Source organism: Sulfurimonas denitrificans DSM 1251, assembly GCF_000012965.1.
Taxonomy (GTDB): Bacteria; Campylobacterota; Campylobacteria; order Campylobacterales; family Sulfurimonadaceae; genus Sulfurimonas; species Sulfurimonas denitrificans.
Genome location: NC_007575.1, coordinates 1,268,516 through 1,383,858, shown reverse-complemented (window position 1 = coordinate 1,383,858; position 115,343 = coordinate 1,268,516). Strand labels below are relative to the sequence as shown.

Annotated in this window: 115 protein-coding genes and 1 tRNA gene (2 of these 116 running past the window's edge); 51 read left to right on the top strand and 65 right to left on the bottom strand. The window is 33.7% G+C overall.

Annotated features, from left to right (window positions below; all coding sequences use genetic code 11):
* From SUDEN_RS06870 to SUDEN_RS06850, 5 genes are all read left to right on the top strand, one after another.
* A protein-coding gene (locus SUDEN_RS06870; protein ID WP_011372944.1) for a hypothetical protein crosses the window boundary here: on the top strand, positions 1-77 show its end. Its footprint begins 871 nt before the window's first position; only the last 77 of its 948 coding nucleotides appear in the window; its start codon lies beyond the left edge, outside the window; it ends in the stop codon at positions 75-77.
* A gap of 9 nt (positions 78-86) precedes the next feature.
* Positions 87-518, top strand: coding sequence for a nitrous oxide reductase accessory protein NosL (locus SUDEN_RS06865; RefSeq protein ID WP_011372943.1), 432 nt, complete (start codon positions 87-89; stop codon positions 516-518).
* A complete protein-coding gene (locus SUDEN_RS06860) occupies positions 515-1,144 on the top strand; it encodes a Crp/Fnr family transcriptional regulator (protein WP_011372942.1) in 630 nt (209 codons plus the stop codon). Before SUDEN_RS06865 ends, SUDEN_RS06860 begins: the two co-directional genes overlap by 4 nt.
* 84 nt (positions 1,145-1,228) lie before the next feature.
* Positions 1,229-2,353, top strand: a complete 1,125-nt coding sequence (locus SUDEN_RS06855; protein ID WP_011372941.1) for a multiheme c-type cytochrome — start codon at positions 1,229-1,231, stop codon at positions 2,351-2,353.
* Positions 2,354-2,585: 232 nt separating this feature from the next.
* Entirely contained in the window at positions 2,586-3,938 is a 1,353-nt protein-coding gene (locus tag SUDEN_RS06850; protein WP_011372940.1) for an OprD family outer membrane porin, read from the top strand.
* Positions 3,939-3,976: 38 nt separating this feature from the next.
* Here SUDEN_RS06850 and SUDEN_RS06845 read toward each other — a convergent pair whose 3' ends face one another.
* The 18 genes from SUDEN_RS06845 to SUDEN_RS06760 form a co-directional block, all read right to left on the bottom strand.
* The gene (locus SUDEN_RS06845) at positions 3,977-4,447 is read right to left on the bottom strand and encodes a DUF302 domain-containing protein (RefSeq protein WP_011372939.1); all 471 of its coding nucleotides are present in this window, start codon (positions 4,445-4,447) and stop codon (positions 3,977-3,979) included.
* A gap of 192 nt (positions 4,448-4,639) precedes the next feature.
* A complete protein-coding gene (locus SUDEN_RS06840) occupies positions 4,640-5,110 on the bottom strand; it encodes a nitrous oxide reductase accessory protein NosL (protein WP_011372938.1) in 471 nt (156 codons plus the stop codon).
* 11 nt (positions 5,111-5,121) lie between these two features.
* On the bottom strand, positions 5,122-5,949 hold the full coding sequence (locus tag SUDEN_RS06835) for an ABC transporter permease (RefSeq protein ID WP_011372937.1): 828 nt from the start codon (positions 5,947-5,949) through the stop codon (positions 5,122-5,124).
* An 11-nt stretch (positions 5,950-5,960) separates the two neighbouring features.
* Positions 5,961-6,410 (bottom strand): hypothetical protein, encoded by a 450-nt coding sequence (locus tag SUDEN_RS06830; protein ID WP_011372936.1) that lies wholly within the window; start codon positions 6,408-6,410, stop codon positions 5,961-5,963.
* Positions 6,397-7,035 (bottom strand): ABC transporter ATP-binding protein, encoded by a 639-nt coding sequence (locus SUDEN_RS06825; RefSeq protein ID WP_011372935.1) that lies wholly within the window; start codon positions 7,033-7,035, stop codon positions 6,397-6,399. Before SUDEN_RS06825 ends, SUDEN_RS06830 begins: the two co-directional genes overlap by 14 nt.
* 3 nt (positions 7,036-7,038) lie before the next feature.
* The gene (locus SUDEN_RS06820; RefSeq protein ID WP_011372934.1) at positions 7,039-7,944 is read right to left on the bottom strand and encodes a NapH/MauN family ferredoxin-type protein; all 906 of its coding nucleotides are present in this window, start codon (positions 7,942-7,944) and stop codon (positions 7,039-7,041) included.
* A gap of 14 nt (positions 7,945-7,958) precedes the next feature.
* Positions 7,959-8,459, bottom strand: a complete 501-nt coding sequence (locus SUDEN_RS06815) for a c-type cytochrome (RefSeq protein WP_011372933.1) — start codon at positions 8,457-8,459, stop codon at positions 7,959-7,961.
* Between the two features lie 2 nt (positions 8,460-8,461).
* On the bottom strand, positions 8,462-9,073 hold the full coding sequence (locus SUDEN_RS06810) for a c-type cytochrome (protein ID WP_011372932.1): 612 nt from the start codon (positions 9,071-9,073) through the stop codon (positions 8,462-8,464).
* A 10-nt stretch (positions 9,074-9,083) separates the two neighbouring features.
* Positions 9,084-9,824: a 4Fe-4S dicluster domain-containing protein gene (locus SUDEN_RS06805; RefSeq protein ID WP_011372931.1), complete on the bottom strand. Its 741-nt coding sequence runs from the start codon at positions 9,822-9,824 to the stop codon at positions 9,084-9,086.
* Positions 9,825-9,827: 3 nt separating this feature from the next.
* On the bottom strand, positions 9,828-11,045 hold the full coding sequence (locus SUDEN_RS06800; RefSeq protein WP_011372930.1) for a nitrous oxide reductase family maturation protein NosD: 1,218 nt from the start codon (positions 11,043-11,045) through the stop codon (positions 9,828-9,830).
* Between the two features lie 2 nt (positions 11,046-11,047).
* Positions 11,048-11,830 (bottom strand): hypothetical protein, encoded by a 783-nt coding sequence (locus SUDEN_RS06795; RefSeq protein WP_011372929.1) that lies wholly within the window; start codon positions 11,828-11,830, stop codon positions 11,048-11,050.
* A 187-nt stretch (positions 11,831-12,017) separates the two neighbouring features.
* Positions 12,018-14,615, bottom strand: a complete 2,598-nt coding sequence (gene nosZ, locus SUDEN_RS06790; RefSeq protein WP_011372928.1) for a Sec-dependent nitrous-oxide reductase — start codon at positions 14,613-14,615, stop codon at positions 12,018-12,020.
* 123 nt (positions 14,616-14,738) lie between these two features.
* Positions 14,739-15,674 carry a hypothetical protein gene (locus SUDEN_RS06785; RefSeq protein ID WP_011372927.1) on the bottom strand — a complete coding sequence of 312 codons (936 nt, stop codon included), beginning with the start codon at positions 15,672-15,674 and terminating at the stop codon, positions 14,739-14,741.
* A 3-nt stretch (positions 15,675-15,677) separates the two neighbouring features.
* Positions 15,678-16,334, bottom strand: coding sequence for a Crp/Fnr family transcriptional regulator (locus SUDEN_RS06780; protein ID WP_011372926.1), 657 nt, complete (start codon positions 16,332-16,334; stop codon positions 15,678-15,680).
* Positions 16,335-16,349: 15 nt separating this feature from the next.
* The gene (locus SUDEN_RS06775; protein WP_011372925.1) at positions 16,350-16,778 is read right to left on the bottom strand and encodes a hypothetical protein; all 429 of its coding nucleotides are present in this window, start codon (positions 16,776-16,778) and stop codon (positions 16,350-16,352) included.
* A 70-nt stretch (positions 16,779-16,848) separates the two neighbouring features.
* Positions 16,849-17,967, bottom strand: a complete 1,119-nt coding sequence (ftsZ, locus tag SUDEN_RS06770) for a cell division protein FtsZ (RefSeq protein WP_011372924.1) — start codon at positions 17,965-17,967, stop codon at positions 16,849-16,851.
* Between the two features lie 10 nt (positions 17,968-17,977).
* Positions 17,978-19,339, bottom strand: a complete 1,362-nt coding sequence (gene ftsA, locus SUDEN_RS06765; RefSeq protein ID WP_011372923.1) for a cell division protein FtsA — start codon at positions 19,337-19,339, stop codon at positions 17,978-17,980.
* Position 19,340: 1 nt separating this feature from the next.
* A complete protein-coding gene (locus tag SUDEN_RS06760) occupies positions 19,341-20,804 on the bottom strand; it encodes a peptidylprolyl isomerase (RefSeq protein ID WP_011372922.1) in 1,464 nt (487 codons plus the stop codon).
* A 166-nt stretch (positions 20,805-20,970) separates the two neighbouring features.
* Between SUDEN_RS06760 and SUDEN_RS06755 the strand changes: the two genes are divergently transcribed.
* Together SUDEN_RS06755 and SUDEN_RS06750 are read left to right on the top strand one after the other, a co-directional pair.
* Positions 20,971-21,318 carry a hypothetical protein gene (locus SUDEN_RS06755; protein WP_011372921.1) on the top strand — a complete coding sequence of 116 codons (348 nt, stop codon included), beginning with the start codon at positions 20,971-20,973 and terminating at the stop codon, positions 21,316-21,318.
* Positions 21,315-22,613, top strand: coding sequence for an adenosylmethionine--8-amino-7-oxononanoate transaminase (locus SUDEN_RS06750; protein WP_011372920.1), 1,299 nt, complete (start codon positions 21,315-21,317; stop codon positions 22,611-22,613). Before SUDEN_RS06755 ends, SUDEN_RS06750 begins: the two co-directional genes overlap by 4 nt.
* On the opposite strand, the gene SUDEN_RS06745 is transcribed toward SUDEN_RS06750, so the two are convergent.
* Both SUDEN_RS06745 and SUDEN_RS06740 read right to left on the bottom strand, forming a co-directional pair.
* Complete coding sequence (locus SUDEN_RS06745) at positions 22,610-23,200, bottom strand: class II aldolase and adducin N-terminal domain-containing protein (RefSeq protein WP_011372919.1); 591 nt, start codon at positions 23,198-23,200, stop codon at positions 22,610-22,612. The two genes, SUDEN_RS06750 and SUDEN_RS06745, sit on opposite strands and share 4 nt — an antisense overlap.
* A 44-nt stretch (positions 23,201-23,244) precedes the next feature.
* Complete coding sequence (locus SUDEN_RS06740; RefSeq protein ID WP_011372918.1) at positions 23,245-23,619, bottom strand: ArsR/SmtB family transcription factor; 375 nt, start codon at positions 23,617-23,619, stop codon at positions 23,245-23,247.
* 96 nt (positions 23,620-23,715) lie between these two features.
* Here SUDEN_RS06740 and SUDEN_RS06735 point away from each other — a divergent pair, with 96 nt between their 5' ends.
* A complete protein-coding gene (locus SUDEN_RS06735) occupies positions 23,716-24,195 on the top strand; it encodes a rhodanese-like domain-containing protein (protein WP_011372917.1) in 480 nt (159 codons plus the stop codon).
* 269 nt (positions 24,196-24,464) lie between these two features.
* Here the strand turns inward: SUDEN_RS06735 and dnaJ are convergent, their stop codons facing one another.
* The gene (gene dnaJ / locus SUDEN_RS06730; protein ID WP_011372916.1) at positions 24,465-25,586 is read right to left on the bottom strand and encodes a molecular chaperone DnaJ; all 1,122 of its coding nucleotides are present in this window, start codon (positions 25,584-25,586) and stop codon (positions 24,465-24,467) included.
* Between the two features lie 99 nt (positions 25,587-25,685).
* Here dnaJ and mltA point away from each other — a divergent pair, with 99 nt between their 5' ends.
* The 7 genes from mltA to SUDEN_RS06695 all read left to right on the top strand — a co-directional run bounded on the left by mltA (position 25,686) and on the right by SUDEN_RS06695 (position 35,075).
* Positions 25,686-26,846, top strand: coding sequence for a murein transglycosylase A (gene mltA / locus SUDEN_RS06725; RefSeq protein ID WP_011372915.1), 1,161 nt, complete (start codon positions 25,686-25,688; stop codon positions 26,844-26,846).
* Positions 26,847-26,850: 4 nt separating this feature from the next.
* Complete coding sequence (gene recR / locus SUDEN_RS06720; RefSeq protein WP_011372914.1) at positions 26,851-27,420, top strand: recombination mediator RecR; 570 nt, start codon at positions 26,851-26,853, stop codon at positions 27,418-27,420.
* Between the two features lies 1 nt (position 27,421).
* The gene (locus tag SUDEN_RS06715) at positions 27,422-28,201 is read left to right on the top strand and encodes an MlaA family lipoprotein (protein ID WP_011372913.1); all 780 of its coding nucleotides are present in this window, start codon (positions 27,422-27,424) and stop codon (positions 28,199-28,201) included.
* A gap of 2 nt (positions 28,202-28,203) precedes the next feature.
* Positions 28,204-28,806, top strand: a complete 603-nt coding sequence (locus tag SUDEN_RS06710; RefSeq protein WP_041672269.1) for an ABC transporter substrate-binding protein — start codon at positions 28,204-28,206, stop codon at positions 28,804-28,806.
* Positions 28,807-28,812: 6 nt separating this feature from the next.
* On the top strand, positions 28,813-31,299 hold the full coding sequence (locus SUDEN_RS06705; protein ID WP_011372911.1) for an efflux RND transporter permease subunit: 2,487 nt from the start codon (positions 28,813-28,815) through the stop codon (positions 31,297-31,299).
* A 63-nt stretch (positions 31,300-31,362) separates the two neighbouring features.
* On the top strand, positions 31,363-34,032 hold the full coding sequence (locus tag SUDEN_RS06700; protein ID WP_011372910.1) for a glycosyltransferase family 2 protein: 2,670 nt from the start codon (positions 31,363-31,365) through the stop codon (positions 34,030-34,032).
* A gap of 23 nt (positions 34,033-34,055) precedes the next feature.
* Positions 34,056-35,075: an aldo/keto reductase gene (locus SUDEN_RS06695; RefSeq protein ID WP_011372909.1), complete on the top strand. Its 1,020-nt coding sequence runs from the start codon at positions 34,056-34,058 to the stop codon at positions 35,073-35,075.
* Here the strand turns inward: SUDEN_RS06695 and SUDEN_RS06690 are convergent.
* The 9 genes from SUDEN_RS06690 to SUDEN_RS06650 form a co-directional block, all read right to left on the bottom strand.
* Positions 35,072-35,863, bottom strand: coding sequence for a shikimate dehydrogenase (locus SUDEN_RS06690; RefSeq protein WP_011372908.1), 792 nt, complete (start codon positions 35,861-35,863; stop codon positions 35,072-35,074). The genes SUDEN_RS06695 and SUDEN_RS06690 overlap by 4 nt on opposite strands.
* 82 nt (positions 35,864-35,945) lie before the next feature.
* Entirely contained in the window at positions 35,946-37,349 is a 1,404-nt protein-coding gene (locus tag SUDEN_RS06685) for an anthranilate synthase component I family protein (RefSeq protein ID WP_011372907.1), read from the bottom strand.
* Between the two features lie 45 nt (positions 37,350-37,394).
* Positions 37,395-38,078 carry an SPOR domain-containing protein gene (locus SUDEN_RS06680; protein ID WP_011372906.1) on the bottom strand — a complete coding sequence of 228 codons (684 nt, stop codon included), beginning with the start codon at positions 38,076-38,078 and terminating at the stop codon, positions 37,395-37,397.
* A gap of 71 nt (positions 38,079-38,149) precedes the next feature.
* Positions 38,150-38,692, bottom strand: a complete 543-nt coding sequence (locus SUDEN_RS06675; protein ID WP_011372905.1) for a DUF1882 domain-containing protein — start codon at positions 38,690-38,692, stop codon at positions 38,150-38,152.
* A gap of 9 nt (positions 38,693-38,701) precedes the next feature.
* Positions 38,702-39,949, bottom strand: coding sequence for a serine hydroxymethyltransferase (locus SUDEN_RS06670; protein ID WP_011372904.1), 1,248 nt, complete (start codon positions 39,947-39,949; stop codon positions 38,702-38,704).
* Between the two features lie 2 nt (positions 39,950-39,951).
* Positions 39,952-41,466, bottom strand: coding sequence for a lysine--tRNA ligase (lysS, locus tag SUDEN_RS06665; RefSeq protein WP_011372903.1), 1,515 nt, complete (start codon positions 41,464-41,466; stop codon positions 39,952-39,954).
* A 20-nt stretch (positions 41,467-41,486) separates the two neighbouring features.
* Positions 41,487-41,963, bottom strand: coding sequence for a Fur family transcriptional regulator (locus SUDEN_RS06660; protein ID WP_011372902.1), 477 nt, complete (start codon positions 41,961-41,963; stop codon positions 41,487-41,489).
* Position 41,964: 1 nt separating this feature from the next.
* On the bottom strand, positions 41,965-42,615 hold the full coding sequence (locus tag SUDEN_RS06655) for a CvpA family protein (RefSeq protein ID WP_011372901.1): 651 nt from the start codon (positions 42,613-42,615) through the stop codon (positions 41,965-41,967).
* Positions 42,615-43,532, bottom strand: a complete 918-nt coding sequence (locus tag SUDEN_RS06650; RefSeq protein WP_041672268.1) for a GGDEF domain-containing protein — start codon at positions 43,530-43,532, stop codon at positions 42,615-42,617. Before SUDEN_RS06650 ends, SUDEN_RS06655 begins: the two co-directional genes overlap by 1 nt.
* Before the next feature lie 164 nt (positions 43,533-43,696).
* Here SUDEN_RS06650 and SUDEN_RS06645 point away from each other — a divergent pair, with 164 nt between their 5' ends.
* Positions 43,697-45,046: a class II 3-deoxy-7-phosphoheptulonate synthase gene (locus SUDEN_RS06645; RefSeq protein WP_011372899.1), complete on the top strand. Its 1,350-nt coding sequence runs from the start codon at positions 43,697-43,699 to the stop codon at positions 45,044-45,046.
* 16 nt (positions 45,047-45,062) lie between these two features.
* Here SUDEN_RS06645 and abc-f read toward each other — a convergent pair whose 3' ends face one another.
* Entirely contained in the window at positions 45,063-47,003 is a 1,941-nt protein-coding gene (abc-f, locus tag SUDEN_RS06640) for a ribosomal protection-like ABC-F family protein (RefSeq protein ID WP_011372898.1), read from the bottom strand.
* Between the two features lie 188 nt (positions 47,004-47,191).
* Between abc-f and SUDEN_RS06635 the strand changes: the two genes are divergently transcribed.
* Entirely contained in the window at positions 47,192-48,589 is a 1,398-nt protein-coding gene (locus SUDEN_RS06635; RefSeq protein ID WP_011372897.1) for an MBL fold metallo-hydrolase RNA specificity domain-containing protein, read from the top strand.
* On the opposite strand, the gene SUDEN_RS06630 is transcribed toward SUDEN_RS06635, so the two are convergent.
* Positions 48,586-48,909 carry a hypothetical protein gene (locus SUDEN_RS06630; RefSeq protein WP_011372896.1) on the bottom strand — a complete coding sequence of 108 codons (324 nt, stop codon included), beginning with the start codon at positions 48,907-48,909 and terminating at the stop codon, positions 48,586-48,588. The genes SUDEN_RS06635 and SUDEN_RS06630 overlap by 4 nt on opposite strands.
* 12 nt (positions 48,910-48,921) lie before the next feature.
* Entirely contained in the window at positions 48,922-49,749 is an 828-nt protein-coding gene (locus SUDEN_RS06625; RefSeq protein ID WP_011372895.1) for a universal stress protein, read from the bottom strand.
* A 278-nt stretch (positions 49,750-50,027) separates the two neighbouring features.
* Here SUDEN_RS06625 and htpG point away from each other — a divergent pair, with 278 nt between their 5' ends.
* Together htpG and SUDEN_RS06615 are read left to right on the top strand one after the other, a co-directional pair.
* Complete coding sequence (htpG, locus tag SUDEN_RS06620) at positions 50,028-51,920, top strand: molecular chaperone HtpG (RefSeq protein WP_011372894.1); 1,893 nt, start codon at positions 50,028-50,030, stop codon at positions 51,918-51,920.
* 99 nt (positions 51,921-52,019) lie between these two features.
* Entirely contained in the window at positions 52,020-52,526 is a 507-nt protein-coding gene (locus SUDEN_RS06615; protein WP_011372893.1) for a hypothetical protein, read from the top strand.
* Here the strand turns inward: SUDEN_RS06615 and SUDEN_RS11330 are convergent.
* The 3 genes from SUDEN_RS11330 to SUDEN_RS06605 form a co-directional block, all read right to left on the bottom strand.
* Positions 52,523-52,690, bottom strand: a complete 168-nt coding sequence (locus tag SUDEN_RS11330) for a hypothetical protein (protein ID WP_158301043.1) — start codon at positions 52,688-52,690, stop codon at positions 52,523-52,525. The two genes, SUDEN_RS06615 and SUDEN_RS11330, sit on opposite strands and share 4 nt — an antisense overlap.
* 6 nt (positions 52,691-52,696) lie before the next feature.
* Entirely contained in the window at positions 52,697-53,005 is a 309-nt protein-coding gene (locus SUDEN_RS06610) for a hypothetical protein (RefSeq protein ID WP_011372892.1), read from the bottom strand.
* Between the two features lie 64 nt (positions 53,006-53,069).
* Positions 53,070-53,360: a DUF3817 domain-containing protein gene (locus tag SUDEN_RS06605; RefSeq protein ID WP_011372891.1), complete on the bottom strand. Its 291-nt coding sequence runs from the start codon at positions 53,358-53,360 to the stop codon at positions 53,070-53,072.
* Between the two features lie 152 nt (positions 53,361-53,512).
* On the opposite strand from SUDEN_RS06605, the gene SUDEN_RS06600 reads away from it, so the two are divergent.
* Genes SUDEN_RS06600 through SUDEN_RS06590 form a run of 3 tightly spaced genes read left to right on the top strand, consistent with a single transcriptional unit; the run spans position 53,513 to position 56,908 of the window.
* Positions 53,513-53,752 carry an OadG family protein gene (locus SUDEN_RS06600; RefSeq protein WP_011372890.1) on the top strand — a complete coding sequence of 80 codons (240 nt, stop codon included), beginning with the start codon at positions 53,513-53,515 and terminating at the stop codon, positions 53,750-53,752.
* Positions 53,753-53,760: 8 nt separating this feature from the next.
* On the top strand, positions 53,761-55,572 hold the full coding sequence (locus SUDEN_RS06595; RefSeq protein WP_011372889.1) for a biotin/lipoyl-containing protein: 1,812 nt from the start codon (positions 53,761-53,763) through the stop codon (positions 55,570-55,572).
* Positions 55,573-55,576: 4 nt separating this feature from the next.
* On the top strand, positions 55,577-56,908 hold the full coding sequence (locus SUDEN_RS06590) for a sodium ion-translocating decarboxylase subunit beta (RefSeq protein WP_011372888.1): 1,332 nt from the start codon (positions 55,577-55,579) through the stop codon (positions 56,906-56,908).
* A 37-nt stretch (positions 56,909-56,945) separates the two neighbouring features.
* Here SUDEN_RS06590 and SUDEN_RS06585 read toward each other — a convergent pair whose 3' ends face one another.
* Entirely contained in the window at positions 56,946-57,896 is a 951-nt protein-coding gene (locus tag SUDEN_RS06585) for a chemotaxis protein (protein WP_011372887.1), read from the bottom strand.
* Positions 57,897-58,020: 124 nt separating this feature from the next.
* Between SUDEN_RS06585 and SUDEN_RS06580 the strand changes: the two genes are divergently transcribed.
* Genes SUDEN_RS06580 through SUDEN_RS06560 form a run of 5 tightly spaced genes read left to right on the top strand, consistent with a single transcriptional unit; the run spans position 58,021 to position 63,884 of the window.
* On the top strand, positions 58,021-58,818 hold the full coding sequence (locus tag SUDEN_RS06580) for an HlyD family secretion protein (protein ID WP_011372886.1): 798 nt from the start codon (positions 58,021-58,023) through the stop codon (positions 58,816-58,818).
* Positions 58,811-60,544 (top strand): molybdopterin-dependent oxidoreductase, encoded by a 1,734-nt coding sequence (locus tag SUDEN_RS06575; RefSeq protein ID WP_011372885.1) that lies wholly within the window; start codon positions 58,811-58,813, stop codon positions 60,542-60,544. Before SUDEN_RS06580 ends, SUDEN_RS06575 begins: the two co-directional genes overlap by 8 nt.
* Positions 60,541-61,725 (top strand): aspartate aminotransferase family protein, encoded by a 1,185-nt coding sequence (locus SUDEN_RS06570; RefSeq protein WP_011372884.1) that lies wholly within the window; start codon positions 60,541-60,543, stop codon positions 61,723-61,725. Before SUDEN_RS06575 ends, SUDEN_RS06570 begins: the two co-directional genes overlap by 4 nt.
* A complete protein-coding gene (locus SUDEN_RS06565) occupies positions 61,682-62,905 on the top strand; it encodes a TolC family protein (protein ID WP_011372883.1) in 1,224 nt (407 codons plus the stop codon). The genes SUDEN_RS06570 and SUDEN_RS06565 overlap by 44 nt, the downstream gene beginning before the upstream one ends.
* Positions 62,895-63,884 (top strand): SAM-dependent methyltransferase, encoded by a 990-nt coding sequence (locus tag SUDEN_RS06560; protein ID WP_041672519.1) that lies wholly within the window; start codon positions 62,895-62,897, stop codon positions 63,882-63,884. The genes SUDEN_RS06565 and SUDEN_RS06560 overlap by 11 nt, the downstream gene beginning before the upstream one ends.
* Before the next feature lie 28 nt (positions 63,885-63,912).
* On the opposite strand, the gene SUDEN_RS06555 is transcribed toward SUDEN_RS06560, so the two are convergent.
* On the bottom strand, positions 63,913-65,013 hold the full coding sequence (locus tag SUDEN_RS06555; RefSeq protein WP_238374792.1) for a type IV pilus twitching motility protein PilT: 1,101 nt from the start codon (positions 65,011-65,013) through the stop codon (positions 63,913-63,915).
* Positions 65,014-65,055: 42 nt separating this feature from the next.
* Entirely contained in the window at positions 65,056-65,346 is a 291-nt protein-coding gene (gene gatC, locus SUDEN_RS06550; protein WP_011372880.1) for an Asp-tRNA(Asn)/Glu-tRNA(Gln) amidotransferase subunit GatC, read from the bottom strand.
* A 127-nt stretch (positions 65,347-65,473) separates the two neighbouring features.
* Here gatC and SUDEN_RS06545 point away from each other — a divergent pair, with 127 nt between their 5' ends.
* The 8 genes from SUDEN_RS06545 (at position 65,474) to SUDEN_RS06510 (ending at position 74,099) form a co-directional block, all read left to right on the top strand.
* Positions 65,474-66,061 (top strand): hypothetical protein, encoded by a 588-nt coding sequence (locus SUDEN_RS06545; protein WP_011372879.1) that lies wholly within the window; start codon positions 65,474-65,476, stop codon positions 66,059-66,061.
* 4 nt (positions 66,062-66,065) lie between these two features.
* On the top strand, positions 66,066-67,061 hold the full coding sequence (locus tag SUDEN_RS06540) for a hypothetical protein (protein WP_041672267.1): 996 nt from the start codon (positions 66,066-66,068) through the stop codon (positions 67,059-67,061).
* A gap of 2 nt (positions 67,062-67,063) precedes the next feature.
* Positions 67,064-67,900 carry a tyrosine-type recombinase/integrase gene (locus tag SUDEN_RS06535; RefSeq protein WP_011372877.1) on the top strand — a complete coding sequence of 279 codons (837 nt, stop codon included), beginning with the start codon at positions 67,064-67,066 and terminating at the stop codon, positions 67,898-67,900.
* A gap of 269 nt (positions 67,901-68,169) precedes the next feature.
* Positions 68,170-68,679 carry a hypothetical protein gene (locus SUDEN_RS06530; RefSeq protein ID WP_011372876.1) on the top strand — a complete coding sequence of 170 codons (510 nt, stop codon included), beginning with the start codon at positions 68,170-68,172 and terminating at the stop codon, positions 68,677-68,679.
* 2 nt (positions 68,680-68,681) lie between these two features.
* The gene (locus tag SUDEN_RS06525) at positions 68,682-69,395 is read left to right on the top strand and encodes a sulfite exporter TauE/SafE family protein (RefSeq protein WP_041672266.1); all 714 of its coding nucleotides are present in this window, start codon (positions 68,682-68,684) and stop codon (positions 69,393-69,395) included.
* Between the two features lie 112 nt (positions 69,396-69,507).
* A complete protein-coding gene (gene polA, locus SUDEN_RS06520; RefSeq protein ID WP_011372874.1) occupies positions 69,508-72,216 on the top strand; it encodes a DNA polymerase I in 2,709 nt (902 codons plus the stop codon).
* A 4-nt stretch (positions 72,217-72,220) separates the two neighbouring features.
* Positions 72,221-73,432 carry a PAS domain-containing sensor histidine kinase gene (locus SUDEN_RS06515; RefSeq protein WP_011372873.1) on the top strand — a complete coding sequence of 404 codons (1,212 nt, stop codon included), beginning with the start codon at positions 72,221-72,223 and terminating at the stop codon, positions 73,430-73,432.
* Entirely contained in the window at positions 73,422-74,099 is a 678-nt protein-coding gene (locus tag SUDEN_RS06510) for a response regulator transcription factor (RefSeq protein ID WP_188085133.1), read from the top strand. The genes SUDEN_RS06515 and SUDEN_RS06510 overlap by 11 nt, the downstream gene beginning before the upstream one ends.
* On the opposite strand, the gene SUDEN_RS06505 is transcribed toward SUDEN_RS06510, so the two are convergent.
* From SUDEN_RS06505 to SUDEN_RS06490, 4 genes are read right to left on the bottom strand one after another with little or no spacing between them, the layout of a single operon-like run.
* Positions 74,086-75,789: a ferredoxin--nitrite reductase gene (locus tag SUDEN_RS06505; protein ID WP_011372871.1), complete on the bottom strand. Its 1,704-nt coding sequence runs from the start codon at positions 75,787-75,789 to the stop codon at positions 74,086-74,088. The two genes, SUDEN_RS06510 and SUDEN_RS06505, sit on opposite strands and share 14 nt — an antisense overlap.
* A gap of 45 nt (positions 75,790-75,834) precedes the next feature.
* Positions 75,835-76,536 (bottom strand): anaerobic ribonucleoside-triphosphate reductase activating protein, encoded by a 702-nt coding sequence (locus tag SUDEN_RS06500; RefSeq protein WP_041672265.1) that lies wholly within the window; start codon positions 76,534-76,536, stop codon positions 75,835-75,837.
* Positions 76,499-76,651 (bottom strand): anaerobic ribonucleoside-triphosphate reductase, encoded by a 153-nt coding sequence (gene nrdD / locus SUDEN_RS11580; RefSeq protein WP_041672264.1) that lies wholly within the window; start codon positions 76,649-76,651, stop codon positions 76,499-76,501. Before nrdD ends, SUDEN_RS06500 begins: the two co-directional genes overlap by 38 nt.
* A 14-nt stretch (positions 76,652-76,665) precedes the next feature.
* The gene (locus tag SUDEN_RS06490; RefSeq protein ID WP_011372869.1) at positions 76,666-78,762 is read right to left on the bottom strand and encodes a ribonucleoside triphosphate reductase; all 2,097 of its coding nucleotides are present in this window, start codon (positions 78,760-78,762) and stop codon (positions 76,666-76,668) included.
* Between the two features lie 175 nt (positions 78,763-78,937).
* On the opposite strand from SUDEN_RS06490, the gene SUDEN_RS06485 reads away from it, so the two are divergent.
* A complete protein-coding gene (locus SUDEN_RS06485; RefSeq protein WP_011372868.1) occupies positions 78,938-79,489 on the top strand; it encodes a thiamine phosphate synthase in 552 nt (183 codons plus the stop codon).
* On the opposite strand, the gene SUDEN_RS06480 is transcribed toward SUDEN_RS06485, so the two are convergent.
* Positions 79,482-80,720, bottom strand: coding sequence for an NAD(P)/FAD-dependent oxidoreductase (locus SUDEN_RS06480; protein WP_011372867.1), 1,239 nt, complete (start codon positions 80,718-80,720; stop codon positions 79,482-79,484). The two genes, SUDEN_RS06485 and SUDEN_RS06480, sit on opposite strands and share 8 nt — an antisense overlap.
* Before the next feature lie 131 nt (positions 80,721-80,851).
* Between SUDEN_RS06480 and SUDEN_RS06475 the strand changes: the two genes are divergently transcribed.
* Complete coding sequence (locus SUDEN_RS06475; RefSeq protein ID WP_011372866.1) at positions 80,852-81,610, top strand: carbonic anhydrase; 759 nt, start codon at positions 80,852-80,854, stop codon at positions 81,608-81,610.
* Between the two features lie 17 nt (positions 81,611-81,627).
* Here SUDEN_RS06475 and SUDEN_RS06470 read toward each other — a convergent pair whose 3' ends face one another.
* The 3 genes from SUDEN_RS06470 to pgsA are packed head-to-tail and all read right to left on the bottom strand — an operon-like array spanning position 81,628 to position 83,909.
* Complete coding sequence (locus SUDEN_RS06470) at positions 81,628-82,302, bottom strand: YggS family pyridoxal phosphate-dependent enzyme (RefSeq protein WP_011372865.1); 675 nt, start codon at positions 82,300-82,302, stop codon at positions 81,628-81,630.
* Positions 82,303-82,305: 3 nt separating this feature from the next.
* On the bottom strand, positions 82,306-83,358 hold the full coding sequence (gene rseP / locus SUDEN_RS06465; protein WP_011372864.1) for an RIP metalloprotease RseP: 1,053 nt from the start codon (positions 83,356-83,358) through the stop codon (positions 82,306-82,308).
* Positions 83,355-83,909 carry a CDP-diacylglycerol--glycerol-3-phosphate 3-phosphatidyltransferase gene (gene pgsA / locus SUDEN_RS06460; protein ID WP_011372863.1) on the bottom strand — a complete coding sequence of 185 codons (555 nt, stop codon included), beginning with the start codon at positions 83,907-83,909 and terminating at the stop codon, positions 83,355-83,357. The genes rseP and pgsA overlap by 4 nt, the downstream gene beginning before the upstream one ends.
* A 100-nt stretch (positions 83,910-84,009) precedes the next feature.
* Here pgsA and SUDEN_RS06455 point away from each other — a divergent pair, with 100 nt between their 5' ends.
* The 3 genes from SUDEN_RS06455 to SUDEN_RS06445 are packed head-to-tail and all read left to right on the top strand — an operon-like array spanning position 84,010 to position 86,264.
* Positions 84,010-85,218: a 1-acyl-sn-glycerol-3-phosphate acyltransferase gene (locus SUDEN_RS06455; RefSeq protein WP_011372862.1), complete on the top strand. Its 1,209-nt coding sequence runs from the start codon at positions 84,010-84,012 to the stop codon at positions 85,216-85,218.
* Positions 85,219-85,221: 3 nt separating this feature from the next.
* Complete coding sequence (locus SUDEN_RS06450) at positions 85,222-85,995, top strand: glycerophosphodiester phosphodiesterase (protein ID WP_011372861.1); 774 nt, start codon at positions 85,222-85,224, stop codon at positions 85,993-85,995.
* The gene (locus SUDEN_RS06445; RefSeq protein ID WP_011372860.1) at positions 85,992-86,264 is read left to right on the top strand and encodes a DnaJ domain-containing protein; all 273 of its coding nucleotides are present in this window, start codon (positions 85,992-85,994) and stop codon (positions 86,262-86,264) included. The genes SUDEN_RS06450 and SUDEN_RS06445 overlap by 4 nt, the downstream gene beginning before the upstream one ends.
* Here SUDEN_RS06445 and SUDEN_RS06440 read toward each other — a convergent pair.
* From SUDEN_RS06440 to SUDEN_RS06375, 14 genes are all read right to left on the bottom strand, one after another.
* The gene (locus SUDEN_RS06440; protein ID WP_011372859.1) at positions 86,261-86,794 is read right to left on the bottom strand and encodes a Spy/CpxP family protein refolding chaperone; all 534 of its coding nucleotides are present in this window, start codon (positions 86,792-86,794) and stop codon (positions 86,261-86,263) included. The genes SUDEN_RS06445 and SUDEN_RS06440 overlap by 4 nt on opposite strands.
* A 69-nt stretch (positions 86,795-86,863) precedes the next feature.
* A complete protein-coding gene (locus tag SUDEN_RS06435) occupies positions 86,864-87,772 on the bottom strand; it encodes a uroporphyrinogen-III synthase (protein ID WP_011372858.1) in 909 nt (302 codons plus the stop codon).
* A 43-nt stretch (positions 87,773-87,815) separates the two neighbouring features.
* Complete coding sequence (locus SUDEN_RS06430; RefSeq protein ID WP_011372857.1) at positions 87,816-88,598, bottom strand: enoyl-ACP reductase; 783 nt, start codon at positions 88,596-88,598, stop codon at positions 87,816-87,818.
* A 1-nt stretch (position 88,599) separates the two neighbouring features.
* The gene (gene dapA, locus SUDEN_RS06425; protein ID WP_011372856.1) at positions 88,600-89,493 is read right to left on the bottom strand and encodes a 4-hydroxy-tetrahydrodipicolinate synthase; all 894 of its coding nucleotides are present in this window, start codon (positions 89,491-89,493) and stop codon (positions 88,600-88,602) included.
* 4 nt (positions 89,494-89,497) lie between these two features.
* Positions 89,498-90,751 (bottom strand): M16 family metallopeptidase, encoded by a 1,254-nt coding sequence (locus tag SUDEN_RS06420; RefSeq protein ID WP_041672516.1) that lies wholly within the window; start codon positions 90,749-90,751, stop codon positions 89,498-89,500.
* A 43-nt stretch (positions 90,752-90,794) separates the two neighbouring features.
* Positions 90,795-91,853, bottom strand: coding sequence for a quinone-dependent dihydroorotate dehydrogenase (locus tag SUDEN_RS06415; protein ID WP_011372854.1), 1,059 nt, complete (start codon positions 91,851-91,853; stop codon positions 90,795-90,797).
* A 252-nt stretch (positions 91,854-92,105) separates the two neighbouring features.
* Complete coding sequence (locus SUDEN_RS06410) at positions 92,106-94,271, bottom strand: copper-transporting P-type ATPase (protein ID WP_011372853.1); 2,166 nt, start codon at positions 94,269-94,271, stop codon at positions 92,106-92,108.
* Positions 94,272-94,294: 23 nt separating this feature from the next.
* On the bottom strand, positions 94,295-95,083 hold the full coding sequence (locus SUDEN_RS06405) for an alpha/beta fold hydrolase (protein ID WP_011372852.1): 789 nt from the start codon (positions 95,081-95,083) through the stop codon (positions 94,295-94,297).
* 141 nt (positions 95,084-95,224) lie between these two features.
* The gene (locus tag SUDEN_RS06400; protein WP_011372851.1) at positions 95,225-95,803 is read right to left on the bottom strand and encodes an HAD family hydrolase; all 579 of its coding nucleotides are present in this window, start codon (positions 95,801-95,803) and stop codon (positions 95,225-95,227) included.
* A complete protein-coding gene (locus SUDEN_RS06395) occupies positions 95,800-97,272 on the bottom strand; it encodes an ArnT family glycosyltransferase (RefSeq protein WP_011372850.1) in 1,473 nt (490 codons plus the stop codon). Before SUDEN_RS06395 ends, SUDEN_RS06400 begins: the two co-directional genes overlap by 4 nt.
* Positions 97,269-98,000 carry an SDR family oxidoreductase gene (locus SUDEN_RS06390; RefSeq protein ID WP_011372849.1) on the bottom strand — a complete coding sequence of 244 codons (732 nt, stop codon included), beginning with the start codon at positions 97,998-98,000 and terminating at the stop codon, positions 97,269-97,271. Before SUDEN_RS06390 ends, SUDEN_RS06395 begins: the two co-directional genes overlap by 4 nt.
* Entirely contained in the window at positions 97,997-99,289 is a 1,293-nt protein-coding gene (locus SUDEN_RS06385; protein WP_011372848.1) for an FAD-binding oxidoreductase, read from the bottom strand. The genes SUDEN_RS06390 and SUDEN_RS06385 overlap by 4 nt, the downstream gene beginning before the upstream one ends.
* A 2-nt stretch (positions 99,290-99,291) precedes the next feature.
* A complete protein-coding gene (locus tag SUDEN_RS06380; protein ID WP_011372847.1) occupies positions 99,292-99,681 on the bottom strand; it encodes a GtrA family protein in 390 nt (129 codons plus the stop codon).
* Positions 99,678-100,544: a UbiA prenyltransferase family protein gene (locus SUDEN_RS06375; RefSeq protein ID WP_041672263.1), complete on the bottom strand. Its 867-nt coding sequence runs from the start codon at positions 100,542-100,544 to the stop codon at positions 99,678-99,680. Before SUDEN_RS06375 ends, SUDEN_RS06380 begins: the two co-directional genes overlap by 4 nt.
* 189 nt (positions 100,545-100,733) lie before the next feature.
* Between SUDEN_RS06375 and SUDEN_RS06370 the strand changes: the two genes are divergently transcribed.
* Positions 100,734-101,291: a DJ-1 family glyoxalase III gene (locus SUDEN_RS06370; protein WP_011372845.1), complete on the top strand. Its 558-nt coding sequence runs from the start codon at positions 100,734-100,736 to the stop codon at positions 101,289-101,291.
* On the opposite strand, the gene SUDEN_RS06365 is transcribed toward SUDEN_RS06370, so the two are convergent.
* Complete coding sequence (locus SUDEN_RS06365) at positions 101,257-102,186, bottom strand: class I SAM-dependent methyltransferase (protein ID WP_011372844.1); 930 nt, start codon at positions 102,184-102,186, stop codon at positions 101,257-101,259. The two genes, SUDEN_RS06370 and SUDEN_RS06365, sit on opposite strands and share 35 nt — an antisense overlap.
* Before the next feature lie 77 nt (positions 102,187-102,263).
* On the opposite strand from SUDEN_RS06365, the gene SUDEN_RS06360 reads away from it, so the two are divergent.
* Positions 102,264-103,460, top strand: a complete 1,197-nt coding sequence (locus tag SUDEN_RS06360; protein WP_011372843.1) for an NAD(P)/FAD-dependent oxidoreductase — start codon at positions 102,264-102,266, stop codon at positions 103,458-103,460.
* 4 nt (positions 103,461-103,464) lie between these two features.
* On the opposite strand, the gene cysS is transcribed toward SUDEN_RS06360, so the two are convergent.
* On the bottom strand, positions 103,465-104,865 hold the full coding sequence (gene cysS / locus SUDEN_RS06355) for a cysteine--tRNA ligase (RefSeq protein WP_011372842.1): 1,401 nt from the start codon (positions 104,863-104,865) through the stop codon (positions 103,465-103,467).
* Positions 104,852-106,258, bottom strand: coding sequence for a murein biosynthesis integral membrane protein MurJ (murJ, locus tag SUDEN_RS06350; protein WP_011372841.1), 1,407 nt, complete (start codon positions 106,256-106,258; stop codon positions 104,852-104,854). The genes cysS and murJ overlap by 14 nt, the downstream gene beginning before the upstream one ends.
* A 105-nt stretch (positions 106,259-106,363) precedes the next feature.
* Here murJ and SUDEN_RS06345 point away from each other — a divergent pair, with 105 nt between their 5' ends.
* From SUDEN_RS06345 to SUDEN_RS06310, 8 genes are all read left to right on the top strand, one after another.
* Positions 106,364-108,268 (top strand): flagellar assembly protein A, encoded by a 1,905-nt coding sequence (locus SUDEN_RS06345; RefSeq protein WP_011372840.1) that lies wholly within the window; start codon positions 106,364-106,366, stop codon positions 108,266-108,268.
* On the top strand, positions 108,265-108,831 hold the full coding sequence (gene ruvA, locus SUDEN_RS06340; RefSeq protein ID WP_011372839.1) for a Holliday junction branch migration protein RuvA: 567 nt from the start codon (positions 108,265-108,267) through the stop codon (positions 108,829-108,831). Before SUDEN_RS06345 ends, ruvA begins: the two co-directional genes overlap by 4 nt.
* A 12-nt stretch (positions 108,832-108,843) precedes the next feature.
* Positions 108,844-109,881: a D-alanine--D-alanine ligase gene (locus SUDEN_RS06335; protein WP_011372838.1), complete on the top strand. Its 1,038-nt coding sequence runs from the start codon at positions 108,844-108,846 to the stop codon at positions 109,879-109,881.
* The gene (locus tag SUDEN_RS06330; protein WP_011372837.1) at positions 109,881-110,618 is read left to right on the top strand and encodes an alpha/beta fold hydrolase; all 738 of its coding nucleotides are present in this window, start codon (positions 109,881-109,883) and stop codon (positions 110,616-110,618) included. The genes SUDEN_RS06335 and SUDEN_RS06330 overlap by 1 nt, the downstream gene beginning before the upstream one ends.
* A complete protein-coding gene (locus tag SUDEN_RS06325) occupies positions 110,618-112,063 on the top strand; it encodes a Mur ligase family protein (RefSeq protein WP_011372836.1) in 1,446 nt (481 codons plus the stop codon). Before SUDEN_RS06330 ends, SUDEN_RS06325 begins: the two co-directional genes overlap by 1 nt.
* A gap of 11 nt (positions 112,064-112,074) precedes the next feature.
* Positions 112,075-112,554, top strand: a complete 480-nt coding sequence (locus tag SUDEN_RS06320; RefSeq protein WP_041672262.1) for a TRAP transporter small permease subunit — start codon at positions 112,075-112,077, stop codon at positions 112,552-112,554.
* The gene (locus SUDEN_RS06315) at positions 112,551-113,834 is read left to right on the top strand and encodes a TRAP transporter large permease (protein ID WP_011372834.1); all 1,284 of its coding nucleotides are present in this window, start codon (positions 112,551-112,553) and stop codon (positions 113,832-113,834) included. The genes SUDEN_RS06320 and SUDEN_RS06315 overlap by 4 nt, the downstream gene beginning before the upstream one ends.
* A 121-nt stretch (positions 113,835-113,955) precedes the next feature.
* Complete coding sequence (locus SUDEN_RS06310; RefSeq protein ID WP_011372833.1) at positions 113,956-114,450, top strand: HIT family protein; 495 nt, start codon at positions 113,956-113,958, stop codon at positions 114,448-114,450.
* Positions 114,451-114,460: 10 nt separating this feature from the next.
* Here SUDEN_RS06310 and SUDEN_RS06305 read toward each other — a convergent pair.
* A tRNA-Gln gene (locus SUDEN_RS06305) sits at positions 114,461-114,534 on the bottom strand.
* Between the two features lie 155 nt (positions 114,535-114,689).
* Here SUDEN_RS06305 and SUDEN_RS06300 point away from each other — a divergent pair.
* Positions 114,690-115,343 carry the 5' portion of a DUF2156 domain-containing protein gene (locus SUDEN_RS06300; RefSeq protein ID WP_011372832.1) on the top strand. The gene runs 327 nt beyond the window's last position, so only the first 654 of its 981 coding nucleotides appear in the window; it begins with the start codon at positions 114,690-114,692; its stop codon lies beyond the right edge, outside the window.

Genomic DNA, 115,343 nt, shown 5'->3' with positions numbered 1-115,343 from the left:
TATTTAACTCTCTTTATGTTATATTGCTGACACTATATATATTAAACTATTACATTAAAAACGGTGTTTTTTTATAAGGATTTGCAATGTTGAAAATTAAGAAGTTACTTCCTTTAGTGGCTATATCTCTTTTCTTAGGATGTCAAGATACTCCTAAAGATGGACCATCAAAGATACACTGGGATAGAGATATGTGCGATAGATGTGTTATGGTGTTAAGCGATAGAAAAAACAGTGTTCAACTCCAACATCCTACTAAAGGAAAAGTTTATAAATTTGATGATATTGGATGTATGGTTTTATGGTTTGATGAAGAGAAGATAGAGTTTAAAGATAGTGCAAAAATCTGGATAACTGATGTTACAGACGGTAAATGGATTGATGCAAGAAGCGCATTTTATACATCTAGCAACGTAACGCCAATGGCTTTTGGTTTTAGTGCTTATGCTAAAAAAGAGTCTATTAAAGAGGGTGAAGAGATTTTAACTTATGATGAGGTTATTAAAAAAATAAAATGAGAATACATCTAAAAAATACACTCCTTTTTCAAAATGTAGATGAAGATACTATAAAAAAAATAGAGAGTTTTACTACTGACCATAAAGTAAGTAAAGATAATATTGTATTTTATGAGGGAGATGAGCCAAAATATCTCTACCTCTTAGTAAAAGGTGTAATCAAACTCTATAAGACATCATCAAGCCATAAAGAGATAGTTCTTAAATATTTTCATGAGAATGAACTCATCGGAGAGGTGGCAAATTTTGAAAATATTCCATATCCTGCAACAGCTAAAGCTTATAGCGATGTAGAGTTTTTAAAGGTAGATTTTGAAAAACTCAAAGAGGTTATCTTTTTAAATCCAAGTTTAGCGTTTAATATTCAGACATCTCTTATAAAAAAAATTAAAAATCTTGAAAATATTATCTCTACAAATCTAGTCCTTGACTCAAAAGAGCGTGTAGCAAAGTATATTTATAGCCACAGTGACGATTTTTTTGAGACAAAAAATATCGAAATTGCCGAGATATTAGGAGTTTCTCCAGAGACATTATCTAGGATATTGAAATTTTTCAAAGACAATGGAATTATTAATATTAAGAAAAAATATATTGATAAAGAGACTCTTTCTAACTATTTTTAAGAGAAAACTGCTTTAACTGCCACATATCAATAAATCTTATTGCTAGCTTTGTTAGAATACATAAAATTCATAACGGAGTTAGCCATGCGCCATCTTATTTTACCTTTTCTTATCTCAATTTTTATAAGCACACTATTCGCAAATGAGAGCAGGGTATGCCAAAAATGTCACCCAATTATATTTGAAGAGTATTATAAATCTTCTCATAAAAATACCTCAATCTATAATAATCCTATACACGCAGCGATGTGGGATGCACATCCAAAAGATGAAAAAGGTTATACATGTGCAAAATGTCACTCTCCTAGTGATGAAAAAGCGTTAAGAGATGGAGTTGTTGCTAAAAATGAGGTTCAAGTTGAGGAACCTATCTCATGTGTTTACTGTCATAATATAAAAAGCATAGAAGAGGGCGAAGAGTCCAATACTAACGTTTTGTCTGGCAAAGATAGAGAGTTTTATACAGCAGAAAAGGGTAAAAAAGGCAGTGCTGAGTATAAAACTGAAAAATCATGGTTTGGACTTGTTAAAGAGCCAAAAAGCTCTCCTTATCATAAAATAAACTATGACAATGAAAACTACTATAGCGGAAATGTATGTATGGGTTGTCACTCACATGTAAACAATGAGCATAGTTTTGACATAACTATGTTGGATGCAGTGATTAGCGAAAAAGATGAAAACAGCTGTGTTACATGTCATATGCCTCAAGTAGTTGGTTCTAAAGTAACTATAAATGAGACAAAAACTCATGCTTTTCATGGAATCGCTGGTATATATCATATGAACGATAAGATGGGAGAGTATATAGAGTTTAAAGTTACACAAAAAGCTCAAGGTTTTGATGTTCTAATCATAAACAAATCAAATCATGCGCTATTTGGTCAAGCTTTGCGAGCTGGAACTCTTAAAGCTACAATTTTAAGAGATGGAAAAATTATCACTCTAGAGCCTTTTGTATTTGAGAGAGTTTTAGCAAAAGATTCCAAAGAGGTTATGCCATGGAGTGCAAATGCTCTTTTAAAAGATACTCTTATATATGCAAAAAAAGAGGTTCCTTACTCAAATATTCTTAAAAAAGGTGATAAATTAACACTCACTCTTGGTGTTCAAAGAATAACTAAAGAGGGCGCACAAAAACTGGGTCTTGAAGCAAATGAAGAGTTTACTAAATTTAGAATCTTAAAGTCTGAGAAATTCGATTTTTAGGTAACTCTACTAATAGTTTGTGTAGAATTATTCTGTAAAATCTACATGTAGAGCAGGGAATATAAATAGCAAGAAAGTATTACAGGTTTAATGATTTGGTGCGAAGAGTTATTAACAAAAAAACAACATGTTATTTATATTATCGACTTATACTATAATTATGCAGTTTGAATATATTTAAGCCTTGTTGGTACAGTTTAGACTACAAATGAAATTGATAAAAGGATTATAGATGAAAAAAGTTATAAAATTGTCTTTAGTGGCAGCTTTCTCGGGAACTCTTTTGCTCAACGCAGCAGATATCGATGTTGGCGGGAAAAAGGCTGGGACTGTGGACTTTATGCTAAAGGGTATGTATGTTATAGATGATAATAAAAATGGCTGGGCTCCTAGCGAGGGAGCTGGCTATCTGGTAAAATTAAAATACGAAACACCAGACAATATAGTAGATAACCTAAAAGTAGGTGTAGGCATGTATGTTAATGGTGATGGCGGAATAACTGATTGGACACCAAATGATGGTGGAAAACCAGCAGGAGGGTTAGTAGTAGATAAAGATGGAAAATCAAAAGCTTTAATGGGTGAACTATATGTTTCATATAAGAGTAAATATTTTGATGCAAAATTAGGCAGACAAACTCTTAATACTCCACTAACAAAGATTTCAGCATCACTTATGCCAAATTTTTATGAGGCATACATGTTAGGATTCAATCCAGTTGATGGACTTCGTTTAACTGCTGGACAGATTACAAAAATGTCTATGGGTTCTCGTGCAGCAACTGACTTTGGACTAATTGGCGAAGGTACAACTACTGGCGGAGCTGCTACTAAGTTCATTCAGCAAGGTGGAGTAGTTGAACAAGCTGAATTTATAAGTATGTCAAGAGTTGCTGGGCTTAATGGCAATAGTGATGGCAGAACTGTCATCGGTGCTACATATAGTGGTGTAAAAAATCTAAAAGCTGACCTTTGGGCGTATCATTCAGATGAAATTGTAAATGATTACTATGCGGAAGTAGGATATAAAATACTTCTTGATGAAGAGATGGCAGTGAGTTTAAATGCTCAATATTTAATGCAAAAAGATACAGGTAGTTCACTGGCTGGTCAAAAAGATTTTAATATGATGGGTGCCAAAATAGCACTTGATACTAAAAAATGGGGTATATATGCTGCTCTAAATAAATCTGGCGATCAAAAAGATGCGGCTTCAGAAAAGGGCTATTTTAATGCATGGGGAGCAGATCCAGCATATACAAGTACAATCTTCTCGAGAAATGCTTACAGAGATGACGTAGAGGCTTATATACTTGGAGGTCACTATGTAATCATTAAGGGTATGAAGTTTATGGTTGATTATGCAAATTATGGTAAATCAGATACAAAAGCAGCAAATGGTGCATTGGTAGCTAAAGATGATGCTTATGAAATTGATATTGCTCTTAACTATAAATATAATGAAAATTGGTTATTTAGAGTATTTAACTCAAGACGTGTAAGTGAGTATAACGGTATTTTATCAGGTGGAATTACTGAGAGAAGACAAAATCACTATCGTGCAGTCGTAGCATATACATTTTAACAAAAAACTTTCGCAAATGCGAAAGTTTTAAGAAATTTTTATTTTTCTACCTTCATTGATTCTTCAATAGACATAGTAACTTTTTTCTCTAACTCTACAAGAGATGGATAAGCTTTTGACTCTTTATCAGCAGCAGAAGGACGAACATAAAGAACTGTTGTAACACCATCTTTTTCAGTCAATGTAACACGAACTGGACAATATGCCATCATATCAGAATCAGCATTGATAATATCGTTACCAAATTTACCATTACAAACAATTATAGTTTTAACTGCGCTCAATCCAGCTTTATTGAAGTTTTCACCAAACTTCTTATCTAAACCTTTTTGTTTAAACTCTTCTAAAATATCTAATTGCCAAACAACAACCAACCCCTCAGCTTTAAACTTGTTAAGTATATTGCCTAAAACTTTATCAACCCCAGCATTGTAACTCACCTTATAAACATTGCTATCTGCTGCCCAAACTGACAAAGTTAACAAACACACTAATATAATTTTTTTCACTATATATCCTTTGAATTTTGCCTTATTTTAGGCGTAATATTTAAACTTCTCTTTCAAGAAATTTATTGTCGCTATTGTACTTGTTAAGTATAAACAAGATGTTAATTTTTTGTTAATAAAGCTTTAAAATTAGGAAGTTAAAGTTAAATCTTTAAGACGTTGCAAAAAGATATAAATATTTTTATAGATAGGTTAGAGTTTATTATTTAGGAGTCTAATTAAAGACTCTTTTACATCGCTAAAAGCAAAAACTCTTTTGCCATTATACTTTTTGGCAAAAGCTTGAGCATCCTCATAACTTTTAAACGGAACTAAATCATCACCTGCTGGAGATGTTACCGAGCTTCCATAAACATAAAAAGCACCCTTTGCATTGATTGGCTGCAAAGAGTTGTAGTCCATCACTAAGATTTCTTTAAAATCATCTTCACTCTTAACGCCTATATCGAACCATCGACCTGGTTGATGATAAAATTCGAACATAGATTTTGGACTGCTAAAAAATAACTTTTTTCCATCAAGGAGCTCTATTTTAGATACCCACTGTGGACCTTTATGAACTTTTATCTTTCTTACTAAACACTCACTCTCTTTATCATAATCCATGGAATACGAAAACAACAAAGAGCTTAAAAGTACACACGCTAATAGAATTTTTTTCATCTATTCTCTCCTTAAACTAAATCTTTTTTCTTAAATATCATAAATCCAAACCAAGCAAAGAGTATTCCTAGGAGGAGTGGATAACCGATTGAAAGCAATACAAAGCCCTTTTGGCTCATCAAATCAAGAATATAATATGCAACAGGACCCATAACTGTAAGCTCAGGGTCAAAGAGTGAAATAGCAGCTACTCTAAAGAGTTCCATTGGGTTTATCATGGCAATAAAAATGATAAATCCTTCATTGAACCTCTGCTGCATCATAAGAGATATAAGAGCTATATCGATAAAAGCAAGTAAAAATATCCAGATAAAAAATGCAATACCAAGAGCTACTTCTGAAGATTTTACAAAAGAGGATATGAAAAATGCTATCCCTAAAAATGTACTTGATAGTGAAAAAAGAAGTCCTGTATATAAGAAGAAGATGCTCCATGGAATAGCAGCACCCTTAATCGCACCATAAATTATTGCAATTACCATAGCAAAAAGTACTGGGATATAAACAGTTATAAATCTACCAATAATTTTACCCCAGTAGTACTGTTTTAGAGAGATTGGAAAAGATAACATGTACTCTAAAATGTGGTTATCTCTATCACCAGAAATTGAGCGAACTGTAGTTATTAAAATAAAGATAGGAAGTATAACTATCGTTATTTGAATATACATAAGCAGAAGTCTGCTAAGTCCGCTAAAGCCCATAACTTGAGACTCTGTAACACCTGCTATAAAAAATAGAGCTATAAGTCCGCCAAATACAAGAGAGTAAACTAAAAACCATTTAGCTCTTATAGACTCTTTTAAATCCAAGTATGCAATTAAATATAAATTTTTCAAAAAAACACTCCTTATTGCCCTAATATCTGTTTTCTAATTTTTGGGTTTGCCATATGCTCACCCCTGAGCATCTTTAGCTCTACTTCTTCAACTTTTATAGAATTTAGTACCTCATTTTCATACGCACCAAATCCATAACTCATAGGTGTTTTGTCGTTGATAATAAAATAAGCCGCTTTAGCATCTATATATCTCTTTGTATCATTTGAGAAGACCTCAATTTTTTTGTCAACTAAAGATATATTTTTCTCTTTTGCCCATAAAACAAGACATCCAAAATCATCAAAATAATAACTCTTTGAGTCATCTTCAAGTTTTGCGGTATGAATGTTAGATGTTGGAAGAGTCATATTACACTTTGGACAACTTTTTTTATTTTCTGAGGTTATTGCATCTGATGAACTACATGCAGATATAAACAAAAGAAGAGTAAAAAGAGAGATAAAGCTAAAAAATTTCATCTGAAACAACTTTTCCCATATCCATATAGATTTGTCTATTGACCAAATCTCTTACCTCTTCTAATCTATGCGTAACAAATAGAAGAGTTTTCTCCTCTTCATTTTTGTTCAGAAGCCTGTAAAAATCATCTCGTGCTTTTGGATCAAGGTTGGCTGTTGGCTCATCATAAATGATGATATTGCTCTTTTTTGCTAAACTTATAGCGATTAGCAATTTTTGCTTCATTCCTCCGCTTAGCTTAAAAAATGATTTATTCATATTTGCACTGATATCGAGTTTCATCTCATTGGCATAGTGCTTGATAAGCTCTTTATCAACATCAGCGCTCACGCTTATATAGTGCATAAGCTCTTCAATGCTTAGTTTGATAGGAGGTGGGAGTTGTGGAACAAAGCTAATATTGTGGAGCACTTTTGTTCGCTCTTTTATTGGATTTAATCCGTTTATGAAAACTTCTCCGCCATCTGGATGATAGTATCCTAAAATAGAGCGGATTAGTGTTGTCTTACCTGCTCCATTTGCGCCCATAAGCGCAACAGAGTCGTTTTTATTAAAGTTACAACTCACATCATCAAGTGATACATGAGAGCCAAATTTTTTTGTTAGGTTTTTTATTTCTATCATCTGCTACACCAAGTTTTTTAATCTAAAATCAAATTTAAGCGCATCAGCGTGACAAACATCTATACATCTTCCACATAATGTACAATCTGCGCCAGTAATATACTCTCTTGTTATCCCTTTTTCTTCTCTTTGCGCATCATATTTTGCTTTAGTAATCTCTAGAACTTGATTCTCAAAACAGACATCATGGCAAACCATACAGTGATCACAATTATCATTCCACTCAACTCTAAGTGCTGATACTTTTCCTATATAACCATAAGTGGTACCTATTGGGCAGATATATGTACACCAAGCTCTGCGAGAGTAGAAAACTTCTATGGCAAAAACAACTACAACCCATATAAGTGCTAAACTCCATCCATAAGCAATCATACGGCTAAGAATTCCAACAACGTTAAAAGTTTCAAAAACTAAATAACCACTAACAAGAGAAAAAATCAAAAACATAGCCCAAAAGATATGTCTAACTCTATGATCAAACTTTCTCTCTTTAATGATTTTTTTATTAACAAGTGTGTTGTGCCACTTCTCACCAACCTCACTAAGCAGACCATAAGGACAAACCCATGAGCAGTAACTTCTGCCACCAACTAAGAGATAAACAATTACTATAGTAATAGTTCCGATAATCATATTTACGGGCAACTCATAAGTAGCTAAAAAAAGCTGCATTGTTGTAAATATATCAATTAAGTGAAAACCTAAAAATCTTGAGCCATTTAATGTTCCCTCTAAGGTCTGTATATCTATGTGAAAAGATAGAAAAAAAAGAAGGTGTACAGATATAACTACAATCCATCTTTTCATTCTATAGCTAAATATCTTCTTTCCATCTTTTGTTCTATCAAAAAAAGTTGACCAAAAAGAGGAGTGCTTTATGGTCTCTCTAGAGTTATATTTATCCATAATAATTTGCCCCTTTACTGTTTAGTTTGAGAAGAAAACGCACCTATCTCATCAGCATAACTCTTAAGTTCCTCTTCAGTTGTGTTGATAAGAAGTCCCTTCATAATAATGTTCTCTTTTCTTCCTGCTTTAAAATCTACCAAATCTTTATATAGTTTCTCAGCACTTTGTCCATAAAGTTTAGGTCCCATTAGCGCTCTTCCATCTTGCTCTCCAGAACCATTAGCTCCATGACAAGCAGAGCATTTACTCTTATATTCAGCACTTACTTTGATTTCACCAATATTTCCAGCTTTATCTTTAAGCGCTTTAAGTTGCTCTGACTCTTTATCTCTATCGCTTTTTTCTTCTGGTTGTGCTGTCTTTTGAGCTCCTGCTTGTGTGTTTGTATTGCTACCTATATTCTCTATAACTTTTGCATGTTCTCCACCATGATATGCTCTTCCTTTTGAAGCAGTATAAGCCATTAGTCCAAGAATAAATAGTGTTAGTGTTGCTACAATAATATTTTTCATCTCTATTTTCTCATCTCTTTAATTTTTTTGTTAAATTCATAAATCTCTTCTGCGAGTTCTCTTATCTCTTTATCATCCATTTGCAATACCAAATCTTTCATAAGTACATTTTTAGCAGAGCCATCTTTAAATTTTGAAATTTTTTCAAATATAAAATCAGCATCTTTACTTAGAAGTGATGGTCCAATTACGCCATTTGCATAATCATTATGACATGCAGAACACTTAACAATAAAATTTTTGCTAAGTTTTTTAACAACCATTGATATTTCAACACCTTCATAAGGGCTTCTTACATGTAAATTAGCATCAATAGCACTTCTTGCTTTCTCTCTTACAGAAGCATCATCGTTGGCTGGTTTAGAGTTCATATCATATTCGCTTTTGATATTGTAGTCATAGTAATATGAGTGACTCTGATTTGCATCTACCTCTTTAAGAGCAACTTTTATCTCCCCTGCATTTTCGTTTTTTAATACTTCAATGCTTTTTGCAGAAGTCACTTCACTAGATGCAGCACTTTGTCCACTCTCTTTTTTTGTATTATCACTACAACCGCTAAATATGCTAAGTAAAACAATTGTAGAAATTAGGACTGTTTTATTGATTTTCATTTTTCATCCTTTAACTTTTTTTTGTGTAAAATTGTTCATAAGTGACTCTTGGTTTTACGACAATTGAGGGTACATTTGTTGGACAAACCTCTTGACATACTCCACAACCTATACAACCATCATAAATTTCAGGTCTATTTCCACCACCGCTATCACGTACCATAGAAATTGCACTAAGCGGATTTGGGATTGGGCACATGTCAGCACATAGCGTACACTGTTTACCTTCGTAAGAATCAAATTTTTCTAAAATTTTACTCTCAAGTTCATTCGTATTTACTACACCATTAGTAAATTTATGCATTTTATCATTATACCCTTTTGGAATAGGTGTATTTGTCATTGCAATACATGTGTTAGGAAACTCTAAAACAGCTATTCCCATCTTTATGTCTTGAGGTTTTTCACAGTGATGGTCTAGTGCTCCACTTGGACATGCAAGTACACAAGGAACAGCGCTACAAGCATAACAGCCTCTCTCGTTAGCGTCTATATACGGTGTTCCAACCCCATGCCCGCTTATAAAATCAGAGAGTTTGATTGAGTGGTAAGGACAAACTTGAAGGCACTGACCACATTTTATACATAGAGCTAAAAATTTTTTCTCATCAACCGCCCCTGGTGGTCTTAATCTATGCTCTGCTTTTAAGACGTATGGAGAAAAAACCATTCCTCCACCTAAAACAAGTCCTAAAACTCCTAAAGTGGAGTATTTAATAAACTCTCTTTTATCTGTTTTAACTGTTTCCAAAACTTATCCTTTGATTTTAACTATCGGCTCTTTGTCTTCAAACAAAAAAAGCGGCTTTGTAAATGGTGCTAACTTTGCTAAAAAATTGAGCAAAGATATAACTGGTGAACCATAAAAAAACTTTACTCCTGGATTATAAATCCAGAGTTGATCTGCGTATTGATAAACCTTGTGAGGTGTATCTCCTATGTTGTCTCCATTTCTGTCAAATCCTTCATAATTATCCCAATAATTTTGAACTATCTCATTGTTATAAGTTTTACTAGACCCTCCATCATTTACTACATCTTCTATATTTCCCATTATTTTATTATTTTTTATAATATTGCTTTCACTCATTGAGTGGAAATGGAGCGCTTCAGAGTTATATAGTATTTTGTTTTCTTCAATCCAGTTGTTAGTATCTGGTTCAAAAGGCGATCTGTCTATATACATTCCCTGTGCACAATATAAGATTGTATTGTTTTTAATTGTAAAGTTGGTAACCTCTTTTAAACCTATACCCATTCCAGTTGCACCTAAAGAGCTTTTTATAAAATTGCCAGTAGCAACAGTATCTTTGGAGTACATGAAAAATATACCAACTGAGTTGTACTGGTATCTGTTGTTTATTACATGGTTTTTACCAGCATACATAAAGTGTAGTGAATATCTACAATATTCACCAAAGTTTTCCTCGATAAGGTTTCCATGGCTATACCAAATAACCATATCGCGAGAGCGTATAAGAGAGTTTTTCTTGATGATATTATCGTTACTGTACCAGAGTCTTAAACCATCACCCTTTAAACCAAGCTCAAAATCTTTTGAAGTTATGGTGTTGTTTGAAATTATAGAGTTACTTACCATTTGTAAATCTATACCAAAGAGACAATCATCAATAATACAATCACTTACTTCACACTGTTTAACCTCAGATAGAACAATAGCTGCATCAATATTTTCATGTCTATCTCCGCTACCAATTATCTTTAGATTTTTAAGCGTAACAAAAGAGCTTTTTACTTTAATTACAGTGCCTTTGTTTTCTCCATCAATAATAACACCAGCCTCTTTACCTATAATAGTAAGGGGTTTATTTATTATTATGTTACCTTTATAAACACCAGCAGGAAGTCTTAAAATCGAGCCGCTTGGTGCATTATCTATCGCTTCTTGCAAAATATTTGCTTCAAGAAGTGGTAAAAATAGAACCAATAAGGCAAAGATTAACTTGTTCATATTTATTGATTCATCTCTTTGAGAGCTTTTTGTTTTGCAAAAAATGCAAGAAGACTAAGCAGCCCAATTGCTACAATGAGATAAAAACCAATAGTAGGATATGAGTGAGTTGTAAATTGAGCAATCTTGCCATCTCCAAAAACAGTAGGCATAAACGGCTTGATTTTAAATGCACCCCAATCATGTAAGTTGTGTCCAAACCAATATAACCAATACGAATAATCAGCAATAAAAAGAAGTGGAAGAGATGCTGGAACTAATAAAATATAGTTAAATACTTTTTTATTATAAGCTATGAAAAATATCATTCCAAGTGATAGTGCTAAAAGAGCATATATACCTATCTCTCTCTCAATAGTTCCACCAATCCACATAGGATCCATTCCTACATAGTGATTGATTGTATTCATCTCATGTACTTCTCCGCTATATCCATCAAAGTGGAAATATACAGGAATCCCTTGTGGAAAAGCCTCTTTTGGATAGTTTGGAGCCTCGAGAGATACAGCCCAAATAGGAAGTGATGCAACACCTATCTCAGAAGCAGATGTTATCATTTCATCTAAGTTGTTATGTGCCTCTTTTGGAGTTGAAATACTCTTGTATCTGCCTTGGTTATAGAGATTCCATACAGTTTTGCTAAAAGATGAAATCTCATCTTTTTTTCCAGCATCAATTTTGTTTAACGTCCCATGAAAAGCTATCATTGGAAAGGTAAAAGATAGTGTCAAGATTATAAGTGCCAATGAGGCAAATACTCTTGCTTTGATAATACTTTTATGCATTGAAATAATTCCTTTTTAAATAAAATAAAATCTGAAGATTAAGAAAAATCCTCAGTTTTTATTTTAAACAGTATTATATAACAAAATTTCTTTTATAAGATTGAATTATGAATTTTTTAATTTTTTTAGATAAAAAAAGGGAGGGAATTTTAATTCCCTCCCTTTGTACACTCTTTATTATAATGAATTAGAATAAATTTGCGTTATCATCTACCCATTTTAGGTATTCAATAATGTTTTTAGTCTCTTTTTCATCCATATGCTGATTAGGCATTCTTAAGTTAAAGTAATCAATCATACCTTTTACATAAGGCTCATCATACATCTTTTCAGGATTCATAATGAAATCTTTAACCCATTTCTCTCCATTAGCACCATGTCTTTGAAGAACACCTGTTAAGTCTGGACCAGACGAAACTTTACCGATAACGTGACAACCGCCACAACCGCCTTCTCCAAATGCTTTTTCACCAGCAGATGCCGCAGCTGATTGTTTTGTAGCAACAAGTCTAACAAGTGCGTCTTTTGCTCTAATACCAACGTCTGCTGTTTTAACCATTAACTGCCAAATCATATTTTCAAAAAGAATAGCTTTTTCAATATCACCATCTTTTAGAGATTTATCAGCTAATTTCTTTTGATCAGGAATTTGACCATATTGAACAAAAGCATCAGCTACAAGATCAGCTACAACTTTATGTTTCTCATATTTGTTCTCTTTTAAGAACTTAACAACAGACTGGATAACAGCGTCAGTAGCAGCATTTGTTGCAACAGTTTTGTCATATTCAGCTTTTAACTGCTCAGGAGTCATTGTTTGCATTTTCATTTTTTGAGCACTTTCGTACTTTTTATTTGGGTCTTTAACCATCATATAACCCATCATTTCTAAGTGAAGCGCAGAACAGAACTCTGTACAATAGTAAGGAAATACTCCCTCAATATCAGCTATAAACTTAAGACTTGCAGTTTTACCCGGCTCAAGTGAAGCGTGAATATTATAGTGATCCACAGTAAATCCATGAGCCTCATCTTGTGCACGCTCTAAGTTTGTTAGATAGAATGTAACTTCATCACCTTTATTTACAGTAATTCTTTCTGGATTGATATGTGAGCGAACAACAGTTGCATATACTGTTACTTTGTTTCCATTTCTCTCAATTCTCTCTTGACCAGCAAGTGTTTTACCTTCGTGAATCTCATCAGTTCTAGTGTTAGTACCCATAGGATATCTTACATGCCCATGAAGCTTCTCTGCTCTGATTGCAACTGCTTGGTGAGGCTCACCTAAAGGAAGAGGCATATCAACAAGAAGATCCATTTTTTTACCGCTAATATCAATCAACTGGTGATTTTGTGGGTGAAGTGGACCAACATTTTGGAATCTATCAATCGCTAATTTATTTAGAGAGATGATATATTTCCCTTGAGGATCTGCTGATTTACCTTCCATTCCACATAAGTGACCAACGTTATAGTGAACGTTTACTTTATCTATAACTTTAAGTGTTTTATAGTTCCATTTTACAATTTGACTATCAACATATAAAGATGTATAAATTTCACCATCTATGTTTGAATATTGGTTATGCAATGGCCCCAGACCTAATTCAGCTTGTCCATGTAGTGATTTTTTCATATCTAAAATTGGAATGCCGTATGGGTCTTTACCAGCATACTCTTTAGCATCAATAAGCTTTTTAATATTGCTCCATTTATATACAGAAGCATGAGTATCTAGCTTACCACAAACCGTAATATACTCTCCATCTGGAGAAACGTCAACACCGTGAGGTGATTTTGGTTCTGGAATTAAGAATAGAGCATTGTTTTTAACTGCAATATCCATAGGTATAACTTTATGATCATTAATGATTTTTACATTTTTAGAATCTTTTGCAAGTTCTGCAAGTTTCTTCCAATTATATACATGTAAAAAGTCAGTGTCATTTCTACTCATACCAGCTTCGTTTGGTGGCATACCAACTTCGATTCCACCTGTGTACATTTCAGAGTTAAATGAGTTTGTAAAGCCCCATCCATCAGACACACCTTTACCTGAATCACTTAAATCTTGCATATATGGAGGCATTTCAATAGTAAATGACTCTTTTACGTTGATTTTACCTTTAGCAGGATCAAATCTCCACATAGTAGCACCACCACGGTAAGCTTCTTTGTAGTCTTCAATTGGGTGATAGTTATTATCAAGAGGAGCAGCGTACTGACACGCCTCAATAATATAATCACTGTTTTGAGTAAAGAAAGCACCACCATGAGCTGATTTAAAAACAGGGTTTACAACTATCTGTTTTGTTTCAAAGTCAGCTAAGTCAATAATAGCAATACGAGGATTTGCTTTATCATTTATAGCTAACCATTTACCATCATATTTTCCATCTTTTTCTGAAAGAGCAGGGTGGTGAGTATCTCCCCAGTTAATCTCTCTTCCTCTTATATTACCTTGTCTTAGAACTTTTTTTGACTCTTCGTCAAATCCGTATCCTTGCCAAGGTTCAGGTGTAAATACACCGATGTATTTTAAAATTCTCATTGATGGAACACCATAAACGATAACTTGTCCAGCTTGACCAGCTGAACTAAATACAACGAATTCATCTTTAACGCCTGAAGGGTTATAAGTTTTTGCAGCGCGAACCACATCTACTTCACTCAGTCCTCTTGCTTTCATAACTTTTTGTAGTTCACCATCAGCTGAGGACACACTCACAGCTACAGATGCACCAACTAGAAGCGAAACAAGTATTTTAGAATGCTTAGTCATTTTATCTCCTTTTAATCATTTGAGAAGTTAGAAACCACCCAAATCATAAACATAATACTAGAGTAAAAATATTTGTTAAAATTTGACTAAGGTCAAATAATTGGAGTAATTTTAAAATTTAAGTTAAGATTTTGTATATGAGATTAAATCGTCTAACTCATTCTTTAGATTTATAAGTTTTTTCATCGATGAACCCAACTCTTCAAATGACTGTATGATAGCATCCTCTTTTTTTCTAAGTTCTTTATCTCTTGAATTTTCATTCATGGCATAAATTAGCTCTACTAAATTTTCTATATTTTGCTCAACAATCTCAAGTGATTTATATGTATATTCCATTGAGTTTGAAGAAGATTCTATAGAGCTGTTTATCTTTTTTATCAATAAATTAAAATTTTCTTCTGCTTCAAATATCTCATTGTTGCTCTCTTGAATATCAAGAGGTTTTAATGTTTTAATTGATGAGTTAGATATAATCTCTTTAGAAGTTGAGAGAAATTTTTGTATAAAATTCATTACAATTTTAAGTTGTGTAAATAGATATAATAAGAGCAGAACCAAGACTAGAAAGAGTATATACTGGATAGTTTTATAACTGTTTTGTGTTTTATTGAAGAGCTTAATCTGTTGCTCAATAAAGAGGTCGCTCTCTAGGATAAGTTCTAAATTTATATTGTAAATCTCTTTAATCTCTTTTTCTAAAATAATATTTGAATAGATAGATTCTCTCTTTACATGATCTCTAAAGTTTTGTACATGTAGATAAAATTTGTTCCAGAGCTTTCTTATTTTTTCATTTTTTTGCAATCCGATGTCTTCATCACTCATACTTTCTAAAAATAGTTTAATAGAGTTATCTAGTGTTTGAAAAGAGTCGTCTTGATGTTTGTATGAATAAAAAATATTTTTTGAAATCTCTTGTGTGAAATTTTTTTGTATATTCATAACAGCAATTTTATTGTTATACTCAGAGATATTTTTTGACGTAAAGTTAAAAATAAAAGCTAGTATTATTGAAAATATAAATATAAACGCACCAGTTATTTTTATTTTTTTCATCTTTTACTCCTCATAAACCCCAAGAAGGGCCTCTTTATTTAAAATAGTGATTTTTGTATGTTTAGAGTCTATTATATTATCTCTTTTTAGTCTGTTTAAAACTCTTGATAATGTTTCAGGCTGAATATTTAAGATAAGAGAAATTTCGCTTCGCTTAAGAGAGTTGAACATATCCAAGTCATCGTGAAGCATTGTAGCAACTTTAGCTACGGAAGTAAAAATAAATTCTCGATTTATGAGTGATTGTAGTTGTTGAGATTTTAAAATTACCTCATTTGCAAACTCTTGACAGAGATGCCCTTTTGCTAAAAAATGTTCCTTAAATTTTTTATAATCAATGTTAAGTATTTTTGAATCTTCAATAAGTGATACATTTGAAAATGAGATGAGCGTCTCTTTTTTATAACTTGAAACATCAGATATCAATGATGGAGCATAAATATAGTGAAGAAATATTTCATTATTATGTTTATCTATTTTATAAGCTTTTGCAACACCCTCTAGTAAAAAAAGTAAAGATGTGCTTTGTGTTTTTTCATAGTGAACTATATACTCTTTGTCATAGGTTGTAGCGATACTAAAGGAGGCAATAAGTTCTAACTCTTCATCATTAAGAGATGAAAAAAAATCTAAAGATGAGAGTGTTTCTTTAAGTAGCACGTCTTTGCTTGTTACTTAAAGATTTGAGCAACTCTTATTGTCTATATCAAATCTAAAGAGTTCTGCTTTGCTCTTCGCACTGTTGTAAATATATGTAATTGTAATATTTGCTTCTAAAAAACGCTTTGAACTTCTACAAACACCTATAGTTACAGCCTCTTTCATTCCACTGTGATCTTCTTTTTTTATCACTTCATCACTCTTTGGAGCTGCATCAATTTCAAAGATATAGATTAAAGCAGTCTCATTTGAGGCAACTTTAATAAGTTTAGTATGTTTGTCTATTGTTTGTGGAAGTGTTTTTGATAGTTCATCAGCTGCAAGTTTAGTTATTTGAGTGTTTTGTTTTTGCATATTTTGAGTAGAGAGTTCTTGACTTCTTATGTCAGTAGCAAACATCAAAACAGGAGATAAAACAGTTAAAATGGTAAGTAAAATTTTCATATTTTCTCTTTTGTATTATATTGTCAAAAATGCTTCCCACCATGTTTGGAGATAGAAGCAGAGGATTAAATTAGTCTTGCTGTATTCTCATGTAAGATGGAATGTCTAAATGGCTACCATCTAAATCCCCGCCAACAACAATTCTTGGACGTACTTTTTGAATGTGCAAAGATGTTTCACTTACAAAATTTTCATTGTTTGTTACAGTTTTTAAATCTCTCTCAAAACCAGTTGCTATAATAGTTATTTTTACATAGTCTTCAGGAAGAGACTCATCTGTTGATGTACCAAAGATTACATCAGCATCTTCATGTGCGCTCTCTTGAACAACAATCATAGCGTCAGAAATTTCCATCATAGGGAAGTTTGGATGCATATTAAAGTGTACTAAAACACCCATCGCACCGTTGATAGAAACATTATCAAGAAGAGGAGACTCAATTGCTGCTTTGATAGCTTCATAAGCTGCATTTTCTCCCTCATGTTCACCAACACCCATAAGTGCCATGCCTTTATGGCTCATAACTGTTTTTAAGTCTGCAAAGTCAAGGTTAATATCTGCCTGTCCATTTGACAAGATAACACCAGCAGTTCCACTTACAGCTTGAGCTAAAACGCTATCAACAATCTTGAAACTATCTTTTATCCCGAGTTTTCTATCTATAATAGAGAGAAGTTTATCATTAGGAATTACAACAATAGAATCACTCTCTTTTTTTAACTCTTCAAGTCCAGCTTTTGCAAGTTTTAGTCTTTTTGGAGCTTCAAACATAAATGGTTTGGTAACAATAGAGATGGTAAGAGCATCAACTTCTTTAGCAATTTTAGCAACAACAGGAGCAGCCCCAGTTCCAGTTCCACCGCCAAGTCCAGCAGAGATAAATACTATATCAGCACCTTGTAGTGCATTCTTAATCTCTTCATAACTCTCAAGTGCAGACTCTCTACCAACTTCAGGTTTCATGCCAGCGCCCAAACCTTTTGTTAGTTTTGTTCCGATTTGAATCGTTGTTGCGTTAGAAGAGTCTTTTAGTGCTTGAGCATCAGTATTTACCATTATCATCTCGATACCAGTAACACCATTGTTGATCATATGGCTAATCATGTTTCCGCCACCGCCGCCTACACCAACCGCTACAATTCTTGCGCCACTAATTTTACATGCTTCTTCAATTAAAAATGGTTCCATAATCTTCTCCTTAAAATAACTGGGTTGCCCAGTTCCAAAATTTGCTAAACGCCCCTGCTTCATCTTTTTTCTTCTCTTTTTTCAGCCCTATATTAATCATCATAGGCGCTTGTTTGTCTTGTTCAAAGGGTGGAGTTGGAATTTGAGTATCTTCTCTTAAGTTGATACTAGGCTGTTGCTCTTCAAATACCTCATTTGAGTGCCTTACTCTTCTATTTACATCTATTTCGTAAAGAGTGTATGCAGAAGCGGCATAGATAACAAGACCTATAGCACTTGAGTATTCAGGTGAACGAAGGTTGTCAAAGAGTCCATGCATCTCTTTTGGTTTTGCAAGACGAACTGGAACTGAGCCAAAAGTAGCAATTGCCAACTCTCTTATGCCTTCCATTTGAGAAAAGCCGCCAGTCAAGACTACACCCGCACCCATTTTATCTTTTAGACCACTGTTTTCAATAAACTGAGCCAATATCATAAGCGTCTCTTCCACTCTCGCATAGATAACATTATGCACCACTTCAAGCGATACTTCATGTGTTGCACTCTCGTTACCAATAATTGGAAGCTCTATCAAATCATTGCTTGGCGCTAAAAGTGATCCGTATGTAAGTTTTACACTCTCAGCAACATTTAGTGGAGTGTGAAGAGCCATAGATAAATCACTTGTTACATGACTTGAACCAACACCTAAGAAATCGTTGTATCTTATTGAATTTCCTGAATGTATTACTATATTACTTGTATTTCCGCCCATATCGATAAGAGCAACACCTAGCTCTTTTTCATCACTATTTAGTGTAGCAATAGAAGATGCGTACCCAGCTAAAACTATATTATCAACTTCAACACCAGCTCCACGAACAGCTTTTCTAAGGTTGTTAAGATTCGATTTTTGAGTTGTTACAATGTGTGTATCAACTTCAAGCCTTGAAGCATTCATACCTAGTGGATCTTCTATATAGTCTTGATCATCGACTTTGAAGTTATAAGGAAGCGCATGAAGAACTTCGTATTCGTTTGGTATGTTTGCATTATAAAGAGAAGCCTGCATAACTCTTTCTATCTCTTTAAAACTAACTTCTTTGTTTTGAATGTTAACTATTCCGCTTGAATTCAAACTTTTAGTATAAGCACCAGAGATAGAAACTATAGCATTTTTAACTTCTGTTCCAGATACCCTTTTTGCATCGTTTAATGCAGTTCTTATAGATTTTGAGGCAAGTTCTATATTTGTTATACTTCCTCTTTTAAGACCCTGTGCTTTACAAACACCAGCTCCTGTTATAGATATTGATTTATCACTGCCAATTTCAGCAATAATTGCGCATATTTTTGTTGAACCTATATCTATGGCTAAAACAGTTCTGCTCAACTTATATTCCTTTGATAAAAATCTCAGTTTTGTACTTGCTTTGAAGATTTTTTACTAAACCTTCATTAAACATAGTACTCTTCAATCTACTGATTGAATTGTTTGGATCAGTGTTAGTATTGCTTAGCAACTTTTGTTCCAAAACGTTATACATAACAACAGTTCCACTCTCTAAATTTACATATCCTCTTCTATCTTGCGAGGTAAATAGAATTGACAAAAACTCGTCAGCTTCATCTTTAGTTAAATCTGTTAGTAATGAAGAATCATTCGCTGTTATATAATCGGTTATTTTTCCATTAAATGTAGCAAAAGATTTTTTTGCTAACTCTTCGAGTTTTATTTTCTTTTGTTCACTCTCATAAATAGGCAATACTTCACTCTTAGCTTCTTCATAACTCTTAGGTTTTGCAGGGTTTGTAGTTACTAACTCAAAGATGAAGTAGTTATCTTCAACCATGATTGGTTTTGAAAAAGGAGAGGTGGATGTTAGCTTTGATATAGCCTCAAAAGCTTCAGTACCAAAACTGTTGTTTGAAGCGGAAATAGTTGCAGTTTGTATCTCTGAAGGTTCAATTTCTCCTTTTTTATAAGAAACGTATTTTTTTAGAGCCTCTTTTTTAGACTCTTTAGCATCTAGTTCATACTTTATTTTCTCTTTAGCATCTTCAAAAGGTATGATTTTCCCTTCACCATCTTTTAGAGAAATTTTGTTTTCACTATAATATTCATTCAGTGCTGCATCGTTATACTCATTAGATTTTTTATCATGTTTTATATATTTTATATCGTAACTAACTTCACTCATAAAGTTATTTTGTATCTTCTCCCAAAACGATTTCAATGATTCATTTGATGTATCAAGAATAATTTGGTTAGCATTTAAAACTTTATAGTCGATTTTATCAGCAATACTAAATGCAGTATCTATAATTTTTTGTTCACTCTCTTTTGTTTGAATTTTGAGGAGGGAGAGAGTTTTTCTAATCAAAAGCTCTTTTTTAATATCAGCTTCATACTCTTTTGTTTTAATATTGTTTTTTGAAAGAACATCTTTGTAAACATCTTTGTCAAAAACGCCATCTTTAAAAAAATAATCTTTAGATGTTATCTCTTTTAACAACTCTTCATCACTAACTTCAAGGTTATAGGATTTTGCAAGATTTAAAACAAGTGCTTGTTGTGTTAAGAAGTTTAAAGCTTGAGATTGTAAGCCAAAACTTTTTGCTTTTTCTTCATCAAATTCACCTTTGAACATCTGTGAATACTGAGCATAAATATTTGAGTAGCTTTTTTGAAGCTCTCCCATTGTAATCTCTACACTTCCTACTTTTGCTACAGCACCTGCTTTATCTCCATAACTATACTGTCCCCAACCCACAAATCCAGCTCCAACAAAAGCTATTGTAGAAATCCAGATAGTAATAATTAGATATTTTTTATGTCTTTGCATCCATGTAATCATTGAGTTTAGAGCCTTGTGCGTGATATTTCTGTAATTTTAGGTAAATTCGTATTAAACCTTGATAAAGAGCAGTTATGCCACTATAAAATAGTTGGTTTATAAACTTAAGATGAGAGTAAATGAAAAAATTGTAGAATCATATAACTTATACTAAAAAGGATTTTTGATGAGAGATGTTGAGAAATATTTAAATATTAAAGAAAAGCTTCCAAAATTGCCAGAAGTGCTTTTAAACACTATTCAGTCTGATATCTTAGAGCTTAAAAATATTGATAAAACATGTAAGAAATATATTGATTTATGTTCTAAAATTAGTGAAATCAAAGATGCTCACTATGTCGTTTATTCAAAATATATTGATAAATCAAATCATAAATATGAAAAATTTATCTTTTTAGGTGAAGAGGGCGAAGAGTTATTTGATGTTAGTGGCTTAGAAATAGATTTATATGGCTTGCTTACATGTGTTGACTTGAGTGTTACAGATGAGTATAAAGCAGCCTCTTCAAAATGAATAATGAAGAGTTAAAAAAGAGAGATTTGGCTGTTTTATGGCATCCTTGTACTCAAATGAAAGACCATGAAACACTTCCTCTTATTCCTATAAAAAAAGCTTATGGAGTTTATTTAGAAGATTTTGATGGCAATCTTTACATAGATGCTATTAGTAGCTGGTGGGTTAATATTTTTGGACATACTAACAGTTATATAAATGAGAAGATAAAAGAGCAATTAGACACATTAGAGCACGTAATATTGGCTGGATTTACACATGAGCAAGTTGTTAGACTCTCTGAGAGATTAGTTAAACTCACTCCAGATGGACTTGAAAAATGTTTTTATGCAGATAATGGCTCAAGTGGAGTTGAAGTTGCTCTAAAGATGAGTTTTCATACGCATAAAAATAATCAAAAAGAGAAAAATATTTTTGTCTCATTAACTAACTCTTATCATGGAGAGACAATTGGCGCTCTTAGTGTTGGAGATGTCAAGCTCTATAAAGATACATATAAACCGCTCTTAATCCAAAGTATCCAAACCCCCGTACCAAAAGATATGAGTATAGAAGCTGCAAGAGAAGCCGCATGCGAGTTTGAAAAATTATGTGAAAAAAGAGCTAAAGAGATTAGTGCAATAATACTAGAACCGCTGATACAAGGTGCTGGATATATGCACATGTACCATAAAGAGTTTTTAATTTTAGTACGAGAAATCTGCAATAGATATGATATACATCTTATAACCGATGAAGTGATGGTTGGTTTTGGAAGAAGTGGAGATATGTTTGCATGTAAGAGCGCTAACATAACACCTGATTTTCTCATTTTATCAAAAGGGCTTACAGGTGGCTATCTCCCGCTATCTGTTGTACTAACAACAGATGAGATTTATACCTCTTTTTATTGTGATTATAGCGAAAACAGAGCCTTCTTGCACTCTCACAGTTATACAGGAAATGCACTTGCATGTGCAGCTGCAAATGCAACTTTGGATATTTTTGAAAATGAAAATATTATAGAAAAAAATCAAGAGATAGCAAACTATATGGCAGAGGAACTTTTAAAATTTAAAACGCTAAAAAATGTTTTATCAATCAGACAAACAGGAATGGTTTGCGCAGTTGAACTTAAAGGATATGATTCAAAAGATAGAATAGGTCTTAAAGTCTATGAATATGGTTTAAAAAATGGTGTGCTGCTGCGCCCTCTTGGACATGTAGTCTATTTTATGCCGCCTTATATTATTACAAATGATGAGATAAAAAAGATGATGCAAGTTGCATACGAGGCTATAAAAGAGCTCTCTTAATCAAAAGATGAGTCTTTTTGTGCATTGTCTAAGAGAAGAAGTCTGCAACTTTTCTCTAGGATTGCAATTTTTTTTGCCATCTCATGGATATCTCTATTGTAGGTATAAACTCCATAACCACGAATAACCATTATGTCGCTCTTTTTACTTTGAAAATAGTAAGCAATTTCGCTACTTGCGCGCTCATACCAATCATCAAAATTTCTAGGATCAAATATATCAATTGAGCCTATTTCACTGTATCCAAAATAGTCTCGTGGAATTATTACATTGTGGTCTAATGAGTAAGCGGTTGTAAATGGCGGCATGCTAAAGCAGATAAATTTTGCATCAGATATCTGTGAATAGATACTATGATGTATATTGGAGTCAATGCTTGCTTGATTCCAGCGATAATCCTTTTTGTAGTAAAGCTCTATAAGTGAAGAGTTGTCAAGTGCATCAAAAATAGCCTCTTTTGTATTTATGATAAAGCGATTGGATTCAGTCTTAGCAGATATAGAGCCATGAAAAATGCCAAAGAAATCTTTTCTAAACATCGAGAGTGCTAAAGAAGATAGTTTGTTCGTAAGATGTTCTTTGTTCATTTAAAATTTCTCTTTTGTTAAAATATAAAAGTTTATCACAAAGCCTATTTTAAAACAATATCATCAAAGAAGAGTTCTCTGTCTGTTTCAAAATTTTCAACCAACTTTGTAAAACAACCACCAAGCTCCCTAATAGTCTCTATATTTGGCTCAATATATATCTTATTTGCTTTTTTTTGCATTTTTATAACATTTGCCTCACGAAGCAGCTGTAGATGTTTAGAGATTGTAGGCATGGAAAAATCAAAATGTTTAGCTATAGTTGTTACACATGTAGCATGTGGATTTGCTTCTATTTTGGCATTTTTATCATCAATAGAGCAAACATAACCTCCCGTAAAGACATTTTTAAAAATCAAAAAACGTGTTTCATTACCAAGAGCTTTAAAAATTTTTATTTTTTGTTGCATATCCAACATTTCTTTTCCTTGACAAAGAGTTGAAATAATTATACCATACAAAACGTATTTAGTTAAATGCCTAAATATGCAAATGGATTTTTAGAAAGGAAAAAAATGAAAAAAACTATAGCAAATTGTCTCTTTTGCGCAGGATTACTTTTTGCGTCTTCATCTCTTTTTGCAGAGGAAGATGCAAAAATGGCGCTTATAAATGAAGCAAAAAAAGAGGCTAGAGAAATAACTCCCCTAGAGCTCAAAAGTATGTTTGAGAATGAAGAGAGTGTTGTTATTCTGGATGTAAGAGAGTCTGAGCAAAGAGCAGAAGGGTATCTTTTTGATGATTTTGTTTCTGTTAATACTGTTTCAATTACTCGTGGTAATTTAGAGTGGGAAGTGCTAAGTAAAATTCAAGATAAAAACAACACGATTGTTACATATTGCAGAAACGGCGGACGTGGTGCATTGGCGGCACAAACACTCAAAAGAATGGGGTATAAAAATGCTAAAAATCTCAAAGGCGGGATTCAGGACTGGGCAAAGGCTGGTTATAGCGTAAAAACAGGTTTTGGTGTGACTGCATTAACAACAAAGTAAGCAGATGAAAAATAGAATCGTAAGATTATCTATTTTATTGCTAAGTGCTTCATAACTATATTTAGAGTTTGATTATAATTGACAAGTTAGAGTGATTTGTATAGTTTTTTTACGACATGACATATAATAGAATCTTTTTGAGATTATATAAAACTTAGCAATAAAAGTGTCGCAATTTTTTGTTTATGTAGTTTACATATAGTTTTGAACTCGAAAAGTTTTTATGAGAGAGCATGAAGTATATGGCAAGCTCTCTCTAATATTTAAATCTATTTAAACCAGTTTTTCATCTTATCAATTGCCGAATCCAATACACTCTCATGTGGTTTTGATTCTATACCAAAAGACTCTTGGAGTTTACTTAGCAGTGCACGCTGTTCATCACTTAATTTTTTAGGATAAGTTATATTTACTTGAGCAATCAGATTTCCCTTGCCATGACCATGAACATCATCTACACCTTCACCTTTAAACGTAAAGTGCTGCTTATCTTTAGTTCCAATATCTAGTTTTAACTCTAGCTCACCAGTTAGAGATGGGATATTTAGTGTATCTCCAGCTACTGCTTGAGTGAAAAAGACAGGAATTGCTATATAGACATCATTACCCTCTCTCTGAAAGTGTTTATCAGCCTTAACACTAAAAGTTACATATAAATCACCCCTAGTGCCTCTCTTACCGATATTTCCTTTTCCAGAGACTCTTAGGCGGTTACCATTATCAATCCCTTTTGGAATTTTTATAGTGACATCTCCTTTCTCTTCAAGGTAGCCTTTTGCACTACAGCTATCACATGGAGCTGAGGGTGCTGAACCTGTTCCTTGGCATGTTGGACAGGTTTGAGAAAATGTCATAAAACCTTGCTTCATAAAGACTTGACCTTGTCCTCTGCACCCAGTACATGTAGAGAGTTTGCCATCTTTTGCACCTGTGCCACTACAACTTTTACAAGAGTTTTTATATTTATACTCTATATCCTTTTCACACCCAAAAATTGCCTCATTAAAGCTAATTTTCATATCTACGTTCATGTCAAGATTATATTTTTCCATCTCTGCAGGGTTTTGACGACGACGTGATGAGCCACCAAAACCACTAAACATCTCTTCAAAAATAGAGCCTAAATCATCAAATCCACCAGATGAGCGGCCACGACCACTCATTCCAGATAGACCCTCTTTGCCATATCTGTCATAGATGCTTTTTTGTTTATCATCGCTTAAGCATTGATAGGCTTCATTGCATAGTTTAAACTTGTGTTCAGCTTCATTATCCCCTGGATTTTTATCAGGATGATATATTTTTGCCATTTTTCTATAAGCTTTTTTTATTGTTGTTTGATCTGCATCTTGTGAGATTTCTAAAATTTCGTAATAGCTTAAATCTTTCATAATTGTAATTAATACCCCAACTCTTTAGAATTTTTTGGCAATTATATCGTTAAATATTTAATGTTCATATACTTAGAGTGATTTGGTATAATTGCACTTATGAAAAAAAATATACTCTACTTAATTACGATTTTACTATTTCTAGGATGTTCTAAAGAACCAACAATGCCTATTTCCAAACCTATTATAGAAGACCCTATAATTACAGGAGTAGTTAAAGCAAAGCCTGAGAAAATAACATTTGAAACTATGCCAAATACTGAGTTTATAAAAAGCAGTTTTGAAGAGCTTCCAGATTGGGAGAGTGAAGATTACATAGATGCTCTAAACTCTTTTGTAAATAGTTGTAACACAATAAAAACAAAATCACTTTATAAAGAGTTATGCCAAGAAGCAAGTAGAGTAAATGATGCAAAAAGTTTTTTTATAGAAAAATTTTCACCATACCAAGTTGATATGACAAACAGAGACGGTGATGGGCTCTTAACAGGATATTATGAACCTCTCTTAAGAGGATCTTTGAGTAAAAAAGAGCCATATATCTATCCAGTTTATTCAACTCCAAGAGATCTTTTAGTTGTTAATTTTACACAACAGTATCCAGAGCTGAAAAATTATAGATTAAGAGGACGTAAAGAGGGAAACAAGGTAGTTCCATACTACTCAAGAAAAGAGTTAAGTAATCGAAAAATTGATGCAGATATTGTCTGTTATGTAGATTCTAGAATAGATTTATTCTTCTTAGAAGTGCAAGGTTCAGGAAGAGTTTTATTGGATAGCGGCGAGGTTATCTATGTCGGTTTTGATAATTTAAACGGACACAAATATAGTTCTATTGGAAAATATCTTATAAATGCAGGTGAGATGAGTTATGCCGAGGCTTCTATGAGTGGTATTAAAAATTGGTGCGATAAAAACCCATCACGTGTAGATGAGCTTCTTCATCATAATGATTCTAAAGTTTTTTTCAAAAAAAGAGCAAAACCAGCATCTGGTGCACTAGGTATTGTTTTGACTCCAAAACGTTCTGTTGCAGTTGACCAAAGTTATCTGCCTCTTGGTAGTATGCTCTATATGAGCGCAGATACAAAAGAGAGAGATTTAAATAGAATTGTAATAGCTCAAGATACAGGCGGGGCCATAAAAGGGAGTGTTAGAGCTGATCTGTTTTTTGGTTATGGAGATGAGGCTGGACAAAGTGCTGGAAAGTTAAAAGCACCTCTAAAGTTGTGGATATTGTTGCCAAAAAAAGAGTCTTAATATTATGAGTGAATCTTTAGAGAAGTTCAATAAACTAGTTGAAGCATTTCAAGAGCTTCCAACAATTGGCAAAAAATCAGCAATAAGACTAGCTTATCATATTGTTATGAAAAATAGTTTTGTTGGTATAAAGATAGCCCATGCTATAGAAGAAGCACTAGGAAGCATTAAACAGTGCGCAGCGTGTGGTGGCATGAGTGAGGATGAACTCTGCTTTATATGTTGTGATGAGAGCAGGGATGAGACACTTCTTTGTATTGTTGAAAATGCAAAAGACATTCTTCTTTTAGAAGAAAACAGACTTTTTGATGGAAGGTATTTTGTTTTGGATTCACTTGAAAACTTTAACCTTTCTGGTTTAGAGAGTTTAGTTAAAAATGGCGTTGAGGAGATTGTTTTTGCATTAACGCCATCTATTGCAAATGATGCTGTTATACTATATATTGAAGATAAATTAAGTGATTTTACTATAAACTTTTCAAAAATTGCTCAAGGAGTACCAACTGGAGTAAGCTTAGAAAATATTGATTTATTATCTTTAAGTAGAGCATTAATAGACAGAGTGAAGGTATAATATGAGAGTACTCTTTATGCTGTTTAGTCTAACTATTTTGATAGGATTAAGCGGATGTAGTTCAAAGGGCATTGTGGAGCCTAAAGAGGTAGCTGTTGAGCAGAGTCAAGATGATGAATTTCTTGATTCATTTAGCAATGAGATGGAAGTGAAAAAAGTTTGTGACCCACTAAGTGGCTACAACAGGGTTATGACATCTTTTAATGATGGTGCTTATGAGTACTTCTTAAGACCTGTCGCTACTGGATACTCAAATATACTACATGTAGAGATTCGCAGAAGTGTAGATAATTTTTTTAACAATATATATATTCCAGTTAGTTTTGTAAATAATATATTGCAAGGCAAATTTCAGTATGCACTACAAGAGGGAAGCAGATTTATTATAAATACAACAGTTGGTATTGTTGGATTGTACGATCCAGCAAAAAACTATTTTGAAATTGAAGTACATAAAGAAGATTTTGGGCAGACACTTGGTTTTTATGGAGTTGGTAGTGGACCTCATATAGTATTGCCTCTTCTTGGGCCTTCAAATTTAAGAGATTTAGCGGGTATGTATCCTGATTCATTCTTTACATTTATTGATTATGACAAGAGAGGTTACTGGACCCTCACTGATACTCCAGCAGAGTATTTTAGTGTAAAATTTATTGAGTATGTAAATCTTATATCTCTAAACAAAGAGAAATATGAGAAGATGAGAGAAGATGCAGTTGATCTTTATCCATATCTAAGGGATATTTATGAACAACGTAGAAATAAATTGATTGAGGAGTAGAATTGAGAAATATAAGCAGGGTTTTTTTTGCATTCTTGGTGATGTTTGCATTTGGACAAAGTTTGGTTGCAGATGAACAAGCGGAGTTAAAAAAACATTTTTTAAACAAAATAGATGAAGTTATTTTAATAGTAGAAGACAAAAAAATCTCAAAAGATGAGAGAAATGCAAATATTGTAAAAACATTAACTCCAATGTTTGATTTTGAACTTATGGCAAAACTTAGTCTTGGGAACAGATGGAAAGAACTCTCTCTTGAGGATCAAGATAGGTTTATAAAGCTTTATGTTCAGAGGATGAAGCAGTCTTACTCATCAAAAATAGATGCCTACAAAGATGAAAAGGTTGAAGTTAAGCAGATTGAGCAGCCAAAACCAGATAGAATAGCGCTAGCAACCGATCTTATAAGCAAACAAGATAAACTTGAAATTGTTTATAAATTTCATAAACCAAAAACTCCAATTGCTGCTAAAGATAGTTGGTTGGTTTATGATGTAGAGATACTTGGCGTTAGCATTTTAAAAACAGATATAGCTCAATTTAGAGAATTTTTACAGACAAAGAGTATAACGGCGCTTATGGATGCTTTGGCAAAGCAATCATAAAAACAGATGCTGTATAATTTATATAAAAACTATCTACTAAAATATCCAAAAATAATTTTATTGCTCATGGCTGTTTTTGTAGTCGTTATGGCACTCTTTGCCATGAGACTTGAGATAGATGCAAGTGCAGAAACTCTTCTTCTTGAAGATGATAAAGATTTGGAGTTCTCAAGGGATGTGGCAAGGCGTTTTGAGACATCAAGTTCCTTGGTTATTACATACACAACGCAAGATGATTTATTAAGTCAAGAGAACATAGAGAATATAAAAGAGTTAAGTACAGATATAAAAACTCTAAATATTGTTGAATCTATAAATTCTATAGTAAATGTACCGCTTTTACAATCTCCACCAATTCCTCTAAAAGAGCTCTTAAAAGATATTCCAACGCTTGAATCAAAGGGTGTAGATAAAGAGCTGGTTAGAGAAGAATTTTTAACAAGTGCAGTATATAAAAAAAATCTAGTTAGTGAAGATTTTACAACTACGGCACTGATGATAAATCTCAAGAGAGATGAGAATTATTTTTCACTTATAAATCAAAGAGAAAAATATATTAAATTAAAAAAAGAGAAAAATCTAAGTGATGAAGAGAAGATAGCATATAAAAACATTGCTTTAGAGTTTAAAAAGTATAGAGATATTTTAAGAGAAGAAAACCATAAAACAATAGCTGACTTAAGAGCAATTATAGTAAATTTTGAAAAAAATCATCCAAAAGTAAAGCTTCATTTAGGCGGAATTGAGATGATAGCTGATGACATGGTAGAGTTTGTAAAATATGACCTAAAAACGTTTGGATTTATAATTGTTTTATTACTGATAATTATTTTATATATTTTACTAAGAGAGGTTAAATGGGTTGCAATCTCACTCTTAATTTGTACAGTTTCGCTTATCGTAACAAGTGGATTTCTTGGGCTCTTTGGGTTAGAAATTACAGTGGTCTCATCTAATTTTATTTCGCTCCAACTTATTATGAATATGTCTTTGGTTGTTCACTTGGTAGTTCGATACAAAGAGTTGCTTTTAGAGACGCCAAATGAGTCACAAGAGAACTTAGCAATACAAAGCGTTCTTTCAATGGGAAAACCATCTCTTTTTGTTGTTCTAACTACAATTGCTGGGTTTAGCTCTTTGGTATTTAGTGGTATTTTACCAGTAATAAACTTTGGCTGGATGATGAGTGGCGGAATAGTTGTCTCACTTATAATTACATATATTCTCTTTCCAATTACACTACTCTTCTTAAATAAAAAAGAGCCTAAAGAACAAACAGAAGAGGAGCTTCCCTTTACCTCTAAAATTGCTCAAATCGCATATAGTTATAAGAAGAGTATCATAGCTATAACTATTTTAGTAATACTTTTTTCTATCTCTGGTGCCACAAAACTTAGAGTTGAGAATAGTTTTATTGACTATTTTAAAAAAGATACGCAGATATATCAAGGTATGGCACTTATTGATAAAAAACTCGGCGGAACAACACCCCTTGATATTATCTTAACATTTAAAGAGGGAAATGATGGCATTAAAGATATAAAAGTTGTAAGTTCTGATGAAGATGCTGAGTTAGACTCATTTTCTGATGAGTTTAAAGAGCAAGAGGGTGATAAAGAGCAATACTGGTTTACACAAAATAAAATGAGAAAGATAAAAGAGGTACATGAGTATCTTGAATCTCTTGAGGCTGTTGGAAAAGTGCTCTCTTTATCAACAGCAGGAGAGGTTTTAAAAGTGCTTAACAACAATAAAGAAGCTGATGGATTAACTCTGGCTCTTATGTACAAAAAATTACCTCCAGAATATAAAAAGATAATCTTATCGCCGTATGTAGATATAGAGAATAATCAAGCAAGAATAAGTACAAGAATTATCGACTCAATGCCAGAGTTAAAACGTGATAAGCTTATAAAAAAGATAGATTTTGACTTAAATAATATGTTAAATAAAGAGTTTGAAGAGCATAAAGTATCTAATCTTTTAGTTATGTATAACAGCATGTTACAATCACTCTACTATTCGCAGATTAAAACTATAGGTGTTGTTGTTGTTATTCTTTTTTTTATGTTTTTAATCCTCTTTAGAAGTTTTAAAGTGGCTTTAATTGCCATGATTGCAAACATAGTTCCAGTAGGTGTTGTTTTTGGCTTTATGGGATGGATGAATATTCCTCTGGATATGATGACGATAACAATCGCAGCAATCAGCATGGGAATTGCGGTTGATGATACTATACACTATATTTATCGCTACTCTTTACTTTATCGTGAATTAAAAGATGCAATTTCATCCATGTTTAGTGCACACAAAAGTATAGGAAGTGCTATGTTTTATACATCAACTATAATCATAGTTGGTTTTTCTGTTTTACTATTTTCTAACTTCTTTCCAACCATCTATTTTGGGCTTTTAACTATGATTGCTATGTTTATGGCAATTGTTGCAGATTTGCTACTTTTACCTGTTTTAATTCTTCTTTTTGGTATTTAAAAATTTGTATATAACTTTTTAAATTTTTGATGTACAATTCGATAAATTTTCCTAGGAAGTACATTGAAATATATATTAGTTTCGTTACTGCTCGCTTCACTTTTACAAGTTTTTTTATGGCTAAATAACGATAAAAAATTCATAACTCCTCCTGATGCCGATGACATTATAGAGTCTCTCTCTTACGCTCCTTATCAAAAAGGTAATGAGAAAGAGATGCTTAGTGATGAAGAGGTTATTAGAGATTTAACCCTTTTAAAAAAGTTCACAAATACTGTGCGTTTATACTCTGCTGATGATTCGCAAAAAGTTATGCCACACTTAAGTGCTCTTGGTATGAAAGCGCACATGGGTCTTTGGCTCTCAGGAGTTGTTGAGGATAATGAAAAAGAGATAGCTTTAGCAAAGAGTCTTATAGCGGAGTATCATCAAAATCTTATATCTGTAATTGTTGGGAATGAGGTTCTTTTACGCGATGATTTAGATCCAGATGAGTTAATTGTTCATATAAAAGATTTTAGAGAGTTTATAGATATTATACAAAAAGTAGAAAAAGAGGATAGAGAAAAAGCAATTCAAGAAGAGATTGCAAAAGAGAAAAATAAAAAAGTAAGAGCTAAAAAACTCAAAGAAGCAAAAGCGAATGCTGCTAAAGAAGAGAAGCACACTATTTTAGTAACAACAGCTGAAATTTGGAACATGTGGTTATTATACCCATATTTAGCCGATGAAGTTGATATTATAAATATACATATACTTCCATATTGGGAGAAAATTAAAGCTGAGGATTTTGAGTCATTCTTTAATGAAAAATATCAAAAAATAAGAGATGTACACCCAACAAAACCTATAATAGTAGGAGAGTTCGGATGGCCTAGTAGAGGGTATAATAATCAAGCTTCAGTAGCAAGTCCTCAAAATCAGGCAATGGTTATTAGAAAATTCTTAGGGCTTGCAAAAAAAGAGGGTTTTAGTTATAACCTTCTAGAGGCATTTGATCAGCCTTGGAAAGGTGTTGATGAGGGAAGTGTTGGACAATATTGGGGTATTTTTGATGCAAATCGTCATCTAAAATTTGAGCTTCAAGGCGAAGTTTTGGTAGAGCCATTTTGGTTTATGCAGATGGTTGCGGCTGCTATTATTGGTGCGATACTAACGTTCTTTGGATTAAGAAATCAAAATATAAACTTTTTACATGCTATGACTTATGGTTTAGCAGCGCAAGGTATCTCTTTTGGTATTGTAATGTCAGCTGTCTATCCGTTTGTACATTACATGAATTTTGGAACATGGGTTATGTGGGGAATGGGTACTATTTTAATGGTGCCTCTTACTATGATAACTTTGGCAAAGGCAAATGAACTCTTTAAGTGTACAATTGGAAGACCTCCTGAGAGGCTTATACCTCTTGATTTAAAATCAGATCATGTTCCTTTTGTAAGCATACATGTACCTGCATATAAAGAACAGCCAGCTGTTTTAAAAGAGACTCTAGAAGCTCTTGCAAATCTAAGATATACAAATTTTGAAGTTTTAGTTATTATAAATAACACTCCAGAGGATTTTTACAAAACACCTATTAAAGAGCTGTGTGAAGAGCTTGGTGAAAGATTTGTTTATCTTGATATAGAGTGCACTGGCTTTAAAGCAGGAGCTCTAAATAGAGCGCTAGAATTTACAAATCCTACATGTGAAATATTGGCAGTTATAGACGCTGACTATGTTATAAAACCAAACTGGCTTATCGATTTAGTTCCTATTTTTGATGATGCAAAAGTGGCACTTGTTCAAGCTCCGCAAGATCATAGAGATGGAAATGAATCACTTCTAAAGAGAGCTATGAACGCAGAATATGCAGGATTTTTTGACATAGGAATGGTTGAACGTAATGAAGAAAATGCCATAGTAGCACATGGAACTATGATAATGGTACGCAAGAGTGCTTTTGATGAAGTAGGGCAGTGGAATACTGATACTATAGTTGAAGATAGCGAGCTAGGTCTTAGACTATTTGAAGCTGGATATATAGGGCACTACACAAATCGTAGATATGGACATGGATTGCTTCCTGATACGATAGAAGCGTTTAAAAATCAGAGACATCGCTGGGCTTATGGTGCTGTTCAAATTTTGAAAAAACATTGGGAACATTTTAAACCATCATCAAAAACATTGACACGCTCTCAAAAGCATCACTTTATTACAGGGTGGTTTTTTTGGCTCTCAGATGCATTAGGAACAGTCACTTCAATACTGAATATTATTTGGGTTCCTGTAATTATATTTGTAGGCGTTACTATTCCTACTATTGCGCTGACTGTGCCAATTATTACAGCATTTATAGTAAATGTTATTCACTCTTTTGTACTTTATAGAACAAGAGTTGGCGCAAATTTCTATCACTCTTTACTTAGTGCAATTGCTGCAATGAGTCTGCAACTGACAATTTTTAAAGCCGTTTATGATGGATTTGTAAAAGATAGACTTCCATTTAAGAGAACGGAAAAAGGTGGCAATAGTAAAAGAAGTATTAGCAGTCCTGTAAAAAATGAGATTATCTTAGCAACACTCTTAATTGGTTCATTTGTAGCATTGATTATGACAAATCATCAAAGGATTGTAGAAGTTTATATATTTTCTGCAACTATATTAATTCAGAGTATCCCATACCTCTCTGCTATAATTCTTAGACTAATTGAGAAAAGCTCTTATAAAAAGGCTAATGACTCATAATATAACCAAAACGGAGTTAAAAGATGGAGTACAGATACATAGGAAAAACTGGTCTTAGAGTTACACCTATCTGCTTAGGAACTATGAGTTTTGGCTCTTGGAGTAGCGAAGCAGAATCTTTTAAGATTATGGATAAAGCTTATGATAGAGGGGTCAATTTTTTCGATACGGCTGAAATCTATCCAGTTCCACCAAGAGCCGAAGATGCAGGCAAGAGTGAGACAATTATAGGAAAATGGTTAAAGAGCAAACCTCGAGATAGTATTATCATAGCTTCAAAAGTAGCAGGGGCTGCAAACGGTTGGTTTGTTCCACTAATTCGCCATGGATATACAGCTATAGACAGATTTCATATAAAAAAAGCGATAGAGGGAAGCCTTAAGAGGTTAGGAACTGATTATATAGATCTATACCAGATGCACTGGCCAGATACAGTTGTACCTATTGAAGAGTCTCTAGTAGCCTTTGATGAGCTTGTAAAAGAGGGAAAGGTTAGATATTTAGGAACTTCAAATGAGTCAGCTTATGGGCTTTGTAAAGCAAATGAGACCTCAAAGAGATTAGGTATTGCTAGATTTGAATCTATCCAAAATAATTTCTCGCTAAACAATCCACGTTTTTTGGATGAACTCTCCACTTTATGCACAAAAGAGAACATCTCTCTCTTGGCTTATTCGCCAATTGCTGGAGGAGTATTAAGTGGCAAGTACAATAGTAAAGATTATCCACAAAACGCAAGATACACGGATTATATGATTAGTAAAAATATAAGATTAAACTCTCAAGCGGAGAGATTTTTAAATGAGAAATCATTAAAATCTACTGCACTATACTTAAATATAGCAAAAAAATTTCAAATTTCACCAGTAACTTTAGCTGTTGCCTATTCAAAACAGTTTTCATTTGTAGCTTCAACTATCATAGGTGCTAGAAATATAGAGCAGATGGATGAATCGCTTGGAGCGTTAGATGTTACGCTAAGTGAAGAGATAATGGCAGAGATAAAAGCAATTCAAAAAGAGATTATGTACCCAATGGGCTAAAGAGTAAAACTCTTTGACATGTAGTGCTCTATATCATCGCTCTTTAGCTCACTGTTTACAAAGAGTTCATTTGCTAAAATGCCTTGAGCGAGTAACATGTCAGCACCATCTTTACATGTGATGTTTTTCTCTTTTGCCAGCTTTAAAAAAGGTGTGATTTTTCCATAAATCACTTCTGCTACAAAAGAGGTGTTATTTAGTATCTGCTCAATTAAAGCAAGTGGAGCGGGGAATTCTTTATCTTTTAGTCCAGCACTTGTTGAGTTTAGTACCAAATCATATTTTTTTATCTCAAAATTATCCCAGTTAAAGCACTCACAACCAAGTTCTTTAAAGTAAGAGAGCCTTGAATCACTTCTGTTCATAACGCTTACTTTTATGCCAGAGTCTATAAACTTTGAGGCTAACGCCTTTGCAGTTCCACCAGCTCCAAGGATTAAGATGTTTTTTACATCCCCAAACTCTTTAATAGCAAACATAAACCCATCAGCATCCGTGTTGTAGCCTATAAGACGACCGTTTTCGTTTACGATGGTGTTTACTACTCCAACCTTTTTTGCAAAGCCTCTTACTTCATCACAAGCTGCATACGCAGCCTCTTTGTGAGGAACTGTGATATTTGCACCTGAGAGCTTGAGTGATAAAAAAGTCTCTTTCAATTTTGAGCCATCTTGCAGATGAATTCTGGTGTAACAAGCTTTGTAGTTTAGATTTTTAAATACGCTGTTGTGCATAAGCGGAGAGCGAGAGTGTGCAACAGGGTCGCCAAATATGGCAAAAAGTTTCATAAATTTCTCCTTTTTCCTGAGCAAAGCCCAGCAAAAATTCCTCTCACTAAAGCTACTGCTTCGCCGAGAAAAATTATAAATTTTAGTCTAAATCTTCAAGCGAAGCAACTAATGCTCCGAGTTTATTTTTGACTTCTAGGTATTCAAGCTCATTTTGACTATCTGCAACAACTCCAGCTCCAGCTTGTAGAATGACTTTATCATCTTTAACCATTGCTGTTCTTATAGTTATCGCACTATCCATATTTCCATCAAAACCAAAGTAGCCAACACTTCCACTATAAAAGCCACGTTTTAGCCCTTCAAACTCTGCTATAAGTTCCATTGCACGAATTTTTGGAGCTCCTGTCATTGTTCCTGCTGTAAAAGTTGCCATAAACAAGTCAAACATGTCTTTATTATCAGCAAGAGTAGCTGTAACATCTGAGACTATGTGCATAACATGTGAAAATCTCTCTATATGCATCATATCTTCAACTCTCACACTTCCAGTCTTTGCAACTCTGCTTACATCATTTCTACCTAAATCTATAAGCATTAGATGCTCTGCTAACTCTTTTGGGTCTGTTAGTAGTTCAGCTTCTAGCTCTTTGTCTCTTTGCTTTGTAGAGCCTCTTTTCCTTGTTCCAGCTATTGGGCGAAGAAGAAGTTCGCCATTAGTGAGCCTTACCATGACTTCAGGGGAACTTCCTACTATATTAAAATCTTTGTACTCCATTAAAAACATATATGGAGATGGATTTTTAGTTCTTAGGATTCTGTAAAAACTAAATGGATCTACTTTTATATTCCTTGTAAAGCGGTTTGTCATAAGAATTTGAAAAACATCACCACTTCTTATCATCTCTTTAGAGTCATCAACCATTTTGAAGAACTGCTCTTTGGTGTGAGCAAAACTACCTTTATCGTTTCCTATATTTTTGACCATATCTATATATTTATAAGACTCTTTTAGTTCACTCTCAATCATATCAAACTTGTCGCTCATCTCTTTTAGTGTGCTAATGAGTGTTAATTGATGGTTTTTATGAGAATAGACTAAAATCATCTTTGGAAGTATGAGATCAAGGTCTGGAGTATTTAGTTCATCTTTTAAAGTATCCATCTTTGAGTGTAATTTAGGCTCAAAAACTTTTACCATGTCATAACCAATGTAGCCTATAAAACCATCTACATAACCGACTTTAAGTTCACTTGAGGCTTTTTTATAGATTGAGATGTCTATATCTTTATAGTAATTTTTTAGAAAAGTAAACGGTGACTCATCACTATAGTGAGATAAGCCGTTGGCATCGGAGTAGATAGTTTTACCATCCATATATTTGATGCTCTCTCTAGCACCCATACAGATAAAACTGTAGTTGCCATCACTCTGGCCAGCACTCTCAAAGAGAAAAGATATCTCATCTTTAAATATAGTTTTTAATTTTGCATAAACTGCAATTGGAGCTAATTGATCTTGAAAAAATTGTTTTGAATAAATCAAAGGAGTACCTTATAAAAAAGTTGCCCCCGTAGGAGCATAGTTACATTATATTTTTGTTAAAAAAGCACCTGATTCAACAGAAGACCTTAACTCTTTGAGTGCTTTTCTAGCCTCACTCTCAGTAGCAAAAGGACCAACTAGAACTTTATTTAAAGGAGTGGCATTGTTTGTTACTTTATGAAATTTATACTCATATCCAAGCTTTGTTATAGAGTCTAAAAATTTCTTATTTGGCTCATATCTTGAAAAAGAACCAACTTGAATATACAATCCTCCAGAAGCTGCAATTTGAGGCTTAGGCTTCGGCTCTTTTGTTACTGTTTTTTTAGGTTCTAACTTTTTGCTCTCAGTTTTTTTGCTCTCAACTACATCTTCTTGTTTGGTTTCTTCTGCTTTAGATTGTAATTTTGGAGTCTCTTTTGTGCTCTCTTCTTTAAGTTTTTGTGCAATTTCATCTAAAGATATATTCTCTTTACCTGCTTCTTGAACGACAGTGACATCTTCAAAAAGAGGTTCATCTGCTACACTCTTTATCTCTCTTTGTGGCTCAGGAGGGAGAATTGCTTGTGGCAGGTTATCAGTACTACTAGATGTTATACTATTCATAAGCATAACGACTACAATAAGTACAATACCAAGTGTAGCAACAGCTAGAATAACTCTCTTATTTCCAGCAGACGAACTGTTTTTATTTAAGATAATATCATTTAGTTCATTTTTTTCTTCCATAACGTCTCCTTCAATCTTCTTTATCTATAATAATACCTAAAAGTTGTTTACATGTGCTTTTTCAATAGATGCTACATGTGTTTTGACCAAGAGGCACCACGCTCTTTAGAGTAAACTTCCATTGGAAGTGTTAAAATGTTATAATCATCTGGCATATCAGCATTTGGAAACATTCTCCACTGTTTTGGCTGTTTTGCTGCTAATTTCATACTTATCATTTTTCCTAGCTGAATAGCTTCTTGAAGGGTAGTATGACCTTTATGAATATATACATGAAGATGTCCCTCAGTTCTTGTTTTGTAAGCAGTAAAATTTATAAAACCCTCTTCTCGAAGCAGAAGTTGAGTCTTATGATAAAAGCGCTCTGGATCATTCCCGTTATAATCAATTACAATATTTTCTACTTTACCATGTTTGTTTATTAGCGAATGTGCTACGGTTATTTCGCCTTTTATATGCTGATTTATAACAGCTTGTGACAAAATGGCATTTACTTTTTCAAATTTATTATAAAATGTTCTACCTTTAAAGATAATCTTATCTACTACTGAATCTCTTTTTATCCAGTAGTGATCCGTTGACATTTTTATAAGATTTAAATCAGATGCTGTCATTTGTATCCTTTAATATGTTGATTGATTGTAAATTACAAATTTTTGTGCTAGCTCTTTGAGCTCTTTTTTAACAGATTCTTGAAGCTTTGTGTTATTGATATCATCTAAAACATCGGCAATTTTGTTAGCAATAAACTCAAACTCTCTCTCTTTCATGCCTCTGCTTGTAAGTGCTGGACTTCCAATGCGAATCCCACTTGTAACAAAAGGGCTTCTTGTCTCTCCGGGAACAGTGTTTTTATTTACTGTTATACCTGCATTTCCAAGAGCAATATCTGCATCTTTGCCAGAGAAATCACGATTTAAAAACGAGAGTAGAACTAAATGGTTATCTGTTCCGCCACTTACTAAATCATAACCTCTTTTTACAAGTACTTCACCTAAGATTTTTGCATTTGCTTTTACTTGCACAGCATAATCTTTCCACTCAGCAGATAAGTTGTATTTAAACCCAACAGCTTTTGCTGCTATTACATGTACAAGTGGACCACCTTGAATACCTGGGAAAATTGCAGAGTTTATCTTCTTTGCTATATCTTCGTCATTTGTCATAATCATACCGCCACGAGGACCCGCAAGAGTTTTATGAGTAGTAGTTGTTACAACATGAGCGTGAGGAAATGGACTCATATGCTCACCTGCTACAACTAAACCAGCAACATGGGCAATATCAGCAAACATAATAGCACCAACAGCATCAGCAATCTCTCTAAACTTTTTAAAGTCTATCTCTCTTGCATAAGCACTGGCACCACAAACTATGATTTTTGGCTGAACTGCTTTTGCAATCTCTAAGATTTTATCATAGTTCATTCTTCCATCTAGTTCCACCCCATAAGTAAAGCTTGAATAGTTCTGACCTGAAAAACTCGGCTTACTACCATGAGTCAAATGTCCGCCATGACTTAAATCCATACCTAAGAGCTTATCACCAGCCTTTAGAAGAGCCGCATATACAGCTGCATTTGCTTGACTTCCTGAGTGTGGTTGAACATTTGCATAATTACAACCAAAGAGTTTGCAAGCTCTATCAATAGCTAACTGCTCAACACCATCAGCATATTCACAGCCGCCATAATAACGCTTTGCAGGATAGCCCTCAGCATACTTATTTGTAAATACACTTCCCATCGCTTCCATAACTGCAGGAAGTGTAAAGTTCTCGCTAGCAATCATCTCTAAATGGTTACTCTGTCTCTCTAACTCTTTTTCGCATAAATCAAATATATCTTTATCAAACTCTTTTAAAAAACTCATATTTATTCCTTTTCTTCTTGTTTTTCATCTGTATGTATCGGTTTCATAGCTGGAAAGAGCAGAACATCTCTTATTGAGTGCTCATTTGTTAGCAACATAACAAGTCTGTCTATTCCTATACCTTGACCAGCAGTTGGTGCCATTCCATAGCTTAGAGCCTCTACAAAGTCCAAATCCATTGCATGGGCTTCATCATCTCCGCTCTCTTTTGATTCAACTTGAGTTTTAAATCTATTGTATTGATCAACAGGGTCATTTAACTCACTAAATGCATTTGCAATCTCACGCCCAGCAATAAATAGCTCAAATCTCTCAGTTACTTCGGGATTTTTATCACTCCTTCTAGCAAGAGGCGATATTTCTACTGGGTATTCAGTTATAAAAGTAGGGTTTATCAGCTTGTCTTCAACAAACTCATCAAATAACTCCCCTTGAAGTTGACCTAAGCTTAGATTGTTTTTTACTTGGATATTTTTCTCTTTTAAAAATAAGATAATTTTATCTTTATCATTTACTATCTCTTTTGGAACAGCGCCTATAGTATATAAAGATTCTATTAGCGGCACTTCACTAAATTTGTTAAAATCAACTTCCATATCTCCATAAGGAAGAGAAGTTGGAAGGTTTAGATGATCAAAAAGATATCTAAAATACTCTTTTGTGATTTCAATCAAATCTTTATATGTTTTATATGCCCAATAAAACTCAATAGAGGTAAATTCAGGATTATGTGTAGCATCCATTCCCTCATTTCTAAAGTTACGATTTATCTCAAAAACAGCTTCAAAACCGCCTACTATAAGTCTCTTTAGGTAGAGTTCAGGAGCTATTCTTAGGTATCTATCAATTCCCAAAGCGTTATGATGAGTAACAAATGGCTTAGCATTTGCACCACCTGCAATTGGGTGCATCATAGGAGTTTCAACCTCTAAAAAGCCTTTGTCTTCAAAAAAGCGACGAGTTAAAGATATTACTTTAGATCTAACTTTAAATGTTTTGCGAACATCAGCATTCATAATAAGGTCAAGGTATCTTTTTCTATATCTTGTCTCTTTGTCAGTTATGCCATGAAACTTCTCAGGAAGAGGAGATATCGCTTTTGTAAGTAGTTTAAGGTTATCAGCATGAAGAGAGAGCTCTCCTTGTCCAGTTACAAAAGGGTATCCGCTAACTTCTACAATGTCACCTGTTTCTATGTTTTTTTTGAAAGTTTCATTGTAAAACTCTTCACCTATATGGTCTCTTGCAACATACACTTGAAGTACATTACTCTCATCTTCAATTTGTATAAAACTTGCTTTTCCCATAATTCTAAAGAGTTTTATACGTCCACTTAAAGTGTAGCGTCTCTTCTCATCTCTTTTGTTCTCTTTATTAATCACATCCGAATTTACATTTAAAAATTTCTCAATAGTTGCATTTCTTTTTGATTCGTTTGCATAAGGGTTTATCCCCGCTTTTTTTAAAATTTCTACTTTTTCAATTCTCTGTTGAATAAATTTATTATCAAAAACCAATAATCTTTCCTTTATATTTTCTATTTTTTTTGGCAGTTTTTACATATACCGTAGATTTGCATAGAGTGATCTTTCATTTCGAAACCCAACTCTTTCGCAATTTTGTGTTGTCTCTCTTCTATCTGCTCATCTACAAACTCTGTAATATCTCCACAATTTGTACAGATAAAATGATCATGGTGGTGTTTTGCCCCAAGTTCATACTTTTTGCCTTGTGCACCAAATGAGAGAGAAGTGACCATCTCAGACTCTTCTAAAAGGGATAATGTTCTATAAACTGTAGCAATTCCAGTGTTTAAATCTGGAAATTTTTCTTGAATAAGGTTATGTAGAGCCTCTGGAGTTAAATGCTCATCTGAATTATAAAGAGTCTCTAAAATAACTTCTCTTTGAATAGTGAATTTTAAACTATTTTTTTTCAGAAGTTGTTTAAAATCTTCTAACAACTGCTTATAGGCAACTGTTTTATCATTAAAATCAGTAGTTATTTCGGACATGTTATTTATCTCCTTTGCTTGATAAATTATCTTCAACACTCATATCCAGTTTTTTCTTTGTATCTTCGACTATTTTTAAACTGTTTTCTTCTATTTTTTTTCCAACTTCATCTTCTATGATTTGTGCGCCTTTTCCAATAGTGGCATTTATCTCATCAGATATCTCTATAGGGTCTAATTTCATAATAAAACTGCCTGTTTCAACTAAAATAGGAAAGAGAATACTGTTTTTCATCATCGAATCAAGATTGGCACGCATCGCTTTTATGTTGTATGTAGAGTATAAAATAACAGATGCTATAAGGAAAAACTTTCCTGCACTAATTAAAAAACCAAAGATTTTATCAAAAATTCCAAGACCGCTAAGAGAGCTTAATTTTTTAAAAACAACTCCAATTCCTATCATAAAGAGCCAAAACAGAGCAAGAGTAACCAAGAAACCAGTAAAGCTTACCGCAGCATCATTTTGAAATTTTAATACTGAATCATTAATAAGCTTACCTACACTATCTCCGACTCTAGATGCTATAAAAATACCACCTATGATACCAATTAGACCAAAAATTTCTTTAAAAAAACCGTTTAAAATTCCTTTAAGTCCTAAAAAAAGAACTAAAATCGAGACAATAATATCAAAATAACTAAACGCCATTAATTGCAGTCCTTAGAAACCATATTTTTTCCACTTTTTTTTGAAACATATAACGCTTTGTCTGCCCTTGAGAGAAGAGAGTCTGGAGTATCATGCTCTTTTAATTTTGTAACTCCAATGCTAGCTGTTACAGAGATTCGCTCACCCATGTAGATGAGATTGTTTGAGCTTATAAGATGTAGAAGCCTATTTGCTATTTGTTCACACTGATCATCACTGTTTCTGTTTATAACAATAGTAAACTCTTCTCCACCATATCTAAAGATTTTATCACCATCTCTGAGAGTTTTTCTGAGTATATTTGATATAAAAATAAGAATTTTATCTCCAGCTATATGACCATATTTATCATTAATGCTTTTAAAATTATCTATATCAAGCATCATTACATGTAAATCATCATAAGGCAGACTCTTATTTGAACAAACTTCTTGAAGATAAGAGCTAAGAGATCTTCTGTTAAATACTTTAGTTAGAGGGTCGAGATTTGAAGTCTCTTCAAGAATTTTAACCTTTTGATGTAGCTCTGTGATTACTAGATTTGCTTTTCTCACTTCATCACTCATGTGAGTATGGATATCATTAAATTTTTCAGATAATGCATTTAAATCAATATGTTGTTCATTGCATTTTTCTATAGTATCTTTGTTAAGTTTCGTCAACTCTCCAAACTTATCATTTGTATTTTTATATGAGTTCAAACTCTCTTTGACAATCTCTTTGTAGGAATTTTTAAAACTCTCTTTAGCATGTTCTATAGTGTCTAAATCTCTATCGTTAATGTTTGTAACTATATCAATTGCATCTCTTAAATAGCTTACAACTTGCTCTTTTGATGCCTCTTCTTCGCCGTCAATACGCTCTAGAAGATTTTCATAAATTTGCTCAACAAGTGCTTTTAAATCGCTTTTTTGCATAATAGTATAGTCCACTGAAAAATATGTTGCATTATACATCTCTAAGAATAAAATGTAGCTTTTTTTTTGGTTTTTAATTTTTAAACTTAACTAATCAGTGCTATTTTAGGTAGTGTAATGTAAAATTTCAAAAATAGATAAAAGATTATAAAAAAGGTATTACCATGAGTAATTGGAGCGCATCAAGTTGGAGACAAAAACCTATTGTGCAGCAGCCTACATATCCAAATCAAGATGAATTAAATAGAGTGTTAGAGGAGCTGAGAAACTATCCTCCACTTGTTTTTGCAGGTGAAGCACGTTCACTTAAAGCTCAACTTGCAAATGCTTCTGAGGGGAGGGGTTTTTTACTTCAAGGTGGAGATTGTGCTGAGAGTTTTAGTGAGTTTCACGCACACAATATCCGTGATACATTTAAAGCAATCCTTCAAATGGCAGTAGTTATGACTTATGCTGGCGGAGTTCCTGTTGTAAAAGTTGGTCGTCTTGGTGGACAATTTGCAAAGCCTCGTTCAAGCGATACTGAAACAATTGATGGCATTACACTTGATGCTTATCGTGGTGATATTATTAATGGTGTTGATTTTACTAAAGAGATGCGTGTGCCAGATCCACAAAGAATGATAAAAGCCTATAATCAGTCAGCTGCGACTTTAAATCTTCTTCGTGCTTTTGCATCTGGTGGACTTGCAGATTTACATGTAGTGCATAAATGGAATCTTGATTTTACAAACCAGAGTGAGATAAGTAAAAAATATGAAGATTTAGCAGAGGAGATTGGAAAGTCTCTAAAGTTTATGGAAGCATGTGGAATTACATCAAAAACTCATAGAACTCTAAGAGAGACAGATTTTTATACTTCGCATGAAGCGTTATTGCTTCCTTATGAAGAGGCATTTACAAGAAAAGATTCAATTACAAATGAGTGGTATGACACATCTGCTCACATGTTATGGATAGGTGATAGAACTCGCCAATTAGATGGAGCACATGTAGAGTACATGAGAGGCATTAACAACCCTATTGGAGTTAAGGCTGGACCATCGATGGACCCAGAAGATTTGCTTAGACTTTGTGATGTTTTAAATCCTCAAAATGAAGCTGGGCGTTTAAATATCATTGTTAGAATGGGTGCTGATAAAGTAGCAGATGGTATGCCAAAACTTATTCGTGCAATAGAGCGTGAGGGTAGAAAAGTTCTTTGGAGCTGTGATCCTATGCATGGAAATACAGTAAAATCATCAAACAACTTTAAAACTCGTCCAGTTGACTCTATTTTAACCGAGATGAAACAATTTTTTCAAGTTCACAAATCTGAGGGGACATTCGCAGGCGGCGTTCATTTAGAGATGACAGGTAAAAATGTGACAGAGTGTATTGGCGGCTCTTTTGTAGTAACTGAAGAAGATTTAAGCTCTCGTTACCACACTCACTGTGACCCAAGATTAAATGCTGATCAAGCTTTAGAGTTAGCATTTTTAATAGCGGATACTCTAAGAGAAGCTCAAAAGTAGTTAGTGCGTATTTGCACTAGCTATTATTTATCTCTTCTGCTTTTTCTTCTATATTAAGTAACTCTTCAACTTTAGCTTCATATAACCTTTTGAGCTCTTCTAGTTCAAGTGCCAGTTTTGTAATTCCTATCTTCTCATAACATGTAGGATTTGCCAAGCAGCTGTTTTTCTCTTCAATTTTTATCTCAATATCATCTATCTCTAGCGGAAGTTTCTCTAGTGCAATCTTCTCTTTAAATGTGAGTTTCAACTCTCTAGTTTTATTTTCTCTAGGCTTTAGTTCTGTTTTTTGACTCTCTTTTGCAAGTGCATTAAGTTCTCTTAGCTCTCTCTCAAACTCCAAATACTCTGTGTAACTTTGATAACTCTCTTCTATGCTCTTATCATCTTTAAAAATAAAGAGCTTTTTAGCAATTTTATCTACGAAATATCTATCATGGCTAACTATAATTACAGCTCCGCTAAAGTTGATTAACTGCTCTTCTAAAATATTTATTGTTGGAATATCCAAATCATTTGTTGGCTCATCGAGAATTAAAATATCTACATTTTTTGTAAAAAGTAGTGCCAAGGCGATGCGGTTTTTCTCACCGCCACTAAGTATTCCTATTTTTTTATCTAAAAACTCTCTAGGAAAGAGGAAGTTTTTTAAGTAGCCATAAACATGCATATCTCGCCCACGAACACTTACTCTATCCCCTCCATGTGGACAAAAAGTCTCCATAAGATTTAGATTATCATCTAACATCTCACGGTGTTGATCAAAATAGCCTATCTTAAATTCGCCTCTTTTTATCTTCCCCTCTGTTGGCTCTATACGCCCAAGAAGAGCTTTTAGCAGAGTTGATTTACCACTTCCGTTTGGTCCAACTATGGCAATTGTATCTTTTTGAAGTATTCTAGTTGTAAAGTTTTTAAATAGCTCTTTATCTCCTATGGTTAAGCCAAGATTTTCTACTTCAAAGAGCATTTTTTGCTTATTTACACTTTTGTCACGATTGAAATGTTTGGCTTCACGCTCGAGCTCTAGCGTCATTTTTTTGATTTTAGAGGGATTTGTTTTTGCATCTTCTCTAAGAGACATAAGTCTCTCTTTGCGCCCTTCATTTCTCTTTAGTCTTGCCTTTACACCACGAGAAAACCACTCGTTTTCTCTCTTTAGTATAGTTAAAAGAGTTTCATGTTGCTTCTCAAGAGTTCGCATATACTCCTCTTTTTGGCTTAAGTAGTTGCTGTATCCTCCGCTATACTCTCTGATGGAGCAATCTTCAACTTCAACGCTTTTAGTAGCCACTCTATCTATAAAATATCTATCATGAGATATAAAAACAAGAGTAAACTTCTCTCTTAAAAGTAACTCTTCTAAGAACTCTACCATGTAAACATCAAGGTGGTTGGTAGGCTCATCAAGAAGTAAAATATCTGGTTTTTGTAGAAGCAGTGAAGCAAGTGCCACTCTTCTTTGTTCCCCTCCGCTAAGCATAGCAACTGGTTTTTCTTCATACTGCTTGAGATCAAAATGCTCTATTATGCGGTCAATCTTATCATCTAAATTCCAAGCGTTATGATGCTCAATATAGCGAGAGAGCATCTCATGTTCATCTATAAAAGCTCTGTTTTGAAAATCATCTGCTAGGAGATGTGAGAGTTTTTCATATCTCTCTTTTGCAATGTTAAGCTCACTTAGTCCGTCTTCAACAGCCTCTCTTACAGTAGCACCATCTTTAAATTCTGGTCTTTGATCTAACATTTTTATCTCTAAATTTTGTCTGCAAATACGCTCACCGCTATCTTGCTCTAGTGTCCCATTTACTATCTTCATAAGGGTAGATTTTCCACTTCCATTTTTACCGATTATGACGATTCTCTCGCCTTCGTCAACATGAAAATTTATATCTATTAAAATTTTTTGAGCTTCATAATGTTTTGATATGTTTAGTAGGTCTATTAATGCCATGTATATATATTAACTCCAAATTATAGGGCTTTTAAAGAAAAAAATTTAAGGCAAATAGTATCTCTATTATTGTTAATAATGACTTATTGAAAATGCTCAATCTAACTTCTTTTTAGTTTTTCACAATAATTACACTAAGTTTAAATATAATAAAAAAAGTATTTGCTTTGGCAAAAAGGAGAGTTTAAATGGTAAGTGTTACATCATATGGGGCGGCAGGAACTGTTACTGGTTCTTGCCATCATGTAAAAATAGGTTCTATTAATATTTTGATTGATTGTGGAATGTTTCAAGGTAATGGAGATAATAATAAAAATTATGATGATTTTGAGTTTGATGTGTCAAAAATCAACTATCTTGTTTTAACACATGCACACCTTGACCATATAGGAAGAGTTCCAAAACTCATAAAAGATGGTTTTAAAGGCAAAATAATTGCAACAAAAGCAACAAAAGATATTGCAAAAGTTATGCTCTTAGATAGTGCAAATATACTTCAAGAGGAGTATAAAACCCTAAGAAGAAAAGCTAGAAGAAGAGGTGAAGAAGATACTATTTTAGAGCCTTTATATACTAAAGATGATGTAAAAAATGTTTTTGAAAAAAAGTGGTGTACTCTTGAATATTTTGAAGAGCATAAATTAAAAAACCATATAAAAATATCTTTTAGAAATGCTGGACATATTTTGGGCAGCGCTTTTGTTATGATTGATTATCAAGAAAAAAATAAATCAAAAAGAGTGGTTTTCTCAGGTGATTTAGGCTCACCACAAAGACTCATCATTGATAACCCAGATAGTGTTGATGAGGCTGATTATCTTTTTATAGAATCAACATACGGAGACCGTAAACATAAGTCTCTTGATGAGAGTATAGATGAGTTTAAAGAGGCAATTCGCACTACACTCAAAAAAAATGGAAATGTAATAATTCCATCGTTTGCACTAGAGAGAACGCAAGAGATACTTTGGCTATTACATGTAATGCACGATAGTGGAGAGTTGCCAAAATGCTCAATCTATTTAGATAGTCCACTCGCTATTAAAGCAACAAAACTTTATAACCGTTATCCAGTATATTTGAGTGATGAACTAATATATACACCAGGCAGAGGAGGCGATCCATTCTCTTTTAATTGGCTTAAAACAAGCACCTCAAGCGATCAATCTATTGCAATAAACAAGGTAAAAGAGCGTGCTATTATCATAGCAGGAAGTGGTATGTGTACTGGAGGACGTATTATGCACCATCTAAAACATAGATTATGGAGTCCAAAAAATGCAATTATTTTTGTCGGATACCAGGTTAGAGGAACTTTAGGACGAAGCATTGTTGATGGAGATAAACATGTTAAAATTTACGGAGAAGAGATAGCCATAAGAGCAAAAATTTACACTATCAACGGATTTTCAGCTCACGCAGACCAAAAAGAGTTGATTGATTGGGTGCGCCCAATTGAGGGGTTGAAAAATATCTTTTTAATTCATGGTGAAGAAGATAAGATGGAGATTTTCTCAAGAGAGATTAAAAAAGAGTTAGGGTGTGAGTCAAAAATAGTTGAACATGGAGTAAAGATAAATCTTTAAATCTCCCCATAACATAAAGCCTTAGCTGCATACCAAGTGGCTATTGCTTCATCATTGTATTGATGCTCTCTTTGCTTAAGCGGAATGACACTGTTTCGCAGTTTTGAGCGAACAATGCCCATGATTATAAATGATAAAACGAGTGCAAGAAGAGCTATGAAAAAGTCATAAAAATACCACACTACAACAGATATAAAAATAGTCATGTATTGTAAAAATAGCTTTAAAATCAGCGCTATAATTTTACATCTCCTAAGATAGAGCCTAGGAGTAGGCTCTATCTGCTCTACAATCTGCTCTTCAATATCCTCTTGAAACAAAAAAATACCAAATTACTTTACAACAAATACATCTGTTAAAGATTGCTCTAAAATATCAAAAGCAAAGAAGCTAACATTTTGTGTTGCATGGATTACAAGTATGTCGTGTTTTATTCCTTTAACCTCTTCATTAAATGTTTTAGCACTTAGAGTGCTTTTAATAGAAGATGCTGTGACGTCTATCTCTTGCGGTAGAGACAGAGAATCTAAAAATGATTCTAACTCTCCTTGTGACTCTTCTTGAATACTTTGTTGATAAGTAGCAAGACTTTGCGGGTCCATTCCATAAAGGCTCATTGTACTGCCAAGAGGCATATAAAACAGATTTACCAGAGTAATAGAAGCGTTGGCAAAAAGCTTAGCTGTATATTTAATCGCTTTTGCAGACTCTTGTGACATATCTGTGAGTATTAAGATGTTTTCATACTTTAGCTCATGCTCTTTTTTCATTATTAAAATAGGAGTTTGAGCATGTTTTATAATCTCTTTTGTGTGTGAACCCATGATAAGAGCATCTAAGAAATTTGTTTCACCACTATTGCCCATTATTACCATGTCAGCATTTAAAATATTTGCTGTATTTGCAACTTCAATTTTCACCTTGCCACTTACACAGTGGTAGTTCTCTTTTTTTATTGAACTAAATTTTTCACTAAGTTTTAAAAATCCACTATTTTTTGTACTCTCTAAATCTATTTTTTTTGAGAAAAATGAGCTCTCAACTACATGCACTACATGTAATTCACCATCCATTTGATTTGTAAAGCTAAGTGCTTTCTCTAAAACAACATAACTACTTTTTGAGAAGTCAATCGCGACAAGTACCGTAAATTTTTTCATAATAACTCCTAATTTAAATAATCTTTTGCGTACATACCATCTTTAAATACAAACAGTATAAAAGCTATATCGTGTGATTATAACTCATTTAAATTATCTTTGAACTTATAGAGGCTTTATTTGAGTATAAAAAAGGATTTAAAAATAAAAATTATAAGTTATTTAATATAAAGTAAATATTCTTTAGTCATATAGACTAAGGTTTCTTGATTTGATTTGTATTTATTAACTTTTTTTTGATACTATTTCTCAAACTATTAACTAAAAGGATTTAAAAGATGGCAAAACATCAATTTCAAACCGAAGCAAATCAGATACTAAACCTTATGATTCACTCGCTATATTCAAATAAAGAGATATTTATTCGTGAGCTTGTTTCAAATGCGTCAGATGCTCTTGATAAGTTAAATATGTTAGTATTGACAAATGATGAGTACAAAGGAGTAAATTTTTCTCCTCGTATCGATATTATTGCAGATAAAGAAGCTAAAACTTTAACTATCAAAGATAGCGGTATTGGCATGAATGAAGAAGATTTGATGAACAATCTAGGAACGATTGCTAAATCTGGTACAAAAGCATTTTTAGAAAATTTAAGTGGAGATCAAAAGAAGGATTCTCATCTTATTGGTCAGTTTGGAGTTGGTTTCTATGCTTCTTTTATGGTTGCACACAAAGTTGAAGTTACAACAAAAAAAGCTGCTACTGAACAAGCATATCTTTGGATTAGCAAGGGTGATGGTGAATTTGAGATAGAAAAAACTACTAGAGAGTCTCATGGCACAACGATAGTTATGCACCTAAATGATGATGAGAGTGAGTTTTTGGATAGTTATAGAATTGAGGGTATTATAAAAAAATACTCAAACCACATTCCTTTTGCAATCTTTATGGATAAAGATAAATTTATTCCTGCGAAAAAAGATGAAGATGGTAAAGAGATAGAGCCTTCAAGAAATGAAGTTGAAAATATTCAAATAAATCGTGCCAACGCTCTTTGGACTATTTCAAAAAATGAGATAAGTGATGAGGAGTATAAAGATTTTTATAGTTCAATTGCGCACTCATCAGAAGAACCACTCGCTTGGATGCACAACAAAGCAGAGGGCGCTATAGAGTACACGACACTATTTTATATTCCATCTAAAGCACCTATGGATATGTATAGAGTTGATTATCAAACTGGTATCAAACTCTACATCAATCGTGTGTTTATTACTGATGATGAAAAAGAGCTCATGCCGACATATTTGAGATTTTTACGTGGTGTAATTGACTCAAAAGATTTGCCTCTAAACGTCTCCCGTGAGATTTTACAATCAAATGCAGTTATGGCAAAAATTAAAAATGCTTCTGTAAAAAAAGTTCTCTCAGAACTAGCAAAGATGGCAAAGAGAGATGCTAAAAAATATGATGACTTCTTTACACAATTTGGTAATGTTTTAAAAGAGGGACTATATAGTGACTATGGCAATCGTGAGAATATTTTAGAACTTCTAAAATTCAACACTATAAACTCTGATGAAAAAATTATGATTGAGGAGTTTATAAAAAATGTTGATGAGACAAAAAAAGAGATTTATTATATAACTGGAAAAACTTCCCTCTCAATGCTTAAAAGCTCACCAGCATTAGAGAGATTTAAATCTCGTGGTATAAATGTTTTAGTTTTAAATGAAGAGATAGACACAATAATTTTCCCAATGGTTACAGAGTACAAAGAGTATAAACTAATACATGTAAACGATGTAAAGTTTGAAGAAAATGAGAATGACAAAAAAGCTCAAGAGAAGAGTTCAAAAGAGTTTGAAGGACTTACAAAAGAGCTAAAAGAGTCTTTAGGAGATAGTGTCAAAAGTGTTGAAGTTACATTTGATTTAGTTGATTCACCTGTCAAATTAAAAGAGGACAAAGAAGATCCTGCATTTATGATGGCGCAGATTATGAAGCAGATGGGACAAAGTGGTGATACTCCAGCTCCAGCTCCTATTCTTCAGATAAATCCTAAGCATGAGCTAATTATAAAACTAAAAAATTCTGCTGATATAAACTTAATAAATGATGCAGCTCACCTGCTTTTAGATCAAGCAAAACTCTTTGATGGAGTTCAACTAGAAGATACAGCTGGATTTGTTTTAAGATTAAACAGAGTTATTGCCAAAGCAATATAAGTTATTTTATATGAGTGCTTTTGTAGCACTCATACCCCATTTACATTTTTTTATCTACCTTTAAAACTACAAAATAATGAAATATGATATTTTCTCTTTATGAATTATAAGTTTACCGAAAAAAGAGTTCCACAAAATGCTCATTTACGTAATAAAATAGATATTATGATAAAAAATGGAGATATATTTATAGAGAAAAATTTTATACATTTAGATGTTTTAAACTATAAATATGAGATAAAAGAAGCGGTTGAAGAACTCTCTTTAGAGGAGGATATTATCCTTGAGCTTATAGAAGATTATATTGTAGAAATTTTAAAATCAAAAATTCTATTTTACAAATATATAGATGAATTAAAAAAAGACTCGGTAGATAAAAAAAATTTAAATTACTCCAAAATTAGAGATTTAGCACATAAAAATTTAGGTGTTGTAAAAAATTTACGTATAAAAGATGCTCAAAAATTTCTTGAGAAGATAGTAGTAGAAGAAAATCTAGATTATTTAAGGCTTTATGCTAAAGCTTTAGAAATTTCTGCAACAAAGCTAAATCCTCTTTGTGCATACGAAACATTAAAACTTATCGCCATTAAAGAGACTCTTTAATCTCTAATTGCTTTTGAAACTTCTTCTAATAAATTAGATGGTTTTTTTATTATTGTTATTTCATTTGTTTTTGTGGGTAAGACAAAGGCAAGTATGATAAATATAAAAGAGAATATCACACCTACTAAGAGCATAAGAACTACTTTTAGTTTATGCTCATTCATAAAAATCTAATCTACTTTATTTAGGTTATTTGAAGTAATATAAATCCAAAACTCTTTGTGTGAATAACCTTTGTTTAAAAAGAAAATTTGCAAAATAGCAACTCTGTAGAGTGTTATGACCATTTTTGCAAAAGGTATAAAAAGAGATAAACTAACTAAGAGAGATTGCTCTTTGTCACCCTTTGAGGTAAGCATCTCCTGCATACCTATGTTTTTGCTAAGATATAACCCAAAGAGTATTGAAAACATAAAATTTAAAACTAATCCAAATATCATGTAAGCCATAAAATCTTGTTCATGCATTCCAGCAATCATAGTCTTCTCCAATCATATATTTTGCTTTTAAAATTTAAAAATATTCTAACTAAATAAAACTTTTTTATTCATAAGTTTTTATTCTATTTTTTGTAAAAAATGTTCCAAATGGAATAAGAGATGCAATAAAAAATATTAAATTCTCTTTATGGGACCATTTTGTCTCTTGCCACGCTTTAATTAAAAGAAGACAAAATATTATAAAAAGTATTCCATGAATCATTCCAACTACTTTTACAGCTACGGGAATTCCAAAAATATACTTCATGGGCATTGCAATAAACACAAGTACCAAATAAGAGTATCCCTCAATTGTATTTATCTGCCCAAATCTAACAACACTCTTATTTTTCATACTTTATCCCAGTATATAATTTATTGATTTGTGGATTATATAATCTAAAAGTAACAACTTGGTTATTTGTTCAAATTTAAAAAGTAATCGCAAACTCTTTTTAAACTTTGATGTTATACAATGGCGCGAAACTTGTTTAAAAGGGAAATTACATGGAAACCAACCTTGTATTAGAGGGCGTTAAATTTATGGGTCTTGGAATGGGAGCTGTATTTTTATTTCTTGCAGTTATGATATTTTTCATAGGTGTTATGTCAAAAACGATTAATAAATTTTTCCCTGAAGTTAGGCCTATAGAAGGCTCTTCATCTAAAAATACTCAAAATAACAACCAACAGCAAAAAGTAGTTGCGGCCATTACGGCTGCAATTAAACACCACAGAGAAAGTTAAGGAATATAATGGCTAAGAAATTTATAGATGTAATGGATACGACATTTAGGGATGGTTTCCAATCTGTCTTTGGTGGTCGTGTATTAATGGACGATTTTTTTCCAGCTGTAGAAGCGGCAAAGACTGCTGGAATAACTCACTTTGAGTTCGCTGGTGGCGCTAGATTTCAATCACTATACTTCTATCTAAGAGAAGATGCGTTTGAGATGATGGATAGGTTTCGTAAGATTGTAGGGCCAGATGCCAACCTTCAAACATTGGCACGTGGTGTAAATACAGTTATGTTAGATACAGGTTCAAAAGAGCTTATAGACTTACATGCAAAGATGTTTAAAAAACATGGTACAACAACAATTAGAAATTTTGATGCACTAAATGATGTGGAAAATTTAAAATACTCAGGAGAGAGAATTACTCATCATGGACTAAAACATGAAGTAGTTGTTACCATGATGGATTTGCCTCCTGGATGCTTTGGCGCACATACTGTTGAATTTTATGAAAAAACTCTTCGTGAAATTTTAGATAGTGAAATTCCATATACTAGTATCTGTTTTAAAGATGCATCTGGAACATCAAACCCCCAAAAAGTGTTTGAAACTATACAAATGGCAAGACGTCTTATTCCTGAGGGAACACATTTAAGACTACATACTCATGAGACAGCTGGTGTCTCGGTGGCTGCTTATATGGCTGCTCTTGAGGCAGGAGTTGATGGTATAGATATGGCAGCAGCTCCTGTTAGCGGTGGAACTAGTCAGCCAGATATACTTACAATGCTCCATGCTACAAAAGGAATGAACTATGACCTTGGTGGATTAGAGATAAGTAAGGTTTTATCATACGAAAAAGAGCTTCAAAACTGCCTATCTGACTATTTTATGCCTCCTGAGGCTACAATGGTTTCTCCTATTATTCCATTTTCTCCCATGCCAGGCGGTGCACTTACTGCAAATACTCAAATGATGCGTGATAATGGCATTATGGATAAGTTCCCAGAGGTGATTGCTGCTATGACTGAAGTTGTAGAGAAGGGTGGGTATGGAACATCTGTTACCCCAGTTTCACAATTTTATTTTCAACAAGCACTTAACAATGTAATGCAAGGTCCTTGGAATGCAATAGCTCCAGGCTATGGAAAAATGGTTCTTGGGTATTTTGGAAAAACTCCAGTTGCTCCAGACCCTGAAGTTGTTAGAATTGCTTCTGAGAAGTTAGGTTTAGCCCCAACAACAGAGAAAGCCCTAGATTTAGCAAATGCTGATGAGAGCAAATCTTTGGCTACTTGGATAAATAGACTAAAAGAAGAGAATATTGAGATTACAGAAGAAAATATTTTTATCGCTGCTGCATGTCATGACAAAGGTATCGCATTTTTAAAAGGCGATGGCGAGTTAAGTGTTCGTAAAATATCAACTATGAAAAAAGAAGAAGAAAATAAATCACAAGGGAGTTCAAGTATGGGAAGTGGAAATTATACAGTAGTAGTAGATGGTCAAAAGTTTAGTGTTCAAGTTGCTGAGGGCGATGTTAATATTCAAGTGACTGAAGTAAATGGCGAGAGCGTTGAGCCATCAAAGCCAAAAGTTGTTACAACTTCAGGAACTCAACTTGACATTAAAGCGCTTCTCCCTGGAAGTGTATGGAAAATAGTTGCTAATCCAGGTCAAAGTGTAAATGAAGGTGATGTGATTTTAATTTTAGAATCTATGAAAATGGAGATAGATATAGTAGCACCAAAAGGTGGTGTTGTTAAGTCTATTAATGTTGCTACAAATGATAAAGTAGTTGAAGGTCAAGTCGTAGCAGTATTAGGTTAGTAGTATGAAATTTTTTATAATAAAATTACTTACTCTTTTTATGTTCTTTAGCATATCTATTTATGCAGATGAAGCTCCATCTGGAGCTCCTTTAGAGGCATCATCTACACATAAAGAAGAGAGCTACAAAACACAATCTTTTTCTGAAATGATAGGCGGGTTTTTAACTTCAACTGGCATAAATGCTATTATAAATCCTAATCCTAATGAAATGAATTCACATGGCGAAGCGATGAGTGACTTTCATAAGGGTTGGGGTAGAGTAATTATGATTTTAATTACATTCCTTCTTTTTTATCTTGCGATTGCTAAAGGATTTGAGCCATTATTACTTCTTCCGATAGGTTTTGGTGGACTTTTGGCAAATATACCAGTGGCAAATATGGCTGGACCAGATGGCTTCTTAGGTATCATTTACCATATGGGATTAGCTAATCAACTCTTTCCAATTTTAATTTTTATGGGTGTTGGTGCTATGACTGATTTTGGTCCACTGCTATCAAATCCAAAAACTGCATTCCTTGGCGGTGCTGCACAGTTTGGAATTTTTGGAACATTGGTTGGTGCAGTTGCTCTTGCTGAATATACACCATTTTTCGATTTTACACTTCAACAAGCTTCAGCAATTTCTATAATTGGTGGTGCAGATGGTCCTACATCCATATTTATAGCCACGCAACTAGCCCCTGAACTTTTAGGTGCAATAGCGGTAGCTTCATATTCATATATGGCTATGGTTCCAATTATTCAGCCTCCGATTATGAAGGCATTGACTACTGACGCTGAGAGACGAATTAGAATGACAACTATGAGACATGTGTCTCGTTTAGAAAAACTTGTTTTTCCTATTATGGTGCTTGCTCTTGCTATCTTAGTTCTTCCAGATGCAACTCCTCTTATTGGTGCATTTATGTTTGGTAACTTCTTAAAAGAGAGCGGTGTTGTTGATAGACTCTCAGATACTATGCAAAATGCTCTTATCAATATCGTAACTATATTTTTAGGACTTGCTGTTGGTTCAAAATTAGCAGCTGATCAATTTTTGGTTGCTGATACTTTAGCTATTTTAGCTCTTGGAATTCTTGCATTTTCTGCTGGAACGGCGGCAGGTGTAATTATGGCTAAGATTATGAATCTTTTCCCTGGAAGTAAGATTAATCCGCTAATTGGTTCAGCTGGTGTTTCTGCTGTTCCAATGGCTGCTCGTGTGTCAAATAAAGTTGGTATGGAGTATGACAGAACAAATATGCTTCTTATGCATGCTATGGGTCCGAATGTTGCGGGTGTTATAGGTTCTGCAGTTGCGGCTGGTATTCTTATCTCTATCTTTAAATAAATAGAGCTACACTCCTTTTTTCTAGGAGTGCAAGTTTCTATGCTTCATCTTTACTCATAATTTCCACGATAAGTGGAATTATATTTTGACTTTTTGTTTTATCTACAAAACCATCTGCTCCCAGAACTTCAGCTTCTCTTTTATTATTTTGTCCAGTCATTGAACTATTTACAATTATTGGTATATTTCTAGTTAGTGGGTTGTTTTTCAAGAGTTTTACAACAGTAAATCCAGACATCTCTGGCATCTCTATATCTGTAATAATTGCTGGAATTTTTGACGCATTCTCTTCAAGAGAATCAACATAATCTACAAGCAGTTTACCATTATCAAAAATTTTCATAGAGAGATTTGCATTTTCAAAAATCTGTTTTAGATGCTTCTGTGCTGTTTTAGAGTCTTCAGCAATTAAAACAGTCCCATTCTTTAGTTTGATAGGAATAGTTAAGCTTTTAAGGTTTACAGGGGATTCAGTTACATCAACCATAGCATGCGGGATTACATCTGCTAAAAGTTTTTCATAATCCAGAACAAGACATAAACTTCCATCTTCAAGCCTCGTATCATTGATAACTACATTGTCATTGCCAACTCTGTAGCTATCAGGTGCATGCATTTGACTCCAATTTTTTTTGATAACTCTAAATGCAGACATAATTCTAAGTCCAATAACCACTCCATTAAAGTCGCAGACTAATATATTTGATCTTTTTATCTCTTCTTTAGTTAGTGTAACACCTAGCCATAGTGGAAGATTAAGTATTGGTATTTGAAGACCACGAAGAACGATTGTGCCTTCTAAGAGCCAGTGTGATGATGGAATTTGAGTTATATAGTGATTCTTAGACTCTACTACTTCACGTGTTTTAAATACGTTGATTGCATAGTACGTAGAATCAGGTTTATCACCAACTCTAAAAACCAAAAGTTGAACTTCATTGTTTTTTGCCAGATTGGTGGCTGCATCAACATTATCTAAAACAGACATATATTCCCCTTGACTTGTATTGTAGGATAGTACCAAAAATATGATGAAAAATGCTTGAATGTTAATAATGAAATGGTAAAATACTTGCTATTATTTGGGTCAAACCCAATGAAAGGCTCGCTCTATGAAACTTTTAACAGTGTTGCTGTTTTTGCTTGCTTACTTAGACGCAAAAGTCTATTATGCAAAAGTTGAACCGTATGAAATAAGAGATATCTCTTCTAACGTTTCAGGGTTGGTTATTAGTGCAGACGAAACTCTTGTAGGTCAGACATTATCACAAAAACAATATATAAAGATAGATAGTGAACTTGATGAAAAAGAGCAAATAGCTGTTCGTGAAAAATTAATGTATATTAAAAATACAATTGAGATAAATGAGGCTGTGCTTCTTAATCTTGATGAATTACTTGCAAAAAAAAGAGAAAACTACAAAAAAATTGAGCCACTTAAATTTAAATCTTCAGTAGAAAAAGATAGAGAATTTTATGATTTGATTACAAGCGAAAATTTATATCTAAATACAAAAAAAGAGATACAAAACTTAAAAATTCAGATGTCAGATTTGAAATTAAAAGATGCTCAACTTCAAAGAACCATATCAGACAAAAATCTTGTTGCAAAAGATTTTGTACTCTATGAGATGCTTGTAAAGAGTGGTCAGGTTGTAGGTGTTTCAACTCCTTTGGCAAAAGTAGCAGATGTGTCAAAAGCAAAATTGACAATATATTTAGATGAAGAAGATGTTGTAAATGCGCAAAAAAAAGTTCTCTATATTGATGGAGTAAAGAGCAGTTATAAAATTTCAAGACTTTTAAATATAGCAGACAGTAAAAATATTTCTAAGTATATGGCTCAAATAATTATAGACTCTCCAGCACTCTTCTCCAAGCTCTTAAAACTTGAGTTAAAGGATGAGTAACGTCACAGCTTGCCCGTTGGATTGTTATGATGCATGTGAGATAACATTTGATAATGGAATCATCAAAGGACTCAAAAGTGGACATACTAACGGTTTTTTATGTTCACATTTAAATCATTATGAAAAGTATCCGACTATACAAACTCCTAGATACAAAGGCGTTGAGATTACAATTGATGAAGCACTAAAGAAGCTAAAAGAGATGATAGACTCGTCTAAAAATGAAGAAGTTCTTTATTATAGAGGAAGTGGCAATTTTGCTCTTATGCAAGAAGTGACTGAGCATTTTTTTTCCTCTTATGGAGCTACTTTGACTGATGGAAGTTTATGTGATGGTGCAGGTGAAGAGGGGATTATTAGAGGTAGAGGCAGCAATAAAAATATGCCTTTGCATGAGGTTGCAAAATCTGATGTCGTGATATTTTGGGGTAGAAATCCACATGTAACATCCAGCCATATATTACCTCTCATAAAAAATAAAACTATTATAGTTATAGATCCCATAAAAACTAAAATAGCAAAAGTAGCAGATTTGCATATCCAGTTAAAGCCACATACTGACATATTCTTAGCGATGCTACTTAGTCGTTTTTTACATATAGAGAGTGGTTGTGATGAGGAGTTTTTGGATAAATTTGCTAGTGAGTATGAAGGTTATTATGAACTAACTCAAAACCTTAGAATTAAAGCTACGCTAGAGCAAATTGATGTTTCTCTTGGTCAGTTGGGTGACGTTTTAAGGCTTGTAAAAGATAAAAAAGTAGCAATAGTGTGTGGTGTTGGGATTCAGAAATATAGTGATGGCGCTGATATCATGAGAGCGATTGATGCTTTTGCGGTTATGCTTGGATTATTTGGCAAAGAAGGATGCGGTGTTAGTTATCTTGGCTCTTCAAGAGAAGGCATTGAGATGCCATTCAAAAAGAGCGGAAAAAAAGTCTCAAAGGTAAACACGGAGTTTAGCCTATTTAAGACGGTTTTTATTCAAGGCTCAAATCCGCTCTCTCAAATGCCAGACTCACTGAGAGTAAGAGATTCAATTAGCAAGAGTCAAAATGTTGTCTATTTTGGACTTTACGAGAATGAAACAAGTGAAATTGCAGATTTAATTATTCCAGCAAAGAGCTTTTTGTATAAAGATGACATAAGGACATCCTACTCACACAATAGAATCTCTTTTATGCCAAAAGTTGCAAATAGTGATGTTGGGATAAGTGAGTATGAGCTTGCCGCTTATCTTTGTAAAGAGTATGATCTGCCTATTGAGAGTGAGGAGTTTTATATAAACCATTTTAAAAATTTTACTATAAAAAAAATTGATGGGTTTTTATATGTAGATAAAAGAGAAGAGATACCATACAAGAGCGGTTTTGATACAGAAGATAGAGAGTTCGCATTTCTCGATGAGATAGACTCAAAAGTGGATGAAGAAGATGGCATGTACCTCATTACATGTAAGAGTCAAAATAGTTTAAATTCTCAGTTTAATCGTGAAGAGTCTGTATATCTGCATAGCTCTTTAGGTTTTAGTGAGAAAGAGGTTCTTTGTATTAGCTCAAAGAGCGGAAGTGTTGAGTTAAAAGTTAAACATAATGATGATTTAAGAACAGATTGCGTTTTGATTTATAGTGGCACAAAGGGTGTAAATAATCTAACATCCTCAAAGCACGCATTAAGTACAAAAAGCGCAATATTCCAAGAAAATAAGGTGGAGATTAGAAGATGAATAATATAAAAGATTTGGATAAAAAGTATGTTTTGCCAACTTATGCAAGGGCAGATGTTGAGTTTGTAAGTGGTAATAATGCAATTGTTGTCGATGCGAATGGGAAAAAATATATAGATTTTGCTTCAGGTATTGCAGTTTGTAGTGTGGGGCATGCAAATAAAAGAGTGAATGATGCAATCTGCAAACAACTCTCAAATATAACACACACCTCAAATCTTTACTATATAGCACCACAAGCAAAAGCTGCTCAAAAGATTGTAGAGGCTAGTGGCTACGATATGAAGTGTTTCTTTGGAAACAGCGGAGCTGAGGCAAATGAAGGAGCTATCAAGATAGCTAGAAAATTTGGTGAAAAAGATGGCGAGTTAAAAAGATACAAAGTAATAACTCTTCAACACTCATTTCATGGAAGAACAATAACGACAGTCAAAGCTACTGGACAAGAGAAAATGCATAACTATTTTGGACCTTATCCTGATGGATTTGTTTATGCAGATAATATAGATCATGTTGCAAGCTTAGTCGATGATCATACATGTGCAGTTATGATAGAGCTTGTTCAAGGGGAGGGCGGAGTTCAGCCACTAGATAGAGATTCAGTTCAAAAACTTGCAAAATTTTTAAAAGAGAAAAATGTTCTACTGATAATTGATGAAGTTCAAACTGGCATTTATAGAACAGGAAAATTTCTAGCGTCTAACTATTACGATATAAAGCCAGATGTAGTAACGCTTGCAAAAGGTTTGGGTGGCGGTGTTCCCATTGGTGTTGTTATGACAACGCTAAAAGATGTATTTGGTGCTGGAGATCATGGTTCAACTTTTGGTGGCAACTTTTTAAGTACAACAGCCGCATGTGAAGTTGTAGATATCTTAAATGAGATGAACGAGAGTGGCGAACTTCAAAAAGGTATAGACTATTTTGATAGTGAATTAGAAAAATTTTATAACGCACACAGAGATATTTTTACATCAAAAGTAGGAATTGGTATGATGTGTGGTTTGCGTGTAAAAGATGGTGATACTTTAACTAAAATTATCTCAAATGCAAGAGAAGAGGGCGTTATAGTTCTAAAAGCAGGTCGTGATACTTTAAGACTTCTACCAGCTTTGACAATTACAAAAGAGGAAATAGATGAAGGCTTTACATCTCTCAATCGCACTATTAGCTCTTTGTAGTAGTTTTGTAGTAGCGCAAGATAAAAATTCCCTAGAAGAGTATATATCTGATAATAAAAAAGAGTATTTTAGATTGGAATCAGACAAGGTAGATTCTAGTAGCAATGTTCTTAGAGACTCTTGGATATCTCCTCTTATGCTTAACTACTCTTATGGAGTTAGCGAAGCTTATGACACTGAGTCAATTACAAAAAAAACTTCTATTACTATAGACCAGCCAATTTTTCAAAGTGGTGGTATCTATTTTGGAATTAAGTACGCTGAAGCGACAAGACTATACTCACAATACTCTGTTGATGTAGCAAAAAGAAAACTTATAAAAGATGCAATCTCGCTCTTAATGCAGATAAAACAGAGTGAAATGAGAATTCAAAAACAAAAATTACTGATAAAAAATGCAGAGATAAATTTAGCACAAAAAAAAGAGAGTTATTTGAGCGGACAGCTCGATTCTGGTTTTTTAAATAGCGCAATTATAGATAAAAACATAGCTATTCAAGCTCTTTATGATATAGAAGCAAATAGAGAGAGACTTATATCAAAATTCCGCGTTATTAGTGATTTAGATTATGAGAAGGCAACTTTACCACATTTAGAGATTATAGAAAAAGAAGAATTTATGGTAAATAACCTCTCTTTCAAACAATCACAAAGCTTGAGTGAAAAAAATAGATATTTTAAAAGTACAACTATCTCAAAATACCTTCCAAAAATCAGTATTTATGCTGGATATAACATGGATAGAAGTGAAAACTTTGCATTTCAAGGAGGAAGTCTATCTGGATCAAGAGAAACAGATTATATTAATTATGGTTTAAAGGCTTCTATGCCTCTTAATATAAGTATGTTTGATGATATACAGAGTGCAAAAGTTGAATATCTTGTGTCAAAAATAGAAGAGTTAGACAAGAAAAAAGAGTTAAATGCACTCTTTGAACAAGTAATGCAAAATTTAGAGAGTCTTAAAAAAAAGAGAATATTAAGTGTTGAAAACACTCAACTTTATGAGGAACTCTTAGCAGAGACTAAGGAACTTTATGGGGCTGGTTATAAAACTGAGTATGATGTAGAGCTTCTAAATAACTCTCTACATGTACAAAAAAATGATATTGAGATATATGAACTAGATAGACAACTTGAACTTTTAACACTTTATGAGATTTATAAAAATGAGATTTAGCCAATATATGAGTGAGTGGCTATATGCAGATAATGGCTACTATGCAACATATAAAAGCATTGGAAAAGATGGAGATTTTTACACGTCTGTAAGTTCAAGCAAGTTTTTTGGAGGAACAATTGCAAAACATATTATCTCGTTGGTTGATGATGGATTCTTAAAAAAAGATAGTGTTGTCTGCGAGATTGGCGCACATCATGGATACTTTTTGGCTGATATTATTGAGTTTATATATACACTCCGACCAGAACTTTTAAATAGTTTAGAGTTTGTGATAATAGAGAAATTTGATGCACTTCAAGAGTTTCAAAAGAGCTATCTACAAGAGAGTTTTGGTGATGCTATAAAACTTACACACTATAAATCGCTCAAAGAGCTAAAGTGTGAAAATGCCATTTTTATAGCAAATGAGATATTTGATGCATTTGCTTGTGAACTCTATTACAAGGGTAAAGTGGCAAGAGTTCATGAGAGTGAAATAATTTTTGATATTGATGATGACTGGGTTAGTAAAAAAGCTAAAAAATACCATAAAGATAGAGGTGAGATAGCCATTGGATATGAAGAGTTTGCAAAAGAGATGGCTGAGTGTTGTGATAAATTTGAGTTCATAAGTTTTGATTATGGAGAGATGCAAGCACGTCCAGACTTTTCCATAAGAGTTTACTATAAACATGACGTGATTCCATTTTTTGATGAAAATATAAAAAGAGATGAGCTATTTGCAAAGTCAGATTTAACTTATGATGTAACTTTTGAACATGTAAAAGATGCATTTACAGAAGCAGGAGTAGAGTTTATAGAACTAAGAGCACAAATGGTTGCTCTTGTTGATATGGGAATATTAGAACTGCTAGAAATTTTAAAAGAGAAAACGGATGAGAAAATCTATAAACAAGAGTTAGAAAAAGTTAAAATTTTAATAATGCCAAATTTTTTAGGTGAGCGTTTTAAGATGATAAAGTTTAGAAAAAAATAACTTCTCTGCATAAGATGTTAAAAAATCACTAAAGGTTATGAATGATTCTAATAAGCTCTTCTGGTCTGTTTGAAGCTTTTATTGCACTCTCTTTTGAGATAATTCCTTTACGCAATAGAGTTGTTAGCTGATCTGTCTGAGTAGTCATATGTGTCTCATTTTGATTTAGCTGCATTTGAGAGTAGATTTGATGAACCTTATCCTCTCTGATTAAGTTTTGAATGGCTGTATTTGCTATTAAAATTTCTTGGGTAGCTATAATTCCTCCGCTAACTCTTGGTATAAGAGATTGAGAAATTACAGATATAAGCGAAGATGCAAGTTGTGCTCTGACTTGTGCTTGTTCTTTGGCATCAAAAACATCAATAATACGGTTTATTGTTGAAGGTGCAGAGTTTGTATGGAGTGTCCCAAAAACGATGTGACCTGTCTCAGCTGCAGTAAGGGCTGCAGAAATTGTCTCTTTATCTCTCATCTCACCAACTAGTATTACATCTGGATCTTGTCGTAGAGCAAATTTAAGAGCTGTTGCAAATGAGCTAGTGTTTGAGCCAATCTCTCTTTGCGAAAAAATGGAGTTAATATTTGTATGAACAAACTCAACTGGATCTTCTATTGTAATAATATGTTTATTTTCAGTGAGATTAATTTCATGAAGCATTGAAGCAAGTGTAGTTGATTTACCACTGCCAGTAGGACCTGTGACTAAAATAAGTCCTCTTTCTCTCTTTATAAGTTCTTTAAATATTGGGTTATTGTTAAATTTTTCAAGAGGCGGTACATCTACTGGAATAGTGCGAAATGCACATGCAATCCCTCTAATAGTACGATAGTAGTTGGCACGAAAACGACCAATATTCTCAAGTTCAAATGAGAAATCAAGCTCATTTTTATCTTCAAAAATCTTTTTTTGCTTATCTTCTATAAGCGCATAAGCCATATCTTCTATCTCTTTTGCGCTCAAAACGTGTAGATTAAGTGGTTTTAGAGCCTTATCTATCCTAATTTGAGGCTTACTGCCAGCAACAAGGTGCAAATCTGAAGATTCAAAATGTAAAACACTCTTAAGCAATTCTTTTATATCAATTTGCTGATTTGTCTCTTGCGTCATTATTACAGACCTATACATTTTAGATTTTCACTTAAATAACAATGTTTTTTAATAAAATTGCTACTCTATAATTTTTGGTACAACAAAAAAGTTATCACTGCTCAGAGGCGCATTTTTTAGTATGCTCTCATTTATAGATGTATCACAAAAAGCAGTGTCTTCTCTTAAGAAGGTGGAATCGTTGCTCATTGCAAATTTTTCATCAACATTTTGTGTATCTAAGAGGCTTAAATTTTCAACAAAATTTACAATTTCAGAGAGTTGAGATACTATCTCCTCTCTTTTGTCTTCAGATATTTTTAAAAAAGATAGCTTTTCTAATCTACTTAATAATACATCATCTACTTGCATTTAATTATCCCAATATTAATTTATAAGATTGTAACAAAAAAAATCTATCTATTTGATGAAAGTTTAACAAAATATGCGATACTATTTTAAACTTTTTGATAGAGATAAAGAACACTAAGGAATATTTTTGAGCTTAAGAGATAATATAGAGATGGTTAAAGAGGAGTTAAACTCCGAAGAGAAGTTTTTTGAAAAAGCGGTTGTTACTGAGAGATTTATTAAAAAATATAAGAAAATAATTATAATCTCGATTGCTGCGATAGTTGTAGTAGTAGGTGCGAATATTGCCTATGATGCAAATGAAAGAAGTAAAACCAGTGCAGCAAATATTGCCTTTGCCAAACTTGAGATTAACTCGAATGATACAGCAGCATTAAACGAACTTAAATCTTTAGCACCAAATCTACATGATGCTTGGATTTTTTCACAAGCTATTGCCAATAAAGATATGGAAAAACTTAAAAGTTTAAAAAATACAAAAGCTCTTATTATTAATGATTTAGCTGAATATGAAATGGCAACCGATAACTCTATGCTTGAGAAATATGCTTCAAAACAGGATGCGATTTTTAGAGATTTGGCACTAATACAAGGGGCAATTATGCTTTTAAATAATAACAAAATTGATGAAGCTAGAAACATGCTTGAAAAAGTATCAAAAGAGTCATCATTAGAGAAATTAGTTGCATCACTTTTGCACTATGGAATAAAGTAATATTTTGAGAACTTTATATACTCTTTTTTTACCATTAGTTGTGGTTCTCCTCTTTAGTGCATGTGGCTCAAAAGAGGTTTTTAAACCTGTAAATGTAGTTGATGATTGGGAACACGCTGGCAGTAGTGATATTACGATTGGAGCAATTTCTCAAAATGCTGCTTTAGCAGAAAATAGAGCTGTGTTGGTTGATGGAAAAACTCTTGATATCTTTATCGCCAAAGATGAAAAACTTTTAGGCTACAGTGATGGGTGGGTTTTAAGCTCAAATATCGATGGAAACTTAACTCTTCAAAATATTGTAGATAAAAATATTGAAAAATTTAACCTAAAAAAAACCATTGCTGCTGCTACTGTCCACAAAGATACATTAGGCGTTATATTTTCAGATAATGAGATGGCGCTATACTCCCTAAAGAGTAAAGCTCTGCTTTTAAAAGAGCAGGGAAATCCTCCAATTGTTGTAAATTCAAAGATAATTAATCCATATTTTAAAGATGAACTTGTTATTTTTGCGACACTTGATGGAAAAGTTGTTATTGTAAATGCAGAGACAAAAAAAAGATTAAGAACAATTATCGTGAGCAGTGAAGAGCATTTTAATAATGTAATCTATTTTAACCTTATGGACAATAAAATTATTGCAGCAACAGGCAATAAAATACTCTCTTTATCTCAAGATGAGATTAGATTGCCATTTGACATAAGAAGCGTAGAAGCAGATGACAAAAATATCTATGTCGCTACAAAGCAGGGTGAAATCATATCTTTAACATCAGACTTAAAAGAGAATGCAAGAGTTAAGTTTCCGTTTGCACACTTTTTAGGACTCATTTTAAGCAATAATAAACTATACGCTTTAGAAAAAGAGGGGTACCTAATTGAGATGCCAATAGATTTATCATCTTCTAGCATCTATGAAACAGATATTGAAGATGGATATGTTTATATAAATAATAAAATCTTTTTTGTTCATAATGAGTATATTTCAGTAGAGTAGAGATGTCAAACGAATTAGAGGCTTTTATAGAGTATATAAGCGTTATAAAAGCTCTTAGTAGAAAAAGTGTAGATGCTTACACTTGTGATTTAAAACAGATAGAATTAGCTCTAAATAAACCCTTAATCTCTCTGGATTCAAAAACTCTTTTTAATCTTCTGAGTGAATACAAAAATAAGAGAACACTAAATAGAAAGCTATCTTCAGTAAATGCTTTTTTTGATTTTTGCTATAAAAATCAGTTCGTAGATGAAAAGAAAAAAGTTAAGTTTTCAAAAATTCCAAAACTTCTTCCAAAATTTCTTTCATATCAGCAGATACAAAATGCTTTATCTCAGGTTGATAGAAGCTCTGTATTGGGACTTAGAGACTATGCTATGATAATCTTTTTATATGCAACTGGAGCAAGGATAAGTGAGTGTTTGGCGCTAAGAAGAGAAGACATTGAGGGTGAGTGGTTACACATTAGACATGCAAAAGGTGAGAAAGAGCGCATAGTTCCAATAGCCTTTGTAGCCAAGACGGCTGTTGATGCTTATATGAATGAGCTAAAAAAGACAAAAGAGTATGTTTGGTCTAACTACAAAGGTGAGAAATTAAGTCGAATTTCTGCGTATAAAATAACACAGAAATATTTAGGAGTCTCCCCTCATGTTCTTAGGCACTCATACGCCACAGCACTAATCGCTGGTGGGGCAGATTTAAGAGTTGTGCAAGAGTTGCTTGGCCACTCCTCACTTCTAACAACACAGATATATACGCATATACAAAAGCAGGATTTAAAAGAGACATTGGAAGTTTGCCATCCAATGGCAAAAGAGCACTTATGGGTAGAGTAAAAAACAGCTTTATCTCTAAAGCTTTTTAAAAATCACTTCTTTATATAAACTAAGATGAGCCAAAAAGCGCTTTAGCTGTTTTTTAATTTATGATGAGAGAAGAAGAGTTGCCTAATACTAATGTAATGCTTAGTTGTGTAAAATATTATTGTTATATTTGATATATAAAAAATTTGAAAAAAGTAGATATTTATTATATTTATATTTGAAAAACCAAATATAAAACATATTAAATTTGATTACTCATATATACTAAAGGTTTTAAAAAAATGAAAAAAATATTGCCGTTTCTTTTTCTTGCTCTTTTTGTTCTATCTCTTGTTGGAGCTTTTATATTTCTGGCAACTTCCAAAAAAATGATTGTTGTTCAAGAGGGTAACTTTGAACAAAAACCAATTGAGATGAGAGCAGGGCTCTATCAAGATAGCGATTGTGGAATGGTTATTGATGATTTAAAAGATGCTTCGCAGATAATAAGTAAAGATGGTAAGAGTTGGTTCTTTCATGACCATGGTGGATTTATTCGATGGTTAGAAGATAAAAATATAAAGGATGATGTTAAAATTTGGGTTATTAGCAGAGATACAAAAAAATGGATTGATGCAAAAGATGCTTTTTACTCATTAAGAGATGAGACTGCTATGGGATATGGCTTCGGTGCTTATGAGAATAACAGTGAGGGCTTTGTATCTTTTGATATAATGCGCCTTAGAATGCTAAGAGGAGAGACTCTGCGCAATCCATCAATCAGTAAAAAACTTTTAAATAAAGAGAATTAGAGTTGGAAACAGTAAACATAATAACTATAATGACCATAGCTTTTTTAGGCTCTTTTGGGCACTGTATAGGAATGTGTGGCGGTATAGTCTTGGCTTATTCCTCTATAAAAATTGAACCAGAGAGCTCAAAAATTTCTCAAAGTGTTGCTCATCTTCTCTACTCTTTAGGGAGGGTTTTTACATACTCAATTCTTGGTGCTATCTTTGGAGCTATAGGTGGAGTAATTATATTTAGTAACAGTGCTAATGGAGTACTTCTTATAGTCGCTGGAGTTGCTATGGTCTTAGCAGGGCTATCTCTTATGGGTAAAATAAAGTTTTTAACGCTTATAGAACACTCATTTTCATCTTCATCCGCATATAAAAATTTATTTAAAAAAGTGTTAAATTCAAAATCTAATTTTAGTTTTTTTACTCTTGGGATGTTAAACGGTCTTCTACCGTGTGGGTTTGTATATTTTTTCGCAATAACAGCGGCAAGCACTGCTAGTCCTCTCTATGGTGCTTTTGTAATGATGATATTTGGGCTTAGCACAATTCCTGCTATGTTTGGGCTTGGTTTTTTAGCAACTCTCTCAAGGGCAACTAGCTTTAGAAATATGATGGTAAGCCTCTCCTCTTTTGCTGTAGTTTTGTATGGAGCATATACGATTTATAATGGTTATGACTATTTAGCAAGAGCCGATAAAACGCTTAGTGAGTGCCATAGCAAATAATTTTAATATACAACTGGCTATAATGATTTTAAAAAAGAGGTGCGAGCTTTGATAAGTTTTATGACAATAAAGAAAATGACTCCCATTAACAATTTAACAAAAGTATTTTAATATGAGTAAAACTGTAACTATTATTGATACATTTGGCTTTTTTTTCCGTAGCTTTTATGCTCTACCACAACATTTGAAAAATTCTCAAGGCTTTCCAACTGGGCTTTTGACTGGTTTTACAAATTTTATCTCAACTCTTCAAAAACAGCATGATAGTGATTATATTGTATTTGCGATAGACACAAAGGGAGATAGTTTTAGAAAAGAGATAGATCCAAATTATAAAGCAAATAGACAACCACCGCCACAAGAGCTTAGTATGCAGCTGCCCATTGCGATAGAGTGGATTGATAAAATGGGATATAAAACATTAGGATTTGATGGTTATGAGGCGGATGATGTTATAGCAACCGTTGTTCGCTTTGCAAAAGAGAAGAGCTACAATGTAAGAGTGGTGTCTCATGATAAAGACCTTTTTCAGCTTATTGATGATGGTAGAGTCGTTTTAGTTGATGCTATTAAAAAACAGGTTATGGATGAGGATGAATGTTTCAAAAAATATGGGATATCCCCAAAGCAGTTTATTGATTATCAATCCATACTGGGTGACTCTGCGGATAATATTCCTGGAGTTAAGGGGATAGGAAAAGTAGGTGCAGAGAAACTCTTAATTGAGTATGAAACTCTAGATAATATATATGCAAATATAGAAAATATAAAACCGCTTGGAATCCAAAAAAAACTCTTAGAGTTTAAAGAGCAGGCTTACATGTCAAAAAAACTTGTAACACTTAGTTGCAGTGTTTTTGAGAGTTTTGATTTTGAAGAGTTTAAAATGGATATAGAAAATCCTTTTTTAAATATCTATGATGAGCTTGTAAAATATGAGCAAAATGGCATTTTAAGGGCTCTCAACGCTAAGAATTTGGTACATGTAGAGGCTGTTAAAAAAGTTGAAGCGGAGGCTCAAACCAATAAAAAAGTAAATTTTAGAGCAGTACTTATAGATGATGCTAAAGAGCTTAAAAGAGTTTTATCAGAACTGCGAGATGATACGATAGTAGCTTTTGACACAGAGACGACTGGGCTTGATTATGAAAATGACTCTCTTGTAGGTTTTAGTTTCTGTTTTAATGAGGATGAAGCTTATTATGTTCCAATCGCACATTTTTATCTTGGAGTTGGAGAGCAGATCTCACAAGAGGATGCAAAAATTGCTATTAAAAAAATATTTAACTCTCGGGTTGTGGGGCACAATATAAAGTTTGACCTCCATTTTGTTATAAGATTTTTGGGTGAAGGCGAGCTTGATATATTTGCAGATTCTATGATTTTGGCTTGGCTTATAAACCCTGAGAGTGCTCTCTCGCTTGATAAACTCTCAGAAAAGCTCTTAGAACATAAGATGATTACGTTTAAAGAGAGTGTAAAAAAAGGTGAGACATTCGCAAGCGTAGCGCTTGAAGAAGCATGTAATTATGCAGCAGAAGATGCTTACATAACGCTAAGACTTTACTATCTTTTCTTAGAGATGTTAAAGGATCAAGGAGCAGAGCATCTCATAGAAGAGGCAAAAGAGGTTGAATTTCCTTTTATAAAAACGCTTTTAAAGATGGAGATGCATGGTATAGAGCTAAATAGCTTATTTTTAGAGCAGTTTTTAGCTGAAGCTAAAGACTCTTTGAGTGAATTAACAAAGAAGATATATGAGTTGGCATCTTTAGAGTTTAATATAAACTCAACGCAACAATTAGGAAATGTGCTTTTTGAACAATTGGGACTTCCTACCTCAAAAAAGACAAAAACAGGATACTCCACTGATGAAAAAGTTTTAAACTCTCTTTTGGGTGAACATGAGATTATTCCATATCTTTTGGAGTACAGAGAGGTTTATAAACTCTACTCAACATATATTGAGCCACTATTAAAACTTAGCCAGCAAGATAAAGAGAGTCGCATACACACCTCATTTGTTCAAACTGGTACTACAACAGGGAGATTGAGCTCTAAAAATCCGAATCTTCAAAATATACCTACAAGAACAGCTCTTGGTACAAAGATAAGAGAAGCCTTTGTTGCTCCAGAGGGTAAAAAACTCATAGGTATAGACTACTCACAAATTGAGCTTAGGCTTCTAGCTCATTTTACACAAGACAGGGTACTTGTTGAAGCATTTATGCAGGATAAAGATATACACATGCAAACGGCAATTGCCCTTTTTGGAGAAGAAGATGCTCCTCTTAAGAGAAATGTGGCTAAAACAGTGAATTTTGGACTTCTGTATGGAATGGGACAAAAAAAACTCTCTGAAACTTTAAAAATAACCACTGCTGAGGCTAAGGAGATTATAGAGAGATATTTTAGTAGTTTTCCGAGTGTAAAGTCATATTTTCGCTCTATTGTAGATTTTTCAAAAGAGGCTGGATATGTTGAGACGCTACTAAAGAGACGTAGATATTTTGATTATGAGAGCGCTTCACCAATGTTTAGAGCAGCTTATGAGAGAGAGGCAGTAAATAGCATCTTCCAAGGAAGTGCGAGTGACATTATAAAACTTAGTATGAATAAAATCCATAAACTCATAGAAGATGAGAAGTTAAATGCGAAGATGCTACTGCAGATTCACGATGAGCTTATATTTGAAGTAGATACATCTGAGGCAGAAATTTTGGGCGAAAAATTTAAAAATATCATGCAAAATATCATGCCTTTAAATATTCCACTAAAAGCTAGTATGAAAATTGGCGATAAGTGGAGCGAGTTAAAGTAACGACATGTTAAAGCAGTACAAAGAAGCTATTGAAAATAGCAATATTATCTCTAAAACGGATGTTGATGGTATCATCACTTTCGTAAATAGCGAATTTTGCAAAATTAGCGGATATACAAAAGAAGAACTGATAGGAAAAAATCACAATATTGTTCGTCATCCAGATGTGCATCCCTTTAAATTTGAGCTCCTTTGGCAAACAATATCACAAAAACGCGTATATAAAGATACGGTAAAAAACCTAGCAAAAGATGGCTCCACTTTTTATGTAAATACAACAATTATTCCAATTTTAGATGAAAATAAAAATATAGCAGAGTATGTAGCAATACGTTATGATGTAACCAAAGAGATTCTTCTAAGAGAGGAACTTCTTAAAAAAGAAGCAGAGTATGAAGAGTTAAACAGAAGCCTTGAGAAGAGAGTAGCAGAGCAGACAAAAGAGTTAAAAGAGCTAAATCAAACACTAGAAGAGCGTGTAAGAGAAGAGATAGAAAAAAATGAAGAGAAACAACGTGTTATGTTTTGGCAATCTCGCCATGCAAGCTTAGGACAGATGCTAGCAAATATTGCTCATCAGTGGAGACAACCTCTAACAGAGCTTAGCTTAGCGATGTTTAACATTAAAAAAGCTATGCAAAATGAAAATGGCGCCGAGGCTTCAAAGTTTTATAATGAGAGCAAACATATTATAAAAAATATGTCTCAGACGATTGATGATTTTACAAACTTTTTCTCTCCAGATAAAGAGCTACACTATTTTAATATCAAAGATAGTATTACAGAGGCAGTTTTACTTTTAGAAAATGTTCTAAGTGAGCAGATGATAAGTCTTAAAAAAGAGCTCATAGATATAAAAATACTTGGTATAACAAATGAGTTGACACAGGTTATAGTTAATCTGATAAACAACTCAAAAGATGCTTTTATACACAATGGTATTCTTCTTAGAGAGATTTCAATACGTATAAAGAAAAAAAGTGATTTTGCTCTTATTGAGTTTGAAGACAATGCAGGCGGAATAGCAAAAGAGAATATAGAAAAAATATTTGAGCCATACTTTACGACTAAGCATAAAAGCCGTGGAACGGGGCTGGGATTGTTTATGTCAAGGATGATTTGTGAGCAAGGACTTGGCGCCTCACTTGATGTAGTGAGCAAAAAACACACAACAATATTTAGTATAAAAATTCCATTGGATGAAGATGAAAAATAGAGTATTAAAAGATTTAAAAATTATTCTTGTCGAAGATGAAGAGAATCTGGCACGTCTGTTAAAAGAGGCGATAGGAGATAATTTTCATAGTTTTACAGTTGCAAAAGATGGTATTGAGGGGATAGAGTTTTTTAAAAAAATAAGACCTGATATCGTCATCACTGATATCATGATGCCAAACCTTGATGGACTAAAGATGGCAAAAGAGCTCAAGCGTATCAATCCAAATATTCCTATAATCATACTAAGTGCTTTTAGTGAAAAAGAGAAACTGCTTAGCGCCATAGATGTTGGAATAACAAAGTATTTTATAAAGCCTTTTGATGCAGAGGAGCTTTTAGAGTACATAAGCAGCATAACTTCAAGAATAGAAAACAAGATTCTAAAGCTGAGTGATTGCTACATTTTTAACAAAAACACAAGTTCTCTTTATAAAAATGAAAAATATATAGCTCTTAGTAAAAATGATATAAAGTTTCTATATCTTTTATTAGATTCTAAAAATAGAACAGTCGATGATATCTCTATAAAAGAGGCTCTTTGGGGAGGAGATGCGAGTGATGAGAGACTAAGAACTTTTATCAAGCGTTTTAGAGAAAAAACCTCTAAAATGCTTATAAAAAATATAAAAGGTTTTGGATATCAACTTCTTCTTAACGAAAATTAACTCTTTCTATCTTTGGCTTATAGTGAGGATCCTCGCCCTCAATAGTCCATAACTCTTTAGATAGATAGCTTATAGCATCGTGAAAATTTTCATCTACATGCTCCCAAAAATCAAGCTCGCCAAACTCTTTTTTTAGTAACTCTTTTTCATACTCATATGTTGTTGTAGAGTCTTGTTTGAGTAGTTCTATGCACTTATTTGTCTCTAAATTTGCTAAAAACCATAAAGATACAAACTCTTCAGAGTAGTTGTTCAATACCTTAGTAGCGAACTCTTCAAAATCACTACATGTACTAAGTTCAAAAAACTTAATTGCTAAAGAGATGACGCTCTCTAAGTGTATAAAAGGTACCATTGAGAAGAGTTGTCGACCAGCATAAGCTCCATCTGAGTGGCTAGCTCCTATGAAAATTCTAGCTCCACCATCAGTATTTCCAAAGTTGTTTGTTTTTAGCCCTATTAATCCAATGTCGGTATGTCTGTGTCTTCCGCAACCCTTAGCACAGCCAGAAAACCCGACTTGAATACCATGCTTATTTATCTTCTCTAAAGGCAGATATGAAGTCTCATCTTTTATGCTCCAAACAGCGTAAGGACAGAGATTTCCAGCGCATGCAACAATGGTGCTGCTTAGTGCTTGTGATTTTAGTGGAGTTGATGGCTCATTTAATCCGATAAGATAGATGTTTTGATCCATTCCAAGACGAATCTCAAGAGAGTTTACAGTAGCGTATGCAGCTATATTTTTTATCTCATCAGTTTTCAATCTTGAAAAATCTGTCTGATAGCAAAATCCATATTTTCCATTTTTAAGCTTATGGAACGCTTCAAACTTTGTTTTTTCTAATATTAACTCACCCGCAGTTTGAAAATCACTTTTATACTCTTGTTGGATAAAAGCCTTAAGTGCTTCCATCCCTATCTCTTCAATCATATGAAAAATTCTAGTTTTTGCTCTTGAAGAGCGAGAGCCATTAACGTAAAACGATTCAATAAATGCTTTGAAAAAACCCAACACTTCGGCTTCAAGTAAAAATATATCAGCACTTATGGCTACTTCAGTATTTTTGCCGCCCATATATACATTAAAGCCAAAGAGTCCATTTTTCTTGGCAAGTGCAAAATATATATCATTTGCAAAAAAAGAGCTTACGTTTGAGCGATTGCCTGAAATTCCAACAGAGATACGGCGAGGCAACATTCCAACATAGCGTGGATTTTCTATTATAAAGTTATGCATAGCCATAACTATAGGATATGTTTCTATCTCAGATGAGCTACCACAGCCATCATATGCGTCTGTAATGATATTTCTAACGTTATCACCAAAGCTTTGCCATGTAGATACGCCAAGAGCATTTATACGCTTGTGTATCTCTAAAACGTTATCTGCTTCTACGTTATGGAGCTGAATACCGCTTCTTGCAGTTAAGATGATAGTTAGATTATACTCATCAACAATATCTGCAATTTTTTGAAAATTCTCAGCACTAATTTTTCCACCAGGGATGCGAATACGCACTGTAAACTCATCTTCAAGGAAATTTGTATTAAATATCCCAAAATCTTGAAGATAAAATCTATCTATCTCTGTTAGACTCTCAAAATCAATATTTTCAAAATCTTTGTAATAGTCTATCGGCTTTAATTGAGCTTTGTATCGCTCTCTTTTATTAAGTTTATTTTCCATAGATGTATTCTATCAAATAATTAAAATAAACTCTATTGATATATGTCATCTAAAAACAATTTTAAGGTCACTTTGTAAAAGAGATTTATCAAAGCTCTTTTTCGCTCTTTTTAAATCGCCTATATTTGACTCTGTCTCTACAAACTCTTGAATATAGTACTCTTTTTTATACCCACGCTTAGTTAAATCATTTATAATCTCATTTATATCACTCTCAGATAACAAATCACTATGAAGTGTTGTTCTAGCCTCAAAGTCAATATTTTGTTCTATTAAAAAATCAAGAGTTTTGCTAAATTCATCAAATTTATTTGAGTGAGTTATTTGGGTAAATTTTGCCATTGGAGCTTTATAATCAAGTGCTACATAATCTAAGAGATTAAGTTTAATTAACTCTTCTACATGTAAGAAATTTGTGCCGTTAGTATCGAGCTTTATTTTAAATCCAAGTTCTTTTATCTTGAGGCAAAATGGAACCAAATTATAAGAAGAGGCTTCGCCGCCAGATAAAACAACTGCTTCAAGCAGATTTACTCTAGTTTTTAAAAAGTCAAGGATATCTTTATAGCTGTATTTGCCATCTTTGGCAAAAACTATATCTTTGTTGTAGCAGTAATCACATCTCATATTGCACCCACTAAACCACACTATACAAGATAGGTGGTCTGGGTAATCTAAGTGGGTGAATGACGTTAAGTCATATATTACACTAGCACTCAGTGAATTGTTTTCTCTGTTTGTGCTCACCAGTTTTTCCTACGTTAAAACTCTCTACGGGTCTGTGATAACCCATAACTCTTGTGTACACAGTACACTTTTGTCTTTTTTCATTCAACATAGCTAAAGCTTCATTTTTGCTCATTTTCCACCTCCTTTTTAAGATGCGATTGTAACATCGCTAAGTAACTCTTCATCACATTTTGGACAATACTCATGCTCACCTGCAATATATCCATGTTTTGGACATACGGAGAAGAGTGGAGTTACCGTAATGTAAGGAAGCCTAAAATTTGATATTACATTTTTAACTAATTTTCTACACGCTTCAGTTGAGCTGATTTTCTCTTGCATATAGAGGTGCAGAACTGTTCCGCCTGTATATTTGCACTGTAGGTCATCTTGTAGAGTTAACGCTTCAAAAGGGTCGTTTGTCAAATCAACTGGTATCTGAGATGAGTTTGTATAGTAGATATTATCACCCATTCCAGCTTGAAGTATTGAGTCGCCATAACGCTTTTTATCCTCTTTTGCAAATCTATAAGTTGTTCCCTCAGCAGGAGTTGCTTCAAGATTGTAAAGGTTTCCTGTTTCTTCTTGAAACTCAACCATTCTAGCTCTAATATACTCTAAAATCTCAATAGCGAAATCTTCGCCTCTTTTATCACTGATATCGTAAGCATCACTTGTAAAGTTTCTAATCATCTCATTTATACCATTTACACCGATAGTTGAGAAGTGGTTTCTAAATCCTGGCAGATAACGTTTAGTATATGGGTAAAGACCTCTATCATACATCTCTTGAATAAAAACTCTTTTTTTCTCAAGAGTAGATTTTGCATGTTCCATTAATTGATCAAGACGAGTATAAAGAGCCTCTTTGCTTCCTTTATATAAAAAGCCAAGTCTAGCCATATTTATAGTTACAACGCCTATACTTCCAGTCATTTCAGCACTTCCAAAAAGCCCACCACCACGCTTTAGAAGCTCACGTAAGTCTAGTTGTAGCCTACAACACATACTTCTTACATGCCCTGGTTTATAAGCCTCTTCATTTGGCACTAAATCTCCATTTACATCTCTTTTGTATTGAGAGCCAATGAAGTTTTGAAAATATGATGAACCAATCTTTGCAGTATTTTCAAAAAGTACATCTGTGTTTTCTCCATACCAATCAAAATCCTCCGTAATGTTAACAGTTGGAATAGGGAATGTGAATGGTTGCCCAGTTAAATCTCCCTCAGTCATAATCTCATAGTAAGCTCTATTTATCTGATTCATCTCTGGCTGGAAATTTTTGTATGTCATCTCTTGAAGTGACTTGACACCTCTTTGTAATGCCATTTCTTCTAGTTCACTATCTAACATACCTTTGAAAAGGTGTAGTTGTTTAGATGTTGGAATCTGGTCTTGTAAGTCAGAAGGTACAGTCCAATCGATAGTTATGTTTGTAAATGGCGACTGACCCCAACGTGCTGGTACATTTAAATTATATATAAAACTTCTTATAGCTTTTTTTACTTCATTATATGGCAGTTTGTCTTTAAATACATAAGGCGCTAAATACGTGTCAAATGAGCTAAATGCTTGTGCACCAGCCCATTCACTTTGAAGTATGCCTAAAAAATTTGCCATCTGTCCTAAAGCTTCTCTGAAGTGTCTTGGAGCGTCACTCTCAACTCTGCCTCTTACTCCATTAAAACCCTCATCAAGCAAAACACGCAGAGACCAACCAGCACAATATCCAGTTAAACAATCTAAATCGTGGATGTGATAATCACCATTGCGGTGAGCATAGCCTTCTTCTTTTGAGTAGATTTTATCCAACCAGTAGTTTGCTATTACTTTACCTGCTGTGTTGTTTACAAGTCCTGCATTTGAGTAGCCAGTGTTTGAGTTTGCTTTTATACGCCAGTCTGTTCCAAGTATGTACTCTTCAATAGTTTGAGTAGAGTTTATATATGTTGTATCTTCACTAAGAAGGCTGTCTCTTTGCATTTTATGAGTGTGGCGATAAATCATAAAAGAGCGCATAACATCAAAATATCTTGATTTATAAAGCTCTTTTTCAATTAAATCTTGAATATCTTCAACTGCGATAACTCTTTTATTTTTAAGCTCATCAAGTACATTAAAAAAGATTGAACTATCATAGATAATATTTTGAGATTTAAACGCTTTTTTGATAGCATCTTCAATTTTAAAAGATAAAAATTCTTTATGCGTACCATCTCTTTTTAAAATATTTTCAACCATGATTTTCTCCTATTGCCTATAATGAAAGTTTGACATTTTATACGATACGATGTTAAAAGTATCTAATGAAAAATGTCATATTGGCGTCACTAAAAGCTCTGTTAATTGCTGCGAGGTATAATTGGCTATTATGAATTTTTTAAAAAAATAGTAAATTTATACTAAAGTAGCAAAAATGCAAAAATATCTTATAACATCAGCACAGTTTTATACACAAAATAGTGATATTTTTTACCAAACTTTGTATAAACAGTTAAAAAAACAGAAGCCAGAATATGTACTTTTTCGTGACAAAACAGCTACTAATTATGAAGAGTTAGCCTCTGTTTTTACTCTTACATGTAAAGAAATTGGCGGTGTTAAATCATTTGTACATCAAGATATTTATCTAGCTAAGGCTCTTGGAGCAGACGGAGTTCATCTTACATCAAAGCAATTTTGTGAGATAGAGCTAGCAAAGAGTAAAAATCTTGAGGTGATAATCAGTACTCATTCGCATGAGGAAGTATTACAAGCTCAAAAATTAGGAGCTGATGCTGTTACATACAGCCCAATTTTTGCCTCACCAGATAAAGGAGAGCCAAAAGGAGTTAATGACTTGGAGGAGCTTTTGAGTAAGTGTAAAATAAAGGTTTTTGCACTTGGTGGCATTGTCACTAATGAGCATGTAGAGATGATTTCAAAAACTAAAGTTTATGGTTTTGCTTCAATTAGGTATTTCATTTAAGTTTTCCAGCTAAAAAGCCGCTTGAAAAACTCCACTGTAGGTTATAACCTCCACATGGTCCATCAAGATTCATAATCTCTCCACAAAAGTAAAGCCCATCTATAACTTTGCTCTGCATTGTTTTTGGCTCAATCTCTTTTAAGTCAACTCCTCCTCTTGTAATCATTGCCATTTTAAAGCCCTCATGCCCAACTATACTCAGCGGTGTCCATGCTAGAAGTTTGATAAGCTTTGCTCTGCACTCACCTGAAATTTTCCCATAAGTCAAGTCTGTCTTTATGCCAGAGAGTTCACACAACTCCGTTGATATTGGGGCTGGGAGTAGGGTGGTTAATAGTTCAAGGATACTAGCGCTTTGGTTTTTTGCTACCTCGTTTTTTATATGTTTTAAAAGCTGCTCCTCATTCATCCCTTTTGTAAGATTTAATAAAATTGGCACCTCTCCATACTTATCAAGCAGCGGAGTTAAATCCCTTGCAGCATCAAGAACAACAGGACCTCTAATGCCATTTTTTGTAAAAATTAAATCTCCAAACGCTTTTATTTTTGAGTGTTTTTTCATATCTACTCTAAGTTCAACTTTAGCGATTGTATCGGCACGACACTTCTCAACCCATTTTTCTCTGGTTTGAAGAGGCATCATAGCAGGATGTAGCTCTGTGATAAAATGTCCTACCTCTTTTGCCATCTCTAATCCATCGCCCTGTGCGCCAAGTGTTGGATATCCAAGTCCTCCTGTTGCAACTATGATATTTTTTGTATAAAATGTTTGAGTTTCACTTGAGGCACCAACTATTTTTCCTTCTACATGTAGAAGTTTTTTAACTCTTTGGGATTTTAATATCTCAACCCCAACTCTTTGCATCTCACTAAGAAGCGCTTCAATAATAGTAGATGAAGAGTGTGAAGAAGGAAAAACTCTAAAGCCATCAGGTGCGTGTGTTTCAACACCAATCTCTTTAAAAAAATTCATAAGTGATTTATGGTCAAATAGATTAAGTGCATCTTGCATAAAGCGTCCGTTTTTTCCAAACATCTGCATAAACTCTTCATTGTCAAGTGTGTTTGTGAGGTTACATCTTCCACCACCAGTTGCTTTTAATTTTGTACCAATTTGTGGGAGTTTCTCTAGGAGAAGAACACTTTTTTTATCTCTTGAGGCAGTTATGGCTGCTATCATTCCAGCAGCTCCGCCACCAACAACTATAAGGTCATATATTTTATTATTCATACGCTATTTTATTCTATTTTTTACTTTTTTATCAAATTTTTCATACAGGTTGCTATAAAAATCTCTATTTAATTTTTATACGATACAATCTTTTGACAAAATTTTGACAAAATAATCACAAAGGTTTATATATGAGATTAGGTAAAATGTTATCAAGTTACGCTATTGCTGCGCTAGTTAGTAGTTCTCTTTTTGCAGCTGGAGGAGCTACCCACTGGGGATATACTGGTCACGAGGCTCCACAAAATTGGGGCGAATTGTCTCCTGAATATAGTACATGTAAAAATGGACGTTCACAATCTCCTATAAATATCTCAAAAGATGGTGTAGTTGTAACAAATGGGCTTGAAAACATAGAGTTTAACTACAAAACAGATGCTGTTGGAATTGTAAACAATGGACATACGATTCAAGTTGATGTAAAAGAGGGGAGCAGTATAAAGATAGATGGAACCGTATTTAATCTAAAACAGTTTCATTTTCATACACCGAGTGAAAATATGATTGAGGGGAAAAGTTTTCCGCTAGAACTACACTTTGTGCATGCTTCAAAAGATGCAGAGTTAGCAGTTGTCGCACTTATGTTTGAGGAAGGAAAAGAGAATGAAATTCTTAGAAAAATTTGGGATAAAATGCCACATAGCGCTAATGCCAAAGCAGGTTGTGGACTTCAATCAAGCATGATAAACGAAATTCTTCCAAAAGATAAATCATATTTTAGATTTAATGGTTCTCTTACAACTCCGCCATGCAGTGAAGGAGTTAGATGGTTTGTATTGAAAAATTATGCAACTCTCTCAAAAGAGCAAATAAAAGAGTTTTTCGATGTTTTTGGACATGAGAACAATAGACCAACTCAGCCATTAAATGCTAGAAAGGTAATGAAGTAACTTTTTATAAAGAGAAGTTACTTATTAAACATGATAGAACCTAATCTTATCATGTTTGAGCCGCACTCGATAGCTAGTTCAAAATCCCCACTCATACCCATAGAACAGATATCTGCATCTTCTAGCTCTTTATAAATGCCATAAGTTGTATCAAAACTCTTTTTAATTATTTTTTTATCGTCTGTATGTGCACCGATACTCATAACGCCACGAAGAGTGATATTTGGACACTCTTTTTTTATTTGATTATATATTTGCACTGCATCTTCAGGCATAACACCATGTTTAGACTCCTCTTTTGCGGAGTTTATCTGAAGTAGCGCTTCTAGTTTCACATCTCTTACATGTAGCTTTTTTTGAATCTCATGAGCTAACTCTAAAGAGTCAAGAGCTTGAAAAAGTGAAGGGTTAATATCTAGAAGATTGTTGATTTTATTTTTTTGCAAGTTTCCTACAAAATGCCACTCAAGAGGCAGTTCATCAAGTTCACTGCTTTTTACTCTTAAGTCTTGAGCTTTATTCTCACCAAAGGCTCTTTGACCTATCTCGTAGAGTGCTTTTATCTCTTGGCAAGTTGAATATTTACTTATTGCAACAATCTTTACGATATGCTTATCGTTAAATCTAACTCTAGCAAACTCAACTCTTCTTATAACATCATCAATATATAGTTTGTACTCTTCTTTTGTCATTATCTATCCTATAAGTCTGTTTATATCGTTGTAAAGTCCTAGTCCCATTAATGAGAAAAGTATCACCCAACCAACAATTGTTAGTTTTATCATAATAGCTTCATTAACCTCTCTTCTAAAGAGAAATTCATAGAGGTTAAACATGATATGCCCGCCATCTAGTGCTGGAATTGGTAAGAGGTTTAAAACTCCAAGATTTACAGAGATAAGAGCTGCAAAAAAGAGCACGCTCATCCATCCAGCTTCACTTGCATCTGAGGTTAGTTTTACTATAGATATAACACCGCCAAGTTCATTAGCAGGAACCTCCCCAAATAGCAGTTTTTTAAGTCCACTAAAGATTAGAGTTGAAGCAAATATTGTCTGTTTTGTTGCATAAGAGAGAGTCTCGCTGATGCCGAGATTAAGCTTATGAGTAACTCCCGCACTTCCAATGCCTATCATCTTTTTTTCAATAACTTCATTAAAAATATTTGTAGTTTGAGTAATTTTTGGAGTTAAGATAATCTGTTTTATCTCTTTTCCCCTTTGGACTTCAAGTTTAAGTGAGCCATCAGAGAGTTCTATAAACTTTGCCATCTCTTCCCATGTTGTTATCTCTACGCCATTTATAGAGCGGATTGTGTCGTTTGTCTCTAGGGCAGCTGCATGTGCTGGAGAGTTTTCTACTACCTTTCCAATCACAGCAGAGAGGATGTTTGGACCGCCAAGAGCGATGACAAAGTAGAGGAAAAAAGCTAAAACAAAATTTGCTAAAGGACCAGCAAGAAGGATAAATATCTTCTGCAATGGAGTTTTTACATTGTAGCTGTCGTTGTCATAGCTCTTTTTTGTAGGATCGCTATCGTCTTGACCTTTCATCCTTACATAACCGCCAAGTGGAATAAGCGCCAATCTCCACTCACTCCCCCATCTGTTAAATGAAGCGATTTTTTTGCCAAATCCAATACTAAAAACCTCTATACGAACACCCATAGCACGAGCTGCAAAGTAGTGACCTAGCTCATGAAAAAATATAAGCGCTGATAAAACTGCTAAAGATATTAAAAAACTCATCTGCTTCGCTCCACTAAAAGAGAAGTTCTAAATCCCCAAAGATACTCAAAACCAGAGTAGATTGTGAGTGTGACTGCAAGCCATAAAAGTTCAGTCCCAAATGGCCAGTGCATAAGCAAAAAACCAATTGCAATCATCTGAACAACAGTTTTAACCTTTCCTGCAAATGATGCTTTTATATTTAACCCCTCACTAAGTGCCACAGTACGAATACCTGTGATAAAGAGTTCACGAATAATGATTATATAAATAGCCCAAGCACTAGCTTCTCCAACCATCATAAGCCCCAAAAATGCGGCAATAATAAGCATTTTATCAGCCAAGGGGTCAATAATTGCTCCAAGCATTGTCATCTGATTCCACTCTCGTGCAATGTAACCATCAAAAAAATCAGTTACACTAGCCAAAACAAAAAGAAGTGAAGCTGTGTAGTAACTCCACGAGATGTGATAACCATTATCTGTAAAAATAGATGGATTTAAGATTATCCAAAACATAATAGGAGCTATAAAAATACGCAGAGATGCTAGAAAATTAGGAATATTTAACAAATAAAGCCTTGTTTTTTTCGCGTATTTTAACCTTTTGGCTCTTAAGGTAGGCTTGACATTAAGTTAGCTATAAATATAAACCTTATATTAAAGAAAAAATATGGATTTGCATAACAAAGAACAGCTTTTACTCTCCTACACTCCATATATAAAAGAGGCGCTAATAACTCTTAAAGATGGTTACTATTTCGCATTTATCTATCCAAATTTTGACGCTCTAAGAGAGGCAAAAATTATCAACATTACAGAGGAGATAAGGTGGTATGGCGTTGAACTTTATAACCTTGATGTAAATAGTGAGGATAAGATAAAAGGGTATAAAATCCTTCTCTCGCCAATTGGCTCGCTTAGTTCAGATGAACTCTTGAGTGATGAAAAAAATCATATAAAAGAGGATGATATAGATGATGAAATTTATAAAGTACTAAGAGAGTATATATCAACAATTACAAAAAATAAAATCTATCCATCCTCCCATCTTGAACTTGATTTAGGGCTTGATTCTCTTAATTATGTAGAGCTTTTTGTTTTTATTGAGCAGAGTTTTGGAGTAAAAATTGATGAGGCTATATTTTCAAATATTATGAGCATGAGGCTCTTACATGCGTACATAAAAAGATATAGCCGTACCATAAAAGTATTAATGCCAAAGTGGGATGAGATACTAAAAGAGAAGATAGATGAAAAACTATATTACTCGCCTATAATTATGTCTATCTACAAGAGCATCTTATTTCCTATTTTCAAACTCTACTTTAGACTTGAAGTAAAAGGTTATAAGAATATTCCATCCTATCCATGTATCATAGCGCCATCTCATCAAAGTATGCTGGATGGTTTTTTAATTGAAGCTCTCTTGCCCTATGCTGTTTTAAAGAGGAGTTTTTTTCTTGCCTACAAACAGGTTTTTGGAACAAAACTCTTGGGTCCAATATCAAAACATGGACAGACTATACTAATAGATGCTAATCAAAATTTAAAACACACAATGCAGTATTGCGCTTTGCCTCTAAGAGAGGGTAATAATCTTGTTATTTTTCCAGAGGGTGCTAGAACTAGAGATGGAGAGCTCTTAGAATTTAGACCCTTTTTTGCGATGTTATCAAAGATATTTAACATCCCAATTGTTCCTGTGACAATTGATGGAAGTTATGAAGCGCTTGGAACTGGCAAACTATTTCCAAAACCAAAAAAGATAAGAGTAGCATTCTCTAAGCCAATATTTCCTGCAGCTCTGAGTATAGAGCAGATAGTTGGGCAAACAAAAGAGAGTATTAAGTATGAGCTCTCTTTAAATAGGATAAAATAGGATATGAATTTTTTAGAACTATTAAATAAACCAGAACTTATCGTCGCTCACAGAGGGGCAAATTCACTCTCCCCAGAGAACACGCTTAACGCACTAAAAAAGAGTATTGGCAGAGCTGATTTTATAGAGATAGATACTCAGCTAAGCAAAGACGGTATTGCGATAATTATGCATGATGATACGCTGCTTAGAACTACAAACGTCTCACAACTATCCGAATTTGATTCAAAAAAGCCATATAGAGTTTGCGATTTTACATTTGAAGAGTTAAAGAGACTTGATTATGGGAGTTGGTTTTATACAGATAATTCAAAAGCAGAGCCGCTTTTAACACTGCATGATGCACTTATATTTATAAAAGAGAACAATCTTTTTTTAAATTTAGAGATTAAAGATATAAGTTACGCCTTTAGTGATAATGAAGTAGTTGAGAAGATAGTAAAAGAGATAAATGATATTCAGTGCAGTGATAGGGTTTTGGTATCCTCATTCAGACATGAGTATTTAAAAATCATCAAAACAAAGCTTCATATTCCAACAGCAGCTTTGGCGGAAGATTCTCATCCAAAAGAGCTACTCTCCTATTTAAGAGGGCTAGGAGTTGATGGATACTGCTTAAATGATGAATTAGTTGATAAGAAGAGTGTCGAGATGTTAAGAGAGGCAGGTTTCTTTGTAGGAGTCTATACAGTAAATAGTACTTTGCGCTCACATGTACTTTTTGAAATGGGTGTAAATTTTATATTTAGTGACTCCTTATATAAGGATAAGCAATGAATTTTGAAAAGTTTCAAGAAGCAGTTGATATATTAGAGATAGCGTCAAAAATAACACAGAGTGAGCTTAAAAAAAAGTATCAAAAGTTATCAAAGATATATCATCCAGATATGCCAGATGGAGACGCTGTGAAGTTTAAAGAGATAAATGAGGCTTATAAGTTGGTAAGTATATACATCCAAAATTTTAGATTTAAACTTGATGAAGAGGAATTTTATGAACAAAATCCCCTCTCAAGAAAATCAAAAGATTGGTTTTACAGTTTTTAGAACATATTTATAACACCATAATCAAGCATCTCTTCAAATTGTTCAGGGGTTAGAACAGCCTTTACTTTTTCTATACAATCAAGATGTATCTTTGTAAGTTCAGCTCTTAGTTTTGCTATCTCATCGACAGCTGGATAAAGTTCTGTAGCTTTTTTAGAATTTAGCTTAAATGATACCTCTTTCATCATCTCAAGTTCTAAGTTTTTAATAACGAGTGCTTTTTTTGCAGCTTTTGCCATTAACTCATCTTTGATTTTTAAAATAGCTTCAATCTGCTCTTTTGATAGATTTAGTTTTGCACTTGAGTTGTCATATAGTGTCATGCCAACTAAATATGGAAGATTTTTTGGCATTAAAAAGTAATCTTTTGGAAAATTCTCTTTTGTTGTAAATGGACCTGCTGGACCTGCTAATTTCTCCATTTTTACAACATCTTGTATCGGTGGTGGAAGCGTTGCATCTGCTAAAATATTAGAACTAAGCATAATAGAGCAAGATAAAATTGCCAGTGTTGTTTTTATATTTTTCATATTAATTCCCTTTTTTTGTTTGTATATTCAAACATTATACAATGGTTTATAAAATAAACACTTAATGCTCTACTTTTCGGATATCAACTCTATGGCTTTTTTTACGCATGAATCGAGTGAAGGTGTATCAGCGACGACAGGAGTTATGTATGGTGGAAAATATTTTTGAGTAGTATGACCGATAGATACAGCTTTATAACTCTCATCCCAAGAGACATTTTTTAAGAAACACTCTATCGTAGATGGAGAGGAGAAGATAATTACAGAGTTTTTTGGAAGTTTTATCTTCTTTTTTAACTCTGAACATACAGTTTGGTAAACTATAACTTCATCACAAATGACATCATTTGCATTAAGCTTCTCTACCAAATTTGAGACAACTTTAGAACCTCGTACATATAGAACTTTTTTGTTTTTTAAAAGAGGAATTAATTCATCAGCAAACTCATCTCCATGATTCTCTCTGCTTACAAATTTTATCTTACCACCTAGATTGCTAGCTACTTTTGCAGTTTGAGGAGCTATTACGTAAAGAGGTTTGCTCTTCCACTCTGTATTGTATGAATTTAAGGTATATACAGCGCTTTTTGAAGTAAAAATCAAAGCATCATAAGATGAGATGTTAAAAGTTGTATTTATCGTCTCTATCTTTATGACAGGTAAGTTTTTAGCCCATTTTACTTTTTTGTCATTAAGAACATAGATATTTAAAGATCTATTTTTTAAATTTTGTATAAAAGAGTTCATAACTCTTTTTATTTTTAAAGAAAAACTATTTTTGCTGTTTAAAATTAAAGATTTATTTTCATCTACAAAAAAATTTATATTATGTTTGCTTAAAATATATGTTATTTTAATAAGCTCCTCAAATACATGCTCATTTGAGTAGCTTCTATCAAGTATAAACGAGTGGGTAGCTCTATCATACTCATAATATATAAGATTTAAGTGCTCAATTAATTTTTCAATCTTTTTCATATGAGGATAGTACCATTTTTTTAGTAAATATTTTAGTTTTTATTTATTGAAAAGTTGTTCCGCCATCAATAACAATAGTTTGCCCAGTAAGCCATGAAGATGCCTCTGAACAGAGAAAAAGGCATGCGCCTGTCAAATCTTCAGCTTCTCCCATACGAGAGAGTGGAGAGCGCTTTATTACCTCGCTCTTTACCTCTTCATAGTTAGGAAATGCTCTGAGTGCGTCAGTGTCAATTGGTCCACCACTCACAGCATTTACTCTAATTTTTTTCTCTCCAAGCTCAGCAGCTGCATAACGTACCATTGCCTCAACTGCTGCTTTGTTTGTTCCATGACCTGCATAGTTTGGGGTATATACAAGGTTACCAGTAGAACTCATACTTATAATACTTCCGCCACCAGTTAATTCCATTCTCTTCGCCGCCTCTTGAGCGCCCACAACAAAGGCATCAACAGTTGCTGTATATATATTATTTAACCCTTTTGGCTTTAATCTCATAAATGGACCAAATCCGCCAACAACAGCGCGCCCAGAGATGATAGCGTTTGAGATAAAGAAATCTAATCTATTAAAATCTTTATCAAATTCAACGTAAACATCTTTATATGTCTCAGGCTCTAAAATGTCAAGTTTATAAGCTCTTGCTTTTATGCCATATTTTGACTCAACATCAGCAATAATCTCATCTGCAGTTTCAGCTTTTGTTGCATAAGTAAAAGCTACATCACACCCTCTTTGAGCAAACGCATATACAATTGCTTTTCCGATTCCACGAGTTCCGCCACTAACAAAGAGAGTTTTGCCTTGCATGATTTTTTCTACCATTTTAAAGACCCTTAATTTCATAATTTTTCATAACACTCTCAATCTTTTTCATATTCTCAACACTTGGAGCGACTAGAGGAAGTCTATATTCAAGCGTATCTATAAGTCCAGCAATATACATGGCTGCTTTTATCATAATAGGATTTGATTCTATAAATAGAGCTTTGTTTATAGGAAAAAGCATATCATTTATAGCTTTTGAGCCCGTAAAATCACCGTTAAGTGCTTTTTTTACCAACTCACTTTTTAAATCAGGAAGAAGGTTTGAAGTAACAGAGGTAATCCCCGCTCCTCCATTTGCAAGGATAGGATAGTCAATCGCATCATCACCACTAAATACTTTAAGTTCAGGTCTGCGAGAGAGAAGTTCTACTGTACGCTCAAGGCTTCCAGTTGCCTCTTTTATGCCATAGATATTTTTAACATCATCAAATAGTCTTATAACAGTATCTGCACTAATATCTACAACAGTTCTTCCTGGAACATTATAGAGCATAAATGGCATATCACTTACAGACTCTGCAATTGCTTTGTAGTGCTGATAAAGTCCCTCTTGAGATGGTTTTACATAATAAGGCGCTACTGAAAAAATTGCATCAACTCCGCATTTTTGAGCGGTGATGGCTGCTTCTATCGCTTCAGAAGTTGAGTTGCTACCAGCCCCTGCTAAAACTTTAGTTGCAGTGCCACGGCAGATTTCAACAGCTATCTCTATACATCTCTTATCTTCAGCATAACTAAGTGTAGCACTCTCTCCAGTTGTTCCAACTGGGCAAACGGCATTTATGCCATTGTTTATCTGTCTTTTGATGAGATTTGCGTATGCACTCTCATCTAGTTTTCCATTTTTAAAGGGGGTAATTAGCGCAGTAGTCGAACCAGTTACAATATCCATTTAGTTACCTTTTTTTTAAAATAAGTGTTGTTGATTTGTCAAAGTTGAAGTATTTTTTTGCAACCTCTTGAATTCTCTCTTGAGTAATTTTCTCAATATTCTCTTCATATGTTAAAAGTGGTGTCAAATCGCCTCTTACAAGATAACTTCCAAATAGATTTGCAACAGAAGTTGAACTCTCAAGTGAGTAGATAAAATCAGCTTTTGTATTTATCTTTACTTTCTCGATCTCTTTTTTATCAACTTTTTCATTTTTGATAAGCTCTATCTGCGTAAGTAGCTCTTTTTCTACATCCTCAGCTTTAACATCTGGATTACATGTAGCCATAAAGATAAAAAGACCTGGATCTATGTTTTCCATATTGTAAGCATATACGCTGTTTACAAGCTGTTTTTCCTCTATAAGATTTTTATAAAGTCTTGAGCTTTTGCCAGAGTAGAGTATCTCTGAAATCATACTTAGAACTATCTGATCTTCATGTTTGAAGTTTGGTATATGAAAGGTAAGAGCTAACATCTCAACTTCACTCTCTTTGTGAATTATTACCCTTTTTGCGCCATTTTGTTCAGGCTCTACAAATTTTAACTCTGGTATTTTTGCCTTGTTTAGAATATGCTCAAATTTTTTCTTTGCAGCTTTAAATACATCTTTAGGCTCAACATCACCTGTAATCATCAAAATAGCATTGCTTGGCTGATAGTAAGTTTTGTGAAAATCTTTTATATCATCAATGCTCCAAGTTTGGATGTCATTCATAAATCCAATTGGAGTCCAGTGGTAAGGGTGGTAAACGTAAGCATTGTTAAAAAGAGCAAAGTACAAGTAACCCAAAGGTGAGTTTTCAGTTCTCCAGCGTCTCTCTTCAGCAACAACATCACGCTCTGGCTGAAACTCTTTATCTTTTAGAAGAAGATTTTGCATAAGTTCCGCATAAAGTTCAATAGATTTACCTAAATTTTGTGTGCTTGATTTTATGTAGTAGTGAGTATAGTCAAAGCTTGTAGATGCGTTATTTACGCCTCCTATGCTCTTTACTTCTTTATCAAATTCTCCAGCTGGTAGGTTTTTTGTAGATTTGAAGTTCATGTGTTCGAGCATATGTGCAATGCCTGTTTTACCCATAACTTCATTTCTACTTCCAACTTTGTAAAAGATGTCAGTACTAATGACGTTAGTAGAGTTTTTAAGTGGAATAACCACAATTTGAAGTCCATTTTTTAGAGTTTTTGTCTCATATTTTGGTAGTGATGATGCCATTAAAGTTCCTAAAATAAGTGTAAGTGCCAAAAAGATTTTCATATTATTTTCTATCCGCACCTATTGCTTGTGTAATATTTGTATATCCATCAGCTTTTATAAGCTCTGTGAGTTCGTTGTTTATATTTTTTATCAAATCTGGACCCTCGTAAATAAGTCCACTGTATATCTGAACAAGAGAAGCTCCAGCTTTAATACGTCTGTACACCTCTTTTGCGGATGATATTCCACCAACAGATATAAGAGTTGTTTTGCCATAAAGCTCTTTTGCAACTGCTTCAAATATCTCAAAACTCTTCTCTTTAAGAACTGCTCCACTTAGTCCGCCAATACTTTTTGGCTCTTTTACAAGTGAATAATCAACTGTAGTATTTGTCGCAATAATACCATCAGCACCTTTAAGAACTGCAAGTTTTGTAAGAGCAACAGCATCTTCTTTACTCATATCGGGTGCTATTTTTAACAAAATAGGCTTTGAAGTTATTGCTTTTGATTCCTCAAAAAGCTTTGTGATAAACTCCTCGTTTTGCAAATCACGAAGTCCTGGAGTGTTTGGAGAAGAGATGTTGATTACTAGATAATCCCCTAACTCATGCAGTGCTTTTATAAGAGTTGTGTAGTCATTTATAGCTTGCGTATCTGGGGTAAGTTTATTTTTTCCGATGTTTATACCAATTGGAGTAGTAAATGGAAATCTTTTTTTTAATCTCTTTTGTGCGCTTAAAAGCCCCTCGTTATTAAAGCCCATCGCATTTTGAATACTCTGCTCTTCAATATGACGGAACATTCTAGGTTTTGGGTTTCCAGCTTGAGCTTTTGGCGTTATAGTTCCAATCTCAGTAAAACCAAAACCCAAAATTTGCATAGCACGAATCATAGTTGCATTTTTATCAAAACCAGCGCCAAGCCCGATTGGATTGAAAAATGTACGACCAAAAAGCTCTTGCTTTAAGATAGAGTTTGTTATGAAGTGAGACTCTAAAAATGGATTAAAGGCTACTTGACAAACATTTGGTATTCTAAGTGCTGCCTCTGCAAGCATGTGTGCATCTTCAGGCTCTAGCTTAAACAGCCAAGGTTTTATGCTTTGATAATTTATCATTTTTGTGCCTCTTTACCTTTTATAAAAATTTAGTGATTATACAAAAAAAATGTAAAGAGTTTGATTAGCTACTATGTTTTGTGCTTTTTAGAGGCCATATCACTCTGTTTATTTTTGCACAATCTCACTGAAAAAGCATATTAGCCTTAACATGTATCTTAGTGAGTTGTATAAACTTAATATTCTCTTTATCTGTTTTATCTACTTTTATGAGAGTCATAATATAAAATTTAATAAGCTCCCAGTTTTTTATTAAATCTTTATATTTTTTAAACGTAAAGCATTGAGTATAACAGATACAGAACTAAAACTCATAGCAGTAGCTGCAATAACTGGTGAGAGTAATATTCCAAAAAATGGGTAGAGAATTCCAGCTGCTACTGGTACTCCTAGGGTATTATATATAAATGCAAAAAATAGATTTTGTCTGATATTGTTCATGGTGGCATGACTCAGTTTTCTAACCTTTACAATGCCAAGCAAATCACCTTTTATAAGTGTTATACCAGCACTCTGTATTGCTACATCAGTTCCAGTGCCCATTGCTATTCCAACATCAGCGAGGGCTAGAGCTGGTGCATCGTTAATCCCATCACCTGCCATCGCTACGATTTGAGCATCATTTTGAAGTTGTTTAACTATATCTCCTTTATCTTCAGGCATAACATTGGCATGTACTTTACTAATACCAAGTTTTTTTGCCACTGCATTGGCTGTTTTTTCATTGTCACCACTTAACATCACTATGTCAATACCGTCTCTTTTAAGTTGTTTAATAGCTTCTAGTGATGTCTCTTTAATTGGGTCTTCAATGCAGAAAATAGAACTTAACTTAGAGTCTATCGCCATGAAAATTACAGTTTTTGCATCCGTGCGCAGTTCATCAGCTTGAGATATAAACTCCTCTGTTGATATATTTAAACTATTGAGATACTTATCGCTTCCAAGTACAACCTTTTTATTTTCTACCTCACCTTCGATCCCTTTGCCTGTTATGGAGTTAAAGTTATCAACTCTTAAGAGAGAGATTCCTTTATCTTTTGCATACTCAAGCACTGCTTCTGCAAGGGGATGCTCACTTGCTTTTTCTAAACTCGCACCATATTGTAAAACTTTATTTTCATCAAAACTCTTAGCTATTATCAGTTTTGTTACTTTAGGTTTTCCTTGTGTGAGCGTTCCTGTTTTGTCAACTACCAATGTGGTAACTTTCTCCATTGTCTCTAGCGTTTGAGCATCTTTTATCAAGATGCCAAAAAGTGCTGCACGACCTGTTCCAACCATAATAGAGATTGGAGTAGCCAGACCCAAAGCACAAGGACATGCAATAATCAAAACTGATACAGCTGCAACGATAGCATACGCCAGATGAGGTTCAGGTCCTAAAACCCACCAGCCTAAAAAAGCAAAAATTGCACAAAGGATTACAGCTGGTACAAAGTAGCCAGATATCGTGTCTGCTAGTTGCTGAATAGGAGCACGTGAGCGCTGTGCTGAAGATACCATCTGCACTATTTGAGATAGCATTGTGTCACTTCCTACACGTTGAGCCTGCATTACTAAAGTACCGTTTTGATTTATGGTTGCACCGATAAGTTTGTCATTAAGCGACTTTTGAACAGCTATAGGTTCTCCAGTAATCATAGATTCGTCAATATTGCTATTGCCCTCTATAACTATCCCATCAACTGGAATTTTCTCACCAGGTTTTACTCTAAGTTTATCTCCTACTTGAATATCTTCAAGGTTTATCTCTTTTTCATTCCCGTTTTTTTCTATAAAATGGGCACTTTTTGGTGCAAGATTTAGAAGAGTTTTAATGGCATCGTTTGTTTTACTGCGGGCTTTTAACTCTAACACTTGCCCTAAGAGTACCAAGGTTGTAATAACTGCTGCAGACTCAAAATATACATGAACCAATCCCTCTTTTGTTCTCATAAGAGCTGGAAAAATCTCAGGAAACAGAAGTGCTGTTATGCTGTATATCCACGCACTCAAAACACCTATAGCAATTAAAGTAAACATGTTTAAATTCCATGTCCTTAGCGAGTTATATCCCCTTACAAAAAAAGGCCATCCAGCCCAAAGTACTACGGGTAGTGAAAACAGAAAAAGAAACCATTGAATCTCTTTCATTGTTATATTTTTAGGTAAGTATTGGGGAGCCAAATCGTTCATCATTGCAACAATGAAAAGAGGCAGAGTAAGAGCAGTACTAATCCAAAAGCGTTTTAGCATATAATTTAATTCAATATTCTCCTCATCCGCTTTGACGATAACTCTCTCTAATGCCATTCCACATTTTGGGCAGCTCCCAGGTCTATCTCTAATGATTTCAGGATGCATAGGGCAAGTATAAGAACTATACTCTATTTTGCAACTGTTATCTTTACAAATTTGATTTTGATTCATATTCATAACACACCTCCATTTTATATTTTTTAAAGGGTCTCTAAAAATCTTCTAAGGGCAGTATTAAATTCATCTGGCTTCTCAAGCATACTCATGTGCCCACTACCGCTTAAGCATACAAGAGTACTCTTTTTTATGCTATTTGCCATTTGCGCCATAATGTCTGGAGATATTATTTTATCATTCTCTGCACTTATCAGCAAAACAGGAATATCTATATCTTTTAAGCTTTTAGTAGTATCTACTCTGCTAGCCATGGCTAAGAGAGCTCCTTTTATTCCTATGGAGCTAGAATTCATAATAGTGTTTTTAATTTCTTCTATTTTTAGTGACTCTTTTTTAATAAAATCTTCACTAAAAGCAACTAAGAGAAATTTATCTATAAAAGGTTCAATCCCTTTAGCATCTATATCTGAGATAGCAGCAGAGCGTTTTAGTTTTGCTTCATCGCTGTCACTGCTTGATGTAGTATTTGCAAGTATCAAGGCTTTATAGTTTTTTTGCAATTTTTCATTTGCTCTAAGTGCGATATAACCACCCATAGAAAACCCACAAATAATTGGTTTATCCAACTTTAGTCTCAAAATCACACTCTCTAAATCTTCTGTATAGCTCTCAATTGTGCATTGAGCGCTATTTAGCTTGGAATTGCCAAAGCCTCTTATATCATATGAGATACAGTAGTACACATTTTTAAACTCATCTATTACATTATTGTAAAGTGTGTGCTCAAATGGAAATCCATGTATAAAAACTACAGGTTGATTAGTTGCTTTGCCGTAAGTTTTGACATATATGCCATCAATTAACTTCTCCATTTTTTAACTTCTTTTGATTTTGCTTAAATGAATAATAATGTTTAGATACTAACATATTAACTTTAATAAAAATGTGGGATTAAAATATAGATATAAAAAGAGTAGAAAATAGCTAAAAAATTTATTTAAAGCTCTTTTTTCTTAGTACTTTATGCTCTTATGTGCAAGGGCTAACATCTGCGTATCTCCAGAGCTGTCGCCATAGGCATAGATTGTCTCATACTCATCAAGATTTAAATGCTCTTTTATACGTCTGGCTTTCTCTTGCCCATGACAATTTGGAGTTAAAAATTTGCCACTATATTTTCCATCTTCAAACTTTAATTCGGTAGATAGAAGCTCAATGCCGTTTTTATGGCACCATGGCTCTAACCAGCATCTCATAGAAGCAGAAACTATGACTACTCTTGAGTTGCCTTCTTGGTGTTGCTCAAGGACTTTCATCCTCGCTTCATCTATTATCGCATCGAGTCTATATAGGGAGAAATTTTTTGCTTTTGCGCGAAAAAGAGCTTCATCCATATCTTTAAAAAATATCCAAAAAAGGCGCTCTTTTGCTGTTGAGTTATCTATTATTCTAAGCTTCCAAAGAGCGAAATTTGGGATAAATTTGAGCATATTTAAGATATATCTCTTTTTACCAACGCTATATCTTAAAAACTCGTCTAAAGAGTCTTTTGTGCTAAGTGTTCCATCAAAATCAAATAGGGCCAGATTCAATTAAAGTACCTCTCTTTAAAGTAGCATTTCCCGATGGGAAGCCATTTTGGAATGTTATAAAAGTGTTCATTTTGATACTCAAGATACTCTTTTTTATACTCATTATAGTTAAAATTTCTACATGTAGCAGTGTGAAAAGTTGCACCGCTTATCTCAAAACTGCCAAGTTCAAATGAAGAGCATAAATTTTTTAACTTCTCCTCTTTTATAGGATTCTTATAAAAAATAGTGATATCTTCAGAGTTAAGCCTCCTAATATCTAAGAGTTTATCATCCATCCGACCATATTTTGAGTTATTAAAAAGAACAGCTATCTCTCTTTTGCAGTAGTGAGAGAGAAGAGATGCACTTGAATAACCAAGTGTAAAAATTCTCTCATCATCGAATATTTCAAGCTTTTTGCATAACTCTTGAGGCTCTGTGTAGATAATAATATCTGAGTATTTTCTATGCTCACTTAGGAGTGAGGTAGGAATATTTAAGATAGTTATCAATATAACAATATGGACAACGCTAAAGATAGCGTTATAGCGGAAAAGTTTTTTTAGATATTTATCATCCATAAAAGTAAAAAGCAGAAATATAAAGGGAGTAAATATCAAAAACCAGTGAAGCCCTATTTTGTTTTTTAAAGAGGCTGCTAAAAAGGCAAAAAATGCAAGACCCAAAATTGAAATAAGAAGCCAAAATAGATTATTTTTTGTAAAATTTGCTTTATATAAATAATACAATCCCCAAGGGGTGAAGATATATAGTATAAATAAGAAATATCTTAAAATAGAGTCAATACTGTAATTGTTATATTCTGTTCTTGCAAAGAAGTTAAAGAGTATATTGTTCCAGCAACTATTATAGTTAAAGTAGAGATTTTGAAAAACAAAAAGAGAGACTATTGATGCAACGATAAGTACGCTCTTTATTGCACGACTCCCATAGATATAAAAAGAGAAAATGAGCAGAGAAAACATTAAAAAAACAGCAAAATATTTACTTAAAAAAGCAGCTCCTAAAAAGAGACCAGCGAAGATGGCGTAAGATAGGTTGTTTTTTTGTAAAGAGTATAAAAACATTAGAGTTCCAAGTGCGCTAAAAAAGAGAAGCGTCACATCATTTGTTATAAGCACAAGTGCTACATCAATAGGAGAAGCTAAAAAGATAAACGAGACTAAGAGAGCTTTATGTTTTTGTATATGGTAAAGCAGAGCTATTTTATAGATGACATAAGCAGTTACAAAAGTTGTAACAACTGCAAAAAGTCTAAAAAAAAAGTACGAATCGCTAATAAAACTCATTATAAATATTATCCAACCAACCATTGGAGGGTGATCATAGTAACCAAAATCTAAATGATTTGCCCACTTTATAAAGTAGGCTTCATCGCCAGTTAAAGGGAGTAAAATAAGTATAACTATCTTACATGTAAAGATAAAAAAAAGCCAAAGTAGCTCTTTTTGATAACTCTTAATCATATGCTCATTTTCTTAAAAATAAACTCTGGAATATGTTTAATAATTAGCATAATAAACATCCAAATAGACTTTGTATAGAGGATGTTTCTTCCACGCTGTTGAGCGTTAAATATATCCTCTGCAACATCTTGTGGTTGAGCTGTTAGATTTTGAGGCAAATCTAATGCTTGGGTCATTTTAGTATTTACAAATCCAGGTTTTACACTCAAAACACTAACTCCGCTCTCATAAAGTCTATTTCTAAGACCGCTCAAGTAGGCAGAGAAACCAGCTTTTGCACTTCCATAGATATAGTTTGCTTTTCTGCCACGATCTCCTGCAACTGAGCTTACACCCACTATAAAACCGCGTCTCTCTTTTTCAAAATCATTTGCGACTATGTTTAAGATACTAAGCGCACCAGTGTAGTTTACGTTTATGGTTTGCAGTGTCTTGTTCCAATCATTTTGTGCAATTTTTTGTTCACACATAAAACCAGCTACAACAATAACTCCAAGAGGTCTCTCGTGAAGCGAAGTGTAAAACTCTTCATGGGTATCAAAGGCAGTTATATCAAACTCAACTAACTTAACTTCCACACCGCTTCTTATCTCAATATCTTGTTTTAAATCTTCTAATTCTAAAGACTCTCTTGCTGCTAAGTAGAGGTTATAACCATTTTTTGCATATACACGTGCGACCTCTTTTGCTATGTCGCTCTTTGCTCCGATTATTAAAACATAACTCATATTTGAACCCTTTTTGATTGTAGTGAATTTAGTTTTTTATCCATTTTATGCTCTTTTCTATATGCTCTAAACTTCTCTATTTGAGGATAGCCCTTCTCAAATGTCTCTTTACTTACACGCACATCTTTTGTTAGATAAATTCTTCCAGCGTATTTTAAGACAACCTCATCAAGCGTGTCTAAAAGCTCAAAGAGTCCACTCTCTATTTTAAAGTCAAGTGCTAAAGAGTAGCCCTCAAGAGGAAATGAGAGGTAGTTTTCGTTCTCTTTGCCATATAGCTTTAAAACAGCCAAAAATGACCCTTTTCCTGAAGCTGAAATCTTTGTAAGAATCTCTCTTAATCCTTCATAACTCTGCTCTTTAGGAAGGATAAACTGATACTGCGTAAATCCACCGCTTCCATAGATTTTGTTCCAATCTCCAATGGCATCAAGCGGATAGAAAAATGTATCGATATCTACTTTTTGATAAGAGATGCCATCTTTTGCTTTTGCGTAGTAGAGATAGTTAAACGCCTTTACGCTTAGAGTGTTTAGCGCAAATGATGGGAAATTAAATGGGATAGTGAGCTTCTTTTTGCTTTTGTACTCCAAGTTGCCATCATCTGCAAAATCTCCAACCATAAGAAGAGATTTTCCAATCTCTTCACCCTTTGCCAAACAGTCTATCCAAGCCACAGAATAGGGCTTTTCTTTATGCGCTTCAAACACTTCAAAGGTCTCTTTTAAGTTTTTTGTTTTAATGGTTGTTTGGTTTATATTTTTAGAGTTTATCTTCTTTAGTGATATTTTTGCGCTAAGAATTACACCAGTTAAGCCCATACCGCCACATGTAGCTAAAAACAGCTCATCGCCTTTTTTACAGCTCTTTATTTTGCCATCAACACCCATGATAGTAAACTCTTCAACACACTCGCTAAAACACCCCTCTACATGATGGTTTTTGCCATGAACATCACTGGCAATTGCTCCGCCTAAAGTTATAAGTTTTGTCCCTGGAGTCACTCTTAAAAACCATCCACGACTAACAAAAGCTTCTAAAATCTCGCTAAGAAGTACACCAGCCTCAGCATTTAAAATCCCGTTTTGCTCATCAAAGGATAAGAAGTTGTTGTATGGTTTTGCATAAACAATATTTTCACTTAGCGCGCTGTCTCCATAGCTTCTGCCATTTCCATAAGGTATGAACTCATCTGTTGTCTCAATGTATAAAGAGAGGCTTTTTTCATCTCTTAGGTTAAAGATTTTGTTTTTTATATTTGGAAACATTCCCCAGCTAAGCAGACTCATTACTAATCCTTAAATACAAATTTTTTATCAAGAAAATATTTTACAACATAGCCAATGCTAAGACCTATAACAGCACCCACATATTTTGCATTTTCATCTATAAAAAGGGCGTCAAATCCAATCTCAAAACCCCAAAATATAAAAGTTGTAAAAACTCCCATCAAAGAGTAGAGAAAAAACTTTTTGCCATCATCTTTTTTGCTTTTTGGTGTATGAAAAAAGATATATTTTTTATCAAGAATATACTTTAAAACCAAACCTGCAACTGTTCCGATAAACATCGCAATATATAGCGATAAGAAACCATCATAGAGCATAAAGCTAAGGTACTGAAAAAGTATATTTAGCGCAGTCGAGAGAAGCGCAAATAGTATATATCTAAGTGCAATCATAAAAGTTTTGCAATTACCAAAAAGCTAATTAGCCAGAGGGTTATGGTTAGTTTTAAAAAGGTGTCTCTTATAATGATTTTAGTTGGACTAGCGCTATCTTGTTCTACAAAAGTTATCTGCATGTATCTAAGTATGCCAAGAATTACAAAAAATGAGGTTAGATATAGATACTCTGTTCCTATTCTATGTATAACCTCTGGCGATATTGTATATTGTATATAGCTAACGATTACAACTCCAGCCATAAGAACCATTGAGGCATTTACAAATTCAAGGTTGTAGCCGTCTATATTTTTTCTAGTCTCTTGCCCATCAATCGATAGAAGTACATCATCTCTTCTTTTTGCAAGTGCTAAAAATATCGCAAGAAGAAAAGTCATAAGAATAATCCACATGGAGAGGTTTATGCCAGTTACAACAGAACCAGCGAAAAGTCTTAAAACAAAACCAGTAGCGATTATAAAGATATCTAAAATGGCGATATGTTTGAGTTTTATGGAGTAGAAGATATTTAAAATAAAGTAGATAAGTAGAACAACAAATAGATCAAAACTAAGCAGGAATGAGAGAGATAAGGATGTAAATGATAGAAGTAAAATTAGAATTTTTGCACTCTTGGTAGAGACCGCTCCATTTGCCAGAGGGCGGTTTTTCTTAGTTGGATGTGCTCTGTCTTCATTTATATCCATGAGGTCATTAAAGATATAAATGCTACTTGCTAATATAGAAAAAAGTATAAATGTTAGAAAAGAATAGATGTTATCATGAGAATCCATGTAAGAAAAAGAGAACAGCAGAGGCATAAATATAAAAAGGTTTTTTACATATTGATGAATACGAAACAACTTTAAGAGTTCACTCAACTAAAACAACCTTTTTTATGTAGATTATACCATCTTTATATAATCTTCATCAAGGCTTGAGTTTTACTAAAATAATTATATTCTCATAAAATATAAATCCATTCAATTAATTATCAATGTTTCAGAGCTAATCTGATAAAATCAAAAAACTACATAAAGAGTAATATATAGATAAAATAGGAGATAGATATGAGCAGAGTTTTAGTGCCTTTGGCAGATGGATTTGAAGAGATAGAGGCGATTAGTATCATAGATGTTTTAAGACGAGGAGATATTGAGGTTATCGTTGCATCTTTAGGGAGTAAAAAAGAGGTAAGAGGGGCACATGGTGTTGTTGTTTTAGCTGATGTGGAGATACAGAGTGTTGATGTATCTGCTCTTGAGATGATAGTTCTTCCTGGCGGATGGAAAGGTACTTTGGCTCTTAGAGATGATGAGAATGTTCAAAAAATACTTAAAATCATGGATAGAGATGCAAAACTAATAGGTGCGATTTGTGCAGCACCACTTGCACTTCATAGCGCTGGGGTTTTAAAACATAACTATACATGTTATCCAAGCGTTGAGGCTCAAATAAGAGAGGATGGTTTTAGCGATAAAGAGATGGTTGTGCAAGACGAAAATGTGATAACATCTCGCGGACCAGCTACTGCTATGTGCTTTGGTCTGCAAATTGTTAAAAAACTCTCAGGTAAAGAGAAATTTGAAGAGGTTAAGAGCGCTCTCTTGGCGACTCATTGTAACTAAAGAGAAGATTTTTGAGAGATTTTTGCTCATCAAAATTTGCAAACTCTTTTAAATTTTCAAGCCTTTTTACAAAGCTAAATTCAGGTGCAAACTCCTTAAATAAGTTTATGATAAATTCACTCTCTAGCTCTGTTGAGTTTAGACATGCTAAAACCATAGCTCCATCTGAAGCGATTTGAGAGAGTTTTTTTACAATCTTCTCATAATCTTTACCTGCTTCAAAACTTCCTCTTTGAAAGGTTGGCGGATCTATGATGATGAGGTCATATGGAGAGTTTTGTTTTATCCTTGAGAATGACTTTAGTATGTTGTAAGGCAGAAAACTAACACCTTTTGGCTCAATGTTGTTTAGATGGTGATTTGCTTTTCCAATTGAGAGAGAGCCTTTGCTCATGTCTATATTTGAGACGCTTAGTGCGCCACCCAATTTTGCGGCGACACTAAATGCACAGGTATAACTAAAGAGGTTTAGTACTCTTTTGTCTTTTGAGTTCTCTCTCACAAATGTTCTGCCGTTTTTCATATCTGCAAAGTAGTAACTGTTTTGGTTTGAGAGAAGGTTTAGTTTAAATTTCATCCCATTTTCAACTGCATAAAGATTCTCATCCAACTCTCCCACTAAAACTTCACTGATAGAGCCTTTTATATAGCGTCTCTGCACAACTAAAGTTTTGTATATTGAAGATGCTATAAACTCTCTTAGCATCAAAAGAACGCTATCTTCATCTTCACTTTTTGCATAAAAGGCAACACTTAGAACTTTATCTATTGAATCTATACTCAAATATTTAAAATTCCCGTAAATTCCGCCTCTTCCATGAAAAAGCCTCTTAAACTCTTCAGTGGCATCTCGTGAATTTTCTATTAATAAAACTCTTAACTCTTCAATATTCATTTTTTATCCAATAATTTCTATTTTATCAATCTTTAAAAGAGTATAATTTTAACTATTTATTTAACAAAAGGCAAAATTTGAATAAGAAAGTTGTTGTTATTGGCGGTGGTTATGGTGGTCTGCGTGCTATAGAGTTTTTGGCACAGCAGAGCGACATGGATGTAACGCTCATAGATAAACACCCATATCACTACCTCCAAACTGAAGCTTATGGATATATAGCTGGCAGATTTGACCTTCATGACGTTGTTATTGACTTGCAAGACTGGTGCAACGGGTTTAAGAAAAAAGTGACATTTATTTATGATAATGTACAGAGCGTTGATTTTGAGGCACAAAGTGTTGCGCTGTGCGATGGAGCAATATCTTATGATTATCTTATAATCGCAACTGGGGCTAAAACAAACTTTTTCTCTTTTATAGAAGGCTTAAGAGAGCATAGTTTTGGAGTTAAAAGCCTTCATAGAGCGCACAATTTTAGAGTAGAGTTTGAAAATCTTCTCTATAAAAAACTCCAAAATGAAGAGACGCAAGAGATAAATTTAGTCATTGGCGGAGCAGGGCTTAGCGGGGTTGAAGTGGCTGCTGAGATGGCAAATGTTGTAGAAGTTTATAAAAAAACAATAGGCAGCAGAATAAATAGCGTAAAGATATATCTCATAGATGCAAGTGAGACTATTTTACCAGGTATGAGCGATTTTTTGATAAATAGTACGCATAAAAGAGTTGAAGCTTTGGGTGTAAATATTTTAACAAATGCTTTTATAGAAAAATTGGATGATAATTTTATCTACTTTAAAAACCAAGAAGCTCTAAAGTACCACTTTATGATTTTTACAGGCGGTATAAAAGCATCCGATTTAAATGAGTGTATAGATGTGAAAAAAAATAAAATTTCTCAATTTATTACTGATAGTATGTTAAATATAGCTCAAAAAAAGAACGTATTTGCTATAGGCGATTGTGTAGAGATACGTGATGCTTCTGGGAAAATACTTCCTCCAACAGCCCAAAGCGCTGAGAGAAGTGCAGAGTATGCAGCAGAGTCTATTCGCAAAAGGATTGACAACAAAACTATTGCACCATTTGATGCGAAAGTTCTTGGAGTATTTATCGCTCTTGGTGGGAACTGGGCAAGCGGAGAGCTCTTTGGAGTGATAAAAGTAAAAGGTTATAGTGCGTATCTGCTAAAAAAAGCTATAACGTACGCATACTATCTAGGGCTTCGTCTTCGCATAAATACAGGATATAAAAATAGGATAAAAAAACCCTAAATAGTTATATCTTCTCCCAAAAACTCCCCTGCGGAGTATCCATTAGATTTACTCCATAGGCTAAAATTTTATCTCTTAACATGTCAGAAGCTGCAAAATCTTTAGACTTCTTGGCTTCAGCTCTTTTTTCTATGAGTTTTGCAATCTCTGTTTTTGTCTCTTCATTAACGCCAAATTGAAAATATTCATAAGGATTTTTTATGCCAAAACCTAAAATCTTTTCTATAAATGAGAGATTTGAGAGAGCCTCTCTTTTTAGCTCTTTATGCTTTCCTGCGGTATCTAGAGTCTCATTTGCGCGAGTTATCATCTCTTCAATTAGTGCTAGTGATGCTGAAATATTTAAGTCATCACTAAGCGTCTCTAAGAGCTCTTTTTTAAAATCTGTTTTTTCATCTTCATAAGTCACTCCAAAGAGTCGCTTTTTAAGTCGATATATTTTATCAAGACGTTTTTTTGCAGTCGCTAAATCTTCTTCATTGAAGTTAAAGTTACTTCTATAGTGTGTGCTAAGAAGGTAAAATCGTAAAACTTCTCCATCATAAATTTTAAGAGCATCTTTTAGAAAAAAACTGTTTCCTAAACTCTTGCTCATCTTCTCGCCATCAATGTTTACAAATCCATTGTGCATCCAGTAAGCTGCTAGTGCATGGTCTGTGGCGCATCTGGTTTGTGCTGCTTCGTTTTCATGATGAGGAAAAAGTAGGTCAGCCCCGCCTCCATGGATATCTACAGCAAACTTTGCATTAGGTTTGCTTAAGTGTTTCTCTATCATAGCAGAACACTCCAGATGCCACCCAGGGCGACCTTTTCCAAAAGGAGAGCCAAATGTTACGCTCTCATCATGTATGCTTTTCCAAAGAGCAAAATCAGCAGGGTTTCTCTTTTGTGATGAGCTCTGCACACGTTGAAGTTTTTCACTCTCATCTTGAACTCTATTTGACAAAGTAAGATATTTGCTATCACTTGAAGTGTCAAAATAGACATCTCCATCATCAGTTGTATAAGCATGTTTATTATCAAGGAGTTTTTGTACAAGAGCATACATTGCATCAAGTGATTCTGTGGCTTTTGGCTCTATGTCTGGGCGTGAAATGCCAAGAAGTGCCATCTCTTTATGATAAGCATCTGTATAAAAATCTGTTACTTCTTTTATAGTTTTGTTTTGCTCTTGGGCTCTATTTATAATTTTGTCATCTATGTCTGTTATGTTTCTAGCGTAAGTAACTTCATAACCGTTTGCATTTAAAACTCTACAGAGAAGGTCAAAAACTAAGGCGCTCTTTGCATGCCCCAAATGCGCATCATCATAAACAGTGGGTCCGCAGACGTAAAGAGAAACTTTTCCTTGTTCTTGTGGAATAAACTCTCTTTTTATCTTTTTCGCCGAATCAAATATAAACACTGATAAAATCCTTTAAAACTATAAGTATAATTGTAAAAATAGAAGAGCCAACTAAGAGATAAATTGCTTTTTTGTTTCGGAGTATATCAAAAAAATCTTTTACTCCAAATGCTTTTATAGTCATACCAAAGCCTATAAATCCGCTTATTGTTCCAGCTAGTGCTAAACCAGCAGCTCCCATTGGTGTAATTAGGATTAGAGCAAAGACAATGTAGAAAATAAGAGAAAAAGTTGCTATTTTTGCGGCAAGAAGTTGTTGTTCGTTTGTATATAACCAAAGTAAAAATAGTTTTTGAAGTCCAAGTGGTAAAAGTCCTATCATATACATTTGAAGAATGTAAGAGCTAATTAACGTGTCTTTAGCTACAAATGAGCCTCTCTCAAATAGAAGCCAGATAATCTCATGTGAGAATATATATCCGCCAATTGTACTAGCCAAGAGTAAAAAAGCTAAAAACCAAAAAGCTTTTTGCATGTAGTATCTTGCTTTTTGTTCATCACTGTTTTTTATATATCTTGCAATTGATGGGAAGAGAGCTATAGAAGTAGCAATTGCAAAAATGGCAAGAGGGAGCTGAAATATGCGGTTAGCATAGTAAAGATAGCTAATAGAACCAGTTGCTAAAAATGAAGCCAAAAAAGTGTCTAAAAAAGCACTAACTTGTGGTGTTGAATTTCCCCACATTGCAGGAAAGAACTGTTTTTTAAATCTTTTACTCTCCTCTTTTATAAGTTGGGATTTTTGTCTCAAATATTTAAAACCGCCCATTAAAGGTTTAAAAAGACCTAGATGATAGAGAGTTATTACATGTACAATTAGTTGTAAAATACCGCCAATAACTACACCAAAACTAAGATAATAAACTATCTCATTCTGGCTTTTATCTTCTGAGAGCAGCAGAGCTACAATAAGAGAGATATTTAAGAGTGCAGTAGAGAATGCTGTCGTTGCGAAGTGGCGTTTGTATTGAAGCATAGTACTTAAAAATGTAACACCAAAGATAAGAGGCAGATACCAAAAGTTTATAGCAACAAAAGGCTCTGATAACTCAACTGTTTTTTCATCAAATCCCACAGCTATAATTGACGTAGCAAAAGATGGAAAAATGTTTACAAGCAGAGTTATTACAAGTATGATTGATAAAAAAAGTAAAAATATATTTGCTGAAAAAAGTGACTTATGTTTTGAGTGAGCATAAGCAGGTATAAAAGCTTGAGTAAATGCGCCCTCTGCGAAGATTCTTCTAAAGAGATTTGGGAGTTTAAAAGCTACAAAGAATATATCGCTGTATATATTTGCTCCAAGAGCAGAAGCTGTTAACATATCTCTTAAAAATCCTAAAACTCTTGAGAACAAAATTCCAAAACTATTGGTAAATATGGCTTTAAACATAGGCTTCTTTTAGAGAATATTATAATTTTTACGAAAGTTTAACAAATATTTGATTAAAATAGAGTGTTTATTTTTTTTAAACAATTTAAACTTAGGCAGGAAAATATGGCAATATTTGGTTCTAGTAGCGATACTAAAGAAATAGTAAAAATAATCCGACCTACTGTCATAAAAACTCAAAATGTTGCTAAAGAGCTCATTGAAATAGCAAAGAAAAATGGAGTAAGTGTAAACAGTTTAGATTTTGACATACTAGCTGTTCAGACATTTATGAGAATAAATAAAGAAAATATAGAGTCTGATTGGGAAGAGATAAACAAAAACGAACTACACGAACTAGATGATATTGTATCAATTTTAAATAAATTTTTTCAAATTAAACAGACGTATGAGATAGAGGTTTACTCAAAAGATGAGAATGATATTTTTAAAAATTTTCATGCTGCTGTTGGAGCAAATGCTACAAAATGCAAAGTTTATCTAAGCATAAAAGAGGGTTCAGAAGTTTCAATAACACCAAAGTTTGAGGATGAGTTTTTAAAATATATAAATAAAAGCAAGATTCGTGCAGGAGTTCTTTTATATATTTTTGATGAGATGGTTCCTGAGTTAGTATCTAGGGTTTCGGCGATGGCTAAAGTAGCTGGAGTTATAAAGTATGATAAAAATCAAACTATACTTATAGCTGAATCGTATGAGCCAACACCTACAACAAATGATGAGCTTATAAAGCATTATGAAAGAGAGAATCCAGTTGAGGAGAATGAGAGGGTTGACCACTCCAGACGAGGATTTATTCATAGTGCTGTAGAGGGTGATTTGCTCTTAGAATATATAAAACCAAAAAAAGGTAAACCTGGACGAAATTGCCGTGGTGAGTTTATGGAACCTTTAGAGCCCGTAATAAAATATGCACCGGACTTTACGGTAGATGATACGATAGAAGTCATAGATAGTAAAGATAATATCTTATATAAAGCAAAAATTAGCGGGTATATAAGCTTAGAAGCAAAAAAATATCAGATAAAATCTGAGATGGATGTAGGCGAAATATCTTTTAAAACAACAGGCTCAATTATAACAGGGCTTGATTCGGATGTCTCTTTAAGCGTGCAAGAGAATGACTCTCAAAAAGATGCCATAGGAAGTGGTATGGAGGTTCAGGTAAGTGAGATAGATATAAAAGGAAATGTGGGTCCAAACTCAAAAGTTCATGCAAAAAGAGCAACAGTAGATGGGCAAACGCATAAAACATCACAAATTACAGCTACTAACTTGACTATAAATGTGCATAAAGGAAGTGCTATAGGTGAGAATATCAAAATCACACGATTAGAACATGGCATTGTTGATGGAAAGAAGGTTGAGATTGCTCAGGCTCTTGGTGGAAATATAAGAGCAAAAGATATAGAAATTGGAGTATGTGCATCATATGTTAAAGCAACAGCTTCAAGACTTATTGAGATAAAAAAACTAGTAGGAAGTGAAAATATATTTACAATTGATCCGCTTTTGCAAAAAGAGAAGATTGAAGATTTTAGTGATAACAGAAATGAGATAAATGAGCTAAAATCTGCTATTGATGAGGTTAAAAAAGAGATAGACAGATACAAAAAACTAGTTAAAGACAACACAGACGCTTTTAATGAGGTTAAACAAAGATTGATGCATTACAAAAAAAATGGAATAAAAATGCCATCATCTTTTGTAACAAAATATAAACAGTTTTTAAAGGCTCAAGAACACTTAGAGACCATAGTAAACGAGTACAAAGTTAAAAATGACAAACTGCTTCTGCTAACTACAAAAACTGCCTCTTTTCAGGATAATATTTTTGATGCAAGAATTATAAATAGAGATAAATGGAGCGGACATAATGAGCTTATTTTTAAACTCGTTGATCCGCCTATAGAACTTAGTTATAAACCGCAAAAAGATTCAATAGATAAGATATTTGCAGTTGTAGAGTCCGATGATGGAATTTATGAGATAAGGGCGGTAAAAGAGTGATAGTCGGAGTCAGAGGAGTTCTTGTCTCAAAAGAGCCATCATTTGTACATGTAGATGTAGGCGGTGTTGTTTATGAAGTTTTTATATCATTGCAGAGTTTTTCTGCTTTGAGCGGCAATGAGGTTAAGCTATTTACTTCACATGTAATTAGAGAAGATGCTCAGTTGCTTTATGGATTTTTAGAACTTGGTGAAAAAAAACTCTTCGAGCGTCTTATCAAGATAAACGGAGTAGGTCCAAAAGTGGCGATGGCTATCTGCTCTACATATACGCCCTCTCAATTTGCAGTTGTCTTAAACAACAAAGATATAACAGCCGTTCAAAGAGTTCCAGGAATTGGTCCTAAGAGTGCAGGGCGGATTTTAGTTGAGCTTAGCGGTTTTGATACTGAGTTAATTATATCTGCAAGTGAGCCAAAGAGTCTAGCGGTAGCTCAAGCGAGTGAAGCACTAGAATCATTAGGGTTTAAAAAAGATAAAATTTCAAAAGCACTAGGTTCATGTAGTGCAGTTGATACAGCCATATTAGTAAAAGAGGCACTAAAGCTTCTACAAACAATTTAAAAGAGGTATATATTGAAGTTAACTATTTTATTCGGCGGTGCTAGTTTCGAGCATGAAATCAGCATAGTAAGTGCAATTACACTTAAAGAAAAGCTATCAAATTTTGAGTTAAATTTTATTTTTTGTGACCAAGACCATACGTTTTATCTGATTAACGCATCAAAAATGAGAGCAACAACCTTCTCAAGAGGTGAATATAAAAAGATGCCAAAACTCACTCTCTCTCATGGCTCTTTTGTTCAAAAAAGTCTCTTTGGTTCTGTAGATATTAGCGGAACTGTTTTAAACCTTATCCATGGTGGAGATGGGGAGGATGGAACTATTGCAGCAATCCTCGATTTTTTCTCTATCAAGTACATTGGACCAAGAGTTGATGCGAGTGTCTTCTCTTATGATAAAAGATACACAAAATGGCTTTGTCATGCAAGAGGTGTTAAATGTGTAGAATCACAAGAGTTAAGCTCAAGTGAACACTCAAATATAAAAATAGCATATCCAATTATCGTAAAACCATCACGTCTTGGAAGCTCTATTGGTGTGAGTATAGTAAAAGATGAGAGTAAGCTTGATTATGCTCTTGATAGTGCATTTGAATTTGATAATACTGTTATAGTTGAGCCGTTTTTAGAAGGTGTAAAAGAGTATAACTTGGCTGGTTTTAGTGCAGGTAAAAAGTTCTACTTCTCCATAATTGAAGAGCCACAAAAAGAGGAGTTTTTGGATTTTGAGAAAAAATATATGGACTTCTCAAGAAGTGGAAATGTAGATAGCGCAGAGATAAGCAAAGAGTTAGAGTCAAAACTAAGAGCAAGTTTTGAGAAAGTTTATAAAAATCTCTTTGAAGGTGCACTAATTAGATGTGACTTTTTTGTAGTTAATGGCGAGGTGTTTCTAAATGAGATAAATCCAATTCCAGGGTCTATGGCAAACTACCTTTTTGATGATTTCGGGGGCTCTTTAAAACTTCTTGCAAACTCACTTCCACATACAAAAAGAGCTAAAGTAACTTATGAGTATATTCACTCAATATCTAAAGCCAAAGGGAAGTAATGGCCCTAAAGTCAATACAGTTCAATCAACACACCCTAGAGATAAGTTATGAGATAATAAATCCAGAGGCAAGTGTTGATATGATAGTTTTGCATGGTTGGGGAAGCAATAAAGCTCTTATGAAACAGGCTTTTGCTCCATATTTAGATGCCTTTAGACACATATATATAGATTTGCCAGGATTTGGAGGCTCTACATGTAACCTTGCATTAGAGACGAAAGATTATGCAAGAATAGTAGAGCTGTTATTGATTCATCTAAATGGTTCAAAAGATATAGTCGTAGGTCACTCATTTGGCGGAAAAGTGGCACTTCTGCTTGAGCCATCAGTTTTAGTTTTACTCTCAAGCGCTGGAATTTATAGACAAAAATCTCTAAAAGTAAGAGCAAAAATAGTACTCTTTAAATTTTTAAAACTATTTGGATTAAGCAAATTTAGAGAGTTTTTTGTAGCAGAGGATGCCAAAAAACTAAGTGAGCCTATGTATCAAACTTTTAAAAATGTCGTAGATGAGGACTTTTCAAAAGAGTTTGCCTCTTATAGCGGTAAAGCTCTTTTGTGCTGGGGAAGAGATGACACTGCAACACCGCTCTCTAGTGCAAAAATGATACAAAAACTCATAAAAGATTCAACGCTTAATGTTTATGATGGAGACCACTACTTCTTTTTACATCATGCAAAAGATGTATCACAAAATATAGAAAACAGATTTTTAAAAACATTGGAACATAAATAATGCAAGACTATGAAATTTTAATAGCATTTGTAACAAACACGCTTTTTGTAACCGTTTTAGGATGGTACCTCATTACAAACCTTCAGTGGTATGATTACAAAATCTCTCGTGTAGTCTTAAAACACCATAAGCCACAGTGGCATATTATCTACTTTTTTATTCCATTTATAGCTTACTATACAACTGGGAAATTTTTTATAATATTTTTCTTTTTTGCTATATTACCTGCGATTTTTTTGTGGCATAAAAAACTAGATAAAAAACTTATTCTTACATGGAGGGTGAAGAGATTTTTGATACTTCTTATCTCTTTGACTCTTTTTCAAAACATACTCTGTATGCTCAAAGAAGCATGTGAGGTTTTTGGAGTCTTTATGCCGCTTTTAGTGGCTTATGCTGGGAGTTTTGCTGTAGAGAAGTTCTTATTTGAATCTTTTAAAAAAGAGGCAAAGAAAAAACTACAAAGTATGGAAAAACTTCAAATTGTTGCTATTACTGGAAGTTATGGAAAAACAAGTATTAAAAACTTTTTATATGAGATTCTTAGTAAAAAATATAGAGTCTATGCAACTCCAAGAAGTGTAAATACATTAGGCGGAATAATCAAAGATATAAATGAGTCTTTGCCCAATGAGAGTGAAATCTATATCTGCGAAGCAGGAGCGAGAGAGAGTGGAGATATCTATGAGATTACAACTTTTCTAGAGCCTCAAAATGTTGTTGTTGGAAAAGTAGGGCTAGCTCATATTGAGTACTTTAAAACTCTGCAAAATATTATCTCTACAAAATTAGAGATTATGAAATCTCCAAGACTACAGCGTGCATTTATCCATACTTCAGTGACTGATGAACCTCATGAGAAGGTGACTTTTTTTGGTAATGAGATACAAAACATAGATGCAAAACTAGATGGAACTGATTTTGAAATCCATCTTGATAATGAAATTTTATCACTCCATACCAATGTTTTAGGCTCATTTCAAACAATGAACATAGCAGTTGCTATTAGAATCGCTAAAACTTTTGGGATGAGCAATGATGAGATAATAGAAGCGGTTAGAGGTTTAAAACCAGTTGAACATAGACTCCAGATGATAAAAGCTGGTGGAAAACTAATCCTAGATGATGGATATAACGGAAATATAGACGGAATGCTAGAAGCTGTAAGACTCTGCTCTTTACATGAGGGAAGAAAAGTTATAGTAACTCCAGGGCTTGTTGAGAGCAGCAATGAGTTAAATCTAAAACTTATTGAAGCGATAAATAGCGTCTTTGATATAGTTATAGTTACAGGTAGCCTAAATGCTGAACTCTTTAGTAAAAATTTAAATGTAAAAAATAAAATAATGCTTCATGATAAGACAAAAATAGAGTCTCTTTTATCATCACAAACAAGAGCAGGAGATATCATTTTGTTTGCAAATGATGCACCTAACTTTATATAGATGGATTGAATTTGATAGACAAAACCATAAAATATTTAGGCTATTTTACAGCTATTGTATTGGCTGTTTTGGTTCTTCTTGTTGTTTATGATGCGATGGCTAGATATCTTTTTTCCACAGGTTCTGTCGCACTTCAAGAGCTTGAGTGGCATCTTTTTGATATTGTTATACTTTTTGCAATTGCATATACGCTTAGAGAAGGCGCACATGTAAGAGTCGATATATTTTATGCCTCTTTTAGCCAAAAAACAAAACTACTTATAAACACTATCTCCTCGCTCTTTTTTATACTCCCTTTTTCACTCTTAATTATTTACATCGGGATTGATTTTGTTTCGATGAGTTTTATCCAAAATGAGGCTTCTTCAAATCCAGGAGGGCTTGAGCATAGATTTTTAGTAAAATCACTTATGCCTCTCTCTTTTATTTTTTTACTTCTTCAGGCCATTAAAGATACTAAAGATGACTACATGAAATGGAGAGCCGCATGATGGCTCTTCTTATGTTTGTTGTTGTTTTAGCGCTTCTTATGGTTGGTATTCCAGTTGCGTTTGTATTTGGAACAGTGTCAATATTTTTCGCCTTTTTTATACCTGAGATTGGGCTGGAAATCTTCTCAACGCTCCCTTTTCGTATCTATGGAATTATGTCAAATACAACACTTATCGCTGTTCCTCTTTTTATCGCCATGGGTTTGGTTTTGGAGAAGTCACTTATGGCAGAAAAACTACTCGTTGCTATGAGCTCTGCGTTTCGTACTCTCCGTGGTGGTTTGGCTGTTAGTGTCGTGCTAGTTGGAGCAATGCTCGCTGCTTCAACAGGAGTTGTATCAGCTAGTGTTGTTATGATGAGTGTAATTGCGCTTCCTTTGATGCTTAGGGCAGGTTATGATAAAAGCTTAGCAAGTGGAACAATAGCTGCGAGTGGAACACTTGGACAGATAATACCTCCTTCAATTATTTTGATTATTTTAGGCGATGTTATGAGCGTTAGTGTTGGTGAACTCTTTATAGGCGCTGTTTTACCAGGTCTTTTATTGGTACTGCTTTACATAATTTATATCTTGATTTTCTCATATTTAAAACCAGAAGTTGCTCCTGTTGCAAAGGATGTAAAAGAGGTTACTTTTAAAGAGATAATGACAGCAGTAACTCCGCCTATGCTTTTGATGGTTTCTGTTTTGGGAACAATCTTTGCAGGGATAGCCTCTCCAACAGAATCAGCTGCTTTTGGGGTTATAGGTGCGTTTTTATTGTCATATTTCAACAAATCACTAAATTATGAGATGATAAAATACGCCTCTCTTGAGAGTGTAAAGCTTAGCGGTATGATTTTTATGATTTTGATAGGGGCAACAGCTTTTTCTCTGGTCTTTAATGAGCTTGGCGGAAGTGACTTGATACTAGAGTTTTTCTCTCAAGATATAGGGGATGTCTGGTTTTTTATTGCTGTTGCAATGCTTAGTATATTTATACTTGGTTTTTTTATAGATTTTATAGAGATAAGTTTTATCATAGTTCCGATTTTACTTCCAGTTATGAACGCTTTTGGGATAGACCCACTCTGGTTTGCTATACTCATAGCGTTAAATCTTCAAGCTTCATTTTTAACACCACCCTTTGGACTCTCTCTATTTTTTTTAAAAGGAGTAGCAGGAGATAGCATAAAAACACTCGAGATATATAAAGGCATCATCCCTTTTATACTTCTTCAGCTTTTAGCTCTTATTTTAGTTATGATATTTCCAGATTTAGTTTTTGCTTTTGTTTAATTTAAACACAAAGAGGAAGTAATTCCTCTTTGTTACGCTACCCGCTGAGGCACTAAAGCTAGCCTCTTGCAAGGCAGAGTATTTTAAGTAAAATAATGATTTTTTAACAAGGAAAAATAGCATGAAAGATATTTTATATGCACCGTGGCGAGATGAGTACATAAACGACAAAGAGATAAAAGGGTGCGTTTTTTGCCATATTAGCCAACATGCAGGTGAAGATGAGGAGCTACATGTACTCTATAGAGATGAGAGCTGTTTTATAGTTATGAATCGCTACCCATATACTCCTGGGCATTTTATGATTATCCCACATCTGCATACAGATAAACTTGAATTGTTGCCCAGTGAAGCATGGCTACATGTAAGTGATTTGGCTCAAAAGTGTGTTCGTCTTTTAAAAGAGGGATTTGGTGCCGATGGAGTAAATATTGGTATGAACCTAGGGATTGCAGGGGGTGCTGGGATTGCAGAGCATATACATATGCACTTAGTTCCACGTTGGAGCAGAGATACTAACTTTATGACTTCTATTGCCCAAAATAGAGTTTATTCAACAGATTTTATCAGAGTTTATAAAAAAATCAAGGATTTAATCCCAAGCTATATAAGCTAGGAGTTTGTTGTGGATGGGGTAAAGGGATTCGAACCCCTGATGACTGGACCAAAACCAGTTGCCTTACCGCTTGGCTATACCCCAATAGTATAAACGCTTTTGCGAGGGTGGAATTATAAATATTCTACACTTATAATTAACTTAATAATTAAAAAAAAGTAGTTAAAAAATAGTTGCTTAAATGATATAAAAAGTGTGTATGATTGCATCTATAATTTATAAAATAAGAGAGATTTTTTATGGGAAGTTTAACAGTTAATAAGCAAAAATTAAAACGATTTACAATCTACACAAAGCCTATTATGGAGAGTTATCTCTCAAAGCTCAGCGTAGATTTAAGTGACTATACTTTTGCTGCAAATTTTATCTGGCTTGCTAACTCTAGCGGCTTTTATGCCATCATAAATAAATCTTTTTGCCTCTTTGTTATGACTGGCGGTGAGCTAACAATGCTCCTTCCTCCTTTGGGCAAGAAAAAAAATATCACTCAAGCAATGATAAAATGTTTTGAAGTGATGAATGCAAACAATTCATCTCCATACTACTCTCGAATAGACTATGTTCAAGGTTCAATGTTAGATGATTTTATTCAAAGTGCTGATCAAGCTAACAGTATGTTTGAGATGCTTGAGAGTTATATAGTAGAGAAAAAATTAGTGGATTATGTTTATGAAGTTGATGCTCTGATTGATTTAAGAGGAAATAGTTATCACACTAAGCGAACAGAGATAAATAAGTTTATGAAGTCTTATCCTGATTATGTCATAGAGAAACTAGATAGTGCTAAACACAAAGATGAGATTATGCACCTCTTTAACAAATGGGTATCAGATAGAGTAAAGTACATGCCAAAAGAGGAAGCGGAAGTTTTCTTAGAGGGGATTCACCAAGAG

What these genes read in the sequence shown, in the direction of transcription:
- SUDEN_RS06695 (WP_011372909.1), top strand. Translation starts at nt 34,056, where the DNA reads ATGGAGTACAGATACATAGGAAAAACTGGTCTTAGAGTTACACCTATC.
- SUDEN_RS06380 (WP_011372847.1), bottom strand. Translation starts at nt 99,681, where the DNA reads ATGATTGCACTTAGATATATACTATTTGCGCTTCTCTCGACTGCGCTA.
- dnaJ (WP_011372916.1), bottom strand. Translation starts at nt 25,586, where the DNA reads ATGAAAGATTTAAGCTATTACGAAATTTTAGAAATCTCACAAGATGCA.
- SUDEN_RS06345 (WP_011372840.1), top strand. Translation starts at nt 106,364, where the DNA reads ATGGCAATATTTGGTTCTAGTAGCGATACTAAAGAAATAGTAAAAATA.
- murJ (WP_011372841.1), bottom strand. Translation starts at nt 106,258, where the DNA reads ATGTTTAAAGCCATATTTACCAATAGTTTTGGAATTTTGTTCTCAAGA.
- SUDEN_RS06800 (WP_011372930.1), bottom strand. Translation starts at nt 11,045, where the DNA reads ATGAACAAGTTAATCTTTGCCTTATTGGTTCTATTTTTACCACTTCTT.
- SUDEN_RS06840 (WP_011372938.1), bottom strand. Translation starts at nt 5,110, where the DNA reads ATGAAAAAAATTCTATTAGCGTGTGTACTTTTAAGCTCTTTGTTGTTT.
- SUDEN_RS06490 (WP_011372869.1), bottom strand. Translation starts at nt 78,762, where the DNA reads ATGGTTGAAAATATTTTAAAAAGAGATGGTACGCATAAAGAATTTTTA.
- SUDEN_RS06420 (WP_041672516.1), bottom strand. Translation starts at nt 90,751, where the DNA reads ATGGCATCATCACTACCAAAATATGAGACAAAAACTCTAAAAAATGGA.
- SUDEN_RS06750 (WP_011372920.1), top strand. Translation starts at nt 21,315, where the DNA reads ATGAATAATGAAGAGTTAAAAAAGAGAGATTTGGCTGTTTTATGGCAT.
- SUDEN_RS06670 (WP_011372904.1), bottom strand. Translation starts at nt 39,949, where the DNA reads ATGAGTTTTTTAAAAGAGTTTGATAAAGATATATTTGATTTATGCGAA.
- nrdD (WP_041672264.1), bottom strand. Translation starts at nt 76,651, where the DNA reads ATGAGCAAAAATGAAGCTTTAGCTATGTTGAATGAAAAAAGACAAAAG.
- SUDEN_RS06435 (WP_011372858.1), bottom strand. Translation starts at nt 87,772, where the DNA reads ATGAAAAAGATTGAAAAATTAATTGAGCACTTAAATCTTATATATTAT.
- SUDEN_RS06370 (WP_011372845.1), top strand. Translation starts at nt 100,734, where the DNA reads ATGAGCAGAGTTTTAGTGCCTTTGGCAGATGGATTTGAAGAGATAGAG.
- SUDEN_RS06760 (WP_011372922.1), bottom strand. Translation starts at nt 20,804, where the DNA reads ATGATTACATGGATGCAAAGACATAAAAAATATCTAATTATTACTATC.
- SUDEN_RS06580 (WP_011372886.1), top strand. Translation starts at nt 58,021, where the DNA reads ATGAAACTTTTAACAGTGTTGCTGTTTTTGCTTGCTTACTTAGACGCA.
- SUDEN_RS06825 (WP_011372935.1), bottom strand. Translation starts at nt 7,035, where the DNA reads ATGATAGAAATAAAAAACCTAACAAAAAAATTTGGCTCTCATGTATCA.
- SUDEN_RS06455 (WP_011372862.1), top strand. Translation starts at nt 84,010, where the DNA reads ATGGATTTGCATAACAAAGAACAGCTTTTACTCTCCTACACTCCATAT.
- SUDEN_RS06330 (WP_011372837.1), top strand. Translation starts at nt 109,881, where the DNA reads ATGGCCCTAAAGTCAATACAGTTCAATCAACACACCCTAGAGATAAGT.
- SUDEN_RS06650 (WP_041672268.1), bottom strand. Translation starts at nt 43,532, where the DNA reads ATGCAAAAAAGCGATTTAAAAGCACTTGTTGAGCAAATTTATGAAAAT.
- SUDEN_RS06575 (WP_011372885.1), top strand. Translation starts at nt 58,811, where the DNA reads ATGAGTAACGTCACAGCTTGCCCGTTGGATTGTTATGATGCATGTGAG.
- SUDEN_RS06485 (WP_011372868.1), top strand. Translation starts at nt 78,938, where the DNA reads ATGCAAAAATATCTTATAACATCAGCACAGTTTTATACACAAAATAGT.
- SUDEN_RS06860 (WP_011372942.1), top strand. Translation starts at nt 515, where the DNA reads ATGAGAATACATCTAAAAAATACACTCCTTTTTCAAAATGTAGATGAA.
- ftsZ (WP_011372924.1), bottom strand. Translation starts at nt 17,967, where the DNA reads ATGGAACCATTTTTAATTGAAGAAGCATGTAAAATTAGTGGCGCAAGA.
- SUDEN_RS06635 (WP_011372897.1), top strand. Translation starts at nt 47,192, where the DNA reads ATGGTAAGTGTTACATCATATGGGGCGGCAGGAACTGTTACTGGTTCT.
- SUDEN_RS06315 (WP_011372834.1), top strand. Translation starts at nt 112,551, where the DNA reads ATGATGGCTCTTCTTATGTTTGTTGTTGTTTTAGCGCTTCTTATGGTT.
- SUDEN_RS06445 (WP_011372860.1), top strand. Translation starts at nt 85,992, where the DNA reads ATGAATTTTGAAAAGTTTCAAGAAGCAGTTGATATATTAGAGATAGCG.
- SUDEN_RS06590 (WP_011372888.1), top strand. Translation starts at nt 55,577, where the DNA reads ATGAAATTTTTTATAATAAAATTACTTACTCTTTTTATGTTCTTTAGC.
- SUDEN_RS06585 (WP_011372887.1), bottom strand. Translation starts at nt 57,896, where the DNA reads ATGTCTGTTTTAGATAATGTTGATGCAGCCACCAATCTGGCAAAAAAC.
- SUDEN_RS06475 (WP_011372866.1), top strand. Translation starts at nt 80,852, where the DNA reads ATGAGATTAGGTAAAATGTTATCAAGTTACGCTATTGCTGCGCTAGTT.
- SUDEN_RS06660 (WP_011372902.1), bottom strand. Translation starts at nt 41,963, where the DNA reads ATGTCCGAAATAACTACTGATTTTAATGATAAAACAGTTGCCTATAAG.
- gatC (WP_011372880.1), bottom strand. Translation starts at nt 65,346, where the DNA reads ATGCAAGTAGATGATGTATTATTAAGTAGATTAGAAAAGCTATCTTTT.
- SUDEN_RS06440 (WP_011372859.1), bottom strand. Translation starts at nt 86,794, where the DNA reads ATGAAAAATATAAAAACAACACTGGCAATTTTATCTTGCTCTATTATG.
- SUDEN_RS06735 (WP_011372917.1), top strand. Translation starts at nt 23,716, where the DNA reads ATGAAAAAAACTATAGCAAATTGTCTCTTTTGCGCAGGATTACTTTTT.
- SUDEN_RS06705 (WP_011372911.1), top strand. Translation starts at nt 28,813, where the DNA reads ATGCTGTATAATTTATATAAAAACTATCTACTAAAATATCCAAAAATA.
- polA (WP_011372874.1), top strand. Translation starts at nt 69,508, where the DNA reads ATGAGTAAAACTGTAACTATTATTGATACATTTGGCTTTTTTTTCCGT.
- SUDEN_RS06830 (WP_011372936.1), bottom strand. Translation starts at nt 6,410, where the DNA reads ATGAAATTTTTTAGCTTTATCTCTCTTTTTACTCTTCTTTTGTTTATA.
- SUDEN_RS06405 (WP_011372852.1), bottom strand. Translation starts at nt 95,083, where the DNA reads ATGGAGAAGTTAATTGATGGCATATATGTCAAAACTTACGGCAAAGCA.
- SUDEN_RS06715 (WP_011372913.1), top strand. Translation starts at nt 27,422, where the DNA reads ATGAGAGTACTCTTTATGCTGTTTAGTCTAACTATTTTGATAGGATTA.
- SUDEN_RS06655 (WP_011372901.1), bottom strand. Translation starts at nt 42,615, where the DNA reads ATGGCGTTTAGTTATTTTGATATTATTGTCTCGATTTTAGTTCTTTTT.
- SUDEN_RS06755 (WP_011372921.1), top strand. Translation starts at nt 20,971, where the DNA reads ATGAGAGATGTTGAGAAATATTTAAATATTAAAGAAAAGCTTCCAAAA.
- rseP (WP_011372864.1), bottom strand. Translation starts at nt 83,358, where the DNA reads ATGAGTTTTTTAATATCTTTAGCAGTTTTATCAGCGCTTATATTTTTT.
- SUDEN_RS06595 (WP_011372889.1), top strand. Translation starts at nt 53,761, where the DNA reads ATGGCTAAGAAATTTATAGATGTAATGGATACGACATTTAGGGATGGT.
- SUDEN_RS06625 (WP_011372895.1), bottom strand. Translation starts at nt 49,749, where the DNA reads ATGAAAAAATTTACGGTACTTGTCGCGATTGACTTCTCAAAAAGTAGT.
- recR (WP_011372914.1), top strand. Translation starts at nt 26,851, where the DNA reads ATGAGTGAATCTTTAGAGAAGTTCAATAAACTAGTTGAAGCATTTCAA.
- SUDEN_RS06415 (WP_011372854.1), bottom strand. Translation starts at nt 91,853, where the DNA reads ATGATAAATTATCAAAGCATAAAACCTTGGCTGTTTAAGCTAGAGCCT.
- SUDEN_RS06675 (WP_011372905.1), bottom strand. Translation starts at nt 38,692, where the DNA reads ATGACAGCATCTGATTTAAATCTTATAAAAATGTCAACGGATCACTAC.
- SUDEN_RS06410 (WP_011372853.1), bottom strand. Translation starts at nt 94,271, where the DNA reads ATGAATATGAATCAAAATCAAATTTGTAAAGATAACAGTTGCAAAATA.
- SUDEN_RS06865 (WP_011372943.1), top strand. Translation starts at nt 87, where the DNA reads ATGTTGAAAATTAAGAAGTTACTTCCTTTAGTGGCTATATCTCTTTTC.
- SUDEN_RS06775 (WP_011372925.1), bottom strand. Translation starts at nt 16,778, where the DNA reads ATGAAAATTTTACTTACCATTTTAACTGTTTTATCTCCTGTTTTGATG.
- SUDEN_RS06600 (WP_011372890.1), top strand. Translation starts at nt 53,513, where the DNA reads ATGGAAACCAACCTTGTATTAGAGGGCGTTAAATTTATGGGTCTTGGA.
- SUDEN_RS06610 (WP_011372892.1), bottom strand. Translation starts at nt 53,005, where the DNA reads ATGATTGCTGGAATGCATGAACAAGATTTTATGGCTTACATGATATTT.
- SUDEN_RS06850 (WP_011372940.1), top strand. Translation starts at nt 2,586, where the DNA reads ATGAAAAAAGTTATAAAATTGTCTTTAGTGGCAGCTTTCTCGGGAACT.
- SUDEN_RS06505 (WP_011372871.1), bottom strand. Translation starts at nt 75,789, where the DNA reads ATGGAAAATAAACTTAATAAAAGAGAGCGATACAAAGCTCAATTAAAG.
- SUDEN_RS06555 (WP_238374792.1), bottom strand. Translation starts at nt 65,013, where the DNA reads ATGTATAGGTCTGTAATAATGACGCAAGAGACAAATCAGCAAATTGAT.
- SUDEN_RS06565 (WP_011372883.1), top strand. Translation starts at nt 61,682, where the DNA reads ATGAAGGCTTTACATCTCTCAATCGCACTATTAGCTCTTTGTAGTAGT.
- SUDEN_RS06450 (WP_011372861.1), top strand. Translation starts at nt 85,222, where the DNA reads ATGAATTTTTTAGAACTATTAAATAAACCAGAACTTATCGTCGCTCAC.
- SUDEN_RS06310 (WP_011372833.1), top strand. Translation starts at nt 113,956, where the DNA reads ATGAAAGATATTTTATATGCACCGTGGCGAGATGAGTACATAAACGAC.
- htpG (WP_011372894.1), top strand. Translation starts at nt 50,028, where the DNA reads ATGGCAAAACATCAATTTCAAACCGAAGCAAATCAGATACTAAACCTT.
- SUDEN_RS11330 (WP_158301043.1), bottom strand. Translation starts at nt 52,690, where the DNA reads ATGAATGAGCATAAACTAAAAGTAGTTCTTATGCTCTTAGTAGGTGTG.
- SUDEN_RS06480 (WP_011372867.1), bottom strand. Translation starts at nt 80,720, where the DNA reads ATGAATAATAAAATATATGACCTTATAGTTGTTGGTGGCGGAGCTGCT.
- SUDEN_RS06365 (WP_011372844.1), bottom strand. Translation starts at nt 102,186, where the DNA reads ATGAATATTGAAGAGTTAAGAGTTTTATTAATAGAAAATTCACGAGAT.
- SUDEN_RS06745 (WP_011372919.1), bottom strand. Translation starts at nt 23,200, where the DNA reads ATGAACAAAGAACATCTTACGAACAAACTATCTTCTTTAGCACTCTCG.
- dapA (WP_011372856.1), bottom strand. Translation starts at nt 89,493, where the DNA reads ATGGATATTGTAACTGGTTCGACTACTGCGCTAATTACCCCCTTTAAA.
- SUDEN_RS06605 (WP_011372891.1), bottom strand. Translation starts at nt 53,360, where the DNA reads ATGAAAAATAAGAGTGTTGTTAGATTTGGGCAGATAAATACAATTGAG.
- SUDEN_RS06515 (WP_011372873.1), top strand. Translation starts at nt 72,221, where the DNA reads ATGTTAAAGCAGTACAAAGAAGCTATTGAAAATAGCAATATTATCTCT.
- SUDEN_RS06690 (WP_011372908.1), bottom strand. Translation starts at nt 35,863, where the DNA reads ATGAAACTTTTTGCCATATTTGGCGACCCTGTTGCACACTCTCGCTCT.
- mltA (WP_011372915.1), top strand. Translation starts at nt 25,686, where the DNA reads ATGAAAAAAAATATACTCTACTTAATTACGATTTTACTATTTCTAGGA.
- SUDEN_RS06510 (WP_188085133.1), top strand. Translation starts at nt 73,422, where the DNA reads ATGAAAAATAGAGTATTAAAAGATTTAAAAATTATTCTTGTCGAAGAT.
- SUDEN_RS06820 (WP_011372934.1), bottom strand. Translation starts at nt 7,944, where the DNA reads ATGGATAAATATAACTCTAGAGAGACCATAAAGCACTCCTCTTTTTGG.
- SUDEN_RS06680 (WP_011372906.1), bottom strand. Translation starts at nt 38,078, where the DNA reads ATGGAAGAAAAAAATGAACTAAATGATATTATCTTAAATAAAAACAGT.
- nosZ (WP_011372928.1), bottom strand. Translation starts at nt 14,615, where the DNA reads ATGACTAAGCATTCTAAAATACTTGTTTCGCTTCTAGTTGGTGCATCT.
- SUDEN_RS06390 (WP_011372849.1), bottom strand. Translation starts at nt 98,000, where the DNA reads ATGAGTTATGTTTTAATAATCGGAGCAAAGAGCGACATAGCAAAAGAG.
- SUDEN_RS06535 (WP_011372877.1), top strand. Translation starts at nt 67,064, where the DNA reads ATGTCAAACGAATTAGAGGCTTTTATAGAGTATATAAGCGTTATAAAA.
- SUDEN_RS06785 (WP_011372927.1), bottom strand. Translation starts at nt 15,674, where the DNA reads ATGAAAAAAATAAAAATAACTGGTGCGTTTATATTTATATTTTCAATA.
- SUDEN_RS06740 (WP_011372918.1), bottom strand. Translation starts at nt 23,619, where the DNA reads ATGTTGGATATGCAACAAAAAATAAAAATTTTTAAAGCTCTTGGTAAT.
- SUDEN_RS06615 (WP_011372893.1), top strand. Translation starts at nt 52,020, where the DNA reads ATGAATTATAAGTTTACCGAAAAAAGAGTTCCACAAAATGCTCATTTA.
- SUDEN_RS06385 (WP_011372848.1), bottom strand. Translation starts at nt 99,289, where the DNA reads ATGAGTCTGCTTAGCTGGGGAATGTTTCCAAATATAAAAAACAAAATC.
- abc-f (WP_011372898.1), bottom strand. Translation starts at nt 47,003, where the DNA reads ATGGCATTAATAGACCTACTAAACATATCAAAACATTATGAAGCTCAA.
- SUDEN_RS06810 (WP_011372932.1), bottom strand. Translation starts at nt 9,073, where the DNA reads ATGAAAATCAATAAAACAGTCCTAATTTCTACAATTGTTTTACTTAGC.
- SUDEN_RS06530 (WP_011372876.1), top strand. Translation starts at nt 68,170, where the DNA reads ATGAAAAAAATATTGCCGTTTCTTTTTCTTGCTCTTTTTGTTCTATCT.
- SUDEN_RS06470 (WP_011372865.1), bottom strand. Translation starts at nt 82,302, where the DNA reads ATGACAAAAGAAGAGTACAAACTATATATTGATGATGTTATAAGAAGA.
- SUDEN_RS06430 (WP_011372857.1), bottom strand. Translation starts at nt 88,598, where the DNA reads ATGGTAGAAAAAATCATGCAAGGCAAAACTCTCTTTGTTAGTGGCGGA.
- SUDEN_RS06815 (WP_011372933.1), bottom strand. Translation starts at nt 8,459, where the DNA reads ATGAAAAATATTATTGTAGCAACACTAACACTATTTATTCTTGGACTA.
- SUDEN_RS06560 (WP_041672519.1), top strand. Translation starts at nt 62,895, where the DNA reads ATGAGATTTAGCCAATATATGAGTGAGTGGCTATATGCAGATAATGGC.
- SUDEN_RS06795 (WP_011372929.1), bottom strand. Translation starts at nt 11,830, where the DNA reads ATGCATAAAAGTATTATCAAAGCAAGAGTATTTGCCTCATTGGCACTT.
- SUDEN_RS06395 (WP_011372850.1), bottom strand. Translation starts at nt 97,272, where the DNA reads ATGATTAAGAGTTATCAAAAAGAGCTACTTTGGCTTTTTTTTATCTTT.
- SUDEN_RS06570 (WP_011372884.1), top strand. Translation starts at nt 60,541, where the DNA reads ATGAATAATATAAAAGATTTGGATAAAAAGTATGTTTTGCCAACTTAT.
- SUDEN_RS06325 (WP_011372836.1), top strand. Translation starts at nt 110,618, where the DNA reads ATGCAAGACTATGAAATTTTAATAGCATTTGTAACAAACACGCTTTTT.
- SUDEN_RS06645 (WP_011372899.1), top strand. Translation starts at nt 43,697, where the DNA reads ATGAGTAATTGGAGCGCATCAAGTTGGAGACAAAAACCTATTGTGCAG.
- SUDEN_RS06855 (WP_011372941.1), top strand. Translation starts at nt 1,229, where the DNA reads ATGCGCCATCTTATTTTACCTTTTCTTATCTCAATTTTTATAAGCACA.